Below are 112,752 nucleotides of genomic sequence, written 5' to 3' on the forward strand. Positions count from 1 at the left end.
TCTAACGCTAATTTCGACATTAACATATTTGGTCCCATGCCTACAGAGGACGGAATACCAAATTGATTATATATTGATTGTTGTATTGTTTTTGCTGTTTCTTCTGGTAATCCCCACAGCCTTGTAGTGCCTGTTAAATCCACAAAACTTTCATCAATACTGTACACATGAATGGCTTCACGTGGCACATACTGCATGATTAATTTTGTGATTTCTACCGACATCCGTAAAAAGAAATTCATACGTGGCTCATATAAGCGAATATCAGGATGTTTCGGTATCTCATAGCGTCTATTGCCTGTTTTTATTTTAAAGCGTTGTTTCATCGCTGGCGAAGCTGCTAACACTACAGCCCCTGGTTGCGTAAGACTACCAACCACAGCAATTGCGTCATTAATTGGGTCTAGTCCCTCTTGCATCGCGATACAACTACTGTAAAAAGACTTCATATCAATACAAAAAATATCACGATTTGGCATTTGGTCGTAGTTCATATGACTTCACGCTCTCTTCTACTAACAGGCATAATCGCAAGTGTATTATCTACTATAAAAGTACGTTTAGCGCATTTATTGAAACAATAAACCTGCATTGTATCGCCAGCTATTTTAATGATTTTCACACGTCTCTTTGAGATTTTACCATCCTTCGCCATATATATAATATCCAAAAGCCATTGACGTTGCATTGCTTTTATAAGTTGATTTCGCACTTTGCCCACCCCTTACAGAACGTTTGTTTGTAATTATTATAGAACAAACATTCGTTTTCGAATACAGGTAATTTATGTATTCACAAGTTGCTCAATGAGTGGCTTTTTTATTTTGAAAAATAATTTAAAAATATTTTATATTCCACTTGCATTATATATCAGTTGTGTTATAATAAAAGTAACAAAAGGAAACAGGGAGGAATTAAAAATGAAAAACGTTATGATTCGCGCATGGGAAATCGCTAAAGAAGGTGCTGCTAAATTCGGTGGCAAGGTTAGAGAATACTTTTCAGAATCTTTAAAACAAGCTTGGTCTGAATTTAAAACTAGACCTGTTTCTAATTCGATGTTTAATCACAATAATATTGAATACAAATTCCCGTTCCCGATTGGCGAAGAACTGCCAGCTCTTGAAGGTTCTGAAAAACAAATTAAGTGGGCAGTTCAACTGCGCAATGAATTTAATATAACTTTTGTGAATTTTGTCAATGCATTACTTGACAAGAGATTGAAAGAATCGGAAGTCTTAAAAATAATTAATCTTGCTCGCTTCTTAATCGAAAATCGCACAAGTGCAAGTTTTTGGATTGAAAATCGCGAAAACATCAATGGAAATAAGCTACAAATGCTACAATCCGTATACACAGAATTTAAAGCAGTCATATAAATGGGATTTTTTTCGTAAATAGGAGCTGTGTCAGCAAACCTACTTGGGAGGGGAGGGAAAATAAAATGGAATTAAAGGCTAAAGTTGCGATGGTTATTAAAGCGGCGCAAGAATCAAAAAACGGCGCTGGAGAACATACAGCTTATAGAATTGTTAAAGAATGTGAATTTTCTCAAGGAACAATACAACGTTATGTCGATGGAAAAAGTGATATAGGTCGTATGGGGTTAGATGTTGCTGAAAAACTAGGTGAATACTTTGATAAACATTTTGAAAATAAATAATTATTACAAGAACCCAATAAAGGAGAGAAAATTAATGTTAGTAGAATTTAATGAAGATTTTTATAAAAAATTGATAAGTTATGAGAGAATTCATGAAAAAATCGTCGCAAAAAAGTATGAAATCGACGAAATTCGTCTATTAAACCCTAGTGATGTATATTCTGGCGAAGACATACATTTTGAATTTTTACATGAATTAGGTGAAATAGTTACAAACGCAACTGCAAGAGAAGCATTTGAAGAAGAACTCAATGAATTAGAATCAGCAGCTTTCGAGAAACAAGTAAAATCTAAAGTTGATTTAAGATATTTCATCGAACTAAAGAGCCCTGTATATAGGTATTTTTTTTACAACTATTATATTTATGCTAAAAAAATAAAAAACGGTGCTGTTAAGTACATTGCAGAAAATAGTGAAACCGATGCGAAAAATGAGTGGGACAAGAAACACGAAATGATAAAACACTTTGCGGAAATATATCATTATTTACACAAAGGACTTACCGAAGATGAAATGTACAACTATGTAGAAGAACAATTTAAATACATCTAATTCACATAAACAAATAAAAACCCGCCCTCCACAACGGAAAGGCGGGGTAATTTTATTTTGCAGCTCGTCGTTGGTCAATTGTGATGTATAAGCCAAGCAAACGGTCAGTAGTCATTTGCTTGTTTTGCAGGTCTTTTAAATGAGACTCTTGGATAATACCATCCTTGACTGCCTGCGCTAAAAAAGCCTCTGCTGCCGTTTGCATTGCAGGGCTTGCTGGATTCCATGTATTCATTGTTATTTCCTCCTTGTCTTTGACAATTAATTGTACTTGCATCTTGCTATTACTTGGTACGATTACCTCACCTTCAAGCTGGTATCCTGTTGGTATCCTCCATGTTGCTTTAACTTCAAAATGTGGGCGGTCGATATTGCCTGTCCAATCACCACCCCACGTGATACCTAGCTTACGAGCAATTGCCCCTACCTTATTTAACGTTGCGATATCATATAACGACTGCGGTGGTGCTACAGCAATATCCCACGCAAGACGTGACTTATGATTACTGTTTAACGTCCAAGTCACTATCGCACCTGGTCTTGTACGTCCCTGTGCATACAAGTAATTTTGGCGCTCTTGACTGCGATAAGTCTCGGTAATAAAAATATTGCGAATGCCTGTCTTATAACATTCTTGGAACAGCAATCTACATGCAATTTGCGCAGCTGGTAATAGCTCAGATAAGTCGCGACAAGTAGTTGTGACGCTCATTTTGTGTCACCGTCTTTCAATTTTTTATCAACACCCTTTCCGGCCAACTCTTGAGCAATCTCACTCACTGGATGCTCTTTTTCATGCTTAGTTGATTCGATGACTTTCAATTTTTCAGCTAAATTTTGTGGAACCAATACACCAAGCTGCGCCATATTTTCCGTAATACTCAAAGCCTCATTTGCAACATAAAAAAGTACTGTCGCAAATGTGAGTGTGCCATTTAGCGACAATACCTGGTCGATAATGTTTGCTGTGATGATTACAATTAATACAAGCAACTTACGAGCATACCCAAACAAGCTTTTGCGGCTCCACAAGTTACCATTTTTCCAAGCTTTAAATAACCCTGTGACGATATCCAAAGTCATTAAAAGCAATAATAAATCAATAAATTTTACCCCTCCAAATAAATATAAATGTGCCACGTCTAGATATTCCAAATTAATTCCCTCCATAAGCTTCACGCTCCTATTTTTAATATAAAAAGCCTCCCACAATAAATGTGGAAGGCTGATAACTATTTGATATTAACTTTTTATTGATTTACTACACATTGTGGGACTATTATCTAGGATACATTTCCCTTCGCCTTTCAGATGAAATGTCTAAACCATCGAAAGAATAATATACGGTATGCGTTCCAATGTAGTCAACCGAATGTATAGCATTTCGAATTTCGCCTACTTCGGTAAAAAATAATTTTCCATCAATGACGGATGTGAAGTAAGGAATATCTTGCAAATCTAACTCGGTATAAACGCTAGTAAAATTGACTAAATCGGTGCTTTTGTTAATATCGGTATAGTTTGTAACATAAAAATGTCCATTGTAATAATCGACATCTACTAAGAAAGTTATATTTGATGGTAATTGATATGACTCAACAAGATTAAATGAATCATCTAAATAATTAACTTTGTAAATGACGTTCGGCGTATCTGTCGCAAAATACATGTGTCCATCAATGATTTTCACTGAGCGACAATACGCGTATCCCATAAAATCCATCCTTCTAGAAAATTCTAAGACCAACCTATTATCCACAACTTTATAACAATATACGGTTTGTGTTCCACTTGACAATACATAGAACCTATTGTTTTTGAATATTACTTTATGTGGTCTATGTCCAACATTTGGTATTGTTTGTACTCTTTTAAAAGTTGAATCAAACACTAATACTTCATTACGTCCTGTGTTATCAACCACAAAAATATTTCCATCACTCGCAATTGAGTGACAACCTGCAAATTCGTAGTCGATTGTAGTCCACTCAACTATATCATCAGTCAAATTATCATTATATAAAATACGGTGGTGGAAACAGTCCACGATAAAGTACATATTATTTAATTTTGTAATTTGAGTAGGCACATAAAGCCTACCAGTAGGGTAGTTATAAGATTAAGAAAATCCGGCGATTTTAGTAATAGAGAATGAACTTTCTACTCCTATCGAAAGTTCTATCCCACTATCTTGATATGCACGGATTTCAATAATATCACCTACTTCCAAATGTTCTACTACTGTACATACTGTTCTTATGGTCGGAATTCCAATATCAGTAGTTGAGTTGTTTTGATAAGCAAGATAATTACCGTTTTTTGTAATCATAACATTACGGTATCCCTTGTTCGCTGTGCCAGTTATAATTACATTTGTAGTAATTAAATATTCACCAGATTTATTAATAACTATTTCGGTGTTATTTGATTGGGATACAAAATTTTCTGTGTCAATACCCATCACATCCCAACCGACGTTAGTCCACGTTGTGGATGGCAAATTTTTCGAAATTGCTGTTTTATATCTTGCACGAGGTATGTTTGCAACATTGTCCAAGTGTGTAGTAAGTTGCTCTTGTACATCTGCAAGATTTGTATCAATAGTATCCATATTTTCATTGTGCACTTCGATATCATAAAATTCTGCTGGTGTCGGTTTAATTAAATTATAATTTGTTGTATGATTAGGCATTTGGTAAAACCTCCTCTCTTAACTGTAAATGAGTGTATGTCGCTAATTGAGCATGCGTAAACCGCGCTAATGTGCTGTGTTGGTTGTATCGTAGTTCAACAGTTAAAACCATATTTTGCGGCACCATACGCTCGAGTGTGTCCTCAACAGCTTCAAATTGTCGCTTTACAGTAAGTTCAATTTTGACAACTAACCATTTCTCTTCGACATTACGCTCCATTGTGTAATTCCCAGCGCCTAACAAGCTATCTAATATCAATCTAAGCGTCCGGTAAGTGTATGGGGCCTGCTCTTGGTAGCGTGCTAATACACGAAAAATACGAGTTTCTAGGGTGTCCGAATCTGACACTTGAAGCCCTAGCATTTTTTCATAGCGACCTATACCATTTTCGTCTGCTGTAATAATAAATTGATTATTAAGTGTCGCATCAATCATACGCCACAGCTTTTCTAAAATTGGATTTTCTACGCCAGCAATTGCTTTCAGTTCTTTAATTTCAAGCAAAATAGGTGGTAAATAATCAAGAATATTTACTTGTCTAGCCACTTACAGCACCTCTTTTCGGTATTTCTTCGCTGCCTAATTCGATGTTTGTCGTATTCCCGTTCAGTGTCGTGTCTGCGATATCCAAAATGCCATCAACACCTAACAAGCGTGTCTCAATTTGGCTAACACGGATAACAACGCCTTGTTCATCCTCCTCTTTAGACACAGCTTGCGCCCACTGTTCGGCTAATTCTGAAAAGTATTCATCGATTACCAATTGCACGCTCGCTTCGACATCGGACCATGTCCAGCCTGTTTGATAAGTGATATTAAGACCGATATTAACAATTGCTTCCTCTACACTAAATACTGTGACAATGTGGTCAATTGGGGCAGTTCCAACTCCTTCGCCATTTTCTCCCACTGGATCAACAGCCGCTTGCACTTGGTCAATTAAGGTTTGTGATGGCTTTTGGAATTGCGAATCGATGATAACAAGTTTTACGGTGCCCCCACCATTCCAAGCGCGGTATACACGCACGCCGCCTACCCCAGACATAGCACCTACCTTTTCCTTATAGTCCGCCCTATTCCCACCAAATGCAGTCGATTGAAAGCTATTAAAATAGCGAGTGCGAAACGCCTCTGTTTCTTCCTCATCTTCGCCTGGCACTAACACATCTGTTAGCATAGCTGTTTCAAGTCCTGCTACGAAATCAATAGGAATAAGTTGTCCTGAAAAGATATTACCGACATTGCCTGCCGTTTCACATTGTAAAATGAACTCTCCAAATGCGATACGCTCTATAACGGTGTAATTTAGCTCATCTAAGCTGTATCGTGAGCCGATGGGCACATCAATGTTAAACAAACCTTTACGTAGTGCATAGGTAGCTGGTTGGGGTTGTAAACCACGCTCAGCTGCGCGTCTAATTAAATATTCACGGGGGGCTGTATCAGCAAATACCATATCAACAAAGTTTTTAAGCGTGACTAGCATTTGCACAGTTTCTGCGCTGTTAGCAGCGGTTGCGTTATAAATCATCGATGTACCTTCCCGCTTGTCTAACGAGTTATCAATGCCTGCCATCTTTTGGGCCATTAAATCTTCGTAAGTCGTATCTAAATTAAGTTCGGCCATTAATATTCCACCTCTCTTTCACCTGTGACATCACCAAAAATGGTGTGAGCTGTGTATTGCACATGGACTTTACCTTTTTTGGTTGTAACAACAAATGAATCTACCTCATTAATTCGGTCATCCTGCAACAAAGCCTCTCGTATACGACGCTTTGCCTCGCTTGCTACGTAATATGTGGGCTTGCCAAATAAGTCGTTAAACTCCACACCAAAATTCCACGAATAAATAATGTGATCGTAACGCTCAACTGAGAGCATTAAAAAAATCGCTTGTTTCATGGCTTCTAAGTCATCGACATAGCCAACACAGCGATCTTTGTCATATAGTAATTTGTAATTTTTCGATGGCTCAATAGCTTCCTCAAAATCTAGCTCAAGTCCATCATTTTCGTAATAAGCATTCGGTAGCATCAAACCACCTCTTTATCAATGATAATGTACTGTTGTCCACCATTTGCACGAATCATTGTCACCCTATCACCCACTACCAAGCCATTATGAATAAGGAACTTTTTGCGACCTTTATAATCGTGATTGTGCGATGCAAATGCGGCTTCACCACTTCCACCAGCTCTATTTTCAGTTGAATGGTCAACAGTCATATCTACTTCATAGTCCATGACAGCTCGTGTCAGCTTTAAGTTTTCACGTTCTAGTATAAGCTTTTGATCCACCTGCACTTTTAGCGGCGCTGTACTAATCACAGTGCCATATACAACAGATGTTGGCTTTTGTGCATTAACAGCCTCTAATACCACTTGCCTTAAAACCTTCACAATATCAGACATATCACGCAACGAAATCACCCCCGATTAAGCTTAAGTCCATACGATGGTCGCTTTCAGAAAATGTATGCTTCACTTTTTCAACCATCATAAAATTGGCAACAGTTAAGTCACCTAAATACATTTGCACACCTAACGTTGAGCCACCACGCACCCTCGTATCACCAAACACTTTATTAATGTGCAGTTTGCGTGATTTTCGATTATACAAGGCTAACAAGGCGTTTGCTTTGACCTGTCCATTCTCACCTTCCTCAAGACTTTCAGTAAGCTGTATAATGCCCCACTGATTCATGTTTTCGCCGTGTTGAGCATAGTAATTTTCGCGCTTACCCGTTTTCTTGTCTTCACGGTATACACGTATCTTATTGTACGTGTTATCAGCGATGGATGTTGTGTATTCAAACGTTTCGCCGCTCTCCTCATCGATTAAAATATCAAGCTTGAGCATTTTAACATCGCGTAAATTGAGCTTGCCGTAATCATCGTATAAGACATATATAGAGCCTGTGTTTTTGGTTGTAATACTTAATGCATTATCTAATACAGTAAACAACTCCGACGTATCCTCGACACGGGTAGCAATGACATGTTTTGTATCTGCCACGATACCAAGCTGCAGCCTAAAGTCTTTTGCAAGCATTTGTAGCACTTGTGCTGCCGTTTTACCCTTGTATGTGACTACATCTTTGTTTTTTAAATACCACAGTTGATCAAATGCTGTAACTGATATAATCCGATTATTCGAGCGCTTTTTCGTGAAGACAAAGCCGTTAAAAATGGGCTTTCCATCATAAATAAATCGCACTTGATCTCCTTCATAGAAGCCCAAAATATCATCTTTAATCACATTGAAATTAAGCTGTCCTGGTGCACCTTTTCGCTGTGTTTCCCACGTAATACCTTCTTCCACCGCGCACTCAAACACTCGTCCCCGTGACGTAATTAACAACTGACATTTAGCCAAGCTTTATCACCTGCCCTACTTTGATAATGTTGGGATTACTTATATTGTTGATTTTGGCAAGCTGCGTGTATTTCGAGCCATCGCCTAAATATTTTTTTGCAATGGACCATAACGTATCACCGCTTTTTACTGTATGTGTTTTAGGCGTTTGCTTGCTCGTTGTTGGTCGCTGCTGCTCAACTTTTGCTGCCGATTTTTTGTTTGCTCCAGAAGCATTTGCACTTGAAGCTTTATTAAGCACAAGCTTTTTCGTGCCATATGGGCGCCACTGCTTAAGATTGATTGTGACACTCACGTCAAAGCCATTTTCCGCATCTTCTTCGATCGTATAATCTTCCAACGATACCCTCATATTCGTGTCAAATAATAATGAGCCATCTGGCATCGCACGATTAACAATGAAAGAAAAATCTTTTTGCGAGACTTTTAACTTTTCTAGCTTTTCAAGGTAGTGTGTTGCAGGCTGGAAACCGTTCGGATAAACAGCAAACGGATATTGCGTATTGGGTAGTAACACCTCAAACTCAATATCCGTTAAACCCGGCATTTTTAAAATATTCACTTCACCCTCGTTCATGAGGACGATAGTGTCATTCTTATTATTAAATTTTGTGCTCATGGACGATGGCGCAACAGGAAACTGCAAGTCATCAAGTAAAAAGTTATACATCGTATACAGTCCCCTCCGCTAGTTTCTCGGCAACCTCTTCAACTTTTTCACCGAAACGATCAACGATACCGTCGATGTCTAGCTCGCTGTTAATGTGATTTTCGCTGCGATTGTCGATGTGAATTTCGGCTGTTGTATAGCGGTTTATAGCCTCACGCTCGGCTAAGTCACGCAAATATTTCAGCTCGTCATTTAAAAATTTAACTCCATCTGCCATCTTGCCTGTGTTTTTAGCTGTTTTCTTTGCTGCGTCGTTGCCTTCCTTCACTTTGTCGCCAAGAGCTAGGGCATCGTTGATGGCGTCTTCAACAGGACTTCCATTCTCTTTTTCCTTTTCAGGTTTTAGAAGGTTTTTGCCCCAGTCATAGGCTGATTTAGCTGCATCTGCCAAAGCAATAGGCTCCATTTTTGGCGCTTCCCAATAATCATCTGGCGGATCTCCTACGCCTTTCCCTAGTAAATCCTTAACATTTAATAAGTCGCTAGTGATAGACTCTCGGTAATCAAATGTTCCTCCTTTACCTAAGCCAACTTCTGCCGCAAAACCTTCAGGCAATAGGTCAATAAACCAATTCCACGCTTCTATAGCTAGGTTGACGGCTTTTATAATCGCATTGACAAAGCTTGTTGCAAATCCGTCCCAACCTTTGGTCATAGCAATCACTTGATTTAGTACATTTTCCGCAAGATTATAAAATAATTTTTTTACTGAGTACATTGGATGTTTCCACACATTAACAAAGAACTCGACTAATGCAGCTATGATATTCCAAATAAATGCGATTTGGTTGTAAATATAAGCTCCTAATACTGCAAACGCTGCGGCTATTAATCCTGTTGCACTTATTGATGTACCTGCAAATTTATTGACTGCGGCTACAGCAAGGTAAAATAACATAATTAATACTACTATAGCTCCAATTAGCCACCCAATAGGATTCGCTGAAATTGCGATGCTGAGAGCTGCCATTGCAGCTGTGAACCCGTATGTAGCCCATGTAGATAAAACTGTCGTTGCCACATACCACAGATTGCGTAATGACGCTGTCATCATCATGAAAATATTAATTACTATTTCGCGATTCGCCCACGCCCACGCAGCTGCATTGATTATTAATGCTGCTGTAACAGCTCCAATGACAGGAGCTATAAATGACCAATTATCGTATACAAGTGAGCCAATAAACACTATTGAGTTAAAAACTGCTTCCACAGCCCCCGCTACGATGTGCAAAGCTTGCGTTGCACTTGCACTAAATCGTTTAAACCTTTCACTATTAGCAATATCATTTATTATTTGTAAAATTGGAGCAAACGCCCATAAAGCTTCATTTTTAAATGTTTTCCATGTTTGCGCCCACGTTATAGGCATACTTTCAAATTTTTGATTTATATCATTAGCAGCTGTAAACATTGCATTCTTCACAATATCAGCAGTAATTTCGCCATCTGATGCCATTTTTCTTATCTTTCCAATACCTACACCTAAATAATCTGCAATACTTTGAATGATGGTTGGAGCCGCTTCGAATACTGCATTTAATTCCTCTCCTCGGAGTACACCCGAACCCAGAGCTTGCGTTAACTGTAAGGTAGCTGATGAAATACCTTCTGTATTTGTTCCTGCAATTACAAACTGCTTGTTCAGTAGTTCACCAAATGCTACTGCTTCCATTGTTGTTCCAAATGCATCGCCAGCATTCATCGCCAATTTTGCTATAGTATCTGCGGTTTCTGAGTAGGATGCTCGAGAGCGTTGAGCACTATCCAAAATCACTTGTTGTAATTCTGCTGTTGTTTGCATTCCATCGTTTATTAAGTCCAATCTAGCTGTAGTATTAGCCATCTGGTCAGAAATAGCAAGTACGTTACCTAATCCTTGTAATGACAAATAAGCACCTATTAAGGCACCTACTTTATTTACTAACCCATCTACAGCAGTTGTACCATCTCTAATTTTATTGTTAAATTTTCCTTGTGCATTCTCAGCATCACGAATTTCGTTTTCGATTTGATTAAACATTTTATCTACTCGTGCTAGTTCACGCTGCGCTTGTTGTAAGCGCGAAACGTCTACAGCATTTCCCGAAGCACCTTCAAGATTTTGAAATCCACTAACCGTAAGTTGCAATGCACTATTTATCGAGCGAAAAACAGGACTTAAATTATCTGTCATATTAATTGCTGTACGTATCGTTGCCATGTTCCCTCTCCTTTTTGCCATAACAAAAAGCTACCCATAAGAGTAGCTTTTGAAAATCTATCTAAAATATTTTGAATCATACGTAAATTTCGCCATACCAAATTCCCCATTTTCAATGTCAAATATCCGCACGCTTTCTACAGTGTCAGAAACATTTTCATAACGTAATGCGTAGTTCGTATCAGCTTCTTTTTTCATTTTTGAAGAAGGTGTAATACCAAATAGTTTGAAAATATCATCCTTATTCTCAAAACTACCTATAATATCAGTTGTATCTCCTTTAGATTGCCCAGAATACATATCTAATTGCATAACAATATCATCGAATAAAATGAATTCGTATTTACTGTCTTCATATACATATAACTTCCCAACTATTTCTTGATTAGTTTTAGGTACTCGCCATTCATAATCTTCGATTCTTTGTGGTTCTCCCATGATTTCAATTAATTTTGCGCTATTTATTTTACTAAATTGAGTAACATCAATAATTGTTTCTACTGAGCTTTTTTCAGTGTTTTGCAAGTTCCCTATTACAATAGCAAAAATGACAGCGAATGCTATAATTGCTAAGCAACCAATAGGTAAACAACCTTTCTTTTTTTGTTGTGTATTATAATTGTTGTTATTAATACCACTATTACTTGTATTGTTGTCTACCGGTGGATTGTTATCAAAGATAGAGGCATTGGATGCATTAAACATTTTTTGGATTAATATTTTATATATTTTATCATCTATCTCCACTAAACTCTTTTTACCATCCCTAAATTCAATAGCAACATGATGTGTTCCTTTATTTTTGGCACTTAGCCCAGCGAGTAACCCTACTGGTCCCAATAAAACTCCTCCAACTAAACCTCGTGAAACGCCAGAAACAGCACTTTTTCTATGCTCTTCTGTAATCAATTCATAATTTGCTATAGTTGATTGATCTAATTGCAAAATTTGTTTAAATCCTGAGTTTAAACTAATAAGCCCTAATGTTCTCACCACAGAGCAATTAAGATAATCGCCAGCAACCACCTTATTTTTTGCCATATAGCACCTCCTATGTATATCTATAACTAATATACATGGAAGATAAGGTGATTTCTATGCCTATTTTCATATTTGGATAAATTAACGCTTCCGCCCCTTCTTAGACCCACGCTTAGCCTCACGCTCCTGCTTCTTATCCTCGTCAATCTTAACCTGTAAAGACGCTATTAGACACGCTTTATCTACTAAAGACAGCGCTAAATACTCGGACGGCAGGCGACGCATTTTGTGCACCCACCAGTGCATGACGTTTGCGTCACCATCACCGTCCTCGATTAGTTTTTTACTTCTTCTACGAGTTCGTCAAGCTCAACCTCATAGCCATTTGCCGCTTGTGCTGCCGCTGCCGCTTCTGCAATTTCACCGATTGTTAGCATTTTACCAAGCAATTCATCAGCTCCTAAAACGCCATACGAATCTTGCAGCTCTTTGTCATTTAGGTTAGGGAATACAATAGATTCAACTGTTAAAAGACGCTGGTATTTAAAGTGGTCAAAATCAGTGTTGTACTGCCCTTTGCGCTTACCTTGTGTAATCAAAGAGCGCTTTGTAGATTCCGATTTAAGCTCAGCATCACGTTCTGGTGAGATTGGCGCAAACTCCCATTCAACGGCATTTCCGTTTTCGTCAACGAAACTTTTTGAAATCGCTCGCTTAATATTGTCCTGTTTCTTTTTGTTATGCGCGAAAAACGCTTGTAAGTTACTCATTTGTCATTTCCTCCAATATAATTAATAGGTATTTTCTCCTCCATGTCGAATATTGAAATGGAGGAGGTGAATATTATGTCCAAAATCAAAGTTAAAGGCCTTAATAAGTTACAAAAACAATTAAAAAGCATGGAAAGAGCTTCAAAAAAAGCTAAAAGGGAAAACAGGATTTCCTTTGACGATTTATTCGTTCCATCATTCATGAAACGTCACACAAACTTTAGTTCTTTTAATGATTTTTTAATTGCTGGTAACTTTAAGGTTGAATCTCAAGAAGATTTTGAAGCCATCCCCGATGTTGATATGGACCATCATGTGAGCCAAAATACGAAATTTAAAAATTGGCAAACAATGCTTGATACAGCAACTAACGAATATATTAAAAATAAAATGAAATTCTAATTCATTTCGGTTTCAAATTCTAATTCTAGTTCTTTTATTTGCTGAAGGCTTTCTTCAAGTTCTTTTGCTAGAGTGATGGTCTTTTGTAATAAAACTTGAAGTTCTTCAGCATTCTTAAATGTAATGTTTACGCGCATTATTCCCACTCCTTTTCAAAATAAAAGAGCCTGCCGTAGCAAGCTCTTATTGCATTTCAGGTAAGGTAGCGAACTCAATCGGCATATCCCAATCCTCGAAAGTAAAGTCGATTGTGTCCTCTAAATAATCTGCATCTGCATCGAGTGACGCAATAATACCACCATCAAGATTACAGTCAATTAAAATTGTTGTTTGGCTGCCTACAGTAGAAGATTTATCTTCATTCGTCACTTGAATATCAAAATAAATATCTTGTCCTGTATCTTTATAGCGCTTTAACAGCTGGCGGAAAATTGATGTATTGAAGTGGAATGTAGCTGAGCCTGTACCTTCCCAACCTGTAGCCTTGTTCCCCTTACCTGTACGGCCCATAATCGGCACCTGCGTTTTTGTTTTCTCCATGTTGGCTTCTAAATTGATTAGCTGCGCAAATAAATAGCGATTGCCCTCGATTGTGACGAATGCACGTCCTTGAGCACCGCTGACAGCATCACGCGCATGCATTGTTGTTTCAGCGAAGTATTGTAAATCTAACGGCAACAATAATCCGATTTTATCCATATACTATTTCCCTCCTTAAGCTACCACAGTAGTAATGTATAGTTGCGACATGGCAACAGTCGGAATGACAACCTCATTTACTACAACAGATTTTTTAGAGTTCCCTTGTTCTACAGTAAGCTCATCCTTATTGTAATTTTGAACAGCTCGAATACGCTGTAGCTCCATGCGATGAGCGCCAATATCATTCCAAAGTGAAATACGGCCATCTTGGTCGTTCGGTACTTTGCCGAGATAGCGATTGTTAAATAAAGCTGCCGTGTCAATGGCAATTTGATCAAGCACACGAATGACTTGATTCATGCTGAAATTCTCATTTTTATCTACTGTGAAGGATGTGAATGTATTGATATCCTCAAGTACACGCACTTCATCACCAACGCGATGGAACACATATTTACCATTTTTGATTAATGCGATAAGTTGTTGCTGTGTCTTTGTTTCGGACATATCTAGCTCAAATTCGCCGTCATAGCGTTTGTTTGTATTTGAACGATTTACCGGCACGCCTGCTTGTGCTCCTGTTGCCCAATAGACAGCAGCAAATACTTCATCACCCATCGCGTCGTTTTGTACATCGATAACACCCTCGTGGTCTGTCGTGCCGAGTTTGTGACCTACAAGTTGGAATTTACCTCCCACTTGGTCACGAATACGCTTCGTATACTCTACGTACAGCGATTTAATTGTTGGCTCTGAAGATAAGCAACCTAGTGTATTAAAGCCGTAAGCCTCTAGTGCATCTAATGCCTCTTGATGGGCACCACCTGTAATAGCTGTGCCATTTGAGCCATCGGCTAATGGTGTACCTGCTGTAACCGCAAGTGTTGCACCACTTTTAAACGTTACATAATCATTTGCTACTAAATCAGCAGCAGTTGTTACTGCCACCTGTTCATCAACCGTAACGCCATCTAATAGCGTTTTTACATCAAACTTCGTTGGCTCGTCTACATTTGCTTGAATCACAATGGTAATATCATTACCTCGCACACCTTTGTATTTAGCTGTAGCAAAATCATTTTGAGCTGCTACTGCATCTACAGCAAGCTTATAAAAGTACACCGTAATCGCATTTTTGAATACATCACGAATACCCTTTAGCTTATCGTGCGTGTAATCGTAGCCAAATATTTTACGACTGTCCTTTTGTAAATCCTCTTGTGTTACAGCGAATACTTCGCTATCTACGCCCCAATCAAGAACGATTGGTAGCCCAACATATCCGCGATCGGATAAGTTCACGAATGCACGTGCTGCACTAATAAAATTATGATACGTGCCTGGTAACACTTTATTTTGTGTTAAGAAGAAACCTCCACCTAATGCCACTCTACCTCACTCCTTTATCGAATTTATTAAGAATTTCATCGACCTGAGCATAAGAATACGCCTTGCCATCTTGTAGCAAAGCGTTCAATGCATCTCGTCGATGTTCGTATTTTTTACTTTTAACCAGTTGCTCTTTTGTAAATGTCGGCATGGCTGATTTAATCATTTCTCCAACCATTTCGCCTGTCACATTCGCTTTTTCTTTAATAGCTTCATTCTTCGCCAACTATACCCCACCTCTCTCCGTTTTCGTAGTGTCTTAGCGATTCCATAAATGTTTTTTGTTCCACAACTTGCAAGAAAAAATCAAACCGCATGAAGTTATGACCAATACCGTCCACAACCTCGCTGTTAGCCCCTCTAGCAAGCATTATAGAGCCGTTTAATAGCTCAATATCCTTTAGGGCTTGTTGCACCTTTAAGCTCATATTAGCGCTCTCTGACGCTCCCTTAAGCGGGAAATACTGCACATTAAACAACGGTGTAATCTTCCATCGCTTACCTATCTGCTGAACGTGCTCCAAGTTTAAAAACTGAATAAAAAATGAAGGTGTTTCAAAGTTTTGGGGCACTTGGTCAATGTACTTTTTGCAATCCTCACCAAATTCCGCATCTAATTTGCGAGAAATGGCGATGATAATATCCATAATTTCCACTATTTGAACACCTCCATGAGTTTTGCCTTTAGCTTTCGTTCGATAATTGCTGGGGCTTGTTGCTCTAGTTCATCCGCCGAAATAGTCATCATGAATCTCCCTGGTACCCAGCCCTTTAAGTTTCGTGTGCGGTGCCCATATTCAACGTAACTCGCGTAACTTACAGGATTTGTAATTTCGATTTCGTAATTATTACCTGATTTCTTCACAGTCAAGGACTGAGCAAATTTGCTAGCTCCTGTACCTCCGCCAAAAGTAGCTGAGAGTTCAGCCTCTCTCTCGCTACTAGCAGTCCATCCTCGTCTTAAATTTCCACCAACACGCCCATCCGTATACTCACCAACAGGAGTACGCTTGATTACTTTTGCAAGCATTCGAGCTGCTAACTCCTTCGCCATAGCCTCACAAAAGGCGTCTAAATCCACTTGGGCAAACTTACTAATGCGCCGTTGCAATCGCTCCAACTGTTTGTAATTTACCTTTACTTTTGCCATTATGCGTACCTCTGAAAATCCTCTAACATAATGTGTTGATGGTCCATGTGTACATCAGGCTTGCCGCTGCGGGTGTACTCATTAGTTACTCCATCTTGAGTAACAATGATTTTGCTACCTGCAGGTACATCAAGTTCAGGAGCTAATGACAATTTGGTGGTCTTAGTGATAATGGCAGGACCACCAGTATCGGAAGTGGTAGTTTGCTTTTCTTGAGATAATTTACATGGCTCATTTACGAATTTTATTACTTCTTGCTGGGTAGTTATTTTGGTAACAGGGTTTGTTATGCTTTCCCATGCTATTACTGTACATACCCCTCTATACAAGCTTTGGATTGCTTTCCTACGAGCATTTACCATATAAGCACCCTGTACTTGGACCAATTAAGTTCACCATGCCTTAAATACGCAAGAAAGGCATTAAATTGACCCTCAGGCGTATTAGTAGCATCTGAATTAACTGCAAACTCCACATTCGTATCGCCATCTTGGACCTTTTTAGCGACCATCGTAAAATCAATCGTTTCCACGTCTAACTGCCCCATCGCTTTTTTGGTAGCAAGGTACTCACCTACAACCATATCGACAGCATGATTATATGATTCTCTCGGTATGCTTGATAGGTTGGTTTGATTGTTGATATAGTTCATTACCTTATCAATTGCAAAACCGATTAAATAATCGTCCGAGCTTGCAGGGGCACTCGATAAAGTAACCCCTAAAGCTTCAATCCGATTTTTTACATCAATAACTTTTATCTTGACTGACATGGCTATCACTCACTTTCAGTCGTTTTCTTTGTCCGTGCAGCAGGCTTTTTTGGTTCTTCCGTTACCGCCAACCGCTCCATGATTGCACCGTTAAAATGTGGTTCATCAACCGTCAATTCTTGACCAACTAAAAAGCGCTCTCCTTTGTATCTCACAGGAAAAGCGCCTTCTTTAATTTTTACTTTAATGTTTGCCAATGTAATCACCAGCCTATTTAGTTTACTTGCGCGATGAAAATGTTATCGATTGTTTCAAAGCTTGGCATTACGATTTCAGACACAATCGTTTCAACGTTTACTGGATGTGGCTCCTTAACTGTTGTAATTGCAACACCTGTGTTAACAATGGAAACCTCGGCATTTGACTGACCTGTTAGTAAATCTGATTCCTCTGGCGTTGTACCGTAGTAAGTATTGCCTAACGTACCATCCGGAATAAGCGTAAAGAAGTCATCTGGATAGAAGTTGTTTGAAGTGCCATCCTCAGCAAGATACTTTTTGTTATATACTGCAACTGAAATACCTAGTTTGTCTTGTAGGTACTGCTTCAAAATTGCATCGGTTAAGATGATATTTTGCCCACCTAACGGGTTCATATCCAAACGAATGCTCGGGTGCTTTAATAAATAACCAAACGTTTTACGCGTTAAAATAGCTTTTGTTGGGCGAACACCTGTATTATCCTCTACAGTGTCCTGCCAACGGATAATGTCCTCAATTGGTGTAGCATCAGCATTGCTCCATACAGCATTTCCTGCAAGGGCCTCTTTATGATCAGTTTTCATTTTATAGTCATAATCAAAATCTTGGCGATTTGCTGTGATTTTAATTTTACCTGTGGAAAGTAGCTGCATAATCATTCGCTCAGGCTGTACATTGGCACCGTTCACTAGATTCGTAATGTCATCATAAATATTAGCGATTAAAGTTCGTGTCATGCTATCTAAATTAGATGATAACAAACGATTCAACTCTTGACGGTCTTTCTCTCCTACTCGCATCGCTTCACGGAAGAATGGCATTTCTGTTTCTACTTTTTTAAAGCCAATACGGTCACGTAGCGTTGCTTTCGCATCGAATTCAGACGGCATCAAGGCTACAGGTAAACCCTTCGAGCCTTTAATCCAACTCAAATCTAAACCTAATTGTTTTTTAGGTGGGAACAGTGTCGCTCCTAAATACGGAATATTATTCGATGGGTTGTTTTCATAATAATCCGCAATTTCTTTCGCTTTTACTAAATCAAAAATTGTTGGCATTAACTTTCATCCTCTCTTATTTTAAAAATGTAATTTGTTTTAATGCTGCTTTTTCTTCATTTGTTGGTGCTGTAGGCAACTTATCTAAAGCAACAAAACCATGAATCAGTAACGCACCGGAAGCAGGGCCATGTGTTACATCGGTATCATTAAACAGAATCCCTTCAGCATTTGACACGCCTTCGTCAGTCGTTGCTTTTACCGCCTCGATAGTATCATCCTCTAACACGCCACCACCCAAAATAGTCCCAGCTGGTACGATTTTTTTACCTTCACTATTGGCAGTAACCCCTACATCAGAAACAGTAATTGCTAAATTTACATAGTGGTCTGGAAACTTTAAAATTTCCTTTTTGTTTGTATAAGTTGTTTCTACAAATTTACTCATTTATTTTCATCTCCCTTATTTATTCGAAATATTTTTCGCGAGCAGTATCTAATTGCTCGGTGCCTTTTGAACGTTCTTCCGCTATTAGTTTGCCTAAGCTAAACTCTGCACCACCGCCACCTCCTGTACGAGCTTCTGCAGGGGTGAAACCTTTAAACTGCGTTGTTTCGGCCTTTTCAGGCACAAACAAAAAGGACTTTGATTCTTGCAGTGTTTTAAGCTGCTCATCTAGTCCTTTAGTGACGTTTCCGTCCTTATCCAATTCAATTGCATTTCGGTCAATCAAGGCCGCTACTAAGTCTACGTCATGCACTTTACCGTTTAGCGATAGTTTTAAAGCGGCGCTCATGCGTTCGTTAGTAAGTTGCTGCTCGTACTCTGTTTTGGCTGTTTCGTTAGCCTGTTGTAGTTCTGTGATTGTCGCTAGGAGTTGCTCATTGCCTTTAGCCTTTTCCTGCAAATCCTTCAACTGTGTTTCATGCGTTTTCACCTGTTCTTCAAGTGCCTTTTTTGCATTATTCACTTCGTCAAAACGCTCTTTTGGAATCATGTTTCCGTATTTCTCAACAATGGCAGTTGCCTGTTCCTCGCTCAATCCCATTGCTAGTAAATCTTCTTTTTTCATTTGTATTGCCTCCTAATTCGTTTTTTACAGGTAACGGCCTGTTAGGTTAAACACTTTCAGTTTAACGTCATAAAGCGCTAAAAAGACGAATAATTATTCGTTGCGTGCAATAGCTGCGTTTGCCCACATCACAGCAGTTTCAAGGTTTGTCATAGCTACTGACTTTTCACGTGAATTAGGACATGTTTCATCAATTAAATAAGCAAGCTCTTTTGCCTTTTCGCGAATAGCTTCATATTTTTCCTGTTGCCCTTCTTTCGGACTGTGATACATAAAATTATTTTCAATTTGTTGGTTTAACGGCATTTTCATGTCCTCCTAAAATTATAATTTGCTATTTAACGCATAGTTGCGAGATTCATAGACCACCAAACCTCTCCGCTATATCAGCAGTTTGACGCTACTTTACGCCATAATAAAAACCATTCTGCCGATACTAGCAAAATGGTTTTTACTCATACATATCTTCAACGATATCGAATTTCGCCACTTCCAACATTCCTAAAGCTTCCAAAGCACTACCATCAGAAGCAGATACCTTAATGGTGCCATCTTTTAATTTTACTACACTAAACACACGTTCTATTTGTTCGACATTTTGAAGTAGGTGCTCTAACGTTGCTTTTACGGTGATAATTCCGTCACGTTCAGCCCTTTTTTCATTAAAATCAATCATTCAATCACCAACTTTTTCATAAATAACCTTGAAAGTATCGGGCTTGCATAGATGCAATTCGCCTTTTTCGTTCTTAATGATGTAGTCCCCAAACTGCGCTTTCTGAGTACCATCCCATGCGTGGATATAAAGCTCTCCATAATCTCCTATACTCCAACCTGTGTTTCCTCCCACAAAGTTTTGGAATTCACTTACCGTGCTTCCAACTACATAATGAAAGACTTCATTCACTACCGACGGAAACGACTTTGCGCGATATTTCACAGGAGCAACCACTTGTTCTTTTTCATTGGAAATGGAATAGAAAAGAAGATTATCATACGGAATGAATAACTCTCCTTCACTCGCATGAACTCGTACTCCTTTTTCTTCTTCTATTACAGATTTTATTTCTTCAATTTTATAGTCTTCGTGGCTCTTTAAATGTATTTTTATGAATTTCGTCATTTTACAAACCTCTCTTTCCATTGTGGGTATTTAATATCGCTCGGAATGTAATACACCTTACCGTCTCTATCTCTAGCTACTCTTTGACTGTAATCATCAGGAAACCATGGTGCTGTAGTAGTACGACAAAAAGGGTGAAATGGATTGGCTGTGACACCAGGCTCATAATCACTCATCTTGAATACTTTCCCGTCCATCGACTGGCAAATATCACTTGTTTTACCGTCAAGTGTTGCTACAATCTCGTATTTATCTACATCTAATTCGTTAAACACCTCTTTTTGTGCTGCCGCATTAAAAAAAGCCGATTCGGTCATGACTAAGCGGCTGATTTGATACCTAGAATTAGTTGAGTTGAATTTTTGATGCAAAACTTTAATAATTGATTCTGGATGTTTACCTGTCGAAATATTGTGTACAAGTTGCGTATACAGCGTATCAATCAACACATTTTTATCACGCCATAAGCGCCTGCTAAACGTCATACCATCGGCTGTCCATGGCTTGCTGATAACCTTATCTAACAATCTGTCATTAAGTACTTGCATGGTAAAACCAACGTTAAAACCTTTTTGCACCTCGTAAGCTGTATGGTAATACTGCGATTGGTACTGCTCTTTAATAAAGCGCTCAAAGCCCTCTATTTGACCGTCATACAGCTTTTCGATATGCTGTTGCATTTGTATTCGTAAACTCTCTAATCGGCTTATATGGACACGAGAGGACGCATTTTCGAGTTCTTTCATCCACTTTTGATTGACGGCATTCTTTTTTCCATATTTGATATATTCCTCAACCGTCCAACGGAACTCTTTTAATTCATCGCTTTTTAGCAGCATTTTAGCTTCATCTAGTGTGATTTCGTTGTTTTCGGCGAATCTGCTGTACCATTTGAGGATGTCTTTTTCCAAGTCGTCCATCGTGTGAATATACGCCTTAACTAAGTCGTCGTAGTAAAAAAGAGAACGCCTGTGTTGCGCGTCCTCTAATAACTCAAAACGTTTACGCCAATACTCTCTACTCTTGGTCAATATACCTCACCTCAATCGCCACGTGAGCATAGCCCATAGTAATATCAACGGTGACATCAATAGAACTACTGGGAGCAACACTATAAGTAATAAGGAACTAGTGATATTTCTAATCACTGTTATCACCTCGCCTTTGTTGGAAGGTCGTTTCGTAGTTGTCCATTTCGTTGAAATACTGCTGTCGTTCCTTTTCTAATCGCTTCAATTCAAGTTCCACATCTTTGGTGTACGGATGTTGCGCTATTTTCGTTTCTATGGATAGATACGGCGATTTCTCTAATATCTCAACAACCTCTTTTTCGTTTATTAGCATGTCACGGTTGAAAATGATATTAACATGCTCGTCCTCGAAATCGCCTTGTTTGGTGTTGGCTAAATGCATATCAATAAACCAAAGTAATTCTTCAAATGACGCTTGTAGCTCCACCTCGAAGCCGTTTGCGTCCAATTCGATGTCAGCGTACATGCTTTGGATATTCATTTGATTCGGGTTGTTGCTCATGCGTTCGTCTTTCGCATCATATCCACGTCCGTTTTCGATGAGAGCCTTTTTAAATAAGGCTAGGATTGACTTATAGTTTTCGGCGTTTACTTCGATGTATAAGCTTTCCACGCCTCCGTTGGCTCCATCACCCGAACGTACTTTAACAACGCCGAACTGCGCTAAATTGCGTCTGAACTCTCCTAAGTCTTGGCCGTCATAATTATGCAATATCAGGATTGTATTGCGTGAATCTTCCTCCATGTTGTTTTCAAACGTGCTAAGCATTTTGTTGATGCCGTCCTGTAGTGATTTCACACGCTTAATTAACGGTATCTCGACACTATTAAATTTAACAGGAATAAGGGGCACTCTCCGCCAGTTAGCACCTTTCATTTCCTCTCCATCACTAATAATGATATATGGAGATACATCAGGCTTAGTCACGTCTTTATACAGCTTGCCGTTAATAAACTCATAATGTTCAACACCGTGTGTGGTGAATACGTCTACCTTTTCCTGCACTTCTTCTTTATCACCTGTATAAACTAATTCCTCATACAATCTGATAGCAAAGTTTAAAACAGTGCGGTCACTATCATGCCAGTACGGTATGATTTCCCACGGCCTGAAACGTTTGATGTTAAAATTGCCATATTCATCATAATGGGGGTATAGCCAGCCAATGCCACCGTTAAACACATCGAGCCCCACGTTACGTAAAGTACGGTGAAAACGCTTGTTGAGTATCGTTTGTAGCTTTTTAACATAATCATCTTTTTCACTTTCAATCGTTAGCGGCTTGCCGAGTTGGAAGTTAACCTTTTGGTCTACTAACTTAGCGTATTGATTGTCGATGCGCTTATTGTTCGGTAAATTTTCATTTACGATTAAACGTCCACCCTCACCGATAACCTTGCGTTTATGGTGCAAGATGTCGTGTTCGCCCTCATAGTATGCCTCACCTGTCAGCATCCACTTTCGTCTTTCTGATTTCTTAAATTTGTTGATTTCATTTTCAAGCCATTTAACATCGCTTATCTGCTTATTTGCATTCGCAACGATGTTGGCGTTGATAATTTCGGTGTCTGTCACGACACCTTGAAACGGAAAATATGTCACTTTATCACCTCTTGTCTATTCAAAACTGTATAGGCTACCAGCGCCGATTTTTTCAGCGATACCTGTTGTAGCGTCCGGTGCATCATCATGCTTGTTCTTACCTTCTTTTTGGTATTCCGTCATTGCTTTATAATATTCTGGCCATCTATAACGCCAGTCGCTCGGGAAATAAATATGGTCCATTACCCAAGTAGCATTGGATAAAATACGCGCTTTTTTGTTTTTCGATTGGTGAAACGGATTAATGCGCGTTTTATTCGAATTATGATTCGATTTAAGCAAACGTTCAACTGACCTCGCAAAACCTCGACCGCCACCGTTAGATTCAATATCAGCAACATTAACTTTATCCTCATAGAGCATTTTTGCTGTTGCTGGTTCCGTTACCTCCATACCGTCTTTCGTATAAAGCACATCTAGTACATATGCTTCATCGTTAAACGTCACACCATAATTAATGGTACATAAGTAGTCGCTACCTTCGTCTGCTGTATCAGTATAATTCTTGATTTGTTTAAACTGAGGCAGTTCGCCGTCATACGTTTTAAAGGATGTGTACAAACGGCCTTTTTGGTCAATAGGCTCTTGCTGATAGTTAGCTGCTGCTATTTCAGGGCGCATTGCTCTAGTTTTGCTCTCATATGACTTGTGGCTTAATACCTCGTCACAAAGCATTGTTCCATCGTCTTGTAGAGCTTTCATGTTTACATGACGGACTTTCTTACCTTCTTCTTTAAAGTGAATAAGCGCTCGCCCTGCTAAATCTTTTGAGGACCAACGCGTCATAATGATGATGATTTTCCCACCTTCTTCAAGTCGGGAGAGCATGGTATTCGTGAACCATTCCCAATGCTTATCCAAGGTATTTTCATTAAAAGCTTCTTCGGCATTTTTTATTAAATCGTCAATGATAAGTAAAGAAGCCCCAAACCCTGTCGCTGTACCTGTTGGAGAAGTAGCGAGATAGTTGTTGTAACCACCTTCAAGGCTCCATAAATTCATAGCAGCATCACCTTGTTTAATCGTTGTGCTAGGGAATATATCACTATACACAACTGCGTCGGCATCAGCCTTAACTTCCGATATGCCATTTCGAACAGCTTTTGAAAATGTCGTTGAAAGCATTTCGTTGTATGAACCTGTCATTATCTTTTCTTCTTGATTTTGACCAAATACCCATTGAGCAAACATGGAAGCGGAACGTGATTTACCATGACGAGGAGGAACATTAATAATTAATACCTCATCGTCAGATTCATAAAAATCTTGCATTTCGTTACACAGTTCAACTAAGTATTTTCGATTTTCTTTGTAAAACTTAGGTGCTAACAAATGGCAAAAATAAAAGAACTCACGTCTTGCGAGTTCTAATTGGGCTTGTTTTTTCAGCTCTTTTAATTGTTCATCTGTCATTTGTTAATCAACTTCCTTAGTTCCTCTGTTGTGAGGTCTTTCATAGGATTGTTAATATTCATAATGCCACTATGTTCAACCTGTTGCTTATCGCGCCATTCCACAGGTTTACGGTTCTTTAACCAAAAGATTTGAGCAGTTACATCTGGTTGCACCTCTTTTGTGACAACCTTAGTAACTTCTAATCGACCAGAACCATCTTCGACCATCTCTTTTGTTACTTCATCATATTTGTAGCCTAGCGCACGTTTTAATAAGGCATTTTCGACTTGACGGTCAATAACCTCTTTCCCTCTTTTTAAGGCATCACAAATCTCACTATACTTATTTTGCCACTCGTACAAGGTCTTAGCTGTCACGCCTATATTTTGTGCTATTTGCTCATTCGTAAGTCCATCCCTAGCCCATCCTTCAATCTTTATTAATCCTTCTTCTGCGAGCCATTCAGCATATTTACCTTTAGCTCCACCTTTATTTACTTTCCCAATGGCATCACCTCATTGTGCTAATTGCTTGTTTTAGTCATAAGAAAAAGCATCTACAAAGAGATGCTTATAAAAATTAATCAAATTCAGTTAAAACTATATAATTACCACAACCTCTACAGTCTATTCGTAAACTTTCCAGTTTTGAATCGATATTTACATTGTCTTCGATTTCACGATTCAACAAATCTTCAACTTGCTTTTTGTTATCTGCTACTACTAATTTCTCGATGAAATCATCATACAGGCTGGAACTAACATCATGAGATATTTCATTTTCGAACATCCGGAAGTTCCCATCTCTTAATTTTCGTTGTACATAACTTAATTTACCAACTGTTTCTGGTATTAATTCTGTTTCACTATTACAATTCTCACAAATTATTTTAATTTTCATCTTCATTCCTCCTTTAATGACTCTATTCGCCATAGAAGATGAAAATCCTTCATACTTTCAAAACCACACCAAAATTCCGCCCCTAGCCCTCAGCTACTCCATGGCTGTTTGATGCAGTTTTCAAAGCAAAAAGACGCCACCGAAGGTGACGCCTCACGAATTATGTTGTAACAGTATTTTTTGTGGTAAAAATACATTACTTATTATGAAGGACGAAGTTCTTCACAAAAGATAAAGCCGCTCCGTCCTCCCTCCCATTTTAACCTGCGTTTTTTGAGTAAGTCAAAATCGTACGTATTTGTCCGTTTTGTCCGATTTGTCGCAAGATTTCTTTTTTTGATTGGCATACATAATCTTTGGAAGTGGCTAGATGCTCCGCTATCTGTCGATATGTCATGCCATCCAATAAGCAATCATATATCGTTTTTAATCGCTCGTCCTTTAACAGGTCGTAAGCAACCTCTAACGCATATACATAAGATTCTAAGCGCTCTAGCCGCTTTAATTGGCTACGTTCCCTTACATCCATTCGTTCCATTTCTGCCGCTGAACGAATACTGCTGCCCTTTGGCATCGTAGCCTCTAATCCATATTGAGCCACGCCCCATGAACTCATATTACGACTACCACCATACAAAGCTCGCTCTAATCTAGCAATCTCTTTTTTCCACAGCCGATAGTTGTTAATCATATACCCAATATCCATTTGAGTTGTTTGCCCTTTGCCCATGCGCTAGCCCCCATTTATATGTTATAATAGAGTGTGTATAATTTTGCTGAGGTGGCTGGGCGTGTGCTTGGCTGCTTTTTTTATTTACAAAACCGCTTTAATTAGTGCTCCTTCCTTTGGTCATTGTGTTTATTAAGTAAGACTTCCATCTATCAAAACGACGCCTTTCTTGATACCTTCAAATTCCTCAATCAGCTCGCCTACTATGTCATTTTTAGTATCATTTGCAAGCAAGAATTTAAGTAAAGCCTCTGATTTCGAAATTTCGTTAGGCTCACCCTCATTTGTGACACTTTCTATCGAATCGCCTGCAACAGCTTCATAATAGATTTCAAACGCTTGGTCTCTATGACTTTTAGCACTAACTTTTATTTCGCTTGTTTCTCGATGTGTCGCCACCAAACCGTAGTATTCTTGCTTATTAAATTCGAAATATCTTACTGGGCATCCAGCTTCAATGTAATCTTTATTAAAAGTAAACTTAGGTACTTCAAAATTAACTTCTTTTATTTTCATTTTACCTAGCTCCTTCCTTTGGTCATTGTGCTCACTCGTTCAACATTTTTTCGACACGTTTAGCTGCATTTTCCGATATACCAAGTACAGTTGCTCCGAAATTTTTGTTATCATATTTCACTGTTAATTCATGTAAAAAATCACCTAATTCCTCTTCCAATTCTTCTTGCGTTAATCCATTTACAGAAAAATAAAAGTACTGTCTTTTCAATGTTTTCACTCCTTCATAATTGTCATTGTGCTTAATATCTACTGATTCGATTCCCTCGAAAAATTCTTTCTTTTGAATCTATTATTAATTCATAATTTTTGTCACACACTCTACACCACAAACGAACACCATCATCGGTTGGTGATATATAAGGATCGTATCTACTTATTCGACCATCTCTTTTTACGTCCAATATTACGTATGCTTTACCAGCATATTGCAAGTCCTTACCACAAGTGCATTTCGGTTTCATGTAAGCCATAACATACCTATTGCCTCCTTCTCAAAATTGTCATTATACTTAGGCACGATTTCTCGCTCGTATTTCCGCCCTACGTTCCATATTTTTCTTCCAATAATCATTTCTATAGGATTCTTTCATTCTATAGACAAGCTTTCCGCCTTCATCTACAATCTCTATCCATTCCTTATTCCAATCCGCCCTCAAAGTAGCCATTGTAGACGGTTTGGGGTTGGAATAATGTGTTTGTACCTTTTCCAACAATTCATCAATCGTTAAGCCTTTGCTATTAAAATATAAACATTCTTTGATTTTTTCAATTGTGAGCTTATACTCCGTAATAGTTTCCCCACCTTTAGAACCACCAACATTCACAAAATGAATTTCCTTATTTACCCTGTCTAGGATGTTAATATATTCTGAACGACGATGGCGTTTCCCCCATTGGTGAATTGTTGTAACATTTCTTTTCTCGTCATGATACATCAATCCAATTCCTAATTCTTTTAACCAATCTAAGATGAAGAAACGATGATAATGTTTAGGTTGTGGTACTAAAATGAAAATATAATCAACTAATCCTATACGACTAATGGCTTGTTCAATCACTTTAAAATTTAGCGCCGTTTTCATTTCTACTCCGATATAAACATTGCCATGTTTAGCTACAGCATCTATATCATGTAACTCTGCATATACTTGTTCGCATCCCATTTCTTCGAGTAGGAATTGTTTAAGTGGCTCAAATAATTCAGATTCTTTCACAGGTGTACCCCCTTCATATTTTTGACAATTTATCTAGTAACCTTCATTTTTCATTATGATATGCAGCGTGTTTTCTGGTATTGGAAAAATGCCTTTTTCTACTGATTCAAAAAACACAAACCCTCCATCATAACCTTTGAGTCTATACCCTTTATATTCAGCCCATTTTTTTACCCTTTGTTCAAAAGTCATTTCTCACCTCAAAATGGTCATTGTGTTCGGTTATTCTTCATCAAATAGTCGGAAATTTAGGACTGTAACGGAGCCTTTTTCGTGACTGAAATAACCTTCAATATCCCTTGCAATTGCTCGAATATCATCTATACCACGAACCTTCAATCCTCTACTTATTTCTGTATGTCCAAAGCCCAGAGAACTGCCATGGGCATAATTATATGAGACAAAATATTTATACAAATAATCACCTACTTATTCAAAATTGTCATTGTGCTTAGTCATTCCAGACATCCAATTCGCCTGTCATGTATTTACGCGTTGTCTTTAAACGCTCTATTAACACGTCTAAACTTTCTGTATTTTTAAAGACTAGATATATAGGGAAATTGGTTAAATCAACCTCTTTTTCTTCATGCTTGACATAGTGTCCGATTGGTTTTGGCTCTTGTCCAACAAAGGTGATTAACCCCCTCTCTTCATCGCCCATCATTCCTGAACCTATATTGACATCACCTGTGCCAAATTCAATTGATACTGTTCCATCTTCATTTTTTACAATTGGCATGTGTATACTCCTCCTTTAATAAAGCTCTTTGGCAATGGCTGCTATCACATTGACAGTCACCGAATTGCCAGCTTGCTTGTACAACTGACTATCACTATTAACCTCTCTCGCTCGGTCAAACGCCCAATCGGGGAAACCTTGTAGTCGCCAGCACTCTCTAGGCGTTAATTTGCGTATGCGCATGTCGCCTGTTAGAGTTGTTTTTGGTGCTTTATAGTCAGATGCTAACAAGCAAGGTGCTATATCCCCTTTGTATCCATCAAACTCAAATTTTTTACCGATAGGATGATGCCCTATAGTACCTGGTATTTTTTTATCTGCTGGCAAAGTATCTAAAACACCTTGATTGCATGATGTATCAAGTGTATTGGCAATACCTTTACCCACTCGCCCTCTACGAGTTTGTGAGCTTGGCACAGCGAGATTAATAGAATCGCCCTCATGCGCGACATCATAACCCTGTTTGGTTGCTTCTTTTATCATTACACCACGCCCAGGAATAACTACAGCCGCCATATCTTGATTACCTATGCCTTTATAATCCCTAGCCATTAAGCTATGACTTGTGTCAGTAATACCTTTTATTTCATTGCGATTCATTGTGACAGTGTAATGACCGCCACCGCCACCAGTGTCTAGTGTTTCTGTTATGCCACTATGATGCGCTAGGATTTCGATATTGTTAGTCGTTGTACTTGTTCCTCCGACAGGAAATATTTTTCGGGTACTTGCGTTTCGAGAATGTCCGATAATGAACACCCGTTCTCTATTTTGTGGGACCCCGAAATTCTTAGAGTTAAGCACTTGCCATTCCGCATCATACCCAAGTTCATCCAACGTTCGGAGGATAACCTCGAACGTATCCCCCCCGTTATGGTTGAGCAATCCAACGACGTTTTCAAGGAATAAATAGCGTGGTCTGAGGATATTTGCGAAGCGAGCGATATCAAAGAATAAAGTTCCTCGTGTGTCCTCGAATCCTTTGCGTTTCCCAGCAATTGAAAAAGCTTGACATGGGAATCCTCCACAAATAATTTCGATTGATCCTCTATCCCGAAGTTTTCGAATATCGTCATCTGTAACGGTTGTAATGTCATGGGCTGTCCACTCTCCTTTCGTATCATGTATTGCCTCGTATGATTTACGAGCGAATTTATCTATTTCTACATAGCCTACGCATTCATGACCGGCCGCTTCTAATCCAAGTCGAAAGCCACCGATTCCTGCGAATAAATCGAGAAATTTCACTTTTATCACCTACTTCATGAACACGAGCCAATGCGTTTTAGCTCGTTTATTTCCAAACAAAGGTTTTATATCAAAGCATTTTAAAACTTCGCGTAAAGGCACCTGGTCCTCATTCCATTTGAAAATCAATGTGCCATTTGTTTTCAACACTCTCCAGCACTCTTGGAAACCTTGAGCTATATCTTGTTGCCACATTGATTCATTTAGTCGGCCATACTTTTTTGCAAGCCATGAATTTTCGCCAACCTTTACTAAGTGCGGTGGGTCAAAAACGACCAAATAAAATGATTCATCTTCAAATGGCATATTTTTGAAGTCTCCAATTATGTCTGGCTTGACGATTAACTTACGGCCATCGCACAATTCTGTTTCCAACTCTCGTTCATCCATAAAAATCGTGTCGCCATTTTCTTTGTCAAACCAAAACATTTTACTGCCACAACAGGCGTCTAATACACGTTGCATCTTATCGCTCCTTTACTGCACATAATGGTTCAATTGTTGATTATTCAACTCGAATAAATTCGATTTTACTTACCTTTAAGTCGTCGTATCGCATTGAGTTATAAATACGTTGCCAGTGACTATTAAGATTGGTTAGACTTTCAATTACTTTCGCATCTTCTATATTGTTCAAAAAGATTAATACACTTGATTCTGAGCGATTACAGTACCATCCGTCTTTAGGTCTTGGCGTAGGCACTGTATCTTCTGATTCTCCAGCATAATAACTATCGTTTACTTTGATGATGAAATTCGCTGTTAGCATAAATTTTTTACCTCCCTTATTTATCGTTACTTAATTTCCATGCAAATGCTTATTTGCTGCACCTTAATCTCCGCCCTCGGTTCCATCGAATACCACTTGCGGGCTACCAGCTCTACGATTTGGGCATCATCGCCCCATATAATGCCGTTCATGCCATCTTTTATTCCCTTAACTAGGTTGTCAGTATCGGGCTTAGTCACAGGACGTAATTCCCCACAATCAATAAGCCGTAATTTTGGCTTTGTGTGGTACTTTTTCGGTGGCATGACATAGATATCAACCTCTAACCTTAAAGCTCCATGTAGCGGCTCCTGCGGCTTATTTTGCATAGCTATGAGCTTGACAAATTCTTTATAGTTTTTGGATTTTGGGGCGTCGTGAGTTTTGACGCCCTTTCCCGCCCTTGAAAATCTCGGTCGCTCCTGTGCTTGCACCTTGCCAGGAATGATAAATTGAATCATGCGATATCCACTTCCTCAACTTCCACCTGTACCCATTCAAAATGCTTCATCATGTGTGTATAACCAGCATTGCAAATTGCACCTTCACCAAACTTCGCAAAAATTGCCTCTTCCCATTTTTTCATCCAAGTTTCAGCAACATCCTTGTCATTTATGATATTTGCCTCTCTTAAATCATCCGAAAGCCCCTCATCTTCATCGTTACCTGTATAGTATTGAGGTACACCACTATCGTTAAATTCATCCTTCAAACGCAAAACCCATGCATCTTTTTTCATTCAGAAGCCTCCTCGATAACCTCATCCATATTCACTTGATTCCGCTCGAATTCAGCGTCTGCCAGTTCTTTTTCATGCTTTCGTTTGCATACTGGCCCCATGCCATAGTCCATTGACTTCTGCGTCTTTAGTGGTCTATTACAGCGGTCGCATAGTTTCATAGATTCACCCCCAAAAATCCATTTAATTGCACTTGCTTTACCTCGGTTGGAATCACTGTTTTAATCGCAGTTTTTATAAGAACTTGAACAGCTTCATACTGCTCTTTATCAAATCCTGTCAAGTACATTTGACCGTCAATATTGATTAGTATTGTTAGCTGTGCGTTTTGTACGTCAACCTGTTGCACGATACCCCTCCACTCTGATTCCGTTTTTGTTAACAGGCACTTTCCTGTAGCCCTCGTGCTTTAAATACTTAATTTCCTCGGCTGTAAACATTCCCACGGCTAGTAACTTGTCCTTGTCCACACGTTTGTACAGCTCTGTATATGTCAATTATTGTCACTCCTTTAGGTCACTAGATTTTACAAATACACCATCAACTATTTTTCCTGTACGTCCTTTAATTTCGTCATAAGCTGTATTTAAACACTCATGTAAGTCCATATCGTTTTGCTGAGCTAGAATAATCATCGTTACGATTACATCGCCGATACCATCACGTAACGCGTCTTTATCATTACGAGCTAATGCCGCCGCAACTTCACCAACTTCCTCTACCACTTTCAAAAATTGCTTACTAGATTCCGCATTGTCCAATCCTTTATTGATAGACCATTGTTCTACTTGTGCAATTAATTGATTCATTTCTTTTTCTCCTTTTTATAAAACTTAGATTTTTTGTACGTTACAGATAATGCGTAACGTGTGTCATCCCAGTAATCTGCGTTAACATCTCTAAACTTAACTCCCAATGTAGAACTACTACGCTCCATCCAAACTCCAACTATCAAAAATGGATAAGCAGGAACACATAACAGCAAGATTAGCAATTTAACTAGATAAAATTTCAGTCGTCCCATAAATCCTCCTTTAGCAGCACTCTATATACTTTGCTAATAATTAACACGTTAGAGAGTGCGCGATTTATTATTTATCCCCGAATATGCCGCTTGTTCTATTATCAATAGCACCTGCAACGCTCTGGTCGATTATCAGTAAAGCTAATGTTGTTTTTATTGATTTTTAACTCTTCGCAAATTTTGCTATGTCCTGCTCCGTCCTTCCACAGCTTACGAAATAATTCTAATTGCTTTGGTGTAAAGTCAAATTTGATAGATTCGTGTTTAGCGCTAGTGAACAAAATATAATTCATAACACCACCTCTTTATTCCTATCTAGGAAGCTCGTACAGCCGTTTTAATTTTAGGGGCATTATTGTACTCGACAAGTCGTTCAGCGTGTTCTATCGTTTCGCTGTGCGTTTTATAGCCCCAATTCTTACGTAGTGCCTCGATGTGTTGGATAAAACCGATTTCATTTTCCTTGTAGCCATATTTATCAAACAGGTTGGCATGAAGTATCATCTGGTCGATGTGGTATTGTTCAGTCATTCGATTCACCTTCTAACCCCAATGCTTCGCGTGCTATATCCCCACCATCTTTCAAAATGACAACCTCATCCCCTTGTTTTAGGCGATACCAGTCAGCATCTGCATAAAATTCAAGGGCTTCACGCAATTTCTTGTTTTCAGCCTTCTCACGCTCAAGCTCCATAAAATGTGCAGCTTGTAATGTTTCGATAGTTCTTTGTAAGCGGATGTTTTCTGTAACAAGATTTTCATTCATCTGATTCACCTACCCCTGAAATGATTTCTAAAATGCTGTCAATTACACTCTCTTCTACATAATTGTCCTTCGCTTCTAAACATTCTTTGTGAATCTTTTCGAGCACTTCATGTAATCGTTCGTTTTCAAATGCTGTTTCAGCAATGAGATTATGCTGATTGCAATGTTGTTCATCATACCAATCAACAGATTCCTTCAATCGCTCCACTGCCATTCGAGCCTTGGCTTCTGCAAGCTCCGTCACATCTAGCAATCTTTTAGTTTTAGATAGCTCGTTTTGTAGTCGCTCTACCTCAACTATTAGTTTAGGAGCCTGAAATGCCATATCTGTATGTGTTTCGATGTCCATAAAATCAGTGTTGTTAAACTCATTTAGATATTCTTCCCAATGCTTTTTAATCGCCTCTAAATTCATGCCTGCACCTCCAGTAAATGACTGTGTTCGTGGATGTTTCCGATAATTTCTATCATTTCGCTCGTACCAAGAGAAACAACACTATTTTTCTTAGGAATATGTGGAGGATAAGAACCCTCAAATTTAACTGCTTTATAACCGAATTTCGCATTTTCGAATACTACATCGCCTATGAAATACGATTCAAATGTAGTTGCTCCATTACGAACTTTTACAATATCCCCCTCATAAATCTCCTTGCCGTTCTTGTCCTTTAAGCCTGAGCATTCCCCGACACTCTCTGGATGCACTTCGTGATAGGTCATCGTAGATATTAATGTTGTAGAACTAGCGTTAAATGTAGACACCGATACCACAATAAAGTATGAAAAATTACTAACTATTAAGCTGCCAGATACCCATTTGCCATTATCAATACGCTTTCCTCTGAACTTAGTTGTCCTATAATTACCTTGCATTCCTTATCGCCCTCCTTGTCTCTTTAATACTCGATAAGCTCCCCCAAAGAGCTTTTCTACCTCATCTCGCTCCAAATTATGAGCAATCCGACAATGCGCCTTAGTAATCATCGCTCCCATATGTCCACATCCAGTCACTGGACACATGACATACTCACCTTGTATGGACGTCCACCCCTTCGCACGTCTAACCTCCGCCTTCGCCATACCATCACCCCTTAATTGTTTAAAATCGAATCAAATTTGCTCATTCTCCCTTTCGCAATCTCACGACGATAACTGGTTGCTTCATTTTTTATTGGTTGAGACATTTCAATTAATCTATCAGGAATACGTTTTCCGATTTGATCTGGCAAGTCTTTAGGATTTAAATTACTTGTTGCCATAAGAGGCTTTTGTCTGCGGCTACGACCATCAAAAATCTGAAAGACTGTTTCTAATACCCAATCACTAGGCTTTTCAGCTCCTAAATCATCGATGATAAGTAAGTCACAAATCATTAAGGCTTTCATGATTTGATGTTCACTTTCGTTGTTATTTTTGTTGAACGTAGCCCGTATTTTACCGAGTAATTCGGGCATTGAGATAAACACCACTGTTTTACCTTGAGCTATTAAATAATTGTGGACAGCTGCAGCTAAGTGTGTTTTGCCATTTCCAACATCACCCCACAGGAGCAATGATTCAGCTCCAAACTCTTCAAAATGCTCTGCATAATACTTGGCTGCCTTGAACGCTTTTTCTGCTCCCTGTCGCATTGAGAAATTATCAAAACTAGCACTCAGGTATTTGTCCCCAACATTGCTAATAGCAAATAATGACCGTATTTCATTATCCTCTTTTGCTTTGATCAAACGTTCTACCTCAGCTTTCTTTACATCTTTTTCGCATTGACAAACAGGTTGAACCCAATATTTTTTGTTGAACACCTCAACTTGAATCGCCTTCACCTCTTGTCCACAGTATGGGCAAATTACGCTAGAGTGAGAGTCCGTCATATTCGTCGTTATTAGATTGTTTACCACGTTCCCGAATGCCTGCATTTAATTGGCTCTCCTTTCGTATGAAGTCTTCATAAGTGTTAATTCCATGTTCAATCGACCAACGCTTTAAAATGCCATCAATGTAGTTTATAAATGGCTTGCCCCTATCAAGTGCTATTTTGAAAGCTTCGATAATCAAATCAGCATCCTTGTAATACTCCAGTAGTTTATTAATGTCCTGCGCATCCCTGTAAGTGGTTGGCCGCATATGCTGCTCAAAGTATGTTTTGATTTTCAAAAATGATTCGTCGATTTGAGATGAGGGAGGAGGAGAGGGAGGCACAGCCTCCTCTTTCTCTTCTTTTTCTTCTTTTTCTTCTTCTTCTTTTTCTTCTTCTTCTTCTTGTCCACGTGTCGTTGACGTATCGTGTAACGACTCGTACCACGAATCGTAAATCGCTTTTACAGGTTCATTGAAAATGTTATCTCCCACATAAGGAATTAAGTCTGTATCTTTCACATGCTGCAACTCTGATTTCACACAATCCAGTACAGGTTTTCCGCCTTTATTGAAGTTGTATTTGCCCCAGTTCTTTACTGCAATTTCACGTGTTTCGGGGTTATAGCGAATTAATTTATGATGATCCATAAACCTTTGCATCAACGCATTAATACTCTCGATTGAATAGCCTGTATCGAATGCCATTTGTTTTTTTGATATACCATAAATCCCGATTTGTGTTGTGTGCTCATTTGTGAGCAAGTACAGGAAGAAATATTTATCTTCGGGTGTCATTTCTTCAGATACTGTTGGATCATTCCAAAATGCTGTGTGTACCATTCTGAATTTTGCTTTAGCCATTGCCCTAGCCCTCCTTACTCAACTACTATGTCTATATCAGCTTTCCATGCCCCTAATTTTTTCTGTTCAAATGCCTTCAATGCTGAACTGTACCTCAAATAATCTCGCACAATTGGAATCTCTTTAAACTCATCTGTGGTAGCGCGTAATAAGTCATATTCTGTGATGTTAAAGAGTTCAGTAATCCCCAGTAATGACTGAATACTTAAAGAAGTACTTTTTACGAATTTTTTGTGATAATACTGTCGTGTAAATCCTAATGTGTCAAAAATTTCACATTGCTTAAGACCATGAATTCTACGCAATATTTCAATGCGCTTTTTAGCCCTTAAAATTTGTTGGTCTGTTGTTAGTTGCATTCCGTCCCCTCCCCTCCTTACTTTTAAGCCCTATATCGCTTCTACCTTCTGTAATTGGTTTTTTCCAACAAACACAAAGCCACTATAGCCTTCAATTGACACTGCATACTTCAAATCAGGCTCCCGAAATTCATTGATATTTGCAACAGTCCCGATTGCAATTTCTTGACCATCCGAATTTAATATCTTCACTGTATCTCTTGTTTTAATTTCCATATAACTACTCCTTCTATGTTTTGATTATTAATAAATCATTAGGCGTACATTCCAAGTGAATACACAGCTTATCAAGTGTTTCAAACGTAATTCCCTTCGCTCTTTCATAATAAATATTTGTGAGTGTTGTTCTTGAAATATCAGCTTCACTAGCTAATTTCGTAATGCTGATACGGCGTTCTGCCATCAATATGCGTAGTCGGTTTTCGTGCATACCTAAACCTCCTAATCTAGTAAATACTCAATTTCGAATGAGCTTTCTAATTGCTTCGTCGCTCGACAATAAGCACACTTCTCGCAACGATGTCCATTTTTCGTGCCAGCCTTTGCTTCTAACATGCTCGGAAGGAGCAACTGGATATATTCACTCTCAAAGCTAAAACGCTCGCTATCGAAGTGCAAAACGGCTTTGTCGGGTGGTGATTCTTTTGTAACGGCCACAATGTAAGGGTTGTAATATCGCCCTGTATTTCGGTAGATGATTTCGCGATATACGTACATTTGCAGCACGTAGTCGTAAGCTTGTACAAATGACACATAGTTGCTGTACTTCTCGCTCCAATAGCGCTTAGCTAGCTCCTGCGTGCTTTTAAGGTCCGTAAAAAACCCTCGCTGGTGATTGATGTTATCGACTTTAATTTTCCATTGTGCGCCAAATAACTCACCTGTCATAATGACCTCTTTTTCACCTTCAAGTGCAAACATGCAAAATCGGTCATTTTTGATGGTTTCTATCATCTCGTCAGCTTTTTCGTAATCAGCATATTTGCCACCACGCGCTTTAAAAATACTGTCGTGATTTTCTTCGGCATATTGAGCGAAAGCTTCGTCACTCTCAAATGCGGCATGTAAATATGAACCTACCGATAAAGCTGTAGAGTGAGGACGAGTAAACTCGCCCTTTAACTCCGCAATCATGGCTGCCTCACATGTCATAGCCTGCTTAAATTGCGACACGCTCATGTAATGTTGGTTTGCTTCTCGCGAATGGTAGTTATCCTTCGTTAGCTGGAACGTTGGCGTTGGCTGCTGCATCGTCCTTCACCTCTTTTTTAAACTCTGCTCCTAAGCCGCCATCGGCTTTTTTGGCATCTTCTTTGTTAAACCAGTCCTCTACCTTGCTCATGCCATCTTTTAAGCTGTTGGCAATGTTTACAAGCTCTACATAATCAAATTCAGTGAATGAATTGGCGCTATATCCAAATTTTTCTTCAACCATTTCTTGTGTTACACGATAATGATTTTTAAAACCTTCTAGCATTTTAGCAACACGGTCTTTTAATGGACCTTGGCTATTGCCCGCTAATGTATCAGTGCATTGTTGAACAGCTTTATCAATAACGTCACCTGGAATAACACCAAGAATACAGGCACGTAAGCGCCGAGCGCCATCATTAGCTACCTTTTCATATACGTCCCTAGGGTCAGTGAGTTGCTTAAGTTTTCCACCCTTTAAACCAATAGCATGCTTTACAGTAAATACTTTTTCCTGACGTACATTCGTTTCAAGGTCCCAACAAAACGCCTTCGCAACAGATTCGCCATTTCGTTGTTCTAGTTCCTGTATACCGTATGATAAGTTGCCCCAATTTTGAGCAATTGCCTCAGCTAAGCGAATAGATGGACCAGTAACATTCGTTCCGCCTTTCGGATAGCGATACATCGCAACTGCCGCAAGCGCTGGGCGTTTACAAGTATCTAAAATGCGTTGCTCAGCAGCGAAAATGTTCCTAGGAAACTGTTTCGCCATGAAAATCTGCCCTTTGACCTCTTCCATTTCGCGTGAAGCACTAGCCATAGCTAATGCGCCACCTTGGAATTGTTGAGTTGCTTGTGGGTTGTTAAATTGTTCCGTTAAGTTGTTCATTGAAATTTCCTCCTGTATGCGCTACAATGGCGCTAGAATTTGTTTTACTTGTCCACTGTTCCAGCAGTGGGCTTTTTCATTTGCTGACATTTGCATAACCTTGTTCCACCATGTACTCTCCTAAACACTTAACGTTGCAAAATTTCACATCATCAAATTCAATATGCTTGTCTACTCCATCACCACAATTTTCACAAGTTTCCTCAACTGGATATTTCCCGTCTGGAAAGCCTGTCCGCATCATGTTTTGTACTTCATAACATTCCATACTATTAACCTCCTAACTAAGCGATTTTAGGCTCAACAAACGCCCATGTAGCATTTAAATCAACCTTGTCCATACCTTTGATATGATAGCCATCGAAATAGATTTCTTGCTTCATCTCATTAACAAATGTGTCGCCTGCGATATATGCACCATGAGCGCACGCTTCGATAATTTCCCATAGTTTCATAAGCCAAGCCCCTCCCTTGCTACTTTTTAACAATGCGTTGCTTCCAATCCAAGTATTCGGCTGACACTTTTTCATTAAGCTGAGCCTTGCAATAACTGCAAAACGTGTCGTTTTCGTACCACGTGTAATAAACTATCTCGCCAGCCGAAAATCGCTTACGACACTCTCCACAATGCGTGTGTGCTGCTACTTTCAAATTAACCTACCCCTTTCATCTTCCATCTCTTCCAATACACCATTGCGCCAACAAGGCTCGCAAAGCACATCGACCTTATACATTTCGGGATAAGGAAAAACCTGTCCACGTCGCTTAAAATCTCTGCTGACATCACCACAGTTTTTGCATTCTGCATATACGATTTTGCTAGCGCTCCAAGATGGCTCAAACTCCGCTTGCAATTCAAACTCACCTTCGCAGTTCTCGCATTCCCAATCCGTCGTGTTGTCACTGTTTAAATCTGACAATGCGCCAGTCACAATGTTTTCGTACTCACAATATGGGCACTTGACTTTATTACCCTGCATTCATTTCACCACCTTCCCGATGGTCTTCCCATCAAGCAGCCTACAAACAGGTAACCAACCTGCGAGGAGGTCTTTATAGACTGCTTGACGAGAGCGAAATTGCTTTCGCAAACGCCATGCGTATTAAAGTACATCTTCCAATGTAAGTTTTTGATTGCTAATAAAAACATGCACATACGCTTCAACGCGCTCTAATTTTGTTTGATTATCAAGTGTTGTGTCCTCCAATACTTGATTGATAGCTACAATAGTTGATTCACACTCAGTCATAAAAATCTCTCCTTTTTCCCACCCTGTGTGTTATAATGAGACTTACATATTAATATCAACTTTCCTTTGTACTGGCTGTTTAATCGTTGGAGCGATTAAGCAGCTTTTTTAATGCACTCTGACATGCACACAATGCACTGTTCTGTTGTTAAGCTTGTCCACTTCCATGACCTAAACCACTTCATCTGCTTCACCTACTATCTCCAGTTTCCTTAAATCAATACGTGCTATTCGTATCCCCTTCATCGTCCCTTTAACCCCGGTATGACCATAAGCCGCCCTATTTCGCACCGTTGGTGTAGCAAGATTTAAATACGATGTCACTTCTTTAGCTGATCCTTCAAACACTAGTTGACCGTCACGATAGACTGTATACCTATACATGTCCTTTCTAGGAGCAAAATCGTGTTTGCCATAGCCAATCAACTCACGTAACTTTTTGACCTCTGCAACCAATGCAGGATTGCTCTGCCAGTTTGGTGTGTCCAACTCTATTTGTGCTAAACGTACAGCTGGTTTCATAGTTTCATCACCTACCAAAAATTAATTGCGAAAATAATAGTTAATATAATTGCCCCACCTAATAGTGCAAGATAAGTCAAATCGCTATCACTAAGCTCTCGCCAGTCATCAATCATAAAAAAGTAATCTAGTAACCATTTCATTGTTTCACCACCAAATTATCATCGCTGGAACTAGTGTCAGCATGTGCGCTGCTTGTGCGATTACATCTGCACCAAACATGATGATTGCTGCCTGTGCCTCACAACCAGTTACTTGCGTCCAACGGACCAACGAAAATGGATCAATTACCTGTTCATCATTCTCAATTTTAGAAATAGCCGAGCGACTTTTATGTATTGCCTCAGCCATTTCAGATTGAGTCATTTTTGCTTTTACTCTAAATTTTTTCAAATGTACACCTTGCATATTTTTCTTCCTTCCAATTTCCTTAGTGTTCGAAATTAGAACATGTTCCCACATCGAACACATGTATATTAAATTTTGTTGTATTATTTAGTTAGCAAGTTAACTTGCATTGAGCTATTGCCCTAGCTCTTCTTAAAACCGATAGCCCTCGGTTATGGCTGCTTATCAAGCCAAGTTTCAAGATAAGCAGCAACCTTTTTTGGCGACATTAACCACTTTCCACCAACTTTCTTTTTTGGGAAGTCAGGTAGCCAAAAAAATGTATTAAACACAAAACTACGTGACATACAAGTTTTTTCGCAAAGCTTGTTTACATCCCAAAAGACAAATTCGTTTTCTACTTGATCTAACCTTGCTTTAGCCTCCTTGCGCATTTCTTCTTGAGCCATGTCAAGAAATTGTGCTTCATCAAATTGAATTAGCCCCATACTTTCCCTCCTTACATATGGCGCTTTTGCGCCTTCCTCATTCATTTAAACTTTCAGCGAATTTAATAGAATCTTGAAGCACTTCGATAATTTGTTTTGCCTCGTCAACTCCGATATAAACTTCTGCAACATCTCTTTTACCATCTTCATAAAATGAAGATAATGAAAACAAAAATCCACAATCCTCACCGATTTGTGTTTTTACCTCAAAATTAGCGTCGCCCATCGAAATATTCTTAATAGTCATTTTTATGCTCCTTCGTTTTTAAATTCTTTGTATAAAATCTCCAATAGAGCAACTTGCCCTTTACCCGTAATGAGAGGCGTTCCTTTTTGGACATCTCCATCTGTTCTAGCGATGATAGCGGGGCGAACTCTGAACCAACCATTTTCAATATAACGCTGTTTAGGTAGATTCTTTTCAGCGCCTTCTTGACGTATTAAGTAGCCGTTGTCACGAAGCCATGCCATTAACTTATTACGACCGATGTTTATTCCGTGTTTTTCGTATATCATTTTTGCGAATGTACCTATATTTACTGCTCCATCTGAAATCGCCACAACTCGTCCGAATTTTGTATATGGCTTGTCTTCTTGAATTTGAGTTTCGAGTTGAATGATTTTCTGTTGTTGAAAGTCCATAGCACGTTTGATAACCATTTCCGGACTATTCCAAAGACGTTCAAGGTGCAAGAAATACTGTCGCGCTTGTTTACCCTTTTCATTACGTTGAATCATAGAAATTTCTTTCGCCATATCTAATTTCAATGCGTGGTCAGTGATTTTTCGTATACCGCCGAAAGCCGTTACGTCAGGCTCATTTTTGAGAAACACGGTGAAATCAACATTTTCAGTGAATCCGTAGTCAAACATCCTTTTAATCCAGTCCATATACTTAGTGCTAATACCTAAAAACTCATGAAGCTCACGACCACTTACAATGATTTCCCCTTGCTCATTAGTTGCTGTTTGGATTAGTTGATCCATATAAACCCTCCTATGCTAATTTCTTAAGAAACATATCGTGTCTATTTTCCGCAAAAAAAATTGAATCTACAGTCGTTTGGTAATAATCCGCGATTTTTTTTGCGAGAGGTAAAGACGGTGTTCTATCCCCACGTTCAATAGCTCCTAACATCTGTGGTGTTATACCTAAGTCTGCCGCCACATCAGTTCGCCCTTTATTTCCACGTAATTCAATTAAACGAGCGCGAATGTTATTGGGGTTTTTCATGATATCACCTCCTTTAAGAAACGTTTTGTTTCTGAATTAATCCCATCTTATCAGAAACGTTTTGTTTCTGTCAATACTTTTAAGAAACTTTTTGTTTCTTTTTTTACTTTTTAGTAGAAACGTAGAGTTTCTGCTTATATAATCAATTTCGAAGAGGTGAAAAGTATGTTTTCTGAACGGTTGAAAAAACTAAGGAAGTCAAAAAATCTAAGTCAATATGAATTGGCAGATAGATTAGGTTTTTCAAGAGGGAAATTAGCAAATTATGAGCAAGGAACACGTGAACCAGATTTCTCTACATTAGAGTTAATCGCTAAATTCTTTGATGTATCAACTGATTATTTGTTAGGTGTAGGAAGCAGTAAGACCGAATATGACAATAAAGCAGAAAAAGACATCGCCAAACGTTTGAAACAGTTCGAAGCAGACCTCGAAAATTCGGACGGTCTAGCCTTTGACGGCGAACCTTTAAGCGATGAAGCAAAAGAATCGTTACTGGAATCAATGGAATTACTACTTAGACAAACCCAGCGAATCAATAAAAAATATACGCCAAAGAAATACAGAAACGATGAATAAAAAGTATAAACTATAGTGTAAAGCGAAGTGATTGCGATTGTGGATAAAAAACATAGTTAAACAATTACAAGAGAAATATAATACTGGATGCCCTTACTCTCTAGCTACACACTTGAATATTCACGTACTACAACACGACTTACATCACGAAATTAACGGATATTACAAATATGACAGGCGCAATCGGTATATTGTGATAAATAACAATTTAGATAAACAGATGCAACGCGTTGTCTGTGCTCATGAATTAGGACACGCAGTATTGCACAAAAGAGTTAACACACCGTTCATGCGAAATAATACACTTTTATCTGTTGATAAAATCGAGCGTGAAGCTAATAAATTTGCAGCAGAATTGTTAATAACGGATAGTGATTTATTTGATTTTCATGAACAAAAAACAATATATGATGTAGCTACCTTACATAATGTTCCTATTCAACTTGCGGAACTGAAATATAAGGGGCTATTTTTATAAATATCAAAAGAACAAATGTTCTAAAAAGTATGAGGTGATAATATGGCGTACTATCGCAAACGCGGTAACTCTTGGGAATATAGAATAAAATACAATGAAAGTGGACAACAAAAAACATTATCTAAAAGTGGATTCTCTTCTAAATCCGCTGCACGTGCTGCTGCAATATTAGTTGAAGAAAAATTGTTTAAAGGTGGCATTGATGAAGTACGTAAGGGAGAAATGTTGTTTGAGGACTGGGTACAACGCTACAAAAAAATCCATGATTCCCAGCGCCGTGAATCCAGTAATGTTTCAGCTGAAAATGGACAAAAAAAGTTATTAGCACGATTTAGTGGCTATAAATTAAAGAACATAAATCGTGAAGAATACCAAATCTTTATAAATGAATTATTATTTGAACATGATTATAGTAAGAACACCGTTGACAGAATACATGGTGAAATGATGTCTATTATCAATACTGCTGTGGAACACGAACGACTTGAGAAAAATAAATTACGTTCTATTTCTATCAAAAAAGATGAAGACAACAATAAAATAATATTTTTGACTTTAGAGGAATCACAAAAGTTGCTAGAAGTTATGGAAACACAAGAAATGTTTAAAAAAGTGATGGTGCATATTTTACTCAAAACAGGTATTCGTAGCGGCGAACTTTTGGGTTTAATGTGGAAAGATATAAGCTTTGAAAATCAAACTATGACAATTGATCGTCAACGCACTCGAGACGGCTTAGGACCGTTAAAAACTGATGCATCATATCGAACAATAGTTATTGACGACGAGTTAAATGACTTATTAAAAGAATTTCAAGCATGGCAAGAAGAAAATAAATCTAATGATGATACTTATATAGAATCAGAGTATGTCATGGTAGATGAAACAGGCAAGTTATTTTATCATACAAAACCACAAGATATGATGAAAAACTTTTTACGTTATGCTAAAATACCTGAAAGAAAATCAACACATTTACTACGACACACACATGCTGTTTTATTGTTAGAGGCAGGGGTCGATATTAAAACAGTATCCACTAGGTTGGGGCATAAAAATATAAATATTACAGCAAACACATATTTGCATGTCACTCAAAATCATGAACAAAAATCCATCGAAAAATTTATAAACTACCTCAATTTTTGAGCTTCAGGGGTCAAAAAGGGGACAAATGCTATTATCCCCTTCAATAATCCCTTATAAACCCTGATATAAAGCCACCTATTTTATTTACCCAATAATTACCCGTTCCTTTGGATAATGGTATTTCAATTTTTTCGTATTGCCACCTAGCGTATATAAAAACGAAATAATGCCGACACGCCCGATAAACATTAGCACCATGATGACTAGCTTACCAAATGTCGATAAATCGTTTGTAATGCCAAGAGACATACCACATGTTCCGAATGCGGAGGTAATTTCAAAGATTAGCTGTGTCGCTGTTGCATGTGGCTCTGAAATTAACAGCATAATCGTTGCTAAAAATACCATAAATAATGCTAATGTAATGACAACAAATGAGCGGAACACATCAATCATATGCACTTCACGTCCGAATATTTGAATCTCCTCACGACCATTTGCATATGAAATTAAAAATAAAATGGCAATTGCAAACGTCGTTGTGCGAATCCCCCCACCAACTGAGCTAGGCGATGATCCGATAAACATTAAAAAGCTCATAAAGACATCTGTCGCCTCACCGAATGTTTGCACATCATAAGTTGTTAAACCTGCTGAGCGTGTCGAAACGGAATGGTACATCGCTGAAAAAAATGCCTCATGCCATGACATTCCTTTAAATGAATGAAAGCTTTCGAGTGCTAAAATGCCGAATGTACCAATAATAAACAAGATGCCATATGTTGCTGTCGTAATTTTCGTAAATAGACTAAAGCGGAATGTTGGATCTTTTTTCATTAAAAACAGCTTCAATTCAATTAATACAGGGAAGCCGATTGCGCCAAGCACAATTAATAGCATCGTGACAAATTGCACGAAATAATCCAAATGGAATGGCTGTAAGCTCATGCCTGTAATATCAAAGCCGCCGTTTGTCGTTGCCGAAATGGATGTGAAAATACCATGTGTTAATGCTTCTTGCCATGTATCAAAATAACGCTTAAAATGCAAGGTTAGCACAATTGCTCCAGCAGCCTCGATGAAAAATAATATTTTCACGATTTCGCGAATTAATTGGACAACGCCTGATAATTTATATTGATTATGGTCAATCATAATTAATTGTCTTTCACGCATGCCAATTCGCTTACCTACAAGTAACCAAATAAATGTACCAAGCGACATAATGCCGATTGCCCCTAATTGCAAAACAATTAGCAGCATAACAAGTCCAAATGTCGTATACGTTTCCGAAATATCAAAAACAGTTAAGCCTGTTACACTGACTGCACTTACTGCTGTAAATAATGTATCTAAATAAGCGACTTCAATGCCCTCCTGATGCACCCATGGCAATCGAAGTAAAAAAAATGATGTTGCAATCGCTATAAAATAATAAGATACAAGTAGCTGGAATGGCGTAACTAATCTTAGTTGCTTCTTTTTCTTTTTCATCAAAATGCCCTTTCCTTCTCTAAGTAGTCATTAGTATAGACAATGTTAGGAAAAAAGAAAAGGGGTATAACTCACTAAAAAAGCAACTATCGAAAAGTTATCCGATAGTTGCCTTCAATTAAGCCTCTTGTTTTTTATTTTTCGCTACGCTGAAGAAGTAACCACCTGCTGCGATTGCTACTAACACAACCCAGAATGTCACTTTCCATAATGTTGAATGTGGAAAATCGTGTGGAATTAACGCTACTTTTTCATGTGCTAATGTTAAAATAACTAATTTAACCCCTACCCAGCCAACAATTAAAAATGCCGCTGTTTCAAGAGATGGTAGCTTGTTCAATATTTTTACAAACCATTGCGCTGCAAAACGCATAATGATTAAGCCAATTAAACCACCTAGGAACATTACTGAGAATTGCCCTGCGTTAATGCCGCCAACATGATATTCTGTCAAATGTGGTAATGTCACTGCAATCGCTACTGCTGCAAGCATTGAGTCGATTGCGAACGCAATATCAGCTAACTCTACCTTCACAACCGTCATCCAGAAGCCAGAGCCTTTCTTTTCCTTCACTTGCTCTTCACCATCGTCTTTTTTGAACTTTGCATCATAAATATGTTTAGCTGAAATAAATAATAAATAGGCTGCACCTAAAGCTTGAATTTGCCAATAGTTAACAAGTATCGTGATTAAAAATAAAGCAGCAAATCTAAATATAAATGCCCCGAATAATCCATAAAATAAAGCCTTCTTTTGTTGTTCCTGCGGTAAATGCTTTACCATAACTGCCATAACGACTGCATTGTCGGCTGCAAGCAAGCCTTCCAATACAACAAGTACAACAAGTACCCATGCGTATTCTAATAATATTGCTTCCATTATCAATTCCTCCTCTATCTTTTGTATACCCATTTCCTATACTTTTAAGGCAACAAAAAAGACCTATGCCTAAAAAACAGGCAAAGGTCTTGCTAAGCAAATTCATTGCTATCACACCCGATGGCAATCACCATGTAATGACGAATGTGAAATAAGTTCATTAAGGCTGCAAGGTGCAGTCCCTCAGTTCTTATAGCTACTCCCCTTTGACATAATGTCAATGGATATTCAACTGTAGGAATAGTATACTTGAAACTTTATGATTTCGCAACCCATTTCTTTAGATGGCGTGTTTCCTTATCCATCAAGCTATAAATAATTGGCACAATGAATAACGTAAGCACTGTTGAAGCGAAAAGCCCTCCTATGACAACAATTGCCATTGGCTGATTGAGTTCAGTTCCTTCACCAATGCCAAGCGCCAATGGAATTAATCCAAGCATCGTTGTTAAGGCGGTCATCAAAATCGGTCGCAAACGATCCTGGCAGGCAATTAAAATCGCTTCAGCAGATGACTTGCCTTGCTCTTTTTGCTGATTCATATAATCAACGAGTACAATACCATTGTTTACAACAATACCTACTAACACCAATATCCCGATGATTGCTGTGATGCTAAGCAATGTATTCGTTATAAACAAAGCAAGTGCCACACCTATAACCATTAAAGGTACACTAAATAACATAATGAACGGATATTTAAATGACTCAAACTGTGCTGCCATTACAATATAAACTAAAACAAGTGCCAAGCATATTGCGAGTATCATATCATTTTTCGCACTATCAAATAGCTCGCGATCTCCACTAAATATCACGCGTGTCGTGTCCTTTAACTGCACTTCCGCAATCGCTTTGTCCACCTTTGCTGAAATGCCGCTTAACGATTCCTTTGTCGCATATTGAACGAAAAAGGCGACTGCTGAAGCTTGATCTGAGCGTCGAATCGCTGTTGGTCTTTGGGCTAATTCGATTGTAGCCACATCTTCTAGTGCAACAAAAAGACCTGCTGGTGTGCGCAATTTCATGCTTTTTAGCGCCTCAATGCTCTTATTAAAAGTATCGCCAAAGCTCGTCATAACAGGTAAAACAACGCCATCTTCTGCGATAATTTGCGTTGTATAAAGACTACGTGTCATGCTTCCTACCGTTTGTGCAATTTGCGCAGGCAACATGCCGTAATCCTTCGCTGCTTGTTGCTTGACCTCGATATGAATTTCTTCAACTGTGCTATCTAAATCGGTCGTTACCTCACTTACTGTATCAATTTCCTCTACTGCTTGTTGAATGGCAAACACCGCTTCTTGCAATTGCGTTTCATTTGAATCGGTTACACGAAATGTCAATGTATTTGGTGTCGAGCCAGATGATGAAGTTAAAGAAAATTCGATTTCTGCACGCTCTTCAACGATTTCGGCTAAATCCTGTTCCATCGTCTCTACAAGCTCAAAAATTGATTTGTTGCGCTCTGCAACTGGTACAAGCTTAATATAAAGCTCCGCTTCATTTGTTCGACTCGTACCACGTGACATCGATTGTTGGTTTCCGCCAATTACACTGACAACAACATCTACCTCTTGAAATGGCTGTATGTAATCCTCAATATCTGCTACAACCTGTTCTGTTGCGTCGATAGATGAGCCAGCCTTCAATTGTACTTGCAATGATACATAGCCCTCATCTGTTGATGGAATAAATTCAGTGCCTGTACGGTAAAGCATAAAGCCTGTTACCGCAAATAAAATAGCTGTCGTAATTAAAACAAGGGCGCGATGATGCAATCCCCAGCGAATCATTTTGTCATATGCTTGATAAAATTTTGACTCTTTGCGTCGTTGTGCTAAATTGGTCATTTTTGGCTTTAATAAATAGCTTGCAAGCATTGGAACAACCGTTAATGCAACAACAAGTGAGGCGAATAAACTAAATGCAATCGTTAAGGCGAACTCCGTAAAAATTCGTCCGATTAAGCCTGTAATAAAAACAACTGGTAAAAATACAGCAACTGTCGTTAATGTAGATGCAATAATGGCAAGGCTGACTTCCTTTGTACCATTTAAGGCTGCCTCTTTTGGTGATTTACCAAGCGCCATATGACGCTCAATATTTTCGATAACAACAATGGCATTATCGACGAGCATCCCAATACCTAATGCAAGCGCACCAAGCGTCATAATATTTAAGGAAAAATCGGCAAAATAAATAAGCACAAATGTCACAATCACCGAGTAAGGAATCGCAATCCCAACAATTAAAGGACTAATAAAGCTACGTAAAAAAACAAAGAGGACAAGCATTGCAAAAAGACCACCAAATAGCAAAGAAGAAGTAATATTATCAATGGCTAAGCGCACATAATCGCCTTGGTCAAACAATACATGTGCTGTCACATCTACGTACTGTGGCTGAGCTAACAGTTTTGCTAATGCTTCTTGAAAAGCATCTGATACTTGTGCGGTATTAGCATCCGATTGTTGTAAAACTGAGATTAATAGTGCAGGATAATCATTTGCCCGTGTAATCGTTGCTTGTGGCTGCTCGGCACGCTCTACAGCAGCAATATCTCGCAACAGCAGCGATTCTCCCGTCAATGGATTAACCGAAATAATCAGCTCTGCAATTTGTTCAGGAGATGTAAAGAGACTCACAATGCGTGTCGTTAATTGCTGCCCTTCTATTGACACCGTCTCCCCTGGCAAGGAAATATTATTTGCCTGTACAAGCTGCATAATATCTGTTTGCGTTAAACCTTTCTCTTGTAATTTGTCCGCATCTAACACTATGCGAATTTCCTCAACAATTTTCCCAGAAACGTTCACGCTTGCGACTCCCTCTGTTCGCTTTAGCTCCTGCTCTAACGATTCAGCCAACTGTCGTATGTCTACATTAGCGCTTTCCGCCTGTAAGCCTAGTTGAATAATTGGAAATTGCGATGGATCAAATTTCATAAATGATGGCTTCCCTACTCCCTCAGGTAACGAAACCATATCTAAACGCTGCATAATCTCTGTTTGCATCACATTCATATCTGTCGTCCAGCTAAATTCTACAATCGTTAAATTAGCACCTTCCTGTGCGGTAGACTGCAATCGTTTAATGCCAGGCAATGTAGCCAAGCTACTTTCCAAAGGCTTCGTCACTTTTTCATTGACTTCAAGCGGGCTTGCCCCTGGATAGCTCGTCACCACAACGCCAATCGGTGGATTTAAATTCGGAATAAGTGTCACCGGTATTTTAAAAAGTGAGACTGCCCCTAAAATAAGGACGAGTGCCATCGTCACAATTGTAAAAACAGGGCGCCTCACAAAAAATTCAGTTACTTTCATTTTATATACTCCTTCATCTTCATTACTCTAGCTTCACCTTCTTTATTCGACATTATGCACATCATTACCTGTTGAAGAGCCAAAGAAAGAGGCTGGGACAAAACCCATCCCCAAATTCAAAAGCCGGTGAAATTTTACAATCAGTAAAATTTCACCGGCTTTCATTTTTGGATTAAAAATAAGGATCTCTTCTGATAAAATTAAGTTACCACACAAAATCAATCTAGAAAGAAGGATCCTTATGTTTAAAGATTATAACATGAATCAATTAGTTTTACCGCTGGATGTTGAAATAAAATTACAAGAACACGATATCGCCTTCTCTATTCATCAATTAGTGGAAAGTATCCCCACAGAAGCTTTCGCTCCTTTTCTGCAACAAACCGGCTGTCCAGCCTATCACCCACGTATGATGCTCAAGCTCATTTTATGTGGCTATACCCAATCAGCGTTCTCTGGTCGCCGAATTGAAGACCTGACGAAAGATAGCCTTCGTATGATGTGGCTTGCGCAAGGCTATCAACCAAGTTACCGTACCATCAATCGTTTCCGTGTTCACCCATTGACAAAGGAATTGCTTCGTCAATGTTTCGTGCAATTCCGTTGTCAACTGGTGAAGGAGGACCTGATTGCGCAAGAAGCCATTTTTATTGACGGCACGAAAATCGAAGCAAATGCGAACAAATTCACCTTTGTGTGGAAACGTTCGATTGAAAAATATGAAGCGAGTTTGGTGGAAAAATCAAACCAGCTGTATGAGGAATTACTGCACCAACAAATTATACCAGCCATCGAACAAGAAGTGGAAACGCAGCTGTCCATCACTGAATTAAAGCAGGTGGCAGAAAAATTAGAAGAAGTCGTAGCCGACTATACAGAAAGAATCGAGCAATCCGAAAAGGCACAAGAGCGAAAGCAGCTACGAAGTGAACGAAAAACACCGAAACAACAATGGAAGCAAGTAAACGAGTGGATCACCCGCAAACAGAAATATGAACGAGATTTTGCGATTTTCGGCAAACGGAATAGCTATGCCAAAACAGACCCTGATGCAACTTTTATGCGCATGAAGGATGACTACATGCAAAATGGCCAATTAAAAGCGGGCTACAATTTACAAATTGCGACAGAGGGACAGTACACATTGGCTTATGGCATTTATGCGAATCCAACGGATACGAAAACGTTGATTCCCTTCTTGGATGAAATCGAGAGACGCTATTTTCAATTGCCACAACATATCGTAGCCGATGCCGGCTATGGTAGTGAGCCAAACTATGAAGATGTACGAAACAACCGAAAGTGTGAACCTGTGATTCCCTATACGCATTATCGAAAAGAGCAAAGCAAAAAATACCAACAAGACCCCTTCCGAACAAGTAACTGGATGTATGATGAAGAGTTGGATACCTATATCTGTCCATACCAGCAAAAAGTAACGTTCCGCTATGAGTCAACACAAGAAGACAAAGAAGGATTCCAACGAACGTTTCGTATCTATGAATGCGAAGACTGTACCGGTTGTCCATTTCGAGAGAAATGTACGAAAGCCCAAGAAGGCAAGTCACGGAAAATCAAGGTAAATGAAAACTGGGAACAACAAAAAGCATATGTACGTACAAAGCTTTCAGAAGCCAAAGCAGGAACTCTCTACCGTCAACGAAAAGTAGATGTAGAACCAGTTTTTGGCTGTCTGAAGGCTAATTTAGGTTTTACTCGCTTTTCGGTTCGTGGTCAATCGAAGGTGGAAAACGAAATCGGCTTCGCTTTGATGGCCGTGAATCTACGAAAGTATAGGTGGAAGAGGAAATCTTCTTCCAGTTCTTCCTTTCACACATCAAAAAATCGAAATCACCTGATGCGATTTCGATTTTTTGTATGGACTAGAACTATTTATGTCCCAGCCTCTACAGTATTATAATAAGCTATATAATTTAATATTTTCGTTCTTCTCTGAGAACCAGCGCATTGCGAATTCATTTTCGAATAAAAACACTAAGTTATCGAAGCGATCCTTCACTAGCATTGAACGTGCAGAGGACATCGATTCCTTCACATCGTCCTCATTTTCAATCCAACGGGCGATTTTGCTGCCAACTGGCTCCATTTTGACTTCCACATTGTATTCATTTTTCATGCGATGCTCGAATACTTCAAATTGTAATTGACCTACAGCACCTAGCAATACTTCTTCAGTGTGTAGCGTTTTATAATATTGAATTGCGCCTTCCTGTACAAGCTGTAAAATCCCTTTATGGAATTGCTTGGATTTCATAACATTTTTGGCGCTAACACGCATAAATAACTCCGGTGTAAATTGCGGTAATTTTTCAAATTGGAATGTTTTTTTACCACCAACAACCGTATCACCAATTTGATACGTGCCTGTATCATATAAACCGATAATATCACCTGCAACAGCTTCCTCCACCGTTTCACGGTCATCAGCTAAAAACTGCGTTGACTGCGACACTTTAAATGACTTGCCTGTACGCGATAAAGTCATATTCATCCCGCGCTCAAATTTACCAGATACGATACGCACAAAGGCAATACGGTCACGGTGCGCAGGGTTCATATTTGCTTGGATTTTGAAAATAAAGCCTGAAAATTCCTCATACTCAATTGGGTCAATAAACTGCTCATCCTCTGTTAAGCGAGGCTGTGGTGTTGGAGCAAATTGTAAATATGTTTCTAAAAATGTTTGCACACCAAAGTTTGTTAGAGCCGAGCCAAAAAATACAGGCGTTAACTCACCACGGCGAATTTTCTCCTCTGAATACTCATTGCCAGCCTCATCCAATAGTAAAATATCGTCCATTGCCTGTGAATAATAAGAAGTCACTTTCATTGGGTGGTCAACTGCTAATCCACCTTCCTCATCAAGCGGTAAAAAGCGCTCTGCTTCCTCTGTACGGAACTGCTCAATACGTTTATTGTAGCGATCATAAATACCTAAAAACTCTTTTCCCATACCGATTGGCCAGTTCATAGGATATGCGTTAATGCCTAGCACTTCCTCTAGCTCCTCGATTAATTCTAGAGGCTCTTTCCCTTGACGATCCAGTTTATTAATAAATGTAAAAATCGGAATACCGCGCATTTTACAAACTTTAAATAGCTTTAATGTTTGTGCCTCAATCCCTTTTGCCGCATCGACAACCATGACTGCGCTATCTACTGCCATTAATGTACGATACGTATCCTCAGAGAAATCTTGGTGTCCTGGTGTATCTAAAATGTTGACACGATGTCCATTGTAATCAAACTGCATAACAGAAGATGTCACTGAAATACCACGCTGCTTCTCAATTTCCATCCAGTCAGACGTTGCAAACTTGCCTGATTTTTTTCCTTTTACTGTACCCGCATCACGAATCGCGCCACCGAATAATAAAAGCTTTTCGGTAATTGTCGTTTTCCCAGCATCCGGGTGACTAATAATCGCAAATGTGCGACGTGCTAATATATCTTGCTCTAAAGTCATAATTTTTTCCGTCTCCTTTTTCTATCCTAACTTATTTTAAAAGAGTTGCCCCTGATGTTACAACCTTTTTTCTTAGAAATTGCGCAATCTGATACAAAATATAGCCCATCACAATGGCAATCGCATTTAATAAAATATCATCCACATCTGTACTGCGACCGATAAAAAGCTGGGTGCCCTCTATAAACAGTGGAATTGCTAACGAAACGAACAGCATTTTCCACATGCTACGCATATTTGTCCATAATAAAGGGATAAAAAAGCCAAATGGAATAAATAAAATAATATTGCCTGCTAAATTATAAAAGGCAATCTCGGCTATCGGTCCATGCAGTTGGGTCATATACAAAGAGATTGTTTGAAAAGGGGTGAAATTATGCCGTAAGAAAGCTGGCTCCAATTGCAAAACGATGCGCCCATTTTCAAACCAATACTCTGGCAAAATCGTTTGCGAAAAAATGCTAATGCAGAAGCAGAAAAATAATAGCATCACGGTTTCACGTTGCTTATGCACAATGCGCCGCCTCATCCAAAGAAAGCGCAATAATCCGTAAATCGGAAGTGTCAGCACACAATATAAAAGCATGCTAACTAAAAAAGACTGAATCATATATGTTACTCCTTTAAAAGAAGGTGCACTGCTTTCCTGAAAAAACCCCTTGGATACAATGCTTTCACCCTTCGTTCTCAATCAATTACGCCTCAGTTAACTCTTGTCCAGTTTTGTTCTAACCTAAAAGCGTCAAAGCCTTTGCGACAACAGGATGTTGGTCACTCAGTGAGTGTTTGAACACCCCCTGAGGAAAAAGCAATTGAAGCATTCATTATGCTTGACGCTATGCCTTTAGTATAGAAAACATTTTGCTCCTGCGGTTACTCGTCGCAGATTTCTTTTGCTGAATCATAATAAATCTATTTTGAATTTTTATCGTTAGTTATTTCATTTGCGATAGTTCGTCCATAATCACTTTCTGTATTTCATCATTTCCAACTGCGCCATTATGGAATACATTTGATTCACTCCAATATAGCTGTCTAAACGATACACCATTCTGTAGCTCAATTTCTAAAAATATGCGTAATCCTTCTTGCTCGATTAGTTCTACATCCTCTAGTTTCAATGAATAAAATGCGTTTAAAAATCGCTCTTTTGCAGACTGTGTGAATGTATGTAATCTCCTGCCATCCTCTGTGCTTTCAATATATATATTTTTCACAAGCTGCCGCATCGGATAAAGCTCCTCTACTGTTTTGGCACTTTCATTTAAGCGCGCCACATAAACAGCATCATTTGCAGCGACAAGTAAGGTAGTTGGATAGCCTTTTATTTCATAAATTGCTGTATCTTTTTCTAAATAGGTGGCATGCCCATTTTGCATTTGATGATGAATCCCTGCGCGGTCCTCCATTTTATACATTACCTGACCAATTTCCTGTCCTCGTTCAATTATGACTGGAGAATCTTCATCCATTGGCTTAGGATAGTGACGTTCATATTGTATATCATTAAGCATTAGTATATCTATCCATTCGATTGTTGAATGACTAAGAGGTTCTTGAATATGCTGACAACCAACTATTAGCAAAATAAGTAATGGCATAATGATAATCTTTTTCATACTCAACCTCCTGTAACCATGCTATAGTTTCAATTATAAAACGGATAAGGGTAGGTGTATAGATGAGGCAGCAGATTAAATTGGCCGTACGTGAAGCCTATACAACGATGTATGAAGCACTAAAGAACGAACAAATATATGCAGTCGTGTTAGTAACAGACGGTGATTGTGGCAGCCTTTATTTAACGCTAGGCACAGAAAAATCACTTCTTCAAATTGGTGAAAATTATGGAGACAATCCAGAAGATTATCGCTTTTTAAAAGACGAATTTTTGCATGAGGATGATACGGAATTATTACAAAAATTAAGTCTTGAGCTTTTAAATAGAGCATTAAATGCGGGTGAACAATTTGCCTCGCATAAAGCAGAAATCCATACAATGATGAGCGATACGCTATATGAATTAAAGCAAGAGGGCATTATTGACAAAAATATTTTTGCATTTATTTCTGCAACAGACGATACTGACGATGAAGGGTTAGAAATATCATCAGCCAAACGCTGTAATCCAAATCATCCATTACTCCCCGTTTTTTTACACAATTGGCAACAATAATCGAAAAGAGTATATAGAAATAAATTTCCATATACTCTTTAAATTGTGTGTAAATTGTGTGTGTGCCTGGCACCTAAACAAACTTCACTTTTCCCTCTGCAATTGCAATGTCTGCGTCGCTATGTGGATATTTTGTATTCTCGATAATTTGGTAATCCTCATGCCCTTTACCCGCAAAAATGATAATATCCCCTGCTTCTGCAATTTTGATAGCATGGCGTACTGCCTCTGCGCGGTCACCAATACATGCATATTGCTCATGCAACATACCTTTTGCTAAATCGCTTGTGATGCTCTCATATTCCTCATAGCGTGGGTCATCTGTCGTTAAAATGACATAATCCGCAACAGAAGCTTTTTCTGCCATCGCAGGGCGCTTCGATTTGTCGCGGTTGCCGCCCGTGCCGATAAGAAAAATTAATTTGCTCGTTTCACCTTTATACGGCAGTGCTGCATTAATCGCTTTTTCAATTGCATCTGGTGTATGTGCGTAATCAATAAAAATTTGGATAGGCAAATCAGTTTGTACTTTTTCCATGCGCCCTTTTACCGGTGGGAGCTGCTCAATTTGCTCAATAATTTCATGCAATGAAAACTGGCGTGCATACAAGGCTGCAGTCGCTGCCAATACATTGTAGACATTGAACTCTCCAAGTAAATGCATCGCCACATCGTAGGTACCTTCAGGTGTTTGCATCGTAAAATACGTCATGCCATCCTCATAACGGCAATTGGAAGCATAGAAGTCAGCAGCGCTATGTAGCCCATATGTCCACACTGGAAATGGTGTTAACGTTTGATAATGTGCTGACCATTGATCATCTGCGTTTAACACAACATGCTTATCTTTACGCAAATCTTGACCTAACTGTGAAAACAGCAGCCCCTTTGTATTGCCATATGCCTCCATCGTGCCATGAAAATCTAAATGATCATGTGTTAAATTCGTAAAAATCGCTACATCATAATCAACGCCTGCTAAACGACCTAAAGCTAAGCCATGTGATGACACTTCCATTACCATTGCATCACAGCCCTCTTCTTTGGCACGATAAATCATTTGCTGGGTACTCAAGGCATCGCTTGTCGTATTTGCTGATTCATACAGCGTACCATTCAAATTAAAGCCGATGGTTCCTGCCAGTGCTGATTTTTTGCCTAAGCCCATTAAAATATTATGGATAATGCCTGTAACGCTCGTTTTGCCATTCGTTCCCGTTACCCCAATCATCATTAATCCTTCAGATGGATAACCGAAAAATCGTGCAGATAATAAGCCAAGCGCTCGCTCTGAACTTGGAACGATGAGCTGTGCAACATTGCCTGTTAGGGTCAATTCTTTCTCCGCTACAATCAAAGTCGCACCTGCATCAACTGCCCTTTGCGCATAATCGTGCCCATCCACCGTGTAGCCTTTGATACAAATAAATGCACTTTGCGGCTGTACACTTCTTGAATCAACTGCAATGTCCCCAATATAGCTAGGCAATACGCCGAGTATCTTCTTTTGTGGAATGGCACTTATTAATTCCTCTACGCGCATTCACTATTCCCCCATTTCAACCATTGGCGATGTTACATATGCATATAATAATTCAGCTGTCGCCTGTAATGAATCAACATGTGTGCGCTCATAGGCATGCGATGCTTCGATGCCTGGTCCGAACAAAGCATGACGAATATCAAAGCCTGCTCGAATTGCTGCTGAGGCATCTGAGCCGTAATATGGATAAATATCGAGCTTATAAGGAATATTACCTTTCTTCGCCAGCTGTACTAGATGCTGTGTTAACTCATAATGATATGGCCCTGTTGCATCCTTTGCACAAATTGACACTGTATATTCATCAGATGTTTGACCATCGCCAATTGCCCCCATATCTACTGCAATATATTCAACTACCTGTGCTGGAATATTGGAATTACCGCCATAGCCGATTTCTTCATTGTTAGAAATATAAAAATGTGTCGTATATGGTAGCTTCACATCGTTTGCTTTTACATATTTCATTAATTGTAACAGCAATGTTGTACTTGCTTTATCATCCAAATGACGCGATTTCACAAAGCCCGATGCTGTTTCCTCATAACGCACATCAAATGACACAAAATCACCTACTTCAATACCTAGAGCACGCGTATCATCTGCATTTAATACCTTTTCATCAATGCGTACTTCAATATGGTTTTCATCACGCTTTAAGCTATCTGCTCCACGGTACACGTGCACCGTCGTTTCATGCATTAAAATCGTACCACGTACCGTCTTACCATCTGCTGTATGAATCGTACAGTATTCGCCCTCTACTGCATTCCAATTAAAGCCACCGATCATTGCTAGCTTTAAACGACCGCTTGACTTCACTTCCTTCACCATCGCACCCAGCGTATCGGTATGTGCTGTTAATAAACGGTGCTGTTCATTATTTTCCCCTTCAAATGTAACGATAATTGCTCCTTTATTCGTTTTTGTATAAGAAATATTATGCTCCTTCAAAAACTCTCCCATAAAGCGCATAATATTTGTCGTATAACCAGATGGGCTTGCAATTTTTACTAATTTCTCTAATAATGATAATGTTTCTTGTTGATTAAATAGACTCGTCATAAAAACCCTCCTAATATCTTTTATCGCACATTTCCAAAATGCGCGATACAATCAGCTGAGGAATACTCCCTCAGATACAAAGCTTCACTTTATCATATCAAAATTTTACGTCTATCAACAATGAGGAGAAACAAATTTTAGGCAATTTGCTAGGAGAACACGATGCGACCACTGACAATCATACATAAACGCAATTTATTCATTTATTATTCACTTTTCATTTGTTCTATATTTTTTATTTTGCTCAATTTATTTGATATTGTGCACTATTCCCATAGTTATACACTATTTATCATTATGACAATAACAGCTATTGGTCTGTTACTTTATAAAAAAGTGCATGCGCGATTAATTCAAGCTCTATTAATTGTAGCTTGGAATACAGTACTCATCCTTTTAACAATTGATAGCGGACAACTATTATTTTTGCTTGGCTTTTTATATTTGCTACTTATCGTCAACGCTTATCAGTCATATATGTTAAATACGATTTTAGCTATTATATTTGTGCTAGAAATTGCTTGGATAGTTGTTTTCAAGCATCCCAATATTCAGCTTCATCATTCTGTACAAATCTTTATTTTTTTCACATTATTTTTATGTATTGTCGGTCTATTGCAAACGTTATATGTCAAAAGGCTTTGGCTTTATGAGGAAAAAAGAAATATGGATAAGCAGCTAGAGCTTTCTTCAACTGAAGCTTATTTAAAGCTATTTTTTAACTACGCTGAAGATGCCATGGCCGTATTCGATTTAAATAATAAAATTATTGAAGTCAATGCTGCATTTGAAAAAATGTACGGCTGGACGAGAGAGGAATGCATCGGCAAGTCTATTCAGCTTGTGGCACCTGAAAATATTGAAGCTGCTAATGAACGATTTTCGAAGCTGCTACAGGGCGAACGCTACCGTTTGCTTGAAACAAAGGATATGCGCAAAGATGGGACTGTTTTCGATGCGCAAATTTCGCTAGCACCTATTTATAATTCCTATGGAGATATGCTAGCTGTTTCAGTTATTTCAAGGGATATTTCCTATTTGAAGGAAAATGAAAGGCTCACTTTGCAATCAGAAAAATTAAAATTAGCTGGAGAAATCGCTGCAGGTGTAGCACATGAAATTCGCAATCCGATGACGGTAATCTCTGGTTTTATTCAAATGATGAATGAAGACCTACAATCGCCATATAGAGCATACACTGGTCTTATTCAATCCGAAATTGAGCGCATTGATTTAATTATCTCTGAATTTTTAGTGCTCTCCAAACCATTAGCTGAACAAAAGAACAGATTGAATTTATCAGAAATTATAGAGGATGTTTTTCACTTTTTTGAATTTCAACTGGAGCAGCGCCAAATTCAATTAATTCAGCAGCTTAGCAAAGAAGCACTCTTTGTCTATGGCAACGCCAATCAAATTAAGCAAGTGTTTATTAATATCGTTAAAAATGCGATTGAAGCCATTGATAACGATGGCACTGTTACATTAATTAGCTGTCATGATGAAGGCTTTGCTTTTATTGAAATTGCTGATACTGGTGAAGGTATTCCACAGCATTTACTCGACTATGTTTTCGAGCCATTTTATACAACAAAGGCTACTGGCACAGGGTTGGGTATGATGATTTCCAATAAAATTATTCGTGAGCATGGTGGCATCATTCATATTCACAGTGAGGAGAAAGTCGGCACAAAAATTACGCTGAAAATCCCGCTACATCAACAAATAAAAGAAGGGGCTTAAATACTGCCCCTTCTACATAAATTACTTCATCACTCTACGAATCAGCTTCACCTTTTGCTTATAAGGTGGGAACAGTAAGTTTGTTGCAAGCTTTGTTGAACGCTGTAAAATCGATTTCGGATGCGTGAAGCATTCAAAGCTTGCTTCCCCATGATAAGCACCCATTCCAGATGGTCCCACACCCCCAAATGGTAAATGTGTATTGCCTACATGTGCCATAATATCATTGATACAGCCTCCTCCAAATGGTAGCTCTTGAAGGAAATATTCACGTGCATTATCGTTTTCTGTAAATAAATAAGCTGCTAAAGGTTTTGGCAAGCGGCGAATCGCATGAATCGCATTCGCTAAATCGTTATATGCCATAATCGGTAAAATTGGTCCGAAAATTTCATCCTCCATTACCTTGCTATCCCAGCCAGCACCTTCGACAATTGTTGGTGCAATATATAAATCTTCACGATCCGCCGTGCCACCAAACGTAATACGTTCAGCCTCCGCCTCCAATATCGTATTAAGCTTATCGAAATGACGTACATGAACAATACGACCATAATCATCGCTTTGCTGCGGATTTTCTCCATAAAATGCAGTAATCGTTTGCTTTAAAATTTTCATAAATTTTTTATACACTGAGCTATGCACTAAAACATAGTCAGGTGCTACACATGTTTGCCCGTTATTTGTGAATTTACCCCATACAATGCGTTTTGCTGCAACTTGTAAATTGGCTGTTTGATCGACAATTGCAGGGCTTTTTCCACCTAGCTCTAAGACGATAGGCGTCAACCTATCAGCAGCAGCACGCATAATTACTTTGCCCGTTGCCACACTACCTGTAAAGAAAATAAAGTCAAAGGATGCATGAATTAATGCTTCCACTTCGTCCTTTTCGCCTTCTACAACATGTATATAATTCTCTTCAAAAGTTTCAGCAATAATTTGCTTAATTATTTTTGTCGTATGCACAGTCGCTTCAGATGGCTTAATAATTGCCGTATTCCCACCGATAATTGCACCAAGCAATGGCTCCATCACAAGCTGGAATGGATAATTAAACGGCCCAATAATTAACACGGTACCGTATGGATCACGTACAATATAGCTTTTGCCTGGCTGAAAGTGAACAGGTGTTTTTACAGCAATAGGCATCGCCCATTCATCAATATTTTTCACCATATGTGTAATGCTATCTAGAACAATGCCAATTTCTGTTGCGTACGCTTCAAATTCGCTTTTATTTAAATCAAGCTTCAATGCGGCAGTAATATCTTTTTCATATTTTTGAATCGTTGCTTTTAATTTAAGCAATTGTGCTTTGCGAAATTCTATATTTTTTGTAGCACCTGAAAAATAGAAGCTACGTTGCGCCGCTATCATATTTTCTACATCTTGAGCCGTAAAATTCATAAAAATCTTCCTCTCCATTTTTAATTTTTATGCATAATTTCATCATTCCCACACATATTAACTACTATAACGATTGCTCAATATCCTTTCAAATGAGGATAAGCTTTCTCTTATTTATTTTTACATCGACAAGGAGGCAATTTCAATGATTATGACTGAAACATGGTGGGAAACAATTTTTTCGGGACCTTTATCAATCGGTATTAATGAACAAAAGCTGCTAGAACTTGAAGATGAATCATTTTTATATTTCACTATGCCCCCTTTACAAGAAGACCTTCAAACATTATAAAATTTCCCCTCAACATACGAAGGGCTGTTTATTTTTTGGACAGCCCTCACTTCATTTTTAAGGCAGTTTCTTTCATTGATTTTTTCTACAAAATCCCTTATAATTTGTCATTAGGTGCCAAACCTAATGTATTAGTCGGAACAACTAATACATACAAAAGACCCTTTAAACGGCACGGATTGCTGCGGGGTCTTTTTTCATATTGCTTTTGAATTAAAGGATGATGACAATGAAAAAATTCGTTAACTTTTACTTACTATTATTAGTAGTATTTATTATAGTCGGTATTTCAGGATTTTCTTTCTCAAAAAATGAAAACCCTGAGCAAGCCGTTGAAGAGCTCGCCTTAGAAAATACCCCAGGCTACGCAACGATGCGTACGATTGAAGAAATGACAAAAGAACAGCAGCTTGAAGATGCTATTCTTGATATTCAAGTAACGCCCAAATTAGACGCTGAAACGGTTGTAATGGAAATGCAAAGCTCTGAGTTTATGTCACAGGACACATTGCTAAAGGACAGCTATAATATGCTCGTCAAAATAGCAGATGAACCACAGATTACAGAATTCACTTTTATTTGGCATCAGCCTGTAAAAAATAAAAATCAAGTTGTGCTATCAATGTCATTTGACCGTGCTGCACTGAATCAATTGCCAACAATCACGTACAGCGACTTAGCTTCAATTGCCAAAACGTTTGAACAATATTAAAAAAAGCAAGGAATCGCCTGTTGGATTCCTTGCTTTTCTATATTTAATGAACGAATCATTAATTACGCTGGGTTTACTTCTAACTCAACTGAAATTTTAATATCTTTCCCTACAAGTACACCACCTGTTTCAAGTGCTGCGTTCCATGTTAGACCAAATTCTTCACGATTAATTTTTGCTTCTGCTTCAAAGCCGTATACTTCTTGACCCCATGGGTTTGTGCCTTTACCGTTAAATTCTACATCAAATGTAATAGGCTTTGTTACATCTTTAATCGTTAAATCGCCTGTTAATTTATAATCATCGCCTGATTTTTCGATTGCAGTTGATTTGAATGTAATTGTTGGGAATTGCTCTGCATCAAAGAAATCTGCTGATTTTAAATGGTTATCGCGATCTTCATTACGTGTATTGATGCTTGCTGTATCAATAGTAAATGAAATATTAGCAGTTGATAAATCTGCTAAATCAGTTGCTTCAATTTGCGCTGAATAAGCTTCAAAAGCCCCTTTTACCTTTGATACCATCATGTGTTTTACGCTAAATCCAATGCTTGAGTGTGATTGATCTACTGTCCAGTTTGCCATAAATAAAACCCTCCTGTTTTTTATCTCGAATTCAAGATATGTTGTCAAAATAAAGCAGCCTACAACTTGCATATTCCCATATCGTTGCAATGTTAAACATCGCACAATAAGTTATATATGTAAAATGGCTGAACTTTATGACTTCCTTATTTATAAATTTAGTATAGTAGATAATTTTCTTTGCGTCAACAAAAATATTTCGAATTCGAGATTTATTTTTCTACTGTTATTTTGGCATGTACAACAAAGCGCTCATCATCATTTGGAGATGTCGTACATGTAGACAATGTAATAATGCTGTCATTTGCTGTCACAGTAACAGGCATCATAATTTGCGATTTTTGTTGAATCGTCTGTAAAAATTCCGCATAGGATGTATCGGTAAATTCTGTTTCAATATAATAAAAATCAGTCGTTGTTTCATAGGCAGCAAATACTTCAAGGCGATAGCGCTCACTTGGTGTTTCGTAAATAAAATATGGATGTGCCTCCACATAATTTTGTTCTGCAAATTTCGCGAGCTCTCCAAACATCGTGCCATTGCGCATCACATGTCCATATAAAATTGTATGGCGTGCATTTATCTCATTGCGGTAATCCATAAAAATACTACCTGCACGACTTTTTTCACCTGCATAATTATGATGCAAATAAAAATCATTATTATTTGTTTGTAGTACAGGATTATCGAGCTGTGTGCATTCTAAACGAAGCCACCCAACAATCTCTTGGTTAATTTTTTGCAGCTCAATAAACTTCATGTCAACCCCAGTTTTCTCAATAGAAGCCTCCTCATACACTTCCTGTACTTGCTCTAGCTCCTGCTCAATTTGCTTATAGCTATAAAAATACCGCACAATGCCTGCAGCTGAAATGAAAAAGACAATTATACAAATGGCTTGAATTAGTTTCACCTTCATATAATCGCCTCCTTAAATACCGATTGGTACCATATACAAGCCAAGCACTACATCTTCATGAAAAATCGCTTCAACTCCGTATACGTCTTTCACCGTTTCTTTTGTAATAACATCGCGAGGTGCTCCTTCTGCAACGATACGCCCTGCACTCATTAAAATAATATGATCGCTATAGCGGATCGCTTGGTTAATATCGTGCAGCACCATGACAATCGTTAAGCCGTGCTTTTCATTCAGTTCCTTCACTAGCTCCAGTAGCTCTAGCTGATAATAAATATCTAAATAGGTTGTCGGCTCATCTAAACATAGTAGCTCGCTTTGCTGGGCTAATGCCATCGCAATCCATACGCGCTGCCTTTCCCCTCCAGACAATGCTGATAAATCATAATGGCGCTTTTCACTTAAACTTGTACATGCTAACGCCCAATCAACTGCTTGCTGGTCCTTTACCTCATTTTTTTTCAATAAAGAATGATATGGCATACGGCCATATCCGACGAGCCTTTCTACTGATAAATCTTGTGGAATATCATTTTGCTGATACACAATCGCAAATTTTTGTGCAAATTCCTTTGGCTTATAGTCCACTAAATCTTTATTGTCTAGCGTTGCTTTACCTTGTACCGGAGAATTGTTGCGTGCCATTACATTCAATAATGTCGATTTACCACAGCCATTTGGTCCAATAATTGTTGTAATTTTGCCGTGCTGAATGGCTGTCGATATATTTTGTAAATGCTGCTTTTTACCGTCATGTGAGACAATAATTTTTTGTAATTCCACAACATCACCCTCTTCTCAATAAAAATATTAAAAATGGTCCGCCGATAATTGCCATAATGGTCGAGGCAGGTATTTCTAACGGCGCGATTAGCGTACGACCAATCGTATCTGCTAATAGAATAATAAACGCACCTAACAGCGCTGTAAAAGGTAATAGCACTTTATGGTCATGCCCGACAATGCGGCGTGCAATATGTGGGACAAGCAAACCGACAAAGGCTATAACACCGGCGACAACGACTGAAATCGCTGATAATAATACAGCTACTGCTGCAATGGCTAAACGCGCAACCGTCACATTAAAGCCGATACTTTGTGCCGTTTTGTCAGATAGTGCAAGCACATTGCACCATGAATAGGTGATGAAGGCAAGCACTAAACCAACCGAGCCGTAAATCGCCATCATTGTGACATCATCCCATGTTTTAAATGCAAGGCTTGAGCCAAGTACACTGCTCGCAGAAGCGTTCAAAGAGCCACCAAAGCTAATAAATGCTTCCGTTAGCCCTGTAAACATCGCATTGATCGCAATGCCGACTAAAATTAAACGCAATGGATTTAAACCTGATTTCCAAGCTAACGTAAATACTAAAAAGCACGCAAAAGCCCCACCAATAAATGCAAAAATCGGTGTCATGAAAAACAAAGTAGGCACAATTGACACGATAAATAGCTTTGTAAATGCCGCACCTGATGAAATACCAATCACACCTGCATCAGCAAGTGGGTTGCGCATAATTGCCTGTAGCAGAACACCTGCCACAGATAGTGCAGCTCCCGCAAAAATCGCGATAATAATACGTGGGAAACGCAAATCACGAATCGCTGCCATTGTTTCGTTGTTTGCATCAAACAATGCACCTATAAATTCCAAAAACCCCATTTGAATACTGCCTGTTGTCGCAGCAAAAATTGCTGTCACTACTAACAATAGCGCAATGACAACAGTGCTTATTAGTTTTTTCATCCCTTCACAACACCCTACTGTTCATAGAAAATTTCAATTAAATGTTGCAATGCCTCTGACACATTTAACGCGGCTGTTGTGCCAAATAGCTCTTCCTGTAAATCATAGACATGTCCATTTTTCACCGCATTAAAATGCTTCCATACATCATTTGTTTTAAATTCCTCGTCAAACATTTTGATAACCTCATCTGGCATGCCATGTGCCATACGTAAAATAATATCAGGATTGCTATTGTATAAATGCTCTGTATTCGATGCTAAATATTCCGCTTCTTGACCAGCCATTACATTAATGCCGCCAGCCCTTTTTACTAAATCCCCCGCATAAGAGTGCTCCGTTGCAACTAAATAGCTGCCTGGTACGCCTAATAATATCAAGACGCTCGGCTGTTCATGCTCACTTGCCACATTTTCCACTTGTGCAATATCATTTTTTAGCTTGTCCATCAACGCATTCGCTTGCTCTACACGATTATAACGCTTGCCTAGCTCCTCAATTTCTGCAAGCATCGTGTCGATACTTGTTAAATCAACAAAATCAACAGGTACTTTCAATTGCTCAAATGTTGGTGCTAAATCGTATTCCAATGTCGAAACAGATAATACTTCCGTTGGGTTTAATGATTTAATAATTTCCATATCTGGCTGCATCGCATTGCCGATAGACGGTAAACCGTTGAAGCGTTCAGGTAATTGCTTCACCGTATCAGGTACAGCAATTGCGTCAAGCTCTAGCTGGTCCATAATATCAGCTACAACAACTGTTCCAGCTACAATGCGATAATCCTCCTGCGGCTTTTCCTCCGCAACGGTATCTTTTGGTTGCTCTGGTGCTGCTGTGTTACTTCCACAGGCTGCAAGTAACAAAACTGACGCAAGCACTAAAAATTGCATATATTTTTTCATGTTTGGCTTCCTTTCCTTTGTTTTACTTTGAGTCAATGGGCAGATTTTGACATACACCCGCTGAATCAAAATAACAACAGCGGCTCCCCCTCATAAATTGAGAGGAAGCCAGCTCTTTACAGGATTCTCTTAAGATTCTAACACATAAAGTGTATTTAAAATAACTTTTGCCATTTGGCTGCGTGTTAAAGTATTTGTTGGGTTGAATTTACCTTCATTACCAGTCATAATGCCTAATGCATTTAACTCAGCGATTGCTGTTGCCACTTCTTTATTTGATGTTTTCACATCGCTAAATGGTACTTTTGCGCCAGTTGCTTTATAGCCTGCGCCCTCTAATACACGGTAAATAATAACCGCTGCTTGTTGACGTGTAATTTCTTGTGTTGGTGCAAATGTTGTAGCAGATGTGCCGTTCATAATGCCAGAAGCGCTTAGTGCAGTTACTGCTTTTTGTGTTTCTGCATCAAAGCTTGTTACATCTTTAAATGGATTTTTCGCTGTTGTGTCTAGCCCTAAATAACGGTTTAGCATTAAAGCAAATTGAGAACGTTTTACTTTGCCGTTTGGATTAAATTTATCTGCTTCTTTGAAAAGTCCAATAGAGTACAATGTTACGATATTACCATAGTCGCCTAATTTTGTAATATCTTTGAATGGATTCTGTTTACCGCCAAATTGCAATTGCACAGGGTAAGTAGAATCATATTTTACAGGACCAGCATCTACTGATACATCAACTGTTGCTGTGTAAACCGCATCTAAGTTTGTTGTTTCAATTGTGTAGATTTTTGTTGTGTTTTCGCCTGCTTCCACTGTTTTTTCATTGGCGATTGTTGCACCTTTAATATCAAATTTGTTTAAGTATTGACCTTGTACAAATGTTAAATCAACAAGGAAGCTTTCTTCTGTTTCCGTTACAGTAACAGTCGGTTTTACGTAAGTTGCCATAACAGAAATTTCATTTGTTTTATCTTTGTAAATGTATAATGGGTACTCTTCTGCCGCTGGCTGTTCAACCTCTGTTACTTCTGGCAAAGTAAGGTCTGCTGTATTGATAGCAAAGCCAAATGGATACCATTTATCCATATTCGCTGTTGGTACAACAACATGAATTTCTGCTGCTGCTAAATCGCTAATTGAGTTGATTGAGAAATTGTAAACCTTTTTACCTTCTGCAGATACTAATGTCGCCTCTGCACCTGCTACTTTTAAGCCCGCAATCATTGGTGCACTTTTTTCAGTGATTGTTAATTGTACTGAATACTTACCATCTTTAACAATCAACTTTGCATCTTTTTCAAGATGGCTTGAAATGGATGTATAGCCACCTTTATTTGTTTTTGGATCATATGCATCAAATGTAATTGCATATTCGCCATCTTTTACTTGCTTAAATGTTTTACCTGGTACAAATTCTACTTTTTCTTCTGGTGCTGCTTCAGGTGATTTAATTGTTGTTGGGTCTAATGTGATTTCAAATGATGTTGGAATCTCTTTATCTCCAACTTTCACTGCGCCTTCACCTTTGACAGTGCCACCTGGACGTTCTACAGGAATGTAGATTACCTTTTGTCCATTTACTTCTTGAATAACGCTCACGCCATTCACTTCTACTTTTGTTAGCATATTCATAACAGTAGGCTCAGCTGATAATTGAATCGCATATTTACCGCCTTCAATAATTAATGTAGCTGGTCCTTTTACGTATTTCGCCAATTGCTGTGTCGTATCTGTAATTGTAAAATCAATTGTGTATTTACCATCTGGCATAGAGCGTGATGGAGTTGTTTCAGCTGCTGAAGCTGCTACTGCTGGTACGATAGCAGATGTTGCTAATACTGAAGCTAAAGCGATTTTTGACGTACGAGATTGAAATTTTGACATGTCATATTTCCCCCAATAGATTAGTTTGTTGGTCTTACTTTATAAAATACAAGCACTGAAGCAATAAGCATAAAGATGAAAACGTATGGTAGTGAATCACTTGTTTGTGGGTTCTCTACTTGTTCATTCGCACCTACCACTTCATCAGCCTTATTTCCGCTAACAACAGCATTTGAAGAATTTGGCGTCTTACTCACATTGTTATTTGATGAGTTGGCATTCGTTTGTGTATTTTTTTCTGTTGTTGCTTGTGGAATGCTAGATGCATCAAATATAAAATCAACACTATAACTATGATGATAATTAATATCATCAATATCGATTTTCATTGCTACTGTTACAGGTTTTGATAAATCTGCTATAGAAAATTGCACAACACGCGTATCAGCACCTGCATTTTGATTAATAACAGATGCCCCACCTGGCGGGTTAAACTCCGTTACCCATGCACTATTTTTAATTGTTAACTGCACAGTTGCTTTGCCATTTTTCATCGTTACTTTGGCAGGCTTTAAAAAATAGTCATTCGCCATAGAAGCTGAAATACTACTTGGCTTATTTACCTGATATGGAATATTGTAAGTTCCATCAGCTAATTGTGCATGAGAATAGTTAGGTGTAACGATAAATACTCCTAATATAAGCACAAAAAGACTTAGAAAAAGCTTTTTCACAGCTCTAGTCCTCCTATAGATAATTATTTCCTCCACAATTATGACACAAATGAGGATTATTCTCAATTAGATTTTACAATGTCAACGAATTGTCATAATATATTTTACCTTAATTGTAGCTTTTTAAGACATAAATAGATAAAAAGACTATTTAGAAATGACCTGTGTCACCTCTAAATAGCCTTTACTACTTTACTGCATCCTCATGAAATTGCTTGCCGTCAAAATAGCCTTCATATGCCCAAATATTCAGCTTTTCTTCTTTTGCCGCTGCTTCAATTTCTTTCAATTCTGCTTCTAGCGTGTTATTTGGCTTATTTATATAACGCATTACTGCAAGTCCATTTTTCAATAAAGATTCTTGCAGTAAAACATCGTCTACATAAATGTATGCAAGAAGTCGATCATACTTATCAGTTTCTGGTCCAACATCAAATAGAAGCTCAATTTTTGCAGCATTTTTCAATAAATTTTCGGTGAATGCTTTTGCATCTTCTGCATAAGGCATTGGCTGTCCTTTATCATAGTTCATTTCAGGTGTATCCACCATTAATAAGCGAACTTTATGCTTTTCGCCATCCATTTCTATGCTAAATGTATCGCCATCGTTAATCGATAAAAATTTTACTTGCTGTAGCTCATTTTCTGTCACTTCCTGCGCATATTGTGCGGAAATAACAGTAGATTGTAAAGAATTTTCCTCTTGCTGTGTTTGTGGCGTATTGCTGTCTTCTACTTTTTCTTTAGGGTCTGGACTAAAAATTAAATATAGCACAACCGCTATAATAATTGTTCCACTTGTAATAAGGGTTTTAATATCTGATGGTTTCATGATAGTATCCTCTCTTTAATAAGCATTGCTACTATTTTATCAAAATTTCAATACAATAAAAATAGAGACTCCTATTTGGCTTTTAGGAGTCTCTGTTTAAAATTAATCAATTAAATTTCCGTCTTATCTTTCTGTTGTGGACCTAATACTTTTGGAGGGATCGCTGCAAATGTTTCTCCCTCTTCCTCTAAGTCGCGCATGCGATGTGCAATGCGGGATGCCGCACTTGCTGCAACGCTCGCCACTAAATCATCTAAAAACGTATTGACTGTTTTTCCTGCCTTTGTATCAAGCTTATTAATTATGCCGATTTTCTTTTTATCTAAGTGACCGAATGTTGTCACAGCGATACTTCCATAAGTAAACACTGAGCCAAGCGCGATTGTTTCATCAACGCCAAATAAGCCTTCATCTGAATCAACAATTGATTGTAGTGGCTCTGATAGCATTTTCTTTTCTGCTAATTCATCTAGTTCCACGCCGACTAGTATTGCATGCTGTACTTCACGTTTATGTAGCACTCGCTCAACAGATTTCACGCAATGCTCCATTAATAAGCCTTCATTATAAGGGTTTTGCATTTCATAAACGATTTCCGCAATATCCTCCACCGTTACCCCTCTACGTTCTAAAGCAGCGAGAGTGGCTGCTGTTACTTGATCAGAATGAACACGAACTGCTCGATTATGCATAATTTACACCTCTATTAATGTTTTTTTCTTCCTACATCATATTACACCTTTCGAAACGATTATGATACAATTTCGTTACATCTAACTTGAGAAGGAATGAGTGTTTTGGATAAAGGAACTGTAAATGATTTGAAATTTTATAGCGAAGCACTGCAAGAGGAGCTTCAGCTACTTGTTTATATTCCAGCAAATTATTCACCTCTTTATAAATATAATTTGCTGATTGCAACAGATGGTAAGGACTATTTCCAACTAGGCGGTATTACACGTCTTGCTGATGAATTAATCGACAACTATGAAATGGAAAATACAATTATTGTAGGTGTGCCATACAAAAATGTGGAAGATCGTCGAAAAAAGTATATCCCTTCTGGTGCACAACATGAAGCCTTTTTGCGCTTTTTAGCACATGAGCTTGTACCTTATTTGGACGAAAATTATGCAACATTTCAGCTTGGTCAAACACGTGGCATGATTGGTGATTCAATGGCTGCAACTGCCGCTTTAATGGCTGCTTTAAAATACCCAAATGTTTTTGGCAAAGCTATTTTACAGTCACCTTATGTGGATGAGCTCGTACTTGAAGCTGTCGCAAATGCTGCAAATAATAGTACTATATCTATTTACCATATTATTGGTAGAGAAGAGACAGAAGTCGTTACAACAAATAAAGAAATAAAAGATTTCCTTACACCGAACCGGGCGCTTCATCAATTATTCATTGAAAAAAGCTTCAATACGTTTTACGAGGAATTTGATGGTAACCATACTTGGAAGTATTGGAAACCTGATTTAAGACGAGCACTTATAGAAAATTTCGGATAAAAACGGCGTAATAAATGTAGTAAGGCATGAAATTCTGTTATACTTATATGGATAATAAAATTTAATTGTTTCGGGAGGTTTTGAACTTGAAGTATGGTATTGTTGCTTTTCCTTCTAAAAATTTACAAGATTTAGCGAATAACTATCGTAAACGTTATGACCCACATTATGCACAAATCGCACCACATATTACATTAAAGGATGCGTTTGAAGCAGATGAAAGTGCGGTACAAAACATCATTGCACAATTAACAGAAACAGCTGCTAATTTTGCACCGCTAAATATTCATGCATCACGTATTAGCTCGTTTTACCCTACGACGAATGCAATTTATTTCCGCATTGAGCCTACGGAGCAACTTGCTAATATTCAAAAAGCGATTCAAGACAGCATTGCTTTTGGTGAGCAAAAACACGTATTTGTACCACATATTACAATTGCGCAAAAGCTAACAGCTTCTGAGCATGACGATATTTTAGGTCAATTGCGTATGGAAGGCATTGATGTGCAGGAAGAAATTCAGCAAATCCATTTAGTCAAAGAACAAGACGGAAAATGGGAAGTTGTCGAATCATTTAGACTTAATGGAGCTGAATAAAAATGTTTCAAGTACACTCTGCTTTAACAAAAGAACAATTACAGCGTGCGTTTGATATCCGCACAAAAGTATTTGTAGAAGAACAAGGCGTGCCAGTCCATCTTGAACTAGACGAATTCGATCAAACAGCAGATCATTTTATCGTGATGGATGGTGAACAAACAATCGCTGCTGCACGTTTAAGAGAATATGAACCACTCGTTGGTAAAGTTGAACGCGTTTGCGTATTAAATGAATACCGCGGACAACGACTCGGTTTTTTACTAATGGAGCATATTGAACAGGTAGCTAAAGAAAAGAGCTGGAAAAAACTAAAGCTCAACGCGCAAAGCTATGCAGTTCCATTTTATGAAAAACTACACTATACAGTAACATCTCCAGAGTTTTTAGATGCAGGTATCCCACATCGTGCAATGGAGAAATCAATCTAAAATCAAAAGCGGCTTGGAAATTCCAAGCCGCTTTTGTGCGTTTATTCTACGTTTTTTGGGATTTATTCTACGTTTTTTCAAGTTTATTCTACGTTCCTACTAATTTAAAGAGCTATCTGAAAAATTGCAGATAGCTCTTTGCTGATTAACGCATCATTCGTTCAATTTTGCTTAAATCAAGTGACTTGCCATCTTTTAAAATTGATTGTACAATTTGTTCTTCTAACTGTGGAGAGACTTTACGTTTTGCTACTTTACTCACCTTTTGCACAATTTTTCGTACTTGTTTTTCATTGGAGAAATCTGCATATTGTATAGCGCGAGCTAGTGCGAATACTTCATCCATTTCCACACCGGTTTTCCGTTCAAACTGTTTAAAAAAACCTTTATCCATTGCTCGCCCTCCTTAGCAGAATGCCGTACCAACAATAATTAGTAAAATGAATAGTACAACGATTAATACAAATGTTGAGCCGTAGCCACTACCCCCACCACCACAGTAATCTGGTTGTACATTACCGCATTGATTCCACATGAGTACCCCTCCTTTCTACAGTGTAGTTTATGCTAAGCCAACTGTCATAGGAGGGGTAAATGCCCTAATTCATTTTTCCTTTTGAATGAAAAATCAATGCTGCGATAAAGCCGAAAATAATGGCGGCGCTAATACCCGAACTTGTTACCTCAAACATCCCTGTCACGACTCCAACTAAGCCATGTTTTTCAGCCTCTGCTAACGCACCATGTGTTAACGAATTCCCGAATGAAGTAATGGGAATCGTTGCACCTGCACCTGCAAAATCAATCAACGGCTCGTATAAGCCGAAGCCATCTAAAATTGCGCCTGCTACGACTAATATTGATAGTGTATGCGCTGGTGTCAGCTTAGCAACATCCATTAGCAGCTGACCAATTGCACAAATAATACCTCCAACTACAAAAGCTAAAATAAAAGTATACATCGCTCTCCCTCAGTTCATCGCAATTTCAATCGCATGGGCGGTACATGGAATCGTATCTCCTTGCTGGTAAGACAATGGAGATAATAACGCACCTGTTGCGACAAGCAAAACACGTTTAAAGCGTCCTGTCATGAATTGACTTAACACATAGCTATAATAAACCGTTGCGGAACAGCCTGCTCCACTCGCTCCAGCCTGAAACGACTCATCTTCCCCATAAAACTCAGCACCAGCATCCCGAATTAACTGAAGTTCATCATTTTTAATACCATCTTCAGCCAACATCGCCTTTACAAGTTTCAACCCTATTTTCCCTAAATCACCTGTCATCACCATATCGTAATCGCTTAATTTTTGATGTCGTTGCTGCAAATGCTTTTTAATCGTATCGTATGCAGCAGGAGCCATTGCCCCACCCATATGAAAGGGATCTGTCTCTTGATAATCTGTTACTTTACCAACGGTCGCTGCGACTAAGTACGGATACTCTGGCTGATGTGGACCAACTAAAGTATAGCCAGCTCCTGTTACTGTCCACTGTGCGGTGGCAGGCTTCTGTGCGCCATAATCGACCGGATAACGAAATTGACGTTCCGTCGCATTATGCTGGCTCGAAGCACCTGCAATTGCTAGCTTTGACGCACCTAGTTCCGTTAATAAACCTGCAATAATGACCGATGAAACAGATGTTGCACATGCTGAAAACATACCGATAAAGGAAACGGCTAACTCCCGTGCCGCAAAATTTGTTGGGGTCATTTGGTTAATTAAATCACCGCTTAAAAAATAATCGATATCCAAATTTTTTATTCTAGCCTTGTCCATCACAAACTGACAAGTATTTGTGATAAGGCGCTTTTGTCCTTGCTCATTTGTTTTTTCTTGAAAACGTTCATCATCTGCTACTAAATCAAAATAAGAGCGGAAAACACTGCGAGCTTCTAATGGACCGACAACCGCAGCACCAGCTAACAGCGCTGGCTTCGTTTGGAACAAAATTACCATGTAACAACCCCCAGCATAACAAGCACTGTTTTCACTAACGCAACAACGAAGGCAGATACTGTGCCGAAAACAATTACCGAACCAGCTAACTTAAACATATTGCTACCTACACCGAGCACATAGCCCTCTGTACGATGCTCAATCGCAGCAGAAACGACTGCATTGCCAAAGCCGGTCACTGGAACTGCGCTACCAGCACCTGCAAATTGCCCAAGCTTGCGATATAGCCCTAAGCCTGTCAAAAGCATCGAAATAAAAATCATCGTTGCAACAGTTGGATTGCCAACTGTTTTTTCAGTAAAGTCGAAAAAAATCATATAAAAGAAGGAAATCGCCTGTCCAATAACACAAATGAACCCCCCAATTAAAAATGCCTTTAATACATTCATCGCATAAGGTGGCGTTGGTGTCATTTGCTCTTCAATCGTTTTATATTGAGATTCCTTCATTATGTTTCCTCCTTCGCTAGCTTTTTTAAGTGCTCTATTTTTTCCGTCACCTTCTGCTCACTTTGCTCCGTCATCAATTTATCCGCTTCCCAAAGCAGCTTGAAATCTGAAGAAACGAGGATATCATAATGCTCCCACTTCTTCTCCAATTCCTTTTGTAAATTTTGCGCAATTTTTTGCTCTTTAAATGATTGCAATGGCTTTACTTCAATTGCCACAATAATGTCGCTATCAGCAACAATTATTTTCGCCTTACGAATCGACGTCATTTTCTCAATTTCTTGCTTAATCTCTATCGTTTTTGCATCTTGCTCATCATATGCGACAATCCGTTCTTTTTCGCCACAGGCAGATAGTAAGAGCACACATATTGCTACAACTAAAAAACGCCCTACCATTTCATGCCTCCCTCTTTTATTTTCTATATATCCATCATTTCAACTAGTATGAGCATTTTTTTTTGCTTTATTCAAAAAGTAGATGCTTATTTCTATGCGAACGCCCTGTTCATTTTTAAAATGGCTCATATTGTAGAGAGAACTTATATTAGGAGGTGAAAGAGTATGGGTTGTGGTAAACCAGTTAGCCCAAGCTCGAGTAAAGGTTGCGTTTGTGAAGTAGTTCGTGCAATTTTAGACATTCAAAATCAGTCTGTACGTGATGAATGTTCTCGCTGTACAACAAATTGCTTTTTAGAGCCTTTAGGTGGCATCGTTAGCCCTGGTAGATCAAATGTAGATACACGTGTATTTATGCTGTTAACAAAAAACGGCACACCATTCGTTGCTACATTTAGCGCAGAAGATTCTATGGATTGTGCATCTGTCTTTTTCCGTGTAGAGGATGTATTCGATGATTGCTGTGCAACATTACGTGTATTATTACCGTTAGACCGTGGCGGTGATACAGTTGATTTATTAAATAGCGATGGTACTGCTGTGTCATTGCGCGCGATTTGTGATGTATCAAACTTCGCCGTAACAGACAGTTGTATTACAGTTGACTTAAACTGCTTCTGTGCTGTACAGTGTGTTGCTGATGTGAACTTAGGAATTTGTAACTAATCCCCGCATAATTTCACAAAAATGGCGCGCAAACTCTATAGTATTTAGGGTTTGCGCATATCTTTTATAATGCTGCTCTCCTTCTTGAAGGAATTTTTCTGTTTGTACTTTGTTACCTTGACACATATAGAGAATTGCTTGTCTGAGCTAGAACGACACAGGCTCTATTTTTTCAAATATTGTTGTAAAGCGTCGATTTTTTGTAAATCACCATTTTGCTTAAAAAATTGGTCAAGCTGTTTACAGTGTATGTTGTACAGAAGCAAGCTGTGCTTTAGCTATTTACACATAACGTCGGTTCCATGCAAGTGGGGATTTTTTGCTTAAACGTTCATTGTTCAATACAATCCTTCAGGTTGTTGTCCACTTCGTAGCATTTGTAAAACAGCTCATCTAGCCATTGCTAGGGGAAATACAACCAAAAGTCATTCCTTGCTAAAACATTCACCATCAAGGAAAACAACGCTAAGCTAAAGAAAAAACGCATGAAATCAAATTAAAAAATTCGATTCCATACGTTTTCTCCCTTATTTAGATGCATGAATTGTTGCAATATCGTTCACAGGAATAATTGTTTTTTGCTCAAATATCTTCATTATAACATCTGTCCCATTCAAATGTTCAATTGTGCCAACAAGCCGCTCTCCATTTTTCAACACAACAAGCAATATGCGATTTTTTGTCACAGGACGTGTAAAATAGCGCAATTGATGTGCAATTAATGAATTTGTTATTTGTTGCGTTTGTGGCATCTCATAAATTGAGGTACTCTCATCTAGCTCCTGCTGCTCTATCTCCGTCAATTCAACTGCATAAGACGGCGTTCTAATGAAAAGCAGTGGTTGATATTTCATCGACAATCGCCCACCTTTTTTTCATACGATATGCAGAATTGTGATGCTTTGTTACATAATTTGATTAATAAATGTTGTTGCTAAGCCTAAATAAATTAAAATACTTGTAACATCATTTAATGTTGTAATAAACGGCCCTGATGCTACCGCTGGGTCAATGCCTAGCTTATCCATTAATAGTGGAATAAATGAGCCCGCAATTGTCGCCACTAAAATGGAACAGCAAATTGCCGCACCAACTAATAAGCCAATCGTTATTTGGTGTTTCCAGAAGAAAATAATTGCGACAACGGTTACACCACAAGCAAGACCTGTAAATAACCCTGTTAAACATTCCTTCATCAGCAGCTTAAACTTACTTTGCTCATTAATCTCCCCTGTCGCAATCCCACGAATCGCAACCGCTAATGCCTGTGTACCACTATTACCAGATGTTCCTGAAATAAGTGGAATAAACACTGCGAGCAATGCAACCTTCTCTAATGTCGCCTCAAATTGCCCCATTAAATTTGCCGTAATCATGCCTAAAAACAGTAAAATAATAAGCCATGGTAAACGCGTCATTGCTGCCTTCAATGGGCCTGCATCAATATCGTCCGCATCGGAAATACCGGCAAGCTTCGAATAGTCATCAGATGCCTCTTCATCAATAACATCAATAATATCATCGACAGTAATAATCCCTTGTAGCTCATTATTGTCATCGATAACTGGAATCGCTAAGAAATTATAATCACGCATAATTTGCGCAACATCCTCCTGATCATCCCCCACTTTTACAGCAACGACACGCTCACTCATAATATCGTGAATTAATGTATCTTCATCCGCAATAATTAGGTCACGCAATGACATAACACCGACTAATTGTCGCTGATCATTGACAACGAAAATATAGTAAATTGTTTCGGCATTTGGCGCTTCATTGCGCAATACAGCCATCGCAGAACGCACTGTAGAGTTTTCCAAAATTGTGACATACTCAGTCGTCATAATTGCGCCAGCTGTATACTCTGCATAGCCTAATAATTCATTAATTTCCTCGACGGTTTCGCTGTCCATCATTTCCATTAAGCTTTCACGTTGATCATTATCTAGCTCATTTAATACGTCAACTGCATCATCCGTATACATATGGGACAGCATTGCCGCACCGTATGCTGGGTCCATCTCATTTAAAAATTGCTCATACTCATCATCTTCTAAATCGATGACTTCAAAGATTAACGCCATTTCTTCAGGAGACAAGTATATATAGATGGTTTGACGTATGTCTGGTCCCACCTTTTCATAAAATTGGGCCTGATCATACGGGTGAAGTGCTAAAAAATGCTCACGAAACGCATCGATTTCTTGTTCCATCAACAGCATTTGCAAAAATTCTTCATTGTAGCGCACTTCATTATTTTCACGTTTTGGTTCCACCATTCTTGTCCCCTCCTCTCAAAGTTCATCATACAAGCAATGTAGTAAGTTCGTAAATCATTATTTTAAAAAGACAAATAAAATTTACAATCACCGCAAAGTAGCTAGATTTTTCAAATCATTACTATCCATTATACCTTGATATAATTGCGTTCTTTCACGCTTATTTGAAAAAACTTCTTTGCAAAACTCGTATGACTCGCTAAATCATCATAAAATAATAAAAATCCACTTCGAACTTTTCATGTCTACGTGGATTTTTAGCAATCAATATAATCGTCAATCCTTACTTTAATCAATTCCGCCTCGACGGATGTCCAAACACCTGCTAAATCATAATAAGCTAGCCAATTCCTCTGGTAATTCGCTACTGAAAGATAATATTTCCTTCGTTAAAGGGTGCCGAAGCGTTAAGGAAACACAATGCAATGCTTGACGATTGATTATCTCCTTATCGCCGCCATAAAGCTCATCGCCTACAAGTGGATGACCTACATATGCCATATGTACTCGTATTTGATGTGTACGACCTGTGTGCAATGTTAAGCGAATATGTGACATGATGCAATCATTTAACCTACCGTATTTTATCACTTCAACATCTGTATGTGCAAATTGTCCGTCCTGTCGCACTTGTCGTTCAATAATGCTCGTCTCTTTTCGCCCAATCGGCTCAATAATCGACTGATTTGTTGCTTGCCCATAAACGATTGCCTCATATTGCCGATGTACATCACCTTGCTGCTGTGCCGCACTCATTAAATGATGGATATGTCGATTTTTAGCGATACAAAGCAAGCCAGATGTATCACGATCAAGTCGTGTCACAATATGGACAGTTGAAGCAAGCCCTTGCGCTTGAAAATAACCGAGAACAAAATTCGCTACACTATTATCTGGATGCTCGCGTGAAGGAATTGTACTCATATAAGCTGGCTTATCAATGACCAGAAGTGCCTCGTCCTCGTACACAATTGTTAAATGTCCTTGTTGTGGAATGAGTCCCTCACTTGCTTCCTCTTGCGGGAAGACAATTGTTACAATATCTCCCCTGACAACTCGATGACGTACATTACGCTCTATACTATTAACAAAAATTTTGCCACCATCAAATTTAATCGCTGTTAACGCCCGCTTCGAAATTCCACATAATGCAACCGCCTCACGTAACAGCATGTCCTGCTGTACTTCAAACTGTAATGTAAATGGATTATTCATTTGAAATAAACGAGTCATGCACACGCTCCCAAAATGGGAATGGACGGAATCTTGCAAAACGCACACGTTCTTGCGCAACATTAAATGCAATTGATTTAACATCGGCTTCTGTCAATTGAATATGATCAACAGTAATCGTAAAACGCTGATCATTCACTGGCTTTAACACGCATGTATGATGCGCTGGAAACACAAGTGAGGAGCCTACTGTACGAAACACCCTATTGTTAATAGATGCCATTTCTGTCAATTGAAAGGCTGGTAATGTTGGATGGATAATAGCTCCGCCCAATGCTTTATTGTATGCTGTACTACCAGATGGTGTAGATACGCATAAACCGTCACCGCGGAAGCGTTCAAATTGAGTACCATTTAATTCAACATCCATAACGAGCGTAACGTCTGGTGATTTAATTGTTGCTTCATTCAAAGCTAAATAATGGCTCGTCTCTGAATGATGGCGGTGAACATTCACTTTCAACAACGGGTATTCAACAACATTAAATTCCTTTTTCGCTATCGATAGTACAAGCTTCTCTAGTTCAGATGGTTTCCAATCGGCATAAAAGCCTAGATGACCTGTATGAATACCAACAAATGCTACCTTATCTAATCGATGTGTATAGCGATGGAATGCATGTAGAAGTGTTCCATCTCCACCGATAGACAATACAATATCTGGTTCTTCCTCATCTAGCGTTAACCCAAAGTCTTGTAAATATGATGTTGCGAGCTCCATCAATTCATTAGATTGTGCGTCACGGCGTGATTGAATTGCAAATGATGTCATGAGCTTACCCCCTTATCTTTTTCAGCATGTAATTTGACGCTTGGTGCTTCCTTTACTTCGTTGAAGTATACTTGTGCTTCTTGAATTTCATTGCGTATTTGCGACATTTCCTCATCTAAGCGAAACGCTGCTTCAGCTGCACTTTGCAAACGAGCCTGAATTTCTTCTGGAAAGGCACCTTTATATTTATAGTTTAATGAGTGCTCAATAGAGGCCCAAAAGTTCATTGCTAGCGTTCGAATTTGAATTTCCGCTAGCACCACCTTTTGACCATGAATTGTTTCTACAGGGTATTCGACAATCATATGATGCGAGCGATAGCCACTCGGTTTACTATGCGTAATATAGTCCTTTTCCTCGACAATCGTAAAATCCTCACGCTGCCGAATCAGTTCGGTTACTGTCGCAATATCATCGACAAATTGACACATAATTCGCAGTCCTGCGATATCTTGTAGCTCGTTGGCTAATTGTTGAGAAGGTTCAAATGTAATCCCTTTTTCTAAAGATTTATCATAAATACTCGCTAAAGGCTTCACTCTGCCTGTGACAAATTCAATTGGTGAATTCGCTCCAACAATATTAAACTGTGAGCGCATGCCTTTTAATTTTATTTTTAGCTCCTCTACTGCTTGCTTATAAGGGCTCAAAAAAACATCCCACTGACCCATTACAAAACCCCCTCATATGAAATAGCATCCCTATTTCAGCAATATATTACGCATTTTCATTTACTCCACAAATCGTAATATATGCAATCGAATTTATTGATTATGAGTAATTTTAATGATTATCTTAAATGTGCTTCATTACTTAATCAAGGTAAATTGCTGCAAATTGCTCACCTACAGCTTCAACAAATTCTTTACCGTAGTTTTCATTATCTTGAATATTCCACAATAAATACTCAAGTTCCTCTGCAAAGTTAGGGAGTGCTATATCAGGTGATAAAAATGGATCACATTTTTTCTCCACAACTTGCAATAATGCTGCCCATACCGTTTGAGGGAAACTCAAATAACTATACGCACCATCTTCCTCCACGATATAAATGAATGCCATATTATCTGAATCCACGATAACTTGTCCTATCGGTTGAATTTGAACCACCTGCTCACTATCGTGTAAACTAAAATAAATATCATTATGTATTTGTTCAAAGTTTTGAATTGTATATACTTTACGCACGTTCATGTACTTCCCTTCCAATCGTTCTCCCCCTATTTTACCATACGATGAAAAGGGATGCAGTGAGGTTTTTTTGAAAATAGTTAGCATGCAAAAAATAACGAAAAAAGGATGAAAATAAAATGAGTCATGGAATTGAAATCGAATTTAAAAATATGCTGTCGAAAACAAAATACGACGAATTGCTAACAGCATTCGACATTCAAGAGGAAGAAGTCGTTCGGCAGGAAAATCATTATTTCGACACAGCCGATTTTCAATTAAAGGCAATCGAAAGTGGATTGAGGATCCGTATATTACCAAATAAAATCGAATGTACATTGAAGGAAAAATCAAGCGACCATACACATATTGAAACAACGGACCTTTTAACAGAGGAACAGGTGCAACATATTTTGCAAGGAGGGCAATGGACAGCGCCAACTGTTGTTGCAAGATTACAAGAACGAGGCATTGCTACAGAGCAGCTTGCGCTATTCGGTACACTTGCTACAGAGCGTGCAGAAATTCCTTATGAGGGAGGATTGCTTGTGCTCGATCATTCTTTTTATTTGCAGCAAGATGATTATGAGGTAGAATATGAAGCAACAGATGAAATAGTTGGACGTACTATTTTCCAACAATTTTTGACTCATTACAATATTCCAATTGCACATGCAGATAAAAAAATTGCCCGTTTTGCGGCAGCACTACAGAGGGAGGAGCGTAACGATGGATATTAAAGCAATGAAAATATTAATGGAAATCCAAGCAATGCAATCCGTTGGAAATACAACATTGAATAACTCAAATAACACGTTGTTTAATGAAATGCTTGGCGATATTTTGCAAGCACAGCAACCAACGGGGTTAACAGCGGAGCTAGGTAGCGAGTTTTCATTAAGTCAAACTAGTGGACTAATAGGACCACAGACAAAGTATTTGGATGCTTTTTTATATGAAGGGGCCATTGCAAGCTCACCACTGGAGCAATACGTTAAAGATTATACAGGACAAGAGGCTTACAATGAGCTATTAGCAGGTGCTAGTCGTTATAAAGAGACAATCGCTAAAGCAGCTGCAACGTATAATTTACCTGAAAAATTAATTGCTGCAGTAATGAAACAAGAATCGAATTTCAATCCAGAGGTAGTTAGCACAGCGGGTGCAGTCGGCTTAATGCAGTTAATGCCCGGTACATCCAAATACTTAGGTGTACAAAACCCGACTGATGCTGAGCAAAATATAATGGGCGGTGCAAAATATTTACGCCAAATGTTAAACCAATTCGGTCAAAACCTTGAAACAGCATTAGCAGCCTATAATGCTGGGCCAGGCAACGTCAAAAAGTATGATGGCATTCCACCATTTAAAGAAACACAAAACTATGTACAAAAAGTTTTAAATTATTACAATGCTTAACGCTTCCTAAATTTGTTAACGAGCGCTTTGTTTGAGAAAAAGGATAGACGTTGTTAGAATAAATATAATGTCATAATCAATTACGCCTCAGTGTAATCGCGTCCAGATTTTTTCAGGCACGCTTGAAAAAAATCTGTGACATCCGCCGGAGGCTTTTATCTTGGTTCAGTGGGTGTTTGGACACCCGCTGAACCAAGGGGCATTCATTCCCTCGCTACTAGAGGAAGGGGTTTTCTCCTGAACCAAGATAAACACACACTTTAATATAGAAAATGTAATTGTAAGTACAAAGGAGTATCACTATGAATCGAAAATACACGATTCCTTACGAGGAACTTGGTGCTGAAAAGCTAGCTGAGCTAATTCATGCTTTTTATGCTCGCGTAGCAAAACATCCAAAGCTTATCCCGATTTTTCCAGAGGATTTAACTGAAACAGCTCGCAAACAAATCCAATTTCAAACACAGTACTTAGGTGGACCTAATTTATATACCGAGGAACATGGTCATCCAATGATGCGTGCTAGACATATGCCTTTTAAAATCACACCAGATCGGGCACAGGCATGGCTTGAATGTATGGCAGAGGCAATGGATGAAGTAGGCTTGGACGGAAAATTCCGTGAAGTTTATTATCAACGTCTTGTGCTCACTGCTCATCATATGGTCAATTCACCAAACGAAGAGGAGGAAACGGAGTGAATAATATTCAGATGATACCACAGTCTACTGCCTCCTTACCGACAATTAAACCAGTAGAGCTGTACATTTTCATCGACCCATTATGTCCAAACTCCTTTGCTATGCAGTCCATGCTACGTAAGCTGCAATTGGAATACGAGCATTATTTTTCTTGGCGCTATGTTTTAAGCACTGAACTAACATCATTAAATTGCTTAAGCAATCGCATTAAAGGTTGTTTGTCCGGTGACGAGCTAGATATTACCCATCCAGCATTGCCCTCTATCGCTATCAAAGCGGCTGAATTACAGGGCAAGCGCGCTGGCTCACGTTATTTATCAAAGCTGCAGGAGCATGCAGCACTACAAACTAAAAATATACTTTCACATGTCGCATTGACAGAAATTGCAGCTGAAGTGCAATTGGACATGAATGAATTTACAATTGATTTCGGCTCAAAGGAAGCAGCACATGCCTTCCAATGCGATTTATACATTACGCGTGAAATGGAAGTTCACGAAGTACCTAGCATTGTCTTTTTTAATGAACATGTTGAAGACGAAGGGTTAAAAGTAAGTGGTTTATATGACTATGAGGTGTATGAACATATTTTAGGAGAAATGATTCAAGGTCAGTTAGTACGTCAACCTCTTCCAACATTAGATGAATTATTTATTCGTTTCCAAACGCTCACGACAACTGAAGTTGCATCAATATATCAAATTGCTGAGCCAGTGGCCGAACGAGAATTAAAAAAGCGAATGCTCCAACAAAAAGTGGAACGACTAATGACAGACGACATCGCATTATGGCGTCTTAAAGGAAATATCGTTTAATCAAAAGCGCACTTTTATTTCATTTTATACAGAAAATGCCCGAAAAGATGATCTCTTCTCGGGCATTCTTTATGTTGAATGCATGTTATTTCACTTTTGATACAGACTTCTCTATCATTCTGTTTCTTTCAATTTCTCATAAATTCTTCTTTTTCTATATAGCATACTTCCCGTTTCTGCAATGTCTTGAATCATCCCTTTATTGGCATATGCCCCAAAGACAATCCCGACAATCGGTATCATTTGGAATAGCTTTTTCCAGCCAAATTGATCGCGATATGTGCTGAATACTTCCTGCCAGCCTTGCAGCTGTGCAATCATCGTATCAGATGTATGCTCGCTATCATGCATTGAGGAAATATCTTGTAAAATAGCTTGTTTCCCAACAATATCAGAGCTTGCAAACTGTAAGCATTTAATAATAAAGATACGCTCCATTTTATCGTTTGGATTATAGCCATGAATGATGGCAATTTCCTGCAACGTTTTCAATGCCGTACCTAAAATAAGTGGGATATCAATCGCTAATGTAAAAATACCTCCAACACCTGTAGAAGCCCCTTGCAGAGTAGCGAATTTTACACGCTCTTGTTGCAATTGCTCACTTAGTTCTATCATATACTGTACGGAAATCTGTCCAATATCCTGTACATCATGAATCTCCCAATGAGAGGAATAATGTCTGACTTTTGCCACCATAGCTTGTTCATTAATCAAATATTTACCACCAGATTGAATATAGCTCCCTAATTCATCCATTAATAAAGCAATCTTCTTCTGCATAAAGGAAGGGGTTAGCTTATCAAGCAATACAAAAGGCAATCTCCCTAGCTTTTCCCAAAACCACAGCCCTTGCTGATCCTTCTCCCACTTTCCAATATCCTGTAAATATTGCTGTAATTGCGCTTTATTTTCCATCTTCTCTACATCCTTTATATGGTTTAGATTACTATACGGAAAAATTGAAGAAAAGTTTCAAAAAACAAAAGAGGCGCCCTACTCTCGACAATAGGGCGCCTCTTACACAAAAGGGGATGGGAGAAATGTTCACGTTCAAACAAAGGGGTGTATGTTTGTTATGTGATGTATTTCACATGTATTACTTTATCACGGAACAACACCCGTTGCAACGCTTTACAGCTTGTTTCACAAAATCGTCATATAGTAAGCGGTTGCAAACAATCATATCTGAAAGGAACTTTCAAATATGATTGTTTGCGACGAGGATGACGCAGTCACCGCAGGAGCACTTTCCCCTTAAATAAAGTAAAAGGCTGTCGGAAAATGATTTTCCAACAGCCATTTTTCAAATTACTTCTCTAAAAGCAATTTCTCTAACTCATTTAATTTTTCTTCAAACACTTTACATGCTTCTGCAATTGGAGATGGTGATTCCATATCAACGCCCGCTGCTTTTAGTACTTCGATTGGGAAATTTGAGCAGCCTGCTTTTAAGAAGTTATTGATATAGCGCTCAACTGCTGGCTGACCTTCCTCTAAAATTTGCTTGCTTAACGCTGTTGCTGCACTTTGGCCTGTTGCATATTGATATACATAGTAGTTATAGTAGAAATGTGGAATACGTGCCCACTCTAAGCCGATTTCCTCGTCTACTACCATCGCATCACCAAAGTATTGTTTATTTAAGTTATAATAAACCTCTGTTAACTTTTCTGCTGTTAAAGCTTCACCATTGCGGTCCATTTCGTGAATAATATGCTCAAACTCAGCAAACATTGTTTGACGGAATACTGTACCGCGGAATCCATCTAACCAGTGATTTAATAAATAAATTTTTTGCTGTGGATCTTCTAGCGTGTTTAATAAATAATCGAATAATAGTTCCTCGTTACATGTTGATGCAACCTCAGCTACGAAAATTGAATAGCTTGAATATGGATATGGCTGATTTGCACGTGAATAATAGCTATGTAAGCTATGACCAAATTCATGTGCTAATGTAAATAAATTATCCACATTGTTTTGCCAGTTCATTAAAACGTAAGGGTTTGTGCCATATGTGCCTGATGAATAGGCACCACTACGTTTGCCTTTGTTTTCAAGAACATCTACCCAACGACTATCTAAACCTTTTTGTACGATTTCTTGATATTCTGTACCAAGCGGCGCAAAGCTTTTCACCATAAGCTCTTTTGCTTTATCGTATGGCATTTCTATTTTGGCTTCTTTAACAAGCGGTGTGAATAAGTCATACATATGCAATTCATCTAAACCTAGCACTTTTTTGCGCAGTTCCACATAACGATGCAGCACTGGTAAATGCTCATGAATTGTTGAAATTAATTGGTCATATACTTTTTCCGGAATGAAGTTATTGCTCATTGCAGCATGGCGTGCTGATTCATAATTACGCACTTTGGCATTGGCATTTTGTGACTTCACATTACCAGCCAATGTCGATGCAAATGTGTTGCGGAATTTGCCGTATGTGCCATACATTGCTTTAAATGCACCTTCACGTACTTCTCGATTATCACTCTCTAAAAATGAAATATACGAGCCGTGCGTTAATGGCACTTCTTCCCCATCATCATTTTTCACTTTAGGGAATTCAATATCTGCGTTATTTAATGCGCCGAATGTTTCACCAGACGCGTTTGAAACTTCAGACAATTGTGCAAGTAGCTCTTCCTTTTCAGCAGATAAAATATGTGGGCGACCTAAATTTAATTCTTTTAAGCTTTGCTCATATAATTTTAAGCCATCATGCTCTGCTACATATGCAGCAATTGTCGCTTCATCCAATGCTAAAATTTCCGGTGTAATGAATGATAATGCCGCACTCAATTTTGCACCAAGTGATTTCACTCGGCTATCCATCGCTTGATACGTGCCATTCGCCGTGTCTTGATCATGCTTTAAGTGACTGTATACGTATAGCTTGCTAAAACGCTCACTTACTAAATCGCTATATTGTAGCGTATCAAATAGCCCTTGAGCACCTGTTGCCACTTTTCCTTTATATTCTCCAGCTTGCTCTAATAAGCTTTGAATCGCTGTAAATTCCTGTTCCCATGCTTCGTCTGTTGGGTAAATAGATGTTAAATCCCAAGTTAACTCTACAGGAACCTCTTCACGTGTTAACACTTGTTTTGCCATTATAAATGCCTCCAAAAATTATATTACGAAATACCCTTTTATTTTCTCAATTCTTTTCTGAAAATGCAATCAATTCGCTAACTAAATGATGAAATATCGTCGTATCTTCAATTTTATTAGCAATCGTTTCAACACCTATCATACACAAAAAAGCGATATAACGCTCAACAACAAAAAATGCCTTCCTCGTCTGTGGCAGCCTAGCCCATCTTAAAAAAGCCCATATTTTCGCTTCGTCCAACTGCGAAATTTTGCTACCAAAAATGCAGAGAAAATAAAATAAATGGCTTTGCCATTCTGCGCTAAATAGAGAGATTGCCTCTCCTCCGCGAATCGGTATACCAATATAATTTGGCAGCTGCTCATAAGTAAGACGCTGTTCATAAAGTCCACGCAAAAATAAATCGTTCAAGCCCTTTCGATTAAAGAAAACTTTTGTTCGAAAAAAGCGGCTGCGTTGCACATTGTATAAATTTAATAACTCTTTGAATTGCACCTCCGTTAATGATCTTGGTACAAAAAATGGAAAGCATTGCTTCTCTAACAGCAAAGGCTGAACATTGGCAAGCCATGTGCGCCCATGCACATATTGCAAATTGCTAAAATAAATAAAGCGGCTAGATGCTATGTCATATGTGATTAAATAAAGCTCATTTTTATATCGTTTAAAAAAATGTTGGTAAAATTGGCTTACTGTTATTTTTCTTATGCCAAATGTGGGAATTTTATTCGGAGTTTTCACAATCCAAAGTGGAATAATGCCTTGCTTTTCATAGCCTGCGGTTCGTTCGCTAAATTGCTCAAACGGTATTACGCTACACTGAAATTCAATCGCATAACGCTGCTGTTGATGTATGACAAATAAATCGGGTCTTTGCTGTAGCTCAGATAAATAGCTTTCTAAAACTACATGTTCTACTCGCTTTTGAAAAAAGGAATATAGCTGCTGCTTTCCTAATAAATGCATAGGTGACTCACCCTCAGAGAATAATGCATCACAAGCACTTAATTTGTAGTGGGCAAAATGGGGAATTTTAACTCGTCCAATTTTTAATTGTACGGGCTGTTTACATTGTGGACAATAAAACGTAGTTGTTTGACGTAATTGCTGTAGTCTGTTTAAACATGTTTCTAGAGTAATAGTAATGAGTTTTCCATGTTCAGTGTGAGCAACTAACACTTTTTAACCTCCTTTCCTCCTTCCATTATAAATAAATTATCTGATTTTTCAAAACAAAAATGCAAAAAGCTGTCAGGAGAGTGATATGTTAACACACTTTCCTGACAGCTTTTCCTTATGCGAAATATTGAATGACTGTTTCGAAACAATCCTCTGGCATAATCGGCTGACCGTACTCCTCAATGCGATGAATTGTTAATTTTGTTGGCTGTAAATACTCCCTCAAAATTGCAATCGCATTGCGACGCTCATAAGTATCTGCCATTTCTGAAAAATCGACTGATAAATAATATTCATTATCTAATTTATATAGTGATGATGCCGCTCCATATGTCACTAGACGCTTAGCGACTGGTATTAATTCATCAATATCTTTAAATTTATAGCGAGCACTTACTAAATTTGTGCTTTCCTCATTATCTTCGTTTTCCATTGTTTCTAAAAGAGTTTCTTCCATTTCGCGTAACTGTGCTGCGATATCTTGATTGTCCTCAAAGCTATTTGTTAAGCTTTCACCATCATTGCTCATGTTTGCACGTGTAACAATGACTTCAAGCCCTTGCTCCGATGCATTCACATGGATCCAAATCGGCCCTTCTAAATCAAAATAATCGTCTGTATTGACTTCAGCCATGACATCCCAAAATAGCTCTTCACCTTTGGAACGGTTATACCAAATTTCTTCTCGGCTATAACCTCTGTCCTCAATATCTCTATACGTAATGAACAGCTTTAATGTATTGTCATTGATGCGTTCGATGTCCATTCGACCTCAACTCCCTTCACAGTCATTTGCTAAAAAGAACATGTATTGCTTATCATTTAACTTTTAAAGCTTTTTCATACATATTCATAACAGTGGAACATGCCACAATCATTTATAGAAAGTGCTAATACTTTTCTATAATTCTATTGTATGATGTTCCCGCAAAAAATGAAAAGGAAAAACACCAAAAACGCTAAAATTACCGAAAATTAGCCCTTAATTATTAGAATATTGAAACTACATTGTACTATGTTATAAATCGTAAAGCAAGTCCCACAAAAAAAGATGAGATTACCTGAAAAAATCATGTGCTAGCATGCTTTTCAGACAACCTCATCATCTTATTAATCAACCATTCGTTGTGCTTCCTGCAATTGGAATGCACGGACACCACGTGGTAAAAAACGTCGAATTTCATCTTCATTATACCCAACTTGTAAACGTTTCTCGTCTAAAATAATTGGGCGACGCAATAAGCCTGGATATTCTTGAATAAGCTCGTACAAACGTTGTAAAGGCAAGTTTTCCACATCTACATTCAACTTTTGGAATATTTTCGATCTAGTTGAAATAATTTCATCTGTTCCATCTTCTGTCATACGTAAAATTTCTTTAATTTCACTTATTGTTAATGGCTCTGAAAAGATATTGCGCTCTGTATAAGGTATATCATGTTCTTCAAGCCATGCCTTTGCTTTACGACAAGATGTACAGCTTGGTGATGTAAATAAAGTAACTTTCATTTCGTAACACATCCTTCCCTGTTGGAATCGATTATATTATTGAATTCTTAATTTAGAATTAATTTAATTTAACTACTATGGCTATTATACACTATAACACATACTTTGAATATAGGATGTCAACAAAAAACCCTTTAATTTAAAAAAATAATGAAATGTGACTAATTCTAAACTATTACTTGTATATGCAACAAAGTTTATAACAGTATAGTTATACCCAAACTGTCATACAACAAAACATGCGTTTGATTTTTTTCTCAATTAGTTATAAATAATCGAGAAAAACTATTCCTTCTATAACAAATACGTTTCTTGTGCTAAAAGGTTCCTTGCTATTACAACAAGATTAACCTTTTTGAATTTACTTTATACAAAGGTATTGCATTTTTTTACCTACATATACTATAATGTCAGTCATAATCAATTATATTTAAAAAACAATGAAGAAGAAGAGTATGCTTGAGTGTGGTGTTTAGAGAGTCTGTGGTTGGTGTAAACAGACCATCATACAAGCAGAATGGGCTTCCGAGTTAGCTTTGTGAACATATATTTAAGTAGCAAAGCTCGTCATACTTCACGTTACGAAGGTTAAGTGGCTCAACTTATGAGCAAGCTGGGTGGTACCGCGGATTCCAAACATCATTCGTCCCTACTATTTTTAAGTAGGACGCGTGATGTTTTTTTATTTAATTTGTAAGGAGGAATTCAAATGACAACAATTTTTTCAGGCGTTCAGCCAACAGGTACCATTACGCTCGGTAACTATATCGGGGCAATGAGGCAATTTCCAGCGTTACAAAATCAAGGTCAAGCGATTTATTGCATCGTTGACCAGCACGCAATCACCGTACCACAGGATCGCTTAGAGCTACGTAAAAGCATTCGAAGCCTTGCTGCGATGTATATTGCAGTCGGTATTGACCCGCAAAAATCAATTTTATTTATTCAATCAGAGGTTCCTGCACATGCACAAGCTGCATGGATGCTACAATGTGTCGCCTCTATCGGCGAATTAGAGCGCATGACGCAATTTAAAGATAAATCACACGGTAAAGAGTCAGTATCTGCCGCATTACTAACATATCCACCATTAATGGCAGCAGATATTTTGCTATATAATACAAATATCGTTCCTGTTGGTGAGGATCAAAAGCAGCATATTGAATTAACACGTGATTTAGCAGAGCGCTTCAACAAACGTTACAATGAGATTTTGACAATTCCAGATATTCAATTGCCAAAGGAAGGCGCACGCATTAAATCATTGCAAGAACCAACGAAAAAAATGAGCAAGTCCGATCCAAATACAAAAGCGACAATTCGCGTTTTAGATACACCAAAGGAAATTGAAAAGAAAATTAAATCGGCCGTAACAGATTCAGAAGGCATCGTGAAGTTCGATGTAGAAAATAAACCAGGTGTATCGAACTTATTAACAATTGAATCTGCATTATCTGGCGTTTCCATTGCAGATTTAGAAAAGAAATATGATGGTAAAGGCTACGGCGATTTTAAAGCAGGTGTAGCAGCTGCTGTTATCGAGCATTTAGCACCAATTCAAGAGCGCTATTATGCATTAATTGATTCCCCTGAATTAGATGATATTTTAGATACAGGTGCTGAAAAAGCGAATGCAATCGCAACGAAAACGCTTAAGAAGATGGAGAACGCCATGGGTTTAGGTCGAAAACGACGATAAATAGCACACATAGTGCAGCGACGGCTATGTATGGCTCGTACGTATTAAGTAAAAAAAGCCCGACCGCTGACCAAGAATATCCAAGCGTACGATAGTTTAAATACAAAATACAATTACTTATGGACACAACGCTCACTCCATAACAAAATAAAAATAAAACAAACCGTACGATAACACCATCCTTTTTATACAGAGATATTCGGTGAAGGTGAAAAAAATACATCATTGAAAAGGGGGCGTTCGAAAAGGCATTTTGGGACGCCCCCTTTGCGACGAGGATGGTGACAATTTGCTCCTGCGATTACTCGTCGCAGTTAAAACCATTTGCTCCTGCGGTTACTCGTCGCAGTTAAAACCATTTGCTCCTGCGATTACTCGTCGCAGAAAAGCTCTATTGTGACCACCGCAGGAGCACAATTTTAATCAAAAATTTATTATGTAAAAAAGCGGAGTTGTTCAGAAAGTTCACTTTCTGGACGGCTCCTTTTATATAATATGATTCGCCTGTTAAAAGGGCTTATCCGAATTTTTCCGGATAAGCCCCACATTTATTAGCTATATTTCTTAAATAATAAGCAAGCGTTATGTCCACCGAAGCCTAGTGAGTTACTTAATGCATACTCGATTGCTGCTTCGCGTGCTTCATTTGCAACATAATCCAAATCACATTCTGGATCTGGTGTGTGTAAATTGATTGTTGGTGGTAAAATGCCCTCTTGCAATGCAAGCACAGTAAAGATTGCTTCAACGCCTCCAGCAGCGCCTAGTAAATGACCTGTCATCGATTTTGTTGAGCTCATTGCTAGCTTATATGCATGCTCACCGAACACGGTTTTAACTGCTTGCGTTTCAAACAAATCATTGTATGGTGTACTTGTACCATGTGCATTAATATAGCCTACCACACTTGGTTCAACGCCCGCATCATTCAATGCTTGCTGCATTGCGCGTGCAGCGCCCTCACCCTCTGGTGCTGGTGCTGTAATATGATGCGCATCACCTGTTGCACCATAACCAACGACTTCACCATAAATTTTTGCCCCACGTGCTAAAGCATGCTCTAGCTCCTCTAAGATGACAATACCTGCCCCTTCACCAATAACGAAGCCATCGCGCTCTTTATCGAATGGACGACTCGCTGTTGCTGGATCAGCGTTATTTGTCAAAGCTGTATTTGCCGTAAAGCCTGCAATTGCTAAATTCACGATTGGTGCCTCTGCGCCACCTGAAATCATCACATCGGCATCACCACGTTCAATCACTTTGAATGCATCTCCAATTGAGTTCGTACCAGATGCACATGCTGTTACAGAGCATGAGTTTGGTCCTTTTGCCCCTAAATAGATGGATACTTGACCCGAAGCCATATCTGGAATAAGCATTGGGATAAAGAACGGACTCACACGACGAGCCCCACGTTCTTGGAATGTTAAAAATTGCTGCTCATATGTTTCCATACCGCCGATTCCTGAACCAATCCAAACACCTACACGTGGTGCCATTTCTTCTGTAATTGTTAAATCGGCATCCTTCGCAGCCATCATTGATGCCGCTACTGCATATTGTGTAAAGCGATCCATTTTACGTGCTTCTTTACGCTCTACAAATTGCTCAATGTCAAAATCATTAATTTCAGCTGCTACTTTCGCTGTAAATTTCTCTGCATCTACACGTGTTAACGGGCCAATTCCCGATTTACCTGCTTTAATTGCATCCCATGTTAATTGTGCAGTAGTTCCAAGTGGTGTTACTGCTCCGATTCCTGTTACAACAACTCTACGTTTTGTCATGTCTGTCTCTTCCCCCTCAAGTATTATTTACCCCAACGTAGTGCGACAGCTCCCCATGTTAAGCCGCCACCAAATCCAACGAGTACGATTAAATCATCCTCTTTAATTTTACCATCTTCTAAGTCATCTACTAAAGAAATACCAATAGAGGCTGCCGATGTATTGCCATATTTATGAATCGTTTTCGACATTTTTTCCTCTGGTAAGCCTAAGCGCTCACGAGCCGCTTCCATAATGCGAATATTCGCCTGATGTGGAATTAAATAATCTACATCTTCTTTATTATAACCAGCTTTTTCAACAACGTTCATCGCAGATTCGCCCATTTGACGCACAGCGAACTTAAATACTTCTCTACCATTCATCGCAATCGCATTGCGTTCATCTAAGCATAAATATTTCCCACCTGTGCCATCTGCGCCAAGCTCAAATGATAAAATACCGCGTCCCTCAGACACTTTCGATACGATAGCTGCACTTGCACCATCACCGAATAACACAGCTGTATTACGATCTTCCCAGTCAACAATTTTTGAAAGCTTCTCAACACCTACTACAAGTATATAATCATAGCTGCCGCCTTCAACAAATTGCTTCGCTGTAATTAATCCATACATAAAGCCCGCGCAAGCTGCAGATATATCCATAGCTGCTGCATTTTTTGCACCTAATGCCTCCTGTATTTGACATGCTACAGTTGGAAATGCTTGATCAGGTGTAACTGTCGCTACTAAAATTAAGCCGATTTGCTCAGCGCTAATGCCTGCATTATCAATTGCTGCTACAGCTGCTTTATATGCTAAATCCGATGTATCTTCATTGTCAGCTGCAATTCTGCGCGCTTCAATGCCTGTACGTGTACGAATCCATTCATCACTTGTATCTAAAATTTTCTCTAAATCCTCATTTGTCACTATTTTTTCCGGTACGTATTTGCCAATACCGATAATCCCTGCATTCATACAGCGTCCCCTCTCTTGGTTAACACTAATTATTAATACTTGGTACTAATTATAGCCAACATTTTTTTGAATCGCAAGAAATTCTTTTTCAAACAACCTTCACAATTGTTTAAAAAACAGTAATTTTATTTTTGCATGACGTGTGGTATTATATTAAAGATGTGATTGAATGAAAACGATATACAAAGTCTAAATAGAGGTGAAACAAATGCAATACATTATGACATTTTTCTGGTCATTCCTACTTGTATCAATGTTAACTTATGTAGTAAGTTCGATTTTAGGTGTAGACCCTAACTTCGGCTTAGCAGCTATTCTTTCTGTAGCAGTCAGCATTTTAGTATTTATCATTGCTGCAGTTCTTCCAAGCGCTCCAGTGGCGGATACGGATAGTCATCATTAATAACAAAAGGCTGTAAGGAAGTAGATTCCTTACAGCCTTTTGTATTTTACAACTGCATTTCAACAAATTCATTATGATATGCAATAGCAAATATGTTCTTAAATAAATCCACACAACAACTATTTACGGCTTTAAATCTAATATTTTATTTGAAACTATGCCTGTTTCCCCCCAATCATCCCTACTATCATTTTTATAGTTATTATAAACCTGCAATATAAATTCTTGGTCATCAGTGACATTTTCAACATCCTTAAGAATTTCATCAATATCATCTTTTGTAGTAAAATAGCATAAATTTTCATTTGAAATCGAATATCTGAGTTCACTGCCTTGAGAAACCCCAATGATATCATACAGTAACCTAAAGATATTATCCTTATTAATAACATCTTTTATATAATTTTTGATAATAGATAAATCTTCTTCATAACACCTAACCAATCCCCATATATTACCTTTATTGTAATATTCATCATCATACAGATCAATTGAATCTTCTATAATGCTAGCACACATTTCTTTATAGAGTTTTTCCATTTCTTCCATTCTACCAGTTATATTTTTACCTTCCTTATCATGTTTAAACCAGTATAATAAACTGGATATATTTTGCACTTTATCATAATCACTTTTTATCTTTTCTAAAAATTCCTTATATTGCTCCTCATTTATCATTTGCAATAATCCCCAAATTATAATTTCTACTCTACTACGGGCACTCAGAGAAAAGAAACCTCTAGTATTATCAATATCATTTATACTTTTAAATAAAGCAATTGTTAATTCATAAATAGATTCATTTTGTAAATCATCTATGTATAATTGTAATCTTTCGAAGAATTCTTTTTGGTAATAATCAGGCATACTCGCTAATAAATCCTTTAGAATTTGTGCTGGAGCTTCTGAGTCTTGTATATTATTTATTCTTTTCACAAATTGTCCAACTCTATTTCCAACTTCCAAATATTCATTTCCTGTTTTCGTAAAATATAAATCGAAATATTTACCACTGCATATTCTATTATTTTTCGATATTTCTTGATACGAATCATCTCTCAAAATAACATTCCCATCGTATTCTAATTGTTGATTAGTATGATATCTTTTCACATATGGAAAAATCTCTTGTAATAAATCAAGGTATTTGGCATTATTTTGGTCTTCAAATAGAGTTTCAAAAAATTGGTTTCCTGATATATTAAAAGTAGCTCTATCAATAACTGACCTATAAACTTCTTTATCTACCATTTGATCATGAGAAATAAAATATTTTCGGTTTTTATATATTGTATTGTATAATTGTATATTATTTAAACGAATGTATTCAATTGATAAAAAATCTCTAGTATCCAAATAATTCATGTTATTAACATGGGTATTTAATACCGAATTTATATATCTTTTAAAATCCCTAAAATCCTCTGTTAATTTACAAATAGCGCGAATAAAAGAATGATAATTACTTAATTTACTTAAATCCTCACCATAGGCAATTAATATATTATTCAAACATCTACTCATTGTGTCTTCTAGTACACTTCTATCTACTTCTGGTACAAAAATTTGCATTTGAATTATTTTTTTTAAATATTGATAATCAATACTTAAATTATTTTCAAAAGCGTTCTTTACTTGTTTATTATCAAATGAAAGAATATAGATTACCCGCTCAAAATCAAATACGTTTCCAATAAGTTTGAATAACAAAACGATATTCTCACTCTCTGCTCTATCAATATTATCAATAAAGAAGATTACCTTCTTACCAGAGAACTTCAAATAGTCATTTATTCTATTTTTCAATACATCTATTGTATCAATTGGTTTCAGAAAACTTTTAATCATATTTGTCTTCTTACTTCCAAAAAGGCTACTATAAATAGAATCAGCCATTTGCTTAGTTAATAATGAATTAAATTTTATTCCTGATTTCTGAATAATTGTATCAAACATGCTGTAAAATAGGCTTTCTTGGTTAGCATATGACCATGGATCTAATTCATCAATTATAATTATCCCTTCGTTTGTTTTTAACATCCTTTTTACATTACTTATTATAGTTGTTTTACCACTGCCCCAACTCCCCTCCAAGCTAATAACAAAACCTTCATTAGGATTACAGTTTTGAATTGTATCGTATAATAAATTAATAACGCTACTTCTGTTAAGTAAGTCATAATCAACTTCTTTTTCACCTAACATAATAGGCTGCCCCTCTATCATTGAAAATTTACCATTATAAATATCTTTTAAATCAATGACATTCGATTTGTATTCCCCTACTGTTTCAATTGCCTTTTTTATCCCGCCTGATCTTATTCTAATAAGTTCTATTACTATAATTAGCATAAGTATTAGCGATACTATTTTATACGGGGAAAGAGATGCATATATTAACGATATACTACTATATAAAATTGATGATAGTAAAATCACTAAGTATATTGCATCGATTATGTTTATCGAAACAATTTTGAACGCGTCAAAAAAATGAAATTCTACTGCTGTTAATATAAAGAATAAAAACACTAACATTATCAAAATTACTGTGATTTTCATATCATATGCCAATAAAAACTTAGTAGGAAAATTTAAAATATCAATGATAAAAAGTGCTGATGTTAATAACATTGCATATTTAAAAATGAAAACCCAACTATAATATTTTTTTACCTCATCAAGATAAATTCTCATATCCTAATCTCCTTTCAAACAAATATAATTAATATTTTATCTACATCTTCAATTGATTTCCAATTTAAAATATTAACAACTATAAGCCAAAAACATTCCCTCTTCATAAGTATATTGTATAATTACGGAAAATCAAAAAAACAAGAATTGGAGTACAATTCTTGTCTCTTCAATCCTATTATTTAATTAATTGTACAGTTAGTTATGAAACTTCTCAATATGCACCGCTCCATCAAGCAATGTTACTTCTAATGTATCCCCTGGCAATACATTACCTTGTAACAACGCCTTTGCCACGGCCGTTTCAATATGACGTTGTACGAAGCGTTTCAACGGACGTGCGCCAAATTGTACGTCGACGCCTTGTTCTACAACCCACCGAACAACTGCATCATCCACATTCACAGTAATTTCCTGCTCTGCAATGCGTGCCTGTAGCTGGTGAACATATTTCCAAGCGATTGCATAAAAATGTTCATTCGTTAAAGCATGGAATGTAATAATATCATCAACACGATTCAATAGCTCTGGCTTGAAATGCTGACGAAGAGCTGTCATGACAAGTTCCTCAGCCTGTTCATTTGCTTCCAGTAAATAGCTTGAGCCAATATTTGATGTCATAATAATAACCGTATTGCTAAAGTTGACATTACGCCCTTGGCTATCTGTAATGCGTCCATCATCTAGCACTTGTAACAAAATATTCGCGACATCTGGATGAGCTTTCTCAATTTCATCCAATAACACAACTGCATATGGATTACGGCGTACTGCCTCTGTTAACTGCCCACCCTCCTCATAGCCAATATAGCCTGGAGGTGCACCAACAAGTCTTGAAACACTATGCTTTTCCATATACTCACTCATATCAATGCGAATAAAGTGATCCTCTGAGTCGAATAATTGTGCAGCTAACGCTTTGGCTAGCTCTGTTTTCCCAACACCTGTAGGTCCTAAAAATAAAAATGAACCTATAGGCTTTGTTGGATCTTTAATACCTGCACGTGCACGCCATACCGCTTCCGTAACGAGTGTTACCGCATTGTCCTGTCCTACGACACGCTCATGTAAAACATCCTTTAAGCGCAGTAGCTTTTCACGTTCTCCCTCTACCAGCTTCATGACAGGAATGCCTGTCCAACGCGCAACGATAGAAGCAATTTCATCAGCGGTTACTTCCTCACGTAATAGACGTGCTTCCTCATCATTTAAAGATGCTTCAAGCTCTGCTAACTCTTTTTCCAATGTTGGAATTTTACCATGTCGTAGCTCTGCTGCTTTGTTTAAATCATATTTGCTCTCCGCCTCTTCTAAATCACGACGATGTTTATCGAGCTGCTCACGTTTCTTTTGAATGGATTGCAAGCTCGCCTTTTCAGCTTCCCATTGTGTCATCATATCATTTGATGATGCTTTCAATTCAGCAATTTCATTCCTTAATGTTTCGAGGCGTTTTTTACTTGCCTCATCTTTTTCCTTCTGTAATGCTTGTTCCTCGATTTCAAGCTGCATCAAACGACGCTTTATCATATCGAGCTCCTGTGGCATTGAATCAATTTCTGTACGAATCATCGCACATGCCTCATCAATTAAATCAATCGCTTTATCTGGTAAAAAGCGTTCCGTAATATAACGATTTGATAATTCTGCCGCCGCAATAATCGCACGGTCATGAATGCGCACAGCATGGTGTAGCTCAAAGCGCTCCTTCAAGCCACGTAAAATTGATACGGTATCCTCGATAGAAGGCTCACGCACTAATACTTGCTGGAAGCGACGCTCTAATGCAGGGTCCTTCTCAATATACATACGGTACTCATCTAAAGTTGTTGCCCCAATGCAATGCAATTCACCGCGCGCTAGCATTGGTTTCAGCATATTTCCTGCATCCATTGCACCATCTGTTTTACCTGCGCCAACAATTGTATGAATTTCATCAATAAATAAAATGATGCGCCCTTCTGAATCCTTCACTTGCTTCAATACAGCCTTTAAGCGCTCCTCAAATTGCCCACGATAGCTCGCACCTGCAATTAATGCACTCATATCTAATTCGTACAGCTCTGCATCCTTTAATCCTTCTGGCACATCTTTGCGTACAATACGCTGTGCTAACCCTTCAACGATAGCTGTCTTCCCGACACCTGGCTCACCAATTAGTACAGGATTGTTTTTTGTTTTTCTTGTTAAGATGCGAATGACATTGCGAATTTCTTCATCTCGCCCAATAACAGGGTCCATTTTCCCCTTCTTCACTTCTTCGATTAAATTCCGCCCAAATTGTTCTAAAGGGGGACGATTATCTTCTGTTTGTTTAAATTGCATCAAATATCCCTCCAAAAAGTTTGACCTTTACTGACTAATTAAATTATAAGTCTTCAGAGAAAGCTTTGCAAAAAAATACTCCACAACTGATGGAGCATAGTCTTCCTTCAATAAGAAAGTCATATTTTAATACAGAAGCTATATTTTCCTTATACATATTATGCTATTATAGCCTTAAACAATTTTTGAAAATGTCAGTCACAATTCCTACATCTATGTAAGAAAGGAGTGCATGTACATGTCTTTTCAAACAATCCCTACAGAGATTTTTCAGCTATTTGAAGAACATGGTTCATTAATAAAAATTGATAAAGGTCATCAGCTCTTTCAAGAAGGTGAAAAAGCACATCACATATTTTTAATTAAAAGCGGAATTATCCAGCTTAGTAAGGAAACCGAGCAAGGTAAGGAATTAACTTTACGTATTTGTGGTGATGGTGTCATTATTGGGGAAAGCTCGCCATTTTGTCAGCTTAACTATCATATGGTTAACGCTAGAGCATTAGAGACAGCCACATTATTATCACTTTCACATAACACGTTCGAATTGTTAGTAACAGAACATCCCAAATTAATGATGGAATATTTACAATGGGTGCAAATCGAGGCGATGAAACATCAAAGTCGCTTGCGCGATTTAATGCTTCATGGAAAAAAGGGAGCGCTTTATTCAACATTAATTCGCCTAACTAATACGTATGGAGAAGTGCAAGAGGATGGTTCTATCTTTATCAATTTCACTTTAACGAATACCGAGTTAGCAAACCTGTGTGCTACAAGTCGTGAATTGATTAATCGTATGCTCAATGATTTGAAAAAGCGCAACATCATTTCCTTTAACAAAAGCTACATTACGATACATGATTTACAGTTTTTAAAGAATGAAATTAATTGTGAAAATTGTCCTTTAACGATTTGCCGAATTGATTAAAAAAGTCGATTTCACACCAATGTTTTTGGTATGAAATCGACTTTTACATTTAGCGCACACCTAGCGCCATTTTTGCATAGCGTGTCATCATATCTTTTGACCACGCTGGTGTCCACACAATATTAACTTCTGTATCCTTTACTTCTGGTAGTTCACCTAAAGCTGTTTTAACTTGGTCTACAATAACAGGGCCAAGTGGGCATCCCATAGAAGTTAATGTCATCGTTACCGTCGCTAAGCCTTCTTCATTTAAATCCACATCATATACTAAGCCTAAGTTAATAATATCAATACCTAACTCAGGGTCAATTACATTTTCTAAAGCGCTATACATGCTATCTTTCATATCTTGATCAATCGCCATTTCTCAACACTCCTTTCTTGTTACATTTTATGATAGCAGAACTCTAAGCTTATGCCAAATGCTGTGCAAGCCAGTCCGTTACAGCAAGCATCCCTGCTCTTGATACAGCATGCCCGGCTTTTTCATCTACCATGTATGCAGAGCGCGAGTTTTCTCCATGCTTTTCGAAGTACGGATAGCTCATCTCAAATGGGACAACTTGATCTTGTTTGCCATGCCAAAAAATTGTCGGTACTCGCTGTAAAATATCCTCTTTATTTTCTAAATCATATGCTGCCAATGCCGTCATTGTATGGGCAAGCTCTTGCTCAGTAAAGGGCAGCTGCACACCAGCTTTTGCAAATTGAGCAAGCTGGTGCTCAGCAAATTTCTTATAGCTTGTTGCCCCCATACAAACACCAGCAGCCTGTATCCAATCATATTGACTTAAACAGCCTACTGTCACAATACCGCCCATTGAAGTGCCTGCAATGCCAATGGTATTATTTGCCAATAAACCTTTATTTTGAAGAGCTTCTTCAATCGTTTCAACCTCTCCCACTGTACGTGTAACAATATCCCAAAATACAGGCTCTAGCTGCTGTGTGCTTGTATTTGGCTTTGCACGCTCCCCATGTAGATGGGCATCAGGTAAAATGACACGTACCCCTTTCTCTACTAACTGATAAGCAAAATGTAAATTATGCTCCTTCGCACTGCCAAAGCCATGAATAAAGATGACGCTAGGACTTTCTATGGTCATTTCTTTCGTATGCACATGCAATAATGGTATGTGCTCCCACACCTCACGTTGGACAATCACTTAACTTCACTCCTACAAACAATATTATATTTAGAGTAACAAAAATTGAATGATATGACAAAACTTTGACGTATAATAGCGAGACACAGTAAAATAGAATGAAACTTCAATCAGTGACATATACTGCTTGCTTGTTTTTAGCGTTTAGCTTTGTTGACGCTAATGAAAGGGGACTATCTTATATGAAGCAACATTTAATCGTCTTAGATCTAGACGGTACATTACTAACAGATCAACAACAAATCTCCACACATACAAAGGATATTTTAATGAAAGCCCAGCAAGAGGGACATGCAGTCATGATTGCAACGGGTCGTCCTTATCGTGCGAGTGAAATTTATTACCGCGAGCTTGATTTAAAAACACCAATCGTTAATTTTAATGGTGCATTAGTACATCACCCAACGAATAGTGCTTGGCAGCAGCTTCATTCACCGCTTGCAATGAGCGTTGTACACGATGTTGTCGATTCAGTTGATAAATTTGATTATGAAAATTTAATCGCAGAAATAATGGATGATGTTTATTTGCATAATGAAGATGAAAAAATGATGCATATTTTAACGATGGGCAATCCACAAATTACAACAGGTAATTTAAAAACTCATTTATTGGAGGACCCTACTAGCTTACTTATTCAAGCGACAGATCAGCATATTACAACAATTCGTCAGCATTTAGAGGATGTCCACGCTGAATTAATTGAGCACCGCCGCTGGGGGGCACCATTCAATATTATTGAAGTTGTACGCAAAGGGTTAAGTAAAGCGGTTGGCATTTCTCGTATTGCCCATGAAATGCAAATTCCACGCGAGCGCATTATTGCTTTCGGTGATGAGGATAACGATTTAGAAATGATTGATTATGCAGGAATAGGTGTTGCAATGAACAATGGCATTGAACCATTAAAGAACATTGCTAATGAAATTACGCTATCCAATAATGAAGATGGCATCGGGAAGTTTTTAGCACAGCGTTTGAAGCTGTAACTGATGGAACGATGTTAACAACTTCCCTTGGGCTCATTCGTTTAACTATTAATGATGTGGAAGTATAAAGCAAAGCTAGAGAAATCAAAAATTCAATATTCTATTCCTAATTTGAGGGTATTAGATGAAGCTGAAAGGTATGAAGCCATTTCTTTTTATAAAAATAATATAAAGCTGACTATTGATGTTAAAGTTGCATTTCACGAACGAGTTAGGTATCCATTAAAAATGGTATTGAAATTTATGCACGCTTTGCGCTACACATTGGAGTACGTTGGATACATCCTTGTACAGAACAAAATGATATTCAAACATATTTAGTGCTGACCTTTTCACAAACAAAATATTACTTATAATATATTTTTATGTAGTTAAATCAAAACCCCCTCTCTCGCAAATGCAAGAGAGGGGGTTTTAGCCTTACACTAATTATTATTTAATTGGTGCATCAGCAGTTAATTCGATATCTTGAAGTTCCGTTGGGTTAGAATAGTCAATGCTATAATTTTTCACACGTTTATTAACAGGTGAAAGTTCTAAACGGTACATCATTGGAACGATTGGAGCTAATTCAGCAATTTCTTTTTCGAATGCCGCAAACTGTGCCGCACGGTAAGATGCATCGAATGCCTCTGGAGAATCCATGTTCAATAAAGTTTGTTGTAAGCTCTCAGATGTGTAGCGAGAGAAGTTATATTGAGCATTAAGTCCATATGTGCTAATTTGAGATGGGTTAGTACCTACACCCCATGCAGCCATAAAGATATCAATGTTCGGATCATCCGCTTGAACTCGGTCATAGAATGAGTTGAATTCAAGTGTACGGCCATCTGTGAATACTACATTTAAGCCAACTTCTTTCCAGTTTTGTAACCAGAATGCTGCAATTTGCTCAGCTACATCGTCACCTGACATTGTAGCAAATTTAATTTCAAGTGGTTTACCATCTTTATCTTCACGGAAGCCGTCGCCGTCAACATCTTTGAAGCCAGCGTCGTCTAATAATTGGTTTGCTTTTTCAGGATCGTATTTATATCCTTCTAATTCAGGATTGTAATATGATTTAAATACTGGTGGCATGATAGCATTTGCACGCTCACGTAAACCATCATAGAACACTTCTGTTACTTCTTCAACGTTTAATGCATAAGCCATAGCTTGACGTAAGTTTACGTCACCCATTTTAGAGTTTTCTAAATCTGTTACTACAGCTTTAGTTTCTGAATCCCATTTACCTACTTTAAAGCCTAGGTATGAGTAGTAAAGCTCAGGGCGAGCTAAAATATCAATGTTTGTTAAGTTTTCGATTTCTGGATATTGCGCAGAACCGAATGATAATGCTAAGTCATATTCGCCAGCCTCTAAAGCTTTTGCGATAGAAGCAGGTGGTACTACTTTTACGATAACGCCATCTAATTTCGGCTTACCTTTCCAGTAGTGCTCATTTGCTTTGTATTGTACAGACTCACCAGGAACAATGCGATCAATTACGAAAGCACCAAGTGTAACTGGATTTTTACGAACTGCATCATGCTCTACTAAGTCCGCTACAGGAACATCACCAAGGATGTGGCTTGGCTCAGCATATGTCCAAAGACCATCACCACCAGAAGCTAATGCTGGAGAAATCTGTTTCATATGAATTTCTAAAGTTGTTTCATCAATCTTTTTCAGACCAGAAATTGTGTCTGCTGTACCATTATGATACTCTTCAACACCGATAATATTTTTTAGCTCTTCGCCATAACGAACACCTGTATAATCAGCGTGTGCGATAATTTCATATGGTAAAATTAAATCTTCGATTTTTAATGGCTCGCCATCAGACCATTTAACACCTTCACGAATTTTAATCGTTACGATACTTGGCTCACCCTCTTTTTCTGCTGGCTTTGATTCCATGCTAGCAATACCTTCATCAGTAATTAAAAAGTCACCGTCAGTTTTGAAAAGAGAATTAGATGCGAATGATAATAAATCACCATCGTATGCATCTTCATATAATGCATATGAGAAGATACCTTGGAAAGGTGAATCCTTCTGCATTGCTACCATTAATGTACCGCCCTCAATAGCAGTACCGTCATTTTCAACAGCTAATTGGAAACCATCTTCTTGCTCAGTATTTGTTTCTTCATTAGTCGTTGTGCCACCGTCAGTTTTATTTGTGTCAGTGCCTTTGCTTGCGTCTTCGTTCTTATCTCCGCCACATGCAGCTAATACAAACATTAGTGCAAATAACATCGCTAGAAGAGCCCAACGTTGTTTCTTCATTTTATTTCCTCCCTTTTTTGCCTCAGCTAGAAATTGTACCTATAAACACTAGCCATATTTATCAAAACACATTTATCAAATTGATAAACGCGATGGTACCAATCTTTTCTGTACCAAATGTATTAGCGCTAAAATGAAAGCGCTAGCAACAAGTACAAAACCATAAATACATTCTAGTAAATCTTTCAAAAAAAATCAATTTTCAGTTTTTTCTGAATATAATAAATTAATAGTTTATTCAAGAAGCACCTATTTAAAGTTACTACTTTCATATCTTAACTATTTTATATGCAAAAAGTCTAGTATAATTTCATGAATTTTGAGAGAAATTTAGAAAATATTTTCTAAATTTCCCTCTTCATGCTATTAACCTAGGCGCTGCTTAGCATCTGCTGCACGACGTAAAGCTTGTCCAACATAGTTGATTGAAAGCATTAAAATTAAAATAAATAATGCTGCTGGTAGCCATACCCACCAATATGTTGACATAACTAACGGGTTATTTGCATATGCTACAAGTGTTCCTAATGAAGGCGTTGACGGTGGTAAACCGAAGCCTAAAAAAGTCAAACCTGTTTCAATCCCAATATTCCCTGCAAAGTTTAATGTTGCTTCAACAATTAAAATAGAACTAATATTTGGCATTACTTCCTTGAAAATAATAACAAAATCATTTGTACCAAGCGTTTTCGAAGCATTTACATAATCACGACGGCTTTCTGATAATGCTTTTGAACGTACGAGACGTGCAATACCAGTCCAACCGAATATACTCACAATGATAATAAACGTAAAAACTGTATACTTCGGTACAATTGTAATAAATACAATGATAATCATTAAAGATGGCAATGTGATGAAGAAGTCGATAATACGCATAAACATATTATCAATCCAGCCACCAAAATAACCACAGGCTAAACCGATAAAAATACCTGCTATACCTGTAATTAATGTAATCGCAATCGCAATTAATAACGAGTTTTTAGCCCCGATAATCAACTGTCCAAAAATATCACTACCACCAATATCTGCTCCAAGCCAATGAGCGGTACTCGGTGGTGCATATTTATCACGTAACGATACTTTCATGACCTCTGCTGGGTCGAAAAATAATGATGCGATAAAAACACCTGAAATCGTTAAAACCATCAAAACTAATGAAAACATCGCCACTTTATCTTTTAGAAACTCGCGCCATATTACTTGAAAGCCTGTTGGCGGAGCGCTGACGATTTCTTGTTCTTTTTTATTGTCTTTCTCTTTAACCACTTTTTTCACCTCTCCTTAACTTATTATTTTGTCTATTCAATCCTAATTCGTGGGTCAACAATACTCATAATAATATCGGATAATAGACTACCTAATAACGCTAAGAAGCCGTATAACATAACGAGTGCCGTGATAACACTATAGTCACGTGATGCAATAGACGAAATAAATAGTTGCCCCATACCTGGATATGCGAAAATTGTTTCAATGAAAATAGAACCGCCTAATAAGCCCGTAATTGTAAAACCAATAAATGCTGCAACTGGTAATAACGAGTTACGGAAAATATGTCGAGAATACACTTTACGTGCTGGCACACCTTTTGCTCGTGCTGTACGTACATAGTCCATGCCTTTTGCATCAACTACTTCTGTACGTAAATATTGGATAATTCCAACCGTTCCTAAAATCGCTGCTGTAAATGCAGGTAAAATCATATGATAGATTTTACTCATATAATAGCCAGCCGAGCCTGGCACTTCACGCACATCTACTGAGCCTGTTGTTGGGAACCAGTGTAATTGATAACCGAAGAAGTATAGCAAAATTAATGCTAATACGAATGTCGGTATGGCAAAGCTTACAAAACTATATAAAACTACCCCTCTGTCAAACCAGCTGTTATGGAAACGCCCTGCCAATACCCCTAATGGCACTGCGATTGCATAAAGCATTACAGCTGTTAATAACGATAACCAGAACGTATTTAACGCACGTTCACCGATTAATGTTGATACTTTTACTTTGTACGTATAACTGTTTCCAAACTCCCCTTGGAAAGCATTACCAACCCAACGCGCATATTGTTGATACCATGGATCATTCAAACCATTTATTTCACGCAATTCTTCAATACGTGCAGGATCTGTTTCAGGCGTAATTTTACCTGTAAATGGATCACCAGGCATGTTTTTCGCCATAATGAAAATTAATAAACTCAGCACAAATAATTGTGGAATCATAATTAAGAAACGTCTAATAATCGTTTTCCACATATTAATTGCCTCCCTTCAAAGCTGAAGAAGTTGCAGCGACAAAATGCGTGTCTGAAATTGGTGTTAAATCATACACTCGACCATTTTCATCGAAATACTGCTTATGCTCTACTTGATAGTTACGTTCTACTTCAATACGCTCACGTTTGCGTTCTTCACGTCCCATTGGTGAAACATCTGGAATTGCAGATAATAAGCGCTTTGTATAAATATGCTGTGGATTTTCATAAATATCATGCTTTGTACCAGACTCTACGAAACGTCCTTTATACATAATAGAAATATAGTCACACATATGCTTCACAACACCTAAGTCATGTGAAATAAATAAATAGCTTAAGCCATACTCTTCTTGAATATCTTTCATAAAGTTTAATACTTGTGCTTGTACAGATAAATCAAGTGCCGAAACTGGCTCATCCGCAATGATTAATTTAGGATTTGTCGCAATCGCACGTGCAATACCAAGACGTTGCTTTTGACCACCTGAAAATTCATGTGGATATTTTAATTTCGCATCTTCTGGCATACCAACAATCGCTAAAAGCTCATTGATTCTGCGACTTTCCTCCTGAGGCGTTAGCTTCAAAAAGTTGCGAATTGGCTCTGCTAAAATATCTTGTACACGCTTTCTTGGATTCATACTTGAATGAGAATCTTGGAAAATCATTTGAATATCACGATTATAAGCCGACGTACGATCACGACGCTTATTCGTTACATTTTCACCCTCATAAATAATAGATCCTGAAGAAATTTTTTCTAAGCCAATAATAGACTTACCTGTTGTTGACTTACCACAGCCTGATTCGCCAACTAAGCCATAAGCTTTTCCTTTTTCGAATTCCATTGAAATGCCATCAACAGCATATACGTTATCAATTACTGTATTAAAAAATCCACCGCGAATTGGGTAATGGACTTTTAAATCTTTTATTTGCATAAAGCTCATTATGCACGTCCTCCTTCTTCGCCTTTAAAGTAGAATTCCTTATAGCACGTACATCTTACAAAATGATTTGGTGCTACTTCGTGCAACACAGGGTCTTTCTCATGCGCACTTTCCGGAATCCAAGAAATACGTGGTGAGAAACGACATCCTTGACGTGGCAATTTCATTAAAGAAGGCACGATACCTTCGATAACATTTAGTTTTTTCCCATCCGAGTTCATTTGTGGAATTGAATTAAATAATGAACGCGTGTATGGATGTTTCGGATTATTAAATAATTCCTCTACTGGTGCCTCTTCGATAATTTGACCGGCATACATAACAGCTACACGATCAGCTACTTCAGCTACAACACCTAAATCGTGTGTAATTAAGATAATACCTGAGCCTGTCTCTGCCTGTAAGTCTTTTAGTAAGTCCAAAATTTGAGCCTGGATTGTTACATCCAAAGCCGTTGTCGGTTCATCCGCAATAATAATTTGCGGCTTACAAGAAATCGCAATCGCAATAATAACACGCTGACGCATACCACCAGATAATTGGTGTGGGAATTGTCTTGCAACACGTTGTGGGTTTGGAATTCCAACTTGCGTTAATAGTTCGAAAACTCGAGCTACACGTTGTTCCTTTGTTAACTTAGTATGATAAATTAAACTTTCCTCAATCTGCTCCCCAATACGCATTAATGGATTTAATGCAGAAAGCGGATCCTGGAAAATCATTCCTATATCCATACCACGAACATCGTTGAACTCATCCTCGCTTAATTTTGCAAGATTTTTATTTTTAAATAAAATCTCACCTTGCACTCGCGTTTTATTATGGTCATGAAGTCCAATAATTGATGTGGCTAATGTACTTTTACCACAGCCTGATTCGCCAACAATCGCCAGGATTTCGTTTTTTCTTAACGTTAATGATACACCATCTACTGCATCGAAGTATGTATCCTTAATTCGAAAACCTGTATGTAAATCTTTAATTACTAAAAGCTCTTCTGACGTTTTCAAATTCTTTCTCCTTTCAAGCAACCAGTTGAGAATATTATGACAATTTATTATTCAGAAAAAATCAATTATTCAAAACTGTTCCCTCATTCTTGATAGTATAATATAAAAGCTGACTATACCGCTTCACATTATACTCTTTGTAAATCTTCAAAGTCAATATGTCCATCTTTAGCTATTCTGACATAACATGATTCTAAATTTAAATAATATTTTTGACAAGTCCTTTTTATTTTTTTCTTACTTTATCACTTTAAAGTGCTAGTTAATGCTTTTTATTCTGCATTATGCGCTATTTTTCTATCAATTTAGAGCGAAGAATAAATTATATCAAAATAATTATAATGTCCCTTCTTAGATATAAGAATATTCAAACAATTACTTTCTGAATTGACAATATCTGCGTTACATTGAATTTACATTCATTATGAATAACATACATATATGTAATATATGTAACATTAAGACTAGTTAAATAGTTATGAAGAAATAATATTTTCTTTTGTTAATTCGAAAGTCGAATTTTTATGTCTCTTTTACTTATTTACTTTTATTTTATATAGAACAACAGTAGAAAATATGCCATATTTCGCATGTCGAACCAATAATTTAATATATTTTCGCTATTTTTTTAAAAAATTTCATAAAAAAATTTTTTTCTTTTTCATAAAAAAACACCTTATCTATTCCTAAAAAAGGAATGATAAGGTATTTTTAACTATTGAATGGCATCCTTTGTGCTACGTTTTTGGCGACCGCGCTTGATAATGACGATAACAAAAGTAACAAATAACAGATAAACAATTCCTAATGCTACTAAATAAGGAATATTCCAGCCACGTTCATCAATAATTTGGTAAACGTCGGAAACTTCTCGGTCTAGCACAACAACGTACTCATTATTTTTATTTTGCTTAACGATTTCATTGCTCAATACACCGCGTAGCTCTTTTCCTTCACCAATATCTTCTGCCTTCAAAATAATTTGCTTCGTTTTACTTGTATTGTTTGCAATAACTAGCCATTGCTCGTCTTCCAGCTTGCGTGTATAAGCAATTAAGCCATTATCATTTTCTACTAGTGCGAAATCACCTTGACGCATCGCAGCAGATTTATTTCGAATGCTTTGCAAATTACCGATGAAGTCAACGAGCTCTTCCTCTGTTTTAAAATTATAGATTTGATGTGCTTGCTCTCCTGCCTCACCATTCATCGCAATTTCTGTGCCATATTGCATTACTGGCACACCAGGCATAAACATCAATGGCAATATCGCCATCTTTAAGCGTGTAGGTGGGAACATTTTTTGCTCTGTTGCATCCAACACAAAGCGATCTGTTTGTAATGAATCAATCATTAATTGTGGTGCTGCCTCTTGATTTTCTAAGTAAGGTTCAACATCTTTCAGCAAATCAGCTGTTGATAAATCTACATTTTTAAACATATTTCGATATACAGTTGCCGCATCTGCTGCAAATGCGGCATCAAAATTGGCTTCACTCGCTTCGTTTGAAATGACATATAGTGCGCTGTTTTGTGCTTTCAAGGAATCAATTAAACGATTTAAAAAAGCTGTGTCCGCATCTGTAATATTCGTTAAACGGATACCTCCAAAATCATAGCTGTTGACAAATTGCATCAATGCTTCTTGTAAAGCAGCCTGCACTTCAGCATTTGCTAAATCCCATTGCACAAGCCCATTGTGCTCTGACTTAATCCATGCTTGTTTTGCTGAATCTTTCACCCATTCATGATTCACACTAACATTGGATAATGGGAAGTCCACCATGATTTCAATGCCTTCTTTATTGTAAGCTGAAATTAAATCTTTTAGCTCCTGCTCTGTACCAAAATGAGGCTCTAATTGCTCATAGCTTGTTGGTGTCCAACCATCATATGTTTCTGTCGTGAATACAGATCCAATCGAAGTAATTGTAAAGCCCATTTTTTTTATTGTTGCAAGTCGATCCACTAAGCCATTGAAATCACCGCCAGCAAATTGAGCAGCATCTTGTCGATCTACATTGATATCATTGCCTGCGTTTTTATTAAAATAACGGTCAACTAATACATCATATATACTTTCATCTGTAATCGTTCGTGTCTCCTTAGCATAGCTGACAGCTGATAATGGAGATATTATTAAAAATGCAGCGATTACTGCAGAAACCCATTTCATTATTTTCATTTGAAGTTCTCTCCTAGCTCACAATAGTTCATCGTCATTTTACCAAACTTCAGCACCCTTTATCTATGACAATCCTGTAAATTAAAACGAAATACGGCAAATACGTGAACAAAATAAAGGTGCAGAGACATATTGCTCTGCACCTTTTATTTTAGAAATTCATACCGATTCCCATTGATAGCCCTAAATAAAGTGTTACTAATAACACGATAGCAAACAATCCCCAGAACATCGTTGTAGATTTCCCTTTTGTTTTACGTACTAAAATCATCTCCATGAAGCCGATGACAAGTATGCCAAACAATACTTTCATATCATAAAACATATTGCTCTCCGCAACATTACCGCGCCATTCCATAAATAATGCGCCACCAGAAATAATAATTAAAATGTACATAACACGCAATGTCATATGTACGCCTTTGTTTGGCTTACTTGCTAATGCAGCAATGAAAAATAGTACAAGTGCAATCACCCATGTCGTAACATGAAGATGCGTTGTGCTTGTTAAAAAACTCATTCGTATCCCACCTCATTTTTTCTCTTCATGACCTATCCTATCATGTGAGATAAGTAGTTTCAATGAATATGGTGCCAGGCACCCACACAATTCTCACACAATTTCAAAGAAAAACCCGAATGATGCTATTCACATACATTCGGGTTCTACTTCAATTATTTATGCAAAGCGATTTGCAAG

The 112,752-nt window shown here is 38.1% G+C and carries 146 protein-coding genes and 1 other annotated feature (2 of these 147 only partly in view); of the genes, 24 read left to right on the forward strand and 122 right to left on the reverse strand.

Translation table 11 applies throughout. The features are described from left to right. Window positions 1-494: the start of a Y-family DNA polymerase gene (locus R6U77_RS00585; RefSeq protein WP_319837000.1), read on the reverse strand. Its footprint begins 769 nt before the window's first position; 494 of the gene's 1,263 nt are visible here — the first part of the coding sequence; the start codon lies at window positions 492-494; its stop codon lies off the left edge, out of view. Continuing rightward, the gene (locus R6U77_RS00590; RefSeq protein WP_293922290.1) at window positions 491-712 is read right to left on the reverse strand and encodes a transcriptional regulator; all 222 of its coding nucleotides are present in this window, start codon (window positions 710-712) and stop codon (window positions 491-493) included. The genes R6U77_RS00585 and R6U77_RS00590 overlap by 4 nt, the downstream gene beginning before the upstream one ends. A gap of 208 nt (window positions 713-920) precedes the next feature. On the opposite strand from R6U77_RS00590, the gene R6U77_RS00595 reads away from it, so the two are divergent. The 3 genes from R6U77_RS00595 to R6U77_RS00605 all read left to right on the forward strand — a co-directional run bounded on the left by R6U77_RS00595 (window position 921) and on the right by R6U77_RS00605 (window position 2,216). Beyond that, window positions 921-1,379 (forward strand): hypothetical protein, encoded by a 459-nt coding sequence (locus R6U77_RS00595; protein ID WP_319837001.1) that lies wholly within the window; start codon window positions 921-923, stop codon window positions 1,377-1,379. Window positions 1,380-1,444: 65 nt separating this feature from the next. Continuing rightward, window positions 1,445-1,663, forward strand: coding sequence for a hypothetical protein (locus tag R6U77_RS00600; protein WP_107842034.1), 219 nt, complete (start codon window positions 1,445-1,447; stop codon window positions 1,661-1,663). Window positions 1,664-1,697: 34 nt separating this feature from the next. Then, the gene (locus R6U77_RS00605) at window positions 1,698-2,216 is read left to right on the forward strand and encodes a hypothetical protein (protein WP_319837002.1); all 519 of its coding nucleotides are present in this window, start codon (window positions 1,698-1,700) and stop codon (window positions 2,214-2,216) included. Between the two features lie 52 nt (window positions 2,217-2,268). On the opposite strand, the gene R6U77_RS00610 is transcribed toward R6U77_RS00605, so the two are convergent. The 13 genes from R6U77_RS00610 to R6U77_RS00670 all read right to left on the reverse strand — a co-directional run bounded on the left by R6U77_RS00610 (window position 2,269) and on the right by R6U77_RS00670 (window position 12,911). Beyond that, window positions 2,269-2,928 carry a M15 family metallopeptidase gene (locus R6U77_RS00610; RefSeq protein WP_319837003.1) on the reverse strand — a complete coding sequence of 220 codons (660 nt, stop codon included), beginning with the start codon at window positions 2,926-2,928 and terminating at the stop codon, window positions 2,269-2,271. Further along, window positions 2,925-3,386 carry a phage holin family protein gene (locus R6U77_RS00615; protein WP_319837004.1) on the reverse strand — a complete coding sequence of 154 codons (462 nt, stop codon included), beginning with the start codon at window positions 3,384-3,386 and terminating at the stop codon, window positions 2,925-2,927. The genes R6U77_RS00610 and R6U77_RS00615 overlap by 4 nt, the downstream gene beginning before the upstream one ends. Before the next feature lie 109 nt (window positions 3,387-3,495). After that, entirely contained in the window at window positions 3,496-4,305 is an 810-nt protein-coding gene (locus R6U77_RS00620; RefSeq protein WP_319837005.1) for a YncE family protein, read from the reverse strand. 30 nt (window positions 4,306-4,335) lie between these two features. Further along, window positions 4,336-4,908: a hypothetical protein gene (locus tag R6U77_RS00625; protein WP_319837006.1), complete on the reverse strand. Its 573-nt coding sequence runs from the start codon at window positions 4,906-4,908 to the stop codon at window positions 4,336-4,338. Beyond that, a complete protein-coding gene (locus R6U77_RS00630; protein ID WP_319837007.1) occupies window positions 4,901-5,455 on the reverse strand; it encodes a putative phage tail protein in 555 nt (184 codons plus the stop codon). Before R6U77_RS00630 ends, R6U77_RS00625 begins: the two co-directional genes overlap by 8 nt. Beyond that, window positions 5,448-6,536, reverse strand: a complete 1,089-nt coding sequence (locus R6U77_RS00635; RefSeq protein ID WP_319837008.1) for a baseplate J/gp47 family protein — start codon at window positions 6,534-6,536, stop codon at window positions 5,448-5,450. The genes R6U77_RS00630 and R6U77_RS00635 overlap by 8 nt, the downstream gene beginning before the upstream one ends. Further along, a complete protein-coding gene (locus tag R6U77_RS00640; RefSeq protein WP_319837009.1) occupies window positions 6,536-6,946 on the reverse strand; it encodes a DUF2634 domain-containing protein in 411 nt (136 codons plus the stop codon). Before R6U77_RS00640 ends, R6U77_RS00635 begins: the two co-directional genes overlap by 1 nt. Continuing rightward, window positions 6,946-7,323, reverse strand: a complete 378-nt coding sequence (locus R6U77_RS00645) for a DUF2577 domain-containing protein (RefSeq protein ID WP_319838410.1) — start codon at window positions 7,321-7,323, stop codon at window positions 6,946-6,948. The genes R6U77_RS00640 and R6U77_RS00645 overlap by 1 nt, the downstream gene beginning before the upstream one ends. A 1-nt stretch (window position 7,324) precedes the next feature. Beyond that, window positions 7,325-8,287: an XkdQ/YqbQ family protein gene (locus tag R6U77_RS00650; protein WP_319837010.1), complete on the reverse strand. Its 963-nt coding sequence runs from the start codon at window positions 8,285-8,287 to the stop codon at window positions 7,325-7,327. Then, on the reverse strand, window positions 8,280-8,957 hold the full coding sequence (locus tag R6U77_RS00655) for a LysM peptidoglycan-binding domain-containing protein (protein WP_319837011.1): 678 nt from the start codon (window positions 8,955-8,957) through the stop codon (window positions 8,280-8,282). The genes R6U77_RS00650 and R6U77_RS00655 overlap by 8 nt, the downstream gene beginning before the upstream one ends. Next, window positions 8,950-11,160 carry a tape measure protein gene (locus R6U77_RS00660; protein ID WP_319837012.1) on the reverse strand — a complete coding sequence of 737 codons (2,211 nt, stop codon included), beginning with the start codon at window positions 11,158-11,160 and terminating at the stop codon, window positions 8,950-8,952. Before R6U77_RS00660 ends, R6U77_RS00655 begins: the two co-directional genes overlap by 8 nt. Window positions 11,161-11,217: 57 nt before the next feature. After that, entirely contained in the window at window positions 11,218-12,201 is a 984-nt protein-coding gene (locus tag R6U77_RS00665; protein WP_319837013.1) for a hypothetical protein, read from the reverse strand. A 275-nt stretch (window positions 12,202-12,476) separates the two neighbouring features. Further along, window positions 12,477-12,911: a phage tail assembly chaperone gene (locus R6U77_RS00670; protein WP_319837014.1), complete on the reverse strand. Its 435-nt coding sequence runs from the start codon at window positions 12,909-12,911 to the stop codon at window positions 12,477-12,479. Window positions 12,912-12,986: 75 nt separating this feature from the next. Here R6U77_RS00670 and R6U77_RS00675 point away from each other — a divergent pair, with 75 nt between their 5' ends. Continuing rightward, on the forward strand, window positions 12,987-13,313 hold the full coding sequence (locus R6U77_RS00675) for a hypothetical protein (protein WP_319837015.1): 327 nt from the start codon (window positions 12,987-12,989) through the stop codon (window positions 13,311-13,313). On the opposite strand, the gene R6U77_RS00680 is transcribed toward R6U77_RS00675, so the two are convergent. From R6U77_RS00680 to R6U77_RS00965, 58 genes are all read right to left on the reverse strand, one after another. Further along, entirely contained in the window at window positions 13,310-13,450 is a 141-nt protein-coding gene (locus tag R6U77_RS00680; protein ID WP_319837016.1) for a hypothetical protein, read from the reverse strand. The genes R6U77_RS00675 and R6U77_RS00680 overlap by 4 nt on opposite strands. Window positions 13,451-13,496: 46 nt before the next feature. Beyond that, window positions 13,497-14,012: a phage tail tube protein gene (locus R6U77_RS00685; protein WP_319837017.1), complete on the reverse strand. Its 516-nt coding sequence runs from the start codon at window positions 14,010-14,012 to the stop codon at window positions 13,497-13,499. Between the two features lie 15 nt (window positions 14,013-14,027). Then, window positions 14,028-15,344, reverse strand: coding sequence for a phage tail sheath family protein (locus tag R6U77_RS00690; protein WP_319837018.1), 1,317 nt, complete (start codon window positions 15,342-15,344; stop codon window positions 14,028-14,030). A 1-nt stretch (window position 15,345) separates the two neighbouring features. Next, entirely contained in the window at window positions 15,346-15,570 is a 225-nt protein-coding gene (locus tag R6U77_RS00695) for a hypothetical protein (protein WP_319837019.1), read from the reverse strand. Then, entirely contained in the window at window positions 15,557-15,991 is a 435-nt protein-coding gene (locus R6U77_RS00700) for a phage tail terminator family protein (RefSeq protein ID WP_319838411.1), read from the reverse strand. The genes R6U77_RS00695 and R6U77_RS00700 overlap by 14 nt, the downstream gene beginning before the upstream one ends. An 8-nt stretch (window positions 15,992-15,999) precedes the next feature. Then, window positions 16,000-16,494, reverse strand: a complete 495-nt coding sequence (locus R6U77_RS00705; protein WP_319837020.1) for an HK97 gp10 family phage protein — start codon at window positions 16,492-16,494, stop codon at window positions 16,000-16,002. Next, window positions 16,494-16,856: a hypothetical protein gene (locus R6U77_RS00710; RefSeq protein ID WP_319837021.1), complete on the reverse strand. Its 363-nt coding sequence runs from the start codon at window positions 16,854-16,856 to the stop codon at window positions 16,494-16,496. The genes R6U77_RS00705 and R6U77_RS00710 overlap by 1 nt, the downstream gene beginning before the upstream one ends. Then, complete coding sequence (locus R6U77_RS00715; RefSeq protein ID WP_319837022.1) at window positions 16,850-17,266, reverse strand: hypothetical protein; 417 nt, start codon at window positions 17,264-17,266, stop codon at window positions 16,850-16,852. Before R6U77_RS00715 ends, R6U77_RS00710 begins: the two co-directional genes overlap by 7 nt. 5 nt (window positions 17,267-17,271) lie before the next feature. Next, complete coding sequence (locus tag R6U77_RS00720; protein ID WP_293922233.1) at window positions 17,272-17,463, reverse strand: hypothetical protein; 192 nt, start codon at window positions 17,461-17,463, stop codon at window positions 17,272-17,274. Window positions 17,464-17,480: 17 nt separating this feature from the next. Then, on the reverse strand, window positions 17,481-18,524 hold the full coding sequence (locus R6U77_RS00725) for a major capsid protein (RefSeq protein ID WP_293922231.1): 1,044 nt from the start codon (window positions 18,522-18,524) through the stop codon (window positions 17,481-17,483). Between the two features lie 16 nt (window positions 18,525-18,540). After that, a complete protein-coding gene (locus tag R6U77_RS00730) occupies window positions 18,541-18,912 on the reverse strand; it encodes a hypothetical protein (protein WP_319837023.1) in 372 nt (123 codons plus the stop codon). Window positions 18,913-18,931: 19 nt separating this feature from the next. After that, window positions 18,932-19,537, reverse strand: coding sequence for a phage scaffolding protein (locus R6U77_RS00735; protein ID WP_319837024.1), 606 nt, complete (start codon window positions 19,535-19,537; stop codon window positions 18,932-18,934). A 93-nt stretch (window positions 19,538-19,630) separates the two neighbouring features. Then, on the reverse strand, window positions 19,631-19,843 hold the full coding sequence (locus tag R6U77_RS00740) for an Acb2/Tad1 domain-containing protein (protein ID WP_319837025.1): 213 nt from the start codon (window positions 19,841-19,843) through the stop codon (window positions 19,631-19,633). Between the two features lie 145 nt (window positions 19,844-19,988). After that, the gene (locus R6U77_RS00745) at window positions 19,989-20,213 is read right to left on the reverse strand and encodes a hypothetical protein (protein ID WP_293922225.1); all 225 of its coding nucleotides are present in this window, start codon (window positions 20,211-20,213) and stop codon (window positions 19,989-19,991) included. Then, the gene (locus tag R6U77_RS00750; protein ID WP_319837026.1) at window positions 20,214-20,660 is read right to left on the reverse strand and encodes a hypothetical protein; all 447 of its coding nucleotides are present in this window, start codon (window positions 20,658-20,660) and stop codon (window positions 20,214-20,216) included. Then, window positions 20,657-21,580 (reverse strand): minor capsid protein, encoded by a 924-nt coding sequence (locus R6U77_RS00755; protein ID WP_319837027.1) that lies wholly within the window; start codon window positions 21,578-21,580, stop codon window positions 20,657-20,659. The genes R6U77_RS00750 and R6U77_RS00755 overlap by 4 nt, the downstream gene beginning before the upstream one ends. 220 nt (window positions 21,581-21,800) lie before the next feature. Further along, window positions 21,801-23,294 (reverse strand): phage portal protein, encoded by a 1,494-nt coding sequence (locus R6U77_RS00760; RefSeq protein ID WP_319837028.1) that lies wholly within the window; start codon window positions 23,292-23,294, stop codon window positions 21,801-21,803. A gap of 15 nt (window positions 23,295-23,309) precedes the next feature. Continuing rightward, window positions 23,310-24,707 carry a phage terminase large subunit gene (gene terL / locus R6U77_RS00765; protein ID WP_319837029.1) on the reverse strand — a complete coding sequence of 466 codons (1,398 nt, stop codon included), beginning with the start codon at window positions 24,705-24,707 and terminating at the stop codon, window positions 23,310-23,312. After that, window positions 24,704-25,051: a helix-turn-helix domain-containing protein gene (locus R6U77_RS00770; RefSeq protein ID WP_319837030.1), complete on the reverse strand. Its 348-nt coding sequence runs from the start codon at window positions 25,049-25,051 to the stop codon at window positions 24,704-24,706. The genes terL and R6U77_RS00770 overlap by 4 nt, the downstream gene beginning before the upstream one ends. Before the next feature lie 217 nt (window positions 25,052-25,268). Then, window positions 25,269-25,589: a hypothetical protein gene (locus R6U77_RS00775; protein WP_319837031.1), complete on the reverse strand. Its 321-nt coding sequence runs from the start codon at window positions 25,587-25,589 to the stop codon at window positions 25,269-25,271. A gap of 259 nt (window positions 25,590-25,848) precedes the next feature. After that, complete coding sequence (locus tag R6U77_RS00780; RefSeq protein WP_319837032.1) at window positions 25,849-26,319, reverse strand: sigma-70 family RNA polymerase sigma factor; 471 nt, start codon at window positions 26,317-26,319, stop codon at window positions 25,849-25,851. 132 nt (window positions 26,320-26,451) lie between these two features. Continuing rightward, window positions 26,452-26,835 (reverse strand): hypothetical protein, encoded by a 384-nt coding sequence (locus R6U77_RS00785; protein WP_319837033.1) that lies wholly within the window; start codon window positions 26,833-26,835, stop codon window positions 26,452-26,454. Window positions 26,836-26,866: 31 nt separating this feature from the next. Next, on the reverse strand, window positions 26,867-27,046 hold the full coding sequence (locus R6U77_RS00790; RefSeq protein WP_319837034.1) for a hypothetical protein: 180 nt from the start codon (window positions 27,044-27,046) through the stop codon (window positions 26,867-26,869). A 301-nt stretch (window positions 27,047-27,347) separates the two neighbouring features. After that, window positions 27,348-28,052 carry a hypothetical protein gene (locus R6U77_RS00795; RefSeq protein WP_319837035.1) on the reverse strand — a complete coding sequence of 235 codons (705 nt, stop codon included), beginning with the start codon at window positions 28,050-28,052 and terminating at the stop codon, window positions 27,348-27,350. Between the two features lie 33 nt (window positions 28,053-28,085). Continuing rightward, window positions 28,086-28,244 (reverse strand): hypothetical protein, encoded by a 159-nt coding sequence (locus tag R6U77_RS00800; protein WP_319837036.1) that lies wholly within the window; start codon window positions 28,242-28,244, stop codon window positions 28,086-28,088. Window positions 28,245-28,274: 30 nt separating this feature from the next. Next, complete coding sequence (locus tag R6U77_RS00805) at window positions 28,275-28,469, reverse strand: hypothetical protein (protein ID WP_319837037.1); 195 nt, start codon at window positions 28,467-28,469, stop codon at window positions 28,275-28,277. Between the two features lie 34 nt (window positions 28,470-28,503). Then, entirely contained in the window at window positions 28,504-28,794 is a 291-nt protein-coding gene (locus tag R6U77_RS00810) for a hypothetical protein (protein WP_319837038.1), read from the reverse strand. 15 nt (window positions 28,795-28,809) lie between these two features. Next, window positions 28,810-30,042 (reverse strand): DNA cytosine methyltransferase, encoded by a 1,233-nt coding sequence (locus tag R6U77_RS00815; protein ID WP_319837039.1) that lies wholly within the window; start codon window positions 30,040-30,042, stop codon window positions 28,810-28,812. A gap of 9 nt (window positions 30,043-30,051) precedes the next feature. Continuing rightward, on the reverse strand, window positions 30,052-30,507 hold the full coding sequence (locus R6U77_RS00820; protein WP_319837040.1) for a class I SAM-dependent methyltransferase: 456 nt from the start codon (window positions 30,505-30,507) through the stop codon (window positions 30,052-30,054). A gap of 40 nt (window positions 30,508-30,547) precedes the next feature. Next, a complete protein-coding gene (locus R6U77_RS00825; RefSeq protein WP_319837041.1) occupies window positions 30,548-30,811 on the reverse strand; it encodes a hypothetical protein in 264 nt (87 codons plus the stop codon). A 26-nt stretch (window positions 30,812-30,837) separates the two neighbouring features. Then, entirely contained in the window at window positions 30,838-31,272 is a 435-nt protein-coding gene (locus R6U77_RS00830) for a RusA family crossover junction endodeoxyribonuclease (RefSeq protein ID WP_319837042.1), read from the reverse strand. Next, window positions 31,269-31,550, reverse strand: coding sequence for a hypothetical protein (locus R6U77_RS00835; RefSeq protein WP_319837043.1), 282 nt, complete (start codon window positions 31,548-31,550; stop codon window positions 31,269-31,271). The genes R6U77_RS00830 and R6U77_RS00835 overlap by 4 nt, the downstream gene beginning before the upstream one ends. Next, window positions 31,547-31,711, reverse strand: coding sequence for a DUF6011 domain-containing protein (locus tag R6U77_RS00840; protein WP_319837044.1), 165 nt, complete (start codon window positions 31,709-31,711; stop codon window positions 31,547-31,549). The genes R6U77_RS00835 and R6U77_RS00840 overlap by 4 nt, the downstream gene beginning before the upstream one ends. Beyond that, complete coding sequence (locus R6U77_RS00845; RefSeq protein ID WP_319837045.1) at window positions 31,708-31,899, reverse strand: hypothetical protein; 192 nt, start codon at window positions 31,897-31,899, stop codon at window positions 31,708-31,710. Before R6U77_RS00845 ends, R6U77_RS00840 begins: the two co-directional genes overlap by 4 nt. Before the next feature lie 154 nt (window positions 31,900-32,053). Continuing rightward, window positions 32,054-32,359, reverse strand: a complete 306-nt coding sequence (locus tag R6U77_RS00850; RefSeq protein WP_319837046.1) for a MazG-like family protein — start codon at window positions 32,357-32,359, stop codon at window positions 32,054-32,056. Next, window positions 32,356-32,574 (reverse strand): hypothetical protein, encoded by a 219-nt coding sequence (locus R6U77_RS00855; protein ID WP_319837047.1) that lies wholly within the window; start codon window positions 32,572-32,574, stop codon window positions 32,356-32,358. The genes R6U77_RS00850 and R6U77_RS00855 overlap by 4 nt, the downstream gene beginning before the upstream one ends. Window positions 32,575-32,889: 315 nt before the next feature. Further along, a complete protein-coding gene (locus R6U77_RS00860; RefSeq protein ID WP_319837048.1) occupies window positions 32,890-33,105 on the reverse strand; it encodes a hypothetical protein in 216 nt (71 codons plus the stop codon). Further along, complete coding sequence (locus R6U77_RS00865) at window positions 33,098-33,340, reverse strand: hypothetical protein (protein ID WP_319837049.1); 243 nt, start codon at window positions 33,338-33,340, stop codon at window positions 33,098-33,100. Before R6U77_RS00865 ends, R6U77_RS00860 begins: the two co-directional genes overlap by 8 nt. Continuing rightward, on the reverse strand, window positions 33,333-33,755 hold the full coding sequence (locus R6U77_RS00870; protein ID WP_319837050.1) for a hypothetical protein: 423 nt from the start codon (window positions 33,753-33,755) through the stop codon (window positions 33,333-33,335). The genes R6U77_RS00865 and R6U77_RS00870 overlap by 8 nt, the downstream gene beginning before the upstream one ends. Further along, window positions 33,752-34,213: a YopX family protein gene (locus R6U77_RS00875; RefSeq protein WP_319837051.1), complete on the reverse strand. Its 462-nt coding sequence runs from the start codon at window positions 34,211-34,213 to the stop codon at window positions 33,752-33,754. Before R6U77_RS00875 ends, R6U77_RS00870 begins: the two co-directional genes overlap by 4 nt. 218 nt (window positions 34,214-34,431) lie before the next feature. Next, window positions 34,432-35,256, reverse strand: coding sequence for an AFG1/ZapE family ATPase (zapE, locus tag R6U77_RS00880; RefSeq protein ID WP_319837052.1), 825 nt, complete (start codon window positions 35,254-35,256; stop codon window positions 34,432-34,434). Then, on the reverse strand, window positions 35,192-36,058 hold the full coding sequence (locus R6U77_RS00885) for a DnaD domain-containing protein (protein ID WP_319837053.1): 867 nt from the start codon (window positions 36,056-36,058) through the stop codon (window positions 35,192-35,194). Before R6U77_RS00885 ends, zapE begins: the two co-directional genes overlap by 65 nt. 14 nt (window positions 36,059-36,072) lie before the next feature. After that, complete coding sequence (locus R6U77_RS00890; RefSeq protein WP_319837054.1) at window positions 36,073-36,417, reverse strand: hypothetical protein; 345 nt, start codon at window positions 36,415-36,417, stop codon at window positions 36,073-36,075. Window positions 36,418-36,447: 30 nt separating this feature from the next. Continuing rightward, a complete protein-coding gene (locus tag R6U77_RS00895; RefSeq protein WP_319837055.1) occupies window positions 36,448-36,633 on the reverse strand; it encodes a hypothetical protein in 186 nt (61 codons plus the stop codon). A 13-nt stretch (window positions 36,634-36,646) separates the two neighbouring features. Next, window positions 36,647-36,847: a helix-turn-helix domain-containing protein gene (locus tag R6U77_RS00900; RefSeq protein ID WP_319837056.1), complete on the reverse strand. Its 201-nt coding sequence runs from the start codon at window positions 36,845-36,847 to the stop codon at window positions 36,647-36,649. An 11-nt stretch (window positions 36,848-36,858) separates the two neighbouring features. Beyond that, a complete protein-coding gene (locus R6U77_RS00905; protein WP_319837057.1) occupies window positions 36,859-37,668 on the reverse strand; it encodes a PD-(D/E)XK nuclease-like domain-containing protein in 810 nt (269 codons plus the stop codon). Next, entirely contained in the window at window positions 37,628-38,500 is an 873-nt protein-coding gene (locus tag R6U77_RS00910; protein ID WP_319837058.1) for a hypothetical protein, read from the reverse strand. Before R6U77_RS00910 ends, R6U77_RS00905 begins: the two co-directional genes overlap by 41 nt. Window positions 38,501-38,576: 76 nt before the next feature. Beyond that, window positions 38,577-38,768, reverse strand: a complete 192-nt coding sequence (locus tag R6U77_RS00915) for a hypothetical protein (RefSeq protein ID WP_319837059.1) — start codon at window positions 38,766-38,768, stop codon at window positions 38,577-38,579. 16 nt (window positions 38,769-38,784) lie between these two features. After that, complete coding sequence (locus tag R6U77_RS00920; RefSeq protein WP_319837060.1) at window positions 38,785-38,955, reverse strand: hypothetical protein; 171 nt, start codon at window positions 38,953-38,955, stop codon at window positions 38,785-38,787. A 192-nt stretch (window positions 38,956-39,147) separates the two neighbouring features. Continuing rightward, entirely contained in the window at window positions 39,148-39,480 is a 333-nt protein-coding gene (locus R6U77_RS00925) for a hypothetical protein (RefSeq protein ID WP_319837061.1), read from the reverse strand. Between the two features lie 123 nt (window positions 39,481-39,603). Next, window positions 39,604-39,750: a hypothetical protein gene (locus R6U77_RS00930; protein WP_319837062.1), complete on the reverse strand. Its 147-nt coding sequence runs from the start codon at window positions 39,748-39,750 to the stop codon at window positions 39,604-39,606. A gap of 171 nt (window positions 39,751-39,921) precedes the next feature. Beyond that, window positions 39,922-40,272 (reverse strand): hypothetical protein, encoded by a 351-nt coding sequence (locus R6U77_RS00935; protein WP_319837063.1) that lies wholly within the window; start codon window positions 40,270-40,272, stop codon window positions 39,922-39,924. Between the two features lie 11 nt (window positions 40,273-40,283). Then, entirely contained in the window at window positions 40,284-40,415 is a 132-nt protein-coding gene (locus R6U77_RS00940) for a hypothetical protein (RefSeq protein WP_293929060.1), read from the reverse strand. A gap of 4 nt (window positions 40,416-40,419) precedes the next feature. Further along, window positions 40,420-40,680: a helix-turn-helix domain-containing protein gene (locus R6U77_RS00945; protein ID WP_319837064.1), complete on the reverse strand. Its 261-nt coding sequence runs from the start codon at window positions 40,678-40,680 to the stop codon at window positions 40,420-40,422. A 152-nt stretch (window positions 40,681-40,832) separates the two neighbouring features. After that, a complete protein-coding gene (locus R6U77_RS00950; protein ID WP_319837065.1) occupies window positions 40,833-41,108 on the reverse strand; it encodes a group-specific protein in 276 nt (91 codons plus the stop codon). A 37-nt stretch (window positions 41,109-41,145) separates the two neighbouring features. Continuing rightward, window positions 41,146-41,355, reverse strand: coding sequence for a hypothetical protein (locus R6U77_RS00955; RefSeq protein ID WP_319837066.1), 210 nt, complete (start codon window positions 41,353-41,355; stop codon window positions 41,146-41,148). 2 nt (window positions 41,356-41,357) lie between these two features. After that, a complete protein-coding gene (locus R6U77_RS00960) occupies window positions 41,358-42,095 on the reverse strand; it encodes a phage antirepressor KilAC domain-containing protein (RefSeq protein ID WP_319837067.1) in 738 nt (245 codons plus the stop codon). Window positions 42,096-42,105: 10 nt separating this feature from the next. Then, a complete protein-coding gene (locus R6U77_RS00965; RefSeq protein ID WP_319837068.1) occupies window positions 42,106-42,342 on the reverse strand; it encodes a helix-turn-helix transcriptional regulator in 237 nt (78 codons plus the stop codon). 165 nt (window positions 42,343-42,507) lie between these two features. Between R6U77_RS00965 and R6U77_RS00970 the strand changes: the two genes are divergently transcribed. Genes R6U77_RS00970 through R6U77_RS00980 form a run of 3 tightly spaced genes read left to right on the forward strand, consistent with a single transcriptional unit; the run spans window position 42,508 to window position 44,548 of the window. Beyond that, window positions 42,508-42,921, forward strand: a complete 414-nt coding sequence (locus R6U77_RS00970; protein ID WP_319837069.1) for a helix-turn-helix domain-containing protein — start codon at window positions 42,508-42,510, stop codon at window positions 42,919-42,921. A 31-nt stretch (window positions 42,922-42,952) separates the two neighbouring features. Next, the gene (locus R6U77_RS00975) at window positions 42,953-43,399 is read left to right on the forward strand and encodes an ImmA/IrrE family metallo-endopeptidase (RefSeq protein WP_319837070.1); all 447 of its coding nucleotides are present in this window, start codon (window positions 42,953-42,955) and stop codon (window positions 43,397-43,399) included. 42 nt (window positions 43,400-43,441) lie between these two features. Beyond that, window positions 43,442-44,548 (forward strand): tyrosine-type recombinase/integrase, encoded by a 1,107-nt coding sequence (locus tag R6U77_RS00980; protein ID WP_319837071.1) that lies wholly within the window; start codon window positions 43,442-43,444, stop codon window positions 44,546-44,548. A gap of 84 nt (window positions 44,549-44,632) precedes the next feature. Here R6U77_RS00980 and R6U77_RS00985 read toward each other — a convergent pair whose 3' ends face one another. The 3 genes from R6U77_RS00985 to R6U77_RS00995 all read right to left on the reverse strand — a co-directional run bounded on the left by R6U77_RS00985 (window position 44,633) and on the right by R6U77_RS00995 (window position 50,188). Continuing rightward, the gene (locus tag R6U77_RS00985; protein WP_293929706.1) at window positions 44,633-45,985 is read right to left on the reverse strand and encodes a TrkH family potassium uptake protein; all 1,353 of its coding nucleotides are present in this window, start codon (window positions 45,983-45,985) and stop codon (window positions 44,633-44,635) included. Between the two features lie 115 nt (window positions 45,986-46,100). Continuing rightward, the gene (locus R6U77_RS00990) at window positions 46,101-46,862 is read right to left on the reverse strand and encodes a TerC family protein (protein ID WP_319837072.1); all 762 of its coding nucleotides are present in this window, start codon (window positions 46,860-46,862) and stop codon (window positions 46,101-46,103) included. A 257-nt stretch (window positions 46,863-47,119) separates the two neighbouring features. Further along, entirely contained in the window at window positions 47,120-50,188 is a 3,069-nt protein-coding gene (locus R6U77_RS00995) for an efflux RND transporter permease subunit (protein ID WP_319837073.1), read from the reverse strand. Between the two features lie 241 nt (window positions 50,189-50,429). Here R6U77_RS00995 and R6U77_RS01000 point away from each other — a divergent pair, with 241 nt between their 5' ends. Next, window positions 50,430-52,109, forward strand: a complete 1,680-nt coding sequence (locus tag R6U77_RS01000; protein ID WP_319837074.1) for an IS1182 family transposase — start codon at window positions 50,430-50,432, stop codon at window positions 52,107-52,109. Here the strand turns inward: R6U77_RS01000 and R6U77_RS01005 are convergent. The 3 genes from R6U77_RS01005 to R6U77_RS01015 form a co-directional block, all read right to left on the reverse strand. Beyond that, window positions 52,104-53,675, reverse strand: a complete 1,572-nt coding sequence (locus R6U77_RS01005; RefSeq protein ID WP_319837075.1) for a peptide chain release factor 3 — start codon at window positions 53,673-53,675, stop codon at window positions 52,104-52,106. The genes R6U77_RS01000 and R6U77_RS01005 overlap by 6 nt on opposite strands. A gap of 31 nt (window positions 53,676-53,706) precedes the next feature. Further along, window positions 53,707-54,285 carry a VanZ family protein gene (locus R6U77_RS01010; RefSeq protein WP_319837076.1) on the reverse strand — a complete coding sequence of 193 codons (579 nt, stop codon included), beginning with the start codon at window positions 54,283-54,285 and terminating at the stop codon, window positions 53,707-53,709. Between the two features lie 325 nt (window positions 54,286-54,610). Then, window positions 54,611-55,294, reverse strand: a complete 684-nt coding sequence (locus tag R6U77_RS01015) for a hypothetical protein (protein ID WP_319837077.1) — start codon at window positions 55,292-55,294, stop codon at window positions 54,611-54,613. Window positions 55,295-55,356: 62 nt separating this feature from the next. On the opposite strand from R6U77_RS01015, the gene R6U77_RS01020 reads away from it, so the two are divergent. After that, on the forward strand, window positions 55,357-55,851 hold the full coding sequence (locus R6U77_RS01020) for a DUF4303 domain-containing protein (protein ID WP_319837078.1): 495 nt from the start codon (window positions 55,357-55,359) through the stop codon (window positions 55,849-55,851). A 73-nt stretch (window positions 55,852-55,924) separates the two neighbouring features. On the opposite strand, the gene R6U77_RS01025 is transcribed toward R6U77_RS01020, so the two are convergent. Both R6U77_RS01025 and R6U77_RS01030 read right to left on the reverse strand, forming a co-directional pair. Then, window positions 55,925-57,394, reverse strand: a complete 1,470-nt coding sequence (locus R6U77_RS01025) for a UDP-N-acetylmuramoyl-L-alanyl-D-glutamate--2,6-diaminopimelate ligase (RefSeq protein WP_319837079.1) — start codon at window positions 57,392-57,394, stop codon at window positions 55,925-55,927. A gap of 3 nt (window positions 57,395-57,397) precedes the next feature. Further along, the gene (locus tag R6U77_RS01030) at window positions 57,398-58,459 is read right to left on the reverse strand and encodes a M42 family metallopeptidase (protein WP_319837080.1); all 1,062 of its coding nucleotides are present in this window, start codon (window positions 58,457-58,459) and stop codon (window positions 57,398-57,400) included. A 162-nt stretch (window positions 58,460-58,621) separates the two neighbouring features. On the opposite strand from R6U77_RS01030, the gene R6U77_RS01035 reads away from it, so the two are divergent. Next, window positions 58,622-60,202 (forward strand): PAS domain S-box protein, encoded by a 1,581-nt coding sequence (locus tag R6U77_RS01035; RefSeq protein WP_319837081.1) that lies wholly within the window; start codon window positions 58,622-58,624, stop codon window positions 60,200-60,202. Between the two features lie 21 nt (window positions 60,203-60,223). Here the strand turns inward: R6U77_RS01035 and R6U77_RS01040 are convergent, their stop codons facing one another. Then, window positions 60,224-61,612 carry an aldehyde dehydrogenase gene (locus R6U77_RS01040; protein WP_319837082.1) on the reverse strand — a complete coding sequence of 463 codons (1,389 nt, stop codon included), beginning with the start codon at window positions 61,610-61,612 and terminating at the stop codon, window positions 60,224-60,226. Between the two features lie 145 nt (window positions 61,613-61,757). Here R6U77_RS01040 and R6U77_RS01045 point away from each other — a divergent pair, with 145 nt between their 5' ends. Together R6U77_RS01045 and R6U77_RS01050 are read left to right on the forward strand one after the other, a co-directional pair. Further along, window positions 61,758-61,904, forward strand: coding sequence for a hypothetical protein (locus tag R6U77_RS01045; RefSeq protein ID WP_293929217.1), 147 nt, complete (start codon window positions 61,758-61,760; stop codon window positions 61,902-61,904). Between the two features lie 229 nt (window positions 61,905-62,133). Next, complete coding sequence (locus R6U77_RS01050; RefSeq protein ID WP_319837083.1) at window positions 62,134-62,616, forward strand: hypothetical protein; 483 nt, start codon at window positions 62,134-62,136, stop codon at window positions 62,614-62,616. 62 nt (window positions 62,617-62,678) lie between these two features. Here R6U77_RS01050 and R6U77_RS01055 read toward each other — a convergent pair whose 3' ends face one another. The 9 genes from R6U77_RS01055 to R6U77_RS01095 all read right to left on the reverse strand — a co-directional run bounded on the left by R6U77_RS01055 (window position 62,679) and on the right by R6U77_RS01095 (window position 70,866). Then, window positions 62,679-63,203: a YceI family protein gene (locus R6U77_RS01055; protein ID WP_319837084.1), complete on the reverse strand. Its 525-nt coding sequence runs from the start codon at window positions 63,201-63,203 to the stop codon at window positions 62,679-62,681. Window positions 63,204-63,415: 212 nt separating this feature from the next. Then, window positions 63,416-64,123, reverse strand: a complete 708-nt coding sequence (srtB, locus tag R6U77_RS01060; RefSeq protein ID WP_319837085.1) for a class B sortase — start codon at window positions 64,121-64,123, stop codon at window positions 63,416-63,418. A gap of 12 nt (window positions 64,124-64,135) precedes the next feature. Then, window positions 64,136-64,906: an ABC transporter ATP-binding protein gene (locus R6U77_RS01065; RefSeq protein WP_319837086.1), complete on the reverse strand. Its 771-nt coding sequence runs from the start codon at window positions 64,904-64,906 to the stop codon at window positions 64,136-64,138. A gap of 4 nt (window positions 64,907-64,910) precedes the next feature. Further along, window positions 64,911-65,873 (reverse strand): FecCD family ABC transporter permease, encoded by a 963-nt coding sequence (locus R6U77_RS01070; RefSeq protein ID WP_319837087.1) that lies wholly within the window; start codon window positions 65,871-65,873, stop codon window positions 64,911-64,913. A gap of 14 nt (window positions 65,874-65,887) precedes the next feature. After that, window positions 65,888-66,781: a heme ABC transporter substrate-binding protein IsdE gene (gene isdE, locus R6U77_RS01075; protein WP_319837088.1), complete on the reverse strand. Its 894-nt coding sequence runs from the start codon at window positions 66,779-66,781 to the stop codon at window positions 65,888-65,890. 129 nt (window positions 66,782-66,910) lie between these two features. Next, window positions 66,911-68,668: an NEAT domain-containing protein gene (locus R6U77_RS01080; RefSeq protein ID WP_319837089.1), complete on the reverse strand. Its 1,758-nt coding sequence runs from the start codon at window positions 68,666-68,668 to the stop codon at window positions 66,911-66,913. Between the two features lie 20 nt (window positions 68,669-68,688). Then, a complete protein-coding gene (gene isdC, locus R6U77_RS01085) occupies window positions 68,689-69,342 on the reverse strand; it encodes a heme uptake protein IsdC (RefSeq protein WP_293929202.1) in 654 nt (217 codons plus the stop codon). A 187-nt stretch (window positions 69,343-69,529) separates the two neighbouring features. Further along, a complete protein-coding gene (locus R6U77_RS01090; RefSeq protein ID WP_319837090.1) occupies window positions 69,530-70,174 on the reverse strand; it encodes a thermonuclease family protein in 645 nt (214 codons plus the stop codon). A 110-nt stretch (window positions 70,175-70,284) separates the two neighbouring features. Continuing rightward, entirely contained in the window at window positions 70,285-70,866 is a 582-nt protein-coding gene (locus tag R6U77_RS01095; RefSeq protein WP_293929199.1) for a phosphatidylglycerophosphatase A family protein, read from the reverse strand. 105 nt (window positions 70,867-70,971) lie between these two features. On the opposite strand from R6U77_RS01095, the gene R6U77_RS01100 reads away from it, so the two are divergent. The 3 genes from R6U77_RS01100 to R6U77_RS01110 all read left to right on the forward strand — a co-directional run bounded on the left by R6U77_RS01100 (window position 70,972) and on the right by R6U77_RS01110 (window position 72,721). After that, window positions 70,972-71,691 carry an alpha/beta hydrolase gene (locus R6U77_RS01100; protein WP_319837091.1) on the forward strand — a complete coding sequence of 240 codons (720 nt, stop codon included), beginning with the start codon at window positions 70,972-70,974 and terminating at the stop codon, window positions 71,689-71,691. Between the two features lie 86 nt (window positions 71,692-71,777). Next, window positions 71,778-72,290, forward strand: a complete 513-nt coding sequence (locus tag R6U77_RS01105) for a 2'-5' RNA ligase family protein (RefSeq protein WP_293929195.1) — start codon at window positions 71,778-71,780, stop codon at window positions 72,288-72,290. Between the two features lie 2 nt (window positions 72,291-72,292). Further along, on the forward strand, window positions 72,293-72,721 hold the full coding sequence (locus tag R6U77_RS01110) for a GNAT family N-acetyltransferase (RefSeq protein WP_319837092.1): 429 nt from the start codon (window positions 72,293-72,295) through the stop codon (window positions 72,719-72,721). Window positions 72,722-72,866: 145 nt separating this feature from the next. On the opposite strand, the gene R6U77_RS01115 is transcribed toward R6U77_RS01110, so the two are convergent. The 6 genes from R6U77_RS01115 to R6U77_RS01140 form a co-directional block, all read right to left on the reverse strand. Continuing rightward, window positions 72,867-73,115: a stage VI sporulation protein F gene (locus R6U77_RS01115; RefSeq protein ID WP_293929191.1), complete on the reverse strand. Its 249-nt coding sequence runs from the start codon at window positions 73,113-73,115 to the stop codon at window positions 72,867-72,869. 12 nt (window positions 73,116-73,127) lie between these two features. Then, window positions 73,128-73,256, reverse strand: a complete 129-nt coding sequence (locus R6U77_RS01120) for a YjcZ family sporulation protein (protein ID WP_293929189.1) — start codon at window positions 73,254-73,256, stop codon at window positions 73,128-73,130. 64 nt (window positions 73,257-73,320) lie between these two features. Beyond that, entirely contained in the window at window positions 73,321-73,683 is a 363-nt protein-coding gene (gene spoVAE / locus R6U77_RS01125) for a stage V sporulation protein AE (protein WP_319837093.1), read from the reverse strand. A 9-nt stretch (window positions 73,684-73,692) separates the two neighbouring features. Further along, entirely contained in the window at window positions 73,693-74,688 is a 996-nt protein-coding gene (locus R6U77_RS01130) for a stage V sporulation protein AD (protein ID WP_319837094.1), read from the reverse strand. After that, window positions 74,682-75,137, reverse strand: coding sequence for a stage V sporulation protein AC (spoVAC, locus tag R6U77_RS01135; protein WP_293929183.1), 456 nt, complete (start codon window positions 75,135-75,137; stop codon window positions 74,682-74,684). The genes R6U77_RS01130 and spoVAC overlap by 7 nt, the downstream gene beginning before the upstream one ends. Then, a complete protein-coding gene (locus tag R6U77_RS01140; protein WP_319837095.1) occupies window positions 75,137-75,535 on the reverse strand; it encodes a YhcN/YlaJ family sporulation lipoprotein in 399 nt (132 codons plus the stop codon). The genes spoVAC and R6U77_RS01140 overlap by 1 nt, the downstream gene beginning before the upstream one ends. A 165-nt stretch (window positions 75,536-75,700) precedes the next feature. On the opposite strand from R6U77_RS01140, the gene R6U77_RS01145 reads away from it, so the two are divergent. Continuing rightward, a complete protein-coding gene (locus R6U77_RS01145) occupies window positions 75,701-76,201 on the forward strand; it encodes a CotY/CotZ family spore coat protein (protein WP_293929179.1) in 501 nt (166 codons plus the stop codon). Window positions 76,202-76,728: 527 nt separating this feature from the next. On the opposite strand, the gene R6U77_RS01150 is transcribed toward R6U77_RS01145, so the two are convergent. The 6 genes from R6U77_RS01150 to R6U77_RS01175 all read right to left on the reverse strand — a co-directional run bounded on the left by R6U77_RS01150 (window position 76,729) and on the right by R6U77_RS01175 (window position 81,682). Next, window positions 76,729-77,055 (reverse strand): 4-diphosphocytidyl-2C-methyl-D-erythritol kinase, encoded by a 327-nt coding sequence (locus R6U77_RS01150; RefSeq protein WP_293929177.1) that lies wholly within the window; start codon window positions 77,053-77,055, stop codon window positions 76,729-76,731. A gap of 51 nt (window positions 77,056-77,106) precedes the next feature. Then, window positions 77,107-78,483: a magnesium transporter gene (mgtE, locus tag R6U77_RS01155; RefSeq protein ID WP_293929175.1), complete on the reverse strand. Its 1,377-nt coding sequence runs from the start codon at window positions 78,481-78,483 to the stop codon at window positions 77,107-77,109. Window positions 78,484-78,813: 330 nt separating this feature from the next. After that, the gene (locus R6U77_RS01160) at window positions 78,814-79,716 is read right to left on the reverse strand and encodes an RluA family pseudouridine synthase (protein ID WP_406601068.1); all 903 of its coding nucleotides are present in this window, start codon (window positions 79,714-79,716) and stop codon (window positions 78,814-78,816) included. Continuing rightward, window positions 79,691-80,488, reverse strand: a complete 798-nt coding sequence (locus R6U77_RS01165; protein WP_293929173.1) for an NAD kinase — start codon at window positions 80,486-80,488, stop codon at window positions 79,691-79,693. Before R6U77_RS01165 ends, R6U77_RS01160 begins: the two co-directional genes overlap by 26 nt. Beyond that, a complete protein-coding gene (locus tag R6U77_RS01170; protein WP_293929171.1) occupies window positions 80,485-81,159 on the reverse strand; it encodes a GTP diphosphokinase in 675 nt (224 codons plus the stop codon). Before R6U77_RS01170 ends, R6U77_RS01165 begins: the two co-directional genes overlap by 4 nt. A 142-nt stretch (window positions 81,160-81,301) precedes the next feature. Next, window positions 81,302-81,682, reverse strand: a complete 381-nt coding sequence (locus R6U77_RS01175) for a UPF0738 family protein (RefSeq protein ID WP_319837096.1) — start codon at window positions 81,680-81,682, stop codon at window positions 81,302-81,304. A gap of 116 nt (window positions 81,683-81,798) precedes the next feature. On the opposite strand from R6U77_RS01175, the gene R6U77_RS01180 reads away from it, so the two are divergent. The 4 genes from R6U77_RS01180 to R6U77_RS01195 all read left to right on the forward strand — a co-directional run bounded on the left by R6U77_RS01180 (window position 81,799) and on the right by R6U77_RS01195 (window position 84,593). After that, the gene (locus tag R6U77_RS01180) at window positions 81,799-82,398 is read left to right on the forward strand and encodes a CYTH domain-containing protein (protein ID WP_319837097.1); all 600 of its coding nucleotides are present in this window, start codon (window positions 81,799-81,801) and stop codon (window positions 82,396-82,398) included. Beyond that, on the forward strand, window positions 82,388-83,077 hold the full coding sequence (locus tag R6U77_RS01185; protein ID WP_319837098.1) for a lytic transglycosylase domain-containing protein: 690 nt from the start codon (window positions 82,388-82,390) through the stop codon (window positions 83,075-83,077). The genes R6U77_RS01180 and R6U77_RS01185 overlap by 11 nt, the downstream gene beginning before the upstream one ends. Window positions 83,078-83,379: 302 nt before the next feature. Continuing rightward, the gene (locus tag R6U77_RS01190) at window positions 83,380-83,778 is read left to right on the forward strand and encodes a globin domain-containing protein (RefSeq protein WP_293929163.1); all 399 of its coding nucleotides are present in this window, start codon (window positions 83,380-83,382) and stop codon (window positions 83,776-83,778) included. Next, window positions 83,775-84,593 carry a DsbA family protein gene (locus R6U77_RS01195; protein ID WP_293929161.1) on the forward strand — a complete coding sequence of 273 codons (819 nt, stop codon included), beginning with the start codon at window positions 83,775-83,777 and terminating at the stop codon, window positions 84,591-84,593. The genes R6U77_RS01190 and R6U77_RS01195 overlap by 4 nt, the downstream gene beginning before the upstream one ends. Window positions 84,594-84,707: 114 nt before the next feature. Here R6U77_RS01195 and R6U77_RS01200 read toward each other — a convergent pair whose 3' ends face one another. From R6U77_RS01200 to spxA, 5 genes are all read right to left on the reverse strand, one after another. Beyond that, entirely contained in the window at window positions 84,708-85,511 is an 804-nt protein-coding gene (locus tag R6U77_RS01200) for an EcsC family protein (RefSeq protein ID WP_319837099.1), read from the reverse strand. A gap of 393 nt (window positions 85,512-85,904) precedes the next feature. Further along, complete coding sequence (gene pepF / locus R6U77_RS01205; RefSeq protein ID WP_293929157.1) at window positions 85,905-87,713, reverse strand: oligoendopeptidase F; 1,809 nt, start codon at window positions 87,711-87,713, stop codon at window positions 85,905-85,907. 46 nt (window positions 87,714-87,759) lie between these two features. Then, window positions 87,760-88,893 (reverse strand): competence protein CoiA, encoded by a 1,134-nt coding sequence (locus tag R6U77_RS01210; protein WP_319837100.1) that lies wholly within the window; start codon window positions 88,891-88,893, stop codon window positions 87,760-87,762. Between the two features lie 115 nt (window positions 88,894-89,008). Further along, window positions 89,009-89,659 (reverse strand): adaptor protein MecA, encoded by a 651-nt coding sequence (mecA, locus tag R6U77_RS01215; RefSeq protein WP_293929154.1) that lies wholly within the window; start codon window positions 89,657-89,659, stop codon window positions 89,009-89,011. A 344-nt stretch (window positions 89,660-90,003) separates the two neighbouring features. Then, on the reverse strand, window positions 90,004-90,402 hold the full coding sequence (spxA, locus tag R6U77_RS01220; RefSeq protein ID WP_293929152.1) for a transcriptional regulator SpxA: 399 nt from the start codon (window positions 90,400-90,402) through the stop codon (window positions 90,004-90,006). Window positions 90,403-90,833: 431 nt separating this feature from the next. Continuing rightward, window positions 90,834-91,056: a binding site (T-box leader), on the forward strand. Between the two features lie 55 nt (window positions 91,057-91,111). Here spxA and trpS point away from each other — a divergent pair. Then, the gene (gene trpS, locus R6U77_RS01225; RefSeq protein ID WP_319837101.1) at window positions 91,112-92,101 is read left to right on the forward strand and encodes a tryptophan--tRNA ligase; all 990 of its coding nucleotides are present in this window, start codon (window positions 91,112-91,114) and stop codon (window positions 92,099-92,101) included. A gap of 551 nt (window positions 92,102-92,652) precedes the next feature. Here trpS and fabF read toward each other — a convergent pair. Further along, window positions 92,653-93,891: a beta-ketoacyl-ACP synthase II gene (fabF, locus tag R6U77_RS01230; protein ID WP_319837102.1), complete on the reverse strand. Its 1,239-nt coding sequence runs from the start codon at window positions 93,889-93,891 to the stop codon at window positions 92,653-92,655. A 23-nt stretch (window positions 93,892-93,914) separates the two neighbouring features. Beyond that, window positions 93,915-94,853, reverse strand: coding sequence for a beta-ketoacyl-ACP synthase III (locus R6U77_RS01235; protein ID WP_319837103.1), 939 nt, complete (start codon window positions 94,851-94,853; stop codon window positions 93,915-93,917). A 208-nt stretch (window positions 94,854-95,061) separates the two neighbouring features. On the opposite strand from R6U77_RS01235, the gene R6U77_RS01240 reads away from it, so the two are divergent. After that, window positions 95,062-95,256, forward strand: a complete 195-nt coding sequence (locus R6U77_RS01240) for a YjzD family protein (RefSeq protein WP_319837104.1) — start codon at window positions 95,062-95,064, stop codon at window positions 95,254-95,256. Between the two features lie 123 nt (window positions 95,257-95,379). Here the strand turns inward: R6U77_RS01240 and R6U77_RS01245 are convergent, their stop codons facing one another. Together R6U77_RS01245 and R6U77_RS01250 are read right to left on the reverse strand one after the other, a co-directional pair. Beyond that, window positions 95,380-97,953: a P-loop NTPase fold protein gene (locus R6U77_RS01245; RefSeq protein ID WP_319837105.1), complete on the reverse strand. Its 2,574-nt coding sequence runs from the start codon at window positions 97,951-97,953 to the stop codon at window positions 95,380-95,382. A gap of 198 nt (window positions 97,954-98,151) precedes the next feature. Beyond that, the gene (locus R6U77_RS01250) at window positions 98,152-100,278 is read right to left on the reverse strand and encodes an ATP-dependent Clp protease ATP-binding subunit (protein WP_319837106.1); all 2,127 of its coding nucleotides are present in this window, start codon (window positions 100,276-100,278) and stop codon (window positions 98,152-98,154) included. A 238-nt stretch (window positions 100,279-100,516) separates the two neighbouring features. Here R6U77_RS01250 and R6U77_RS01255 point away from each other — a divergent pair, with 238 nt between their 5' ends. Further along, window positions 100,517-101,209, forward strand: a complete 693-nt coding sequence (locus R6U77_RS01255; RefSeq protein ID WP_319837107.1) for a Crp/Fnr family transcriptional regulator — start codon at window positions 100,517-100,519, stop codon at window positions 101,207-101,209. A gap of 49 nt (window positions 101,210-101,258) precedes the next feature. On the opposite strand, the gene R6U77_RS01260 is transcribed toward R6U77_RS01255, so the two are convergent. Both R6U77_RS01260 and R6U77_RS01265 read right to left on the reverse strand, forming a co-directional pair. Further along, window positions 101,259-101,573 (reverse strand): metal-sulfur cluster assembly factor, encoded by a 315-nt coding sequence (locus R6U77_RS01260; RefSeq protein WP_406601069.1) that lies wholly within the window; start codon window positions 101,571-101,573, stop codon window positions 101,259-101,261. Between the two features lie 49 nt (window positions 101,574-101,622). Then, window positions 101,623-102,375 (reverse strand): prolyl oligopeptidase family serine peptidase, encoded by a 753-nt coding sequence (locus R6U77_RS01265; protein WP_319837108.1) that lies wholly within the window; start codon window positions 102,373-102,375, stop codon window positions 101,623-101,625. Window positions 102,376-102,557: 182 nt separating this feature from the next. Between R6U77_RS01265 and R6U77_RS01270 the strand changes: the two genes are divergently transcribed. Next, window positions 102,558-103,364 (forward strand): Cof-type HAD-IIB family hydrolase, encoded by an 807-nt coding sequence (locus tag R6U77_RS01270; RefSeq protein WP_319837109.1) that lies wholly within the window; start codon window positions 102,558-102,560, stop codon window positions 103,362-103,364. Window positions 103,365-103,796: 432 nt separating this feature from the next. Here R6U77_RS01270 and R6U77_RS01275 read toward each other — a convergent pair whose 3' ends face one another. The 8 genes from R6U77_RS01275 to R6U77_RS01310 form a co-directional block, all read right to left on the reverse strand. Then, on the reverse strand, window positions 103,797-105,638 hold the full coding sequence (locus R6U77_RS01275) for an oligopeptide ABC transporter substrate-binding protein (RefSeq protein ID WP_319837110.1): 1,842 nt from the start codon (window positions 105,636-105,638) through the stop codon (window positions 103,797-103,799). Between the two features lie 366 nt (window positions 105,639-106,004). Further along, a complete protein-coding gene (locus R6U77_RS01280; RefSeq protein WP_319837111.1) occupies window positions 106,005-106,910 on the reverse strand; it encodes an ABC transporter permease in 906 nt (301 codons plus the stop codon). A gap of 32 nt (window positions 106,911-106,942) precedes the next feature. After that, complete coding sequence (gene opp4B / locus R6U77_RS01285) at window positions 106,943-107,905, reverse strand: oligopeptide ABC transporter permease (protein WP_293929524.1); 963 nt, start codon at window positions 107,903-107,905, stop codon at window positions 106,943-106,945. Between the two features lies 1 nt (window position 107,906). Then, entirely contained in the window at window positions 107,907-108,857 is a 951-nt protein-coding gene (locus R6U77_RS01290) for an ATP-binding cassette domain-containing protein (RefSeq protein ID WP_293929525.1), read from the reverse strand. After that, on the reverse strand, window positions 108,857-109,867 hold the full coding sequence (locus R6U77_RS01295; protein WP_293929526.1) for an ABC transporter ATP-binding protein: 1,011 nt from the start codon (window positions 109,865-109,867) through the stop codon (window positions 108,857-108,859). The genes R6U77_RS01290 and R6U77_RS01295 overlap by 1 nt, the downstream gene beginning before the upstream one ends. Window positions 109,868-110,582: 715 nt before the next feature. After that, window positions 110,583-112,052, reverse strand: coding sequence for an alpha-amylase family glycosyl hydrolase (locus R6U77_RS01300; protein WP_319837112.1), 1,470 nt, complete (start codon window positions 112,050-112,052; stop codon window positions 110,583-110,585). A gap of 151 nt (window positions 112,053-112,203) precedes the next feature. Beyond that, the gene (locus R6U77_RS01305) at window positions 112,204-112,572 is read right to left on the reverse strand and encodes a YisL family protein (RefSeq protein ID WP_319837113.1); all 369 of its coding nucleotides are present in this window, start codon (window positions 112,570-112,572) and stop codon (window positions 112,204-112,206) included. A gap of 159 nt (window positions 112,573-112,731) precedes the next feature. Next, window positions 112,732-112,752, reverse strand: partial view of a fumarylacetoacetate hydrolase family protein gene (locus tag R6U77_RS01310; RefSeq protein WP_319837114.1) — the final stretch only. It continues 882 nt past the right edge of the window; the window shows 21 of its 903 coding nt (coding positions 883-903); its start codon lies off the right edge, out of view; its stop codon occupies window positions 112,732-112,734.

The organism is Lysinibacillus louembei, assembly GCF_033880585.1.
Taxonomy (GTDB): domain Bacteria; phylum Bacillota; class Bacilli; order Bacillales_A; family Planococcaceae; genus Metasolibacillus; species Metasolibacillus louembei.

Bases quoted from the DNA above. Each gene is read 5' to 3' on its own strand.
- R6U77_RS00740 (WP_319837025.1), bottom strand. From the start codon at position 19,843: ATGCCGTTAAACCAACAAATTGAAAATAATTTTATGTATCACAGTCCG.
- R6U77_RS00715 (WP_319837022.1), bottom strand. From the start codon at position 17,266: ATGTCAGTCAAGATAAAAGTTATTGATGTAAAAAATCGGATTGAAGCT.
- R6U77_RS00935 (WP_319837063.1), bottom strand. From the start codon at position 40,272: ATGAAACCAGCTGTACGTTTAGCACAAATAGAGTTGGACACACCAAAC.
- R6U77_RS01300 (WP_319837112.1), bottom strand. From the start codon at position 112,052: ATGAAAATAATGAAATGGGTTTCTGCAGTAATCGCTGCATTTTTAATA.
- R6U77_RS01040 (WP_319837082.1), bottom strand. From the start codon at position 61,612: ATGAATTTTACGGCTCAAGATGTAGAAAATATGATAGCGGCGCAACGT.
- R6U77_RS00860 (WP_319837048.1), bottom strand. From the start codon at position 33,105: ATGACTGAACAATACCACATCGACCAGATGATACTTCATGCCAACCTG.
- R6U77_RS01055 (WP_319837084.1), bottom strand. From the start codon at position 63,203: ATGGCAAACTGGACAGTAGATCAATCACACTCAAGCATTGGATTTAGC.
- terL (WP_319837029.1), bottom strand. From the start codon at position 24,707: ATGACAGATGAACAATTAAAAGAGCTGAAAAAACAAGCCCAATTAGAA.
- R6U77_RS00980 (WP_319837071.1), top strand. From the start codon at position 43,442: ATGGCGTACTATCGCAAACGCGGTAACTCTTGGGAATATAGAATAAAA.
- R6U77_RS00890 (WP_319837054.1), bottom strand. From the start codon at position 36,417: ATGCAACTAACAACAGACCAACAAATTTTAAGGGCTAAAAAGCGCATT.
- R6U77_RS00610 (WP_319837003.1), bottom strand. From the start codon at position 2,928: ATGAGCGTCACAACTACTTGTCGCGACTTATCTGAGCTATTACCAGCT.
- R6U77_RS01275 (WP_319837110.1), bottom strand. From the start codon at position 105,638: ATGAAGAAACAACGTTGGGCTCTTCTAGCGATGTTATTTGCACTAATG.
- R6U77_RS01020 (WP_319837078.1), top strand. From the start codon at position 55,357: ATGAGGCAGCAGATTAAATTGGCCGTACGTGAAGCCTATACAACGATG.
- R6U77_RS00655 (WP_319837011.1), bottom strand. From the start codon at position 8,957: ATGTATAACTTTTTACTTGATGACTTGCAGTTTCCTGTTGCGCCATCG.
- R6U77_RS01050 (WP_319837083.1), top strand. From the start codon at position 62,134: ATGAAAAAATTCGTTAACTTTTACTTACTATTATTAGTAGTATTTATT.
- R6U77_RS01035 (WP_319837081.1), top strand. From the start codon at position 58,622: ATGCGACCACTGACAATCATACATAAACGCAATTTATTCATTTATTAT.
- fabF (WP_319837102.1), bottom strand. From the start codon at position 93,891: ATGACAAAACGTAGAGTTGTTGTAACAGGAATCGGAGCAGTAACACCA.
- zapE (WP_319837052.1), bottom strand. From the start codon at position 35,256: ATGCAGGCATTCGGGAACGTGGTAAACAATCTAATAACGACGAATATG.
- R6U77_RS00685 (WP_319837017.1), bottom strand. From the start codon at position 14,012: ATGGATAAAATCGGATTATTGTTGCCGTTAGATTTACAATACTTCGCT.
- R6U77_RS01255 (WP_319837107.1), top strand. From the start codon at position 100,517: ATGTCTTTTCAAACAATCCCTACAGAGATTTTTCAGCTATTTGAAGAA.
- R6U77_RS01010 (WP_319837076.1), bottom strand. From the start codon at position 54,285: ATGATTCAGTCTTTTTTAGTTAGCATGCTTTTATATTGTGTGCTGACA.
- R6U77_RS01245 (WP_319837105.1), bottom strand. From the start codon at position 97,953: ATGAGAATTTATCTTGATGAGGTAAAAAAATATTATAGTTGGGTTTTC.
- R6U77_RS01115 (WP_293929191.1), bottom strand. From the start codon at position 73,115: ATGGATAAAGGTTTTTTTAAACAGTTTGAACGGAAAACCGGTGTGGAA.
- R6U77_RS00970 (WP_319837069.1), top strand. From the start codon at position 42,508: ATGTTTTCTGAACGGTTGAAAAAACTAAGGAAGTCAAAAAATCTAAGT.
- spoVAC (WP_293929183.1), bottom strand. From the start codon at position 75,137: ATGAAGGAATCTCAATATAAAACGATTGAAGAGCAAATGACACCAACG.
- pepF (WP_293929157.1), bottom strand. From the start codon at position 87,713: ATGGCAAAACAAGTGTTAACACGTGAAGAGGTTCCTGTAGAGTTAACT.
- R6U77_RS00905 (WP_319837057.1), bottom strand. From the start codon at position 37,668: ATGCAGCAGCCAACGCCAACGTTCCAGCTAACGAAGGATAACTACCAT.
- R6U77_RS01005 (WP_319837075.1), bottom strand. From the start codon at position 53,675: ATGACTTTAGAGCAAGATATATTAGCACGTCGCACATTTGCGATTATT.
- R6U77_RS00800 (WP_319837036.1), bottom strand. From the start codon at position 28,244: ATGACTTTTGAACAAAGGGTAAAAAAATGGGCTGAATATAAAGGGTAT.
- R6U77_RS00820 (WP_319837040.1), bottom strand. From the start codon at position 30,507: ATGCAACGTGTATTAGACGCCTGTTGTGGCAGTAAAATGTTTTGGTTT.
- R6U77_RS00900 (WP_319837056.1), bottom strand. From the start codon at position 36,847: ATGCACGAAAACCGACTACGCATATTGATGGCAGAACGCCGTATCAGC.
- R6U77_RS01290 (WP_293929525.1), bottom strand. From the start codon at position 108,857: ATGAGCTTTATGCAAATAAAAGATTTAAAAGTCCATTACCCAATTCGC.
- R6U77_RS01120 (WP_293929189.1), bottom strand. From the start codon at position 73,256: ATGTGGAATCAATGCGGTAATGTACAACCAGATTACTGTGGTGGTGGG.
- R6U77_RS01150 (WP_293929177.1), bottom strand. From the start codon at position 77,055: ATGAAATATCAACCACTGCTTTTCATTAGAACGCCGTCTTATGCAGTT.
- R6U77_RS00830 (WP_319837042.1), bottom strand. From the start codon at position 31,272: ATGATTCAATTTATCATTCCTGGCAAGGTGCAAGCACAGGAGCGACCG.
- R6U77_RS00810 (WP_319837038.1), bottom strand. From the start codon at position 28,794: ATGCCAATTGTAAAAAATGAAGATGGAACAGTATCAATTGAATTTGGC.
- R6U77_RS00855 (WP_319837047.1), bottom strand. From the start codon at position 32,574: ATGGGACGACTGAAATTTTATCTAGTTAAATTGCTAATCTTGCTGTTA.
- R6U77_RS00665 (WP_319837013.1), bottom strand. From the start codon at position 12,201: ATGGCAAAAAATAAGGTGGTTGCTGGCGATTATCTTAATTGCTCTGTG.
- R6U77_RS00725 (WP_293922231.1), bottom strand. From the start codon at position 18,524: ATGCCAACAATTTTTGATTTAGTAAAAGCGAAAGAAATTGCGGATTAT.
- isdE (WP_319837088.1), bottom strand. From the start codon at position 66,781: ATGAAAAAATATATGCAATTTTTAGTGCTTGCGTCAGTTTTGTTACTT.
- R6U77_RS00670 (WP_319837014.1), bottom strand. From the start codon at position 12,911: ATGAGTAACTTACAAGCGTTTTTCGCGCATAACAAAAAGAAACAGGAC.
- R6U77_RS00625 (WP_319837006.1), bottom strand. From the start codon at position 4,908: ATGCCTAATCATACAACAAATTATAATTTAATTAAACCGACACCAGCA.
- R6U77_RS00775 (WP_319837031.1), bottom strand. From the start codon at position 25,589: ATGAAAATTAAAATAATTTGTGAGAATTGTAATAGTGAAACAGAATTA.
- R6U77_RS00875 (WP_319837051.1), bottom strand. From the start codon at position 34,213: ATGCAAGGTAATTATAGGACAACTAAGTTCAGAGGAAAGCGTATTGAT.
- R6U77_RS00840 (WP_319837044.1), bottom strand. From the start codon at position 31,711: ATGAAACTATGCGACCGCTGTAATAGACCACTAAAGACGCAGAAGTCA.
- R6U77_RS01160 (WP_406601068.1), bottom strand. From the start codon at position 79,716: ATGACTCGTTTATTTCAAATGAATAATCCATTTACATTACAGTTTGAA.
- R6U77_RS00780 (WP_319837032.1), bottom strand. From the start codon at position 26,319: ATGGGCAAAGGGCAAACAACTCAAATGGATATTGGGTATATGATTAAC.
- R6U77_RS00705 (WP_319837020.1), bottom strand. From the start codon at position 16,494: ATGGCAAAAGTAAAGGTAAATTACAAACAGTTGGAGCGATTGCAACGG.
- srtB (WP_319837085.1), bottom strand. From the start codon at position 64,123: ATGAAGGTGAAACTAATTCAAGCCATTTGTATAATTGTCTTTTTCATT.
- R6U77_RS00925 (WP_319837061.1), bottom strand. From the start codon at position 39,480: ATGCAGGGTAATAAAGTCAAGTGCCCATATTGTGAGTACGAAAACATT.
- R6U77_RS00950 (WP_319837065.1), bottom strand. From the start codon at position 41,108: ATGGGGCTAATTCAATTTGATGAAGCACAATTTCTTGACATGGCTCAA.
- R6U77_RS01240 (WP_319837104.1), top strand. From the start codon at position 95,062: ATGCAATACATTATGACATTTTTCTGGTCATTCCTACTTGTATCAATG.
- R6U77_RS00825 (WP_319837041.1), bottom strand. From the start codon at position 30,811: ATGCTAACAGCGAATTTCATCATCAAAGTAAACGATAGTTATTATGCT.
- R6U77_RS01175 (WP_319837096.1), bottom strand. From the start codon at position 81,682: ATGAACGTGCGTAAAGTATATACAATTCAAAACTTTGAACAAATACAT.
- R6U77_RS00945 (WP_319837064.1), bottom strand. From the start codon at position 40,680: ATGCAAGGTGTACATTTGAAAAAATTTAGAGTAAAAGCAAAAATGACT.
- R6U77_RS00640 (WP_319837009.1), bottom strand. From the start codon at position 6,946: ATGCTACCGAATGCTTATTACGAAAATGATGGACTTGAGCTAGATTTT.
- R6U77_RS00835 (WP_319837043.1), bottom strand. From the start codon at position 31,550: ATGAAAAAAGATGCATGGGTTTTGCGTTTGAAGGATGAATTTAACGAT.
- R6U77_RS01235 (WP_319837103.1), bottom strand. From the start codon at position 94,853: ATGAATGCAGGGATTATCGGTATTGGCAAATACGTACCGGAAAAAATA.
- R6U77_RS00710 (WP_319837021.1), bottom strand. From the start codon at position 16,856: ATGGTAAATGCTCGTAGGAAAGCAATCCAAAGCTTGTATAGAGGGGTA.
- R6U77_RS01250 (WP_319837106.1), bottom strand. From the start codon at position 100,278: ATGCAATTTAAACAAACAGAAGATAATCGTCCCCCTTTAGAACAATTT.
- R6U77_RS00960 (WP_319837067.1), bottom strand. From the start codon at position 42,095: ATGGATCAACTAATCCAAACAGCAACTAATGAGCAAGGGGAAATCATT.
- R6U77_RS00635 (WP_319837008.1), bottom strand. From the start codon at position 6,536: ATGGCCGAACTTAATTTAGATACGACTTACGAAGATTTAATGGCCCAA.
- R6U77_RS00745 (WP_293922225.1), bottom strand. From the start codon at position 20,213: ATGATTGATTTTAATGAAAAAAGGGCTGAACGTGACGGAATTATCACC.
- R6U77_RS00995 (WP_319837073.1), bottom strand. From the start codon at position 50,188: ATGAAAGTAACTGAATTTTTTGTGAGGCGCCCTGTTTTTACAATTGTG.
- R6U77_RS00910 (WP_319837058.1), bottom strand. From the start codon at position 38,500: ATGAACAACTTAACGGAACAATTTAACAACCCACAAGCAACTCAACAA.
- spoVAE (WP_319837093.1), bottom strand. From the start codon at position 73,683: ATGTATACTTTTATTTTAGCTTTTGTAGTTGGAGGTATTATTTGTGCA.
- R6U77_RS01110 (WP_319837092.1), top strand. From the start codon at position 72,293: ATGTTTCAAGTACACTCTGCTTTAACAAAAGAACAATTACAGCGTGCG.
- mecA (WP_293929154.1), bottom strand. From the start codon at position 89,659: ATGGACATCGAACGCATCAATGACAATACATTAAAGCTGTTCATTACG.
- R6U77_RS01130 (WP_319837094.1), bottom strand. From the start codon at position 74,688: ATGGTAATTTTGTTCCAAACGAAGCCAGCGCTGTTAGCTGGTGCTGCG.
- R6U77_RS00750 (WP_319837026.1), bottom strand. From the start codon at position 20,660: ATGACGAAATTCATAAAAATACATTTAAAGAGCCACGAAGACTATAAA.
- R6U77_RS00680 (WP_319837016.1), bottom strand. From the start codon at position 13,450: ATGCGCGTAAACATTACATTTAAGAATGCTGAAGAACTTCAAGTTTTA.
- R6U77_RS01025 (WP_319837079.1), bottom strand. From the start codon at position 57,394: ATGCGCGTAGAGGAATTAATAAGTGCCATTCCACAAAAGAAGATACTC.
- R6U77_RS01170 (WP_293929171.1), bottom strand. From the start codon at position 81,159: ATGGGTCAGTGGGATGTTTTTTTGAGCCCTTATAAGCAAGCAGTAGAG.
- R6U77_RS01030 (WP_319837080.1), bottom strand. From the start codon at position 58,459: ATGACGAGTCTATTTAATCAACAAGAAACATTATCATTATTAGAGAAA.
- R6U77_RS00785 (WP_319837033.1), bottom strand. From the start codon at position 26,835: ATGAAAATAAAAGAAGTTAATTTTGAAGTACCTAAGTTTACTTTTAAT.
- R6U77_RS00895 (WP_319837055.1), bottom strand. From the start codon at position 36,633: ATGGAAATTAAAACAAGAGATACAGTGAAGATATTAAATTCGGATGGT.
- R6U77_RS00700 (WP_319838411.1), bottom strand. From the start codon at position 15,991: ATGGATATTATCATCGCCATTTCTCGCAAATTAGATGCGGAATTTGGT.
- R6U77_RS00940 (WP_293929060.1), bottom strand. From the start codon at position 40,415: ATGAAATGGTTACTAGATTACTTTTTTATGATTGATGACTGGCGAGAG.
- R6U77_RS00615 (WP_319837004.1), bottom strand. From the start codon at position 3,386: ATGGAGGGAATTAATTTGGAATATCTAGACGTGGCACATTTATATTTA.
- R6U77_RS00600 (WP_107842034.1), top strand. From the start codon at position 1,445: ATGGAATTAAAGGCTAAAGTTGCGATGGTTATTAAAGCGGCGCAAGAA.
- R6U77_RS00920 (WP_319837060.1), bottom strand. From the start codon at position 38,955: ATGAAACTATGGGAAATTATCGAAGCGTGCGCTCATGGTGCATATATC.
- R6U77_RS01015 (WP_319837077.1), bottom strand. From the start codon at position 55,294: ATGAAAAAGATTATCATTATGCCATTACTTATTTTGCTAATAGTTGGT.
- spxA (WP_293929152.1), bottom strand. From the start codon at position 90,402: ATGAAAGTTACTTTATTTACATCACCAAGCTGTACATCTTGTCGTAAA.
- R6U77_RS01045 (WP_293929217.1), top strand. From the start codon at position 61,758: ATGATTATGACTGAAACATGGTGGGAAACAATTTTTTCGGGACCTTTA.
- R6U77_RS00730 (WP_319837023.1), bottom strand. From the start codon at position 18,912: ATGAGTAAATTTGTAGAAACAACTTATACAAACAAAAAGGAAATTTTA.
- R6U77_RS00965 (WP_319837068.1), bottom strand. From the start codon at position 42,342: ATGAAAAACCCCAATAACATTCGCGCTCGTTTAATTGAATTACGTGGA.
- R6U77_RS01095 (WP_293929199.1), bottom strand. From the start codon at position 70,866: ATGCATAATCGAGCAGTTCGTGTTCATTCTGATCAAGTAACAGCAGCC.
- R6U77_RS00990 (WP_319837072.1), bottom strand. From the start codon at position 46,862: ATGGAAGCAATATTATTAGAATACGCATGGGTACTTGTTGTACTTGTT.
- R6U77_RS00915 (WP_319837059.1), bottom strand. From the start codon at position 38,768: ATGGAATGTTATGAAGTACAAAACATGATGCGGACAGGCTTTCCAGAC.
- R6U77_RS00660 (WP_319837012.1), bottom strand. From the start codon at position 11,160: ATGGCAACGATACGTACAGCAATTAATATGACAGATAATTTAAGTCCT.
- opp4B (WP_293929524.1), bottom strand. From the start codon at position 107,905: ATGTGGAAAACGATTATTAGACGTTTCTTAATTATGATTCCACAATTA.
- R6U77_RS01305 (WP_319837113.1), bottom strand. From the start codon at position 112,572: ATGAGTTTTTTAACAAGCACAACGCATCTTCATGTTACGACATGGGTG.
- R6U77_RS00755 (WP_319837027.1), bottom strand. From the start codon at position 21,580: ATGGACGACTTGGAAAAAGACATCCTCAAATGGTACAGCAGATTCGCC.
- R6U77_RS01140 (WP_319837095.1), bottom strand. From the start codon at position 75,535: ATGGTAGGGCGTTTTTTAGTTGTAGCAATATGTGTGCTCTTACTATCT.
- R6U77_RS00930 (WP_319837062.1), bottom strand. From the start codon at position 39,750: ATGACTGAGTGTGAATCAACTATTGTAGCTATCAATCAAGTATTGGAG.
- R6U77_RS01145 (WP_293929179.1), top strand. From the start codon at position 75,701: ATGGGTTGTGGTAAACCAGTTAGCCCAAGCTCGAGTAAAGGTTGCGTT.
- R6U77_RS01090 (WP_319837090.1), bottom strand. From the start codon at position 70,174: ATGAAACCATCAGATATTAAAACCCTTATTACAAGTGGAACAATTATT.
- R6U77_RS01070 (WP_319837087.1), bottom strand. From the start codon at position 65,873: ATGAAAAAACTAATAAGCACTGTTGTCATTGCGCTATTGTTAGTAGTG.
- R6U77_RS01260 (WP_406601069.1), bottom strand. From the start codon at position 101,573: ATGGCGATTGATCAAGATATGAAAGATAGCATGTATAGCGCTTTAGAA.
- R6U77_RS00850 (WP_319837046.1), bottom strand. From the start codon at position 32,359: ATGAATCAATTAATTGCACAAGTAGAACAATGGTCTATCAATAAAGGA.
- R6U77_RS01185 (WP_319837098.1), top strand. From the start codon at position 82,388: ATGGATATTAAAGCAATGAAAATATTAATGGAAATCCAAGCAATGCAA.
- mgtE (WP_293929175.1), bottom strand. From the start codon at position 78,483: ATGGTGGAACCAAAACGTGAAAATAATGAAGTGCGCTACAATGAAGAA.
- R6U77_RS01080 (WP_319837089.1), bottom strand. From the start codon at position 68,668: ATGTCAAAATTTCAATCTCGTACGTCAAAAATCGCTTTAGCTTCAGTA.
- R6U77_RS00595 (WP_319837001.1), top strand. From the start codon at position 921: ATGAAAAACGTTATGATTCGCGCATGGGAAATCGCTAAAGAAGGTGCT.
- R6U77_RS01190 (WP_293929163.1), top strand. From the start codon at position 83,380: ATGAATCGAAAATACACGATTCCTTACGAGGAACTTGGTGCTGAAAAG.
- R6U77_RS00605 (WP_319837002.1), top strand. From the start codon at position 1,698: ATGTTAGTAGAATTTAATGAAGATTTTTATAAAAAATTGATAAGTTAT.
- R6U77_RS01000 (WP_319837074.1), top strand. From the start codon at position 50,430: ATGTTTAAAGATTATAACATGAATCAATTAGTTTTACCGCTGGATGTT.
- R6U77_RS00870 (WP_319837050.1), bottom strand. From the start codon at position 33,755: ATGAATTTAGAGGCGATTAAAAAGCATTGGGAAGAATATCTAAATGAG.
- R6U77_RS00645 (WP_319838410.1), bottom strand. From the start codon at position 7,323: ATGTCTGATATTGTGAAGGTTTTAAGGCAAGTGGTATTAGAGGCTGTT.
- R6U77_RS00735 (WP_319837024.1), bottom strand. From the start codon at position 19,537: ATGAAAAAAGAAGATTTACTAGCAATGGGATTGAGCGAGGAACAGGCA.
- R6U77_RS01165 (WP_293929173.1), bottom strand. From the start codon at position 80,488: ATGACATCATTTGCAATTCAATCACGCCGTGACGCACAATCTAATGAA.
- R6U77_RS00955 (WP_319837066.1), bottom strand. From the start codon at position 41,355: ATGACTATTAAGAATATTTCGATGGGCGACGCTAATTTTGAGGTAAAA.
- R6U77_RS00675 (WP_319837015.1), top strand. From the start codon at position 12,987: ATGTCCAAAATCAAAGTTAAAGGCCTTAATAAGTTACAAAAACAATTA.
- R6U77_RS01270 (WP_319837109.1), top strand. From the start codon at position 102,558: ATGAAGCAACATTTAATCGTCTTAGATCTAGACGGTACATTACTAACA.
- R6U77_RS00885 (WP_319837053.1), bottom strand. From the start codon at position 36,058: ATGGCTAAAGCAAAATTCAGAATGGTACACACAGCATTTTGGAATGAT.
- R6U77_RS00865 (WP_319837049.1), bottom strand. From the start codon at position 33,340: ATGAATGAAAATCTTGTTACAGAAAACATCCGCTTACAAAGAACTATC.
- trpS (WP_319837101.1), top strand. From the start codon at position 91,112: ATGACAACAATTTTTTCAGGCGTTCAGCCAACAGGTACCATTACGCTC.
- R6U77_RS01180 (WP_319837097.1), top strand. From the start codon at position 81,799: ATGAGTCATGGAATTGAAATCGAATTTAAAAATATGCTGTCGAAAACA.
- R6U77_RS01200 (WP_319837099.1), bottom strand. From the start codon at position 85,511: ATGGAAAATAAAGCGCAATTACAGCAATATTTACAGGATATTGGAAAG.